The organism is Sulfurimonas sp. ST-25, assembly GCF_048079205.1.
GTDB classification, from domain to species: Bacteria; Campylobacterota; Campylobacteria; order Campylobacterales; family Sulfurimonadaceae; genus Thiomicrolovo; species Thiomicrolovo sulfuroxydans.
Window position 1 is genome coordinate 2,304,850 of the sequence record NZ_CP182225.1, and the last position, 109,754, is coordinate 2,414,603.

The following is a 109,754-nucleotide window of genomic DNA, read 5'->3' on the forward strand; positions in this document are numbered from 1 at the left end:
TAAATAGTAATTAAGCACTATATTAATAAGTGCTGCAAAAATAATGACATTTTGAAATTGCTTTTGGTTGCCCGTCATTTGCATTAGTAAACCCACAGATCCACTCAATGCGTTTACAGTCCCCCCTATGAGTAGCATGAAGAGCGCAACTTTTCCTATCAAAAACTTTTCCCCAAACAGACTCAAAAAAAACTCCGAAAAAATAGTCAAAATTAGGATTAAGGGGATCGTTGCAAAAAAAAGTAATTTTGTAGATTTTTGCGCTATATGCTTTAAACCTTGAAGATCATTATTTTGAAAACATTCAGAAAACTTTGGAGCAGCAATCGAATTCACTGCCATTAAAGTGATACTCGTCAATCCTGCAAGTTTCACAACTACACTGTATATGCCAACATCTTCCTCACTTTTAAAAACACCCAACATAATTATGTCTGTCCAGGTCATGATCAACACTACGGAAGATGCAAGCAGCATTGGAAAGGACACGTCAAGTAATTGCCTGTAAGTTAAAGTGTGCCTATGTGTCCCTATTCTAGAAAGTATATTGTATGTTTTTCGGTAACTAAATAAATATACAATGAACAAGGCGCACACGTACGCACCAATAATCATTTCCGGTGATTTATTCCACATGACAAGAAATAGCATTATCAACACAGCCAAAAGAGAGATAAGAACATTTTCGAATAACGAATATTGGAGGATCATTTTCAATCCGCGGAAAAAAGCAGAATTGATTTTTAATAATACAAAAGGAACAATCCCTATACTTGTTATTTGCAAGAAAATTGTGAGTTGCTCATTGTTGAATAGCCTTAGTGAAATCTTCTCTGCTAACACAAATAAAATAGCTGTTAAAAATAACGAAATGGGGATACTAATTGCATAGGCCTTTTGAAACACCTCTTTTGTTTTCTGCATGTCTCTGCGTGCATTAAAGCCTGCAATAAACTTTACAAGTGCGTTGTCAAATCCGAAGACTCCCAATAACACGAGGATATTTAAAATTGTTATTGAAATAGTATAGAGCCCTAAATTATCCGCACCAAAAAGTCTTGCGATAAGTAAGGTGAGTACGTAACCAAAACCGACTCCAAGTACTTTCAAAAAGAATGTGACTATACTCCCTTTTAGCAATTCACCTAAATGTCTATCCCTGGACAGCTTATCGTTGAGTTTTTTTATCAAGTTTATCTTCCAGAACCTATATACCATTCATAAATCATCTTGATTCCCTCACCAAGCTCGACCGAATGCCTCCATCCAAGTGCATGTAATTTGCTGACATCCGTTAGCTTCTTCATCGTACCGTCCGGTTTTTCACTGTTGAAATAGAGTTCCCCCTTAAAGCCTACGATCTTCTTGATCGTTTCTGCCAATTCCTTTATGGAGACATCCTCACCTGTCCCAATATTAATGTGGGTATTACGGATCTCCGGGCTTTTCGGCGCGTTCGGCGTGCAGGTCGTGTTTACACCTTTTGCTAGAGTGTAGGTGTCTTTGAAATCCCTGTTTTCCATTAGAAAGACGCAGGCATCAGCCATATCTTCACTCCATAGGAACTCACGCATCGGCTTCCCGGTTCCCCATATCTCCACGTGATCCCCATCCACGCCGTAGCGGGCGAGATAAGCTTTCGCCTCATCAATATTATCCACTCCAAGGTCTTTGACGAGCTCATCATCGCGGCCCTCGTTGAGGAGTTTCGCGCAATGGATCTTGCGAATCAGCGCGGGTAGAACGTGTGACTTCTCCAGGTCGAAGTTATCATTTGGGCCATATAGGTTCGTCGGCATGACGGAGATGTAATTGGTGCCATACTGCAGGTTGTAGCTTTCGCACATTTTGATCCCGGCAATCTTGGCGATGGCGTAGGGTTCGTTCGTGTACTCCAGCGTATCGGTCAGCAGGCAATCCTCCGGCATGGGCTGGGGGGCATTTTTAGGATAGATGCAGGTGCTACCGAGGAACATTAGCTTCTTAACCCCATTGAGGTAGCTCTGATGGATAACGTTGTTCTGAATCTGTAGGTTCTCGTATATGAATTCAGCACGGTAGGTATTGTTCGCAACAATGCCGCCTACTTTTGCTGCGGCGAGGAAGACATACTCCGGTTTTTCCGCCGCGAAGAATGCTGCCACCTGTTGCTGGTCAGTCAGATCCAGCTCCGCGTGGGTACGCATCAGCAGGTTCGTATACCCCTTGGCTTCAAGATTTTTCACAATAGCACTGCCCACCAATCCCCGGTGTCCAGCAACGTAGATCTTTGCATCCTTCTTCATCGTCTAGTTACTCGAAGTAGTTCATGATGGTGTAACCGCCCTCTTTGAGGTACTGGTCCTTTGTCATCAGTTTGAGGTCCGATGCCATCATATCATGCACGAGCTCTTCAAGTCTGTACTCCCGGTTCCATCCCAGTTTCTGCTCGGCCTTGGTTGGGTCGCCCAGCAGAAGGTCGACTTCCGTCGGGCGGAAATAACGCGGATCGACGGCGACAACTTCCCGTCCCGCTTCCACCTGGTACTCCGCGTTCGTGCAGGCTTTGATGTAGCCTTTTTCATCGACGCCTTCGCCTCTGAACTCCAGCTCGATTCCACAGTAGCCGAACGCCATCCGGACGAAATCGCGTACGGTTGTCGTCTGCCCTGTTGCGATAACCCAGTCTTCGGGCTCGTCGGCCTGCAAGATCATCCACATCATTCTGACATAGTCCTTGGCATGCCCCCAGTCGCGCTTGGCGTCGAGGTTTCCGAGGTAGAGCTTGTCCTGCAATCCCAAGATAATCTTCGAAGCGGCACGGGTGATCTTGCGGGTGACGAAAGTCTCGCCCCGCACCGGCGATTCGTGGTTGAAAAGGATGCCGTTACAGGCGAACATGCCATAGGCTTCGCGGTAGTTGACGGTGATCCAGTAGGCGTACATCTTTGCGACAGCGTAGGGGCTGCGCGGATAGAACGGCGTCGTCTCACTCTGCGGTGTCTCCTGGACCTTCCCGTAGAGCTCAGACGTGGATGCTTGGTAAATCTTTGTCTTTTCCGTCAGCCCGAGCAATCTTACGGCTTCAAGGATGCGCAGCGTTCCCGTACCGTCGGCATTGGCAACGTACTCAGGCTCTTCGAAACTGACGGCAACGTGGCTCATCGCGGCGAGGTTGTAGATCTCATCAGGCTGGACCTCCTGAATAATGCGCGTAAGGTTCATAGAATCCGTCATCTCGCCGTAGTGGAGAATAAAATCACGGTTCTCCACGTGTGGATCCTGGTAAAGATGGTCAATCCGGTCCGTGTTAAAGAGCGAGCTGCGGCGCTTGATACCGTGGACAATGTACCCCTTTTTCAGCAAAAACTCCGCCAGATAAGAGCCATCCTGTCCTGTGATGCCCGTAATAAGTGCTACTTTTTTCATTCTATTCCTTTTCTCAATCAATCTTATTTAACAACAAACCAGGGGTTAAGTAGGTTCTCTTTGTTGTAGACCATCGACACTTCTACTTTAGCATCTGGCTGATACTGGTAGGTCATCTTCCCGCTTTCGCGCACGACGGCATCCGCCGCGGCCGTGTCCCATTCCATTGTCGGGGCAAGACGCGGGTAGACGTCGGCCTCGCCCTCGGCAACCATACAGAGTTTGAGCGAGCTTCCCTTGGAGACCTGGTGGATCTCCTCCGTCGTTTTGGCCAGCGTATCGATAAACGCCTGGGTCTCTTCCGAGAGATGCGACTTGCTCGCAACGACATTGAGGTACATCTCCGGGGTCAGGTTGCGTTTCAGCGGCAAGCGCTGACCGTTCTTGAAAGCACCCTCCCCCTTTTTCGCCTTGTACATATCGCCCAAGGCCGGGGCGTAGACGACGCCGAGGACCGGGCTGTCTTTATGGATGAGAGCAATATTGACAGTAAACTCGCCGTTTTTCTTGATAAACTCTTTCGTGCCGTCAATGGGGTCGATACACCAGTAGTACTCCCACCCTTTACGCTCCTCGAAAGGCACCTCCTTGTTCTCTTCCGACATCAAAGGCATCTCCGGATAAAGCGCGGTCAAGGCGCTGCAGATAATCTCATTGGAGAGCGTGTCCGCTTCGGTCAGCGGCGACTTGTCGTCTTTGTATTCAACGCCAAAATCTTTTTCGTATACGTCCATAATGGCATCCCCCGCCTTCTGGGCAATGGCGACAACGGCATCAAGTTCGATCTTTTCAAGCATTCAGGTGTCCTTTGGTTTCAAGATAGTCAATGACCTGCATCGCAGCCTCTTCGACGGGAATATTGTCATTGCGGATATGCACTTCCGGCGTTTGCGGCGCTTCATAGGGAGAATCTATTCCCGTAAAGTTGGGGATCTCTCCGGCCCGGGCTTTTTTATAGAGCCCCTTCGGATCCCTGGTTTCGCAGACGGCCAGCGGCGTATCGATAAAGACTTCGATAAACTCCCCCGCCCCGACAAGGGAACGTACCTGCTCCCGGTCGCTTCGAAAGGGCGAGATAAACGCTGTCAGCACGATCTCGCCTGCGTCGACAAAAAGTTTCGCCACTTCGCCGATGCGGCGGATGTTCTCGATGCGGTCCTCGTCGGAAAACCCGAGCCCTTTGTTCAAACCGTGGCGGATGTTGTCTCCGTCGAGCAGGTAGGTGTGTTTGCCCATCTCCAGCAGTTTCGCCTCGACGGCATTGGCAATCGTGCTTTTACCCGATCCGCTCAGTCCCGTGAACCACAGCACACAGGGCTTCTGCTCTTTGAGTGCCGCGCGCTCGTTCATCGTAACATGGTGATCATGCCAAACAATGTTCAGATGTCGGGTGTTAGGTCCTGGGTTTTGGGTACTTTTAGACATGGAGTTTCCTATGTTTAATTAGTTGTTTCAACATTTTCGAAAGTGTATGACACTCTTCCAATCTTTTCGTATATAGATCTGCCTCGAGATAGCTGAGTTCATACGCAATGATTAGCTGTGTTTTCACTTCTGCTAATGAACCATTCGCTATATAGAAAAAACGAACAGCCTCCTTGTTGGTTTCGCGTTCATCACCTTCTGCAATATTTGAGGGCACGGAAACCGCAGCGCGCCTGATCTGATCTTTTAGTCCATAGTCTTTTTCAAAAGCAGGACTCAAGGTCAAACGGTAGATATCAACACTCAAGTTCTTCGCTCTTTTCCATACATCCAGTTCCTGAAAATTACCCATTTCCTGTCACCTTCCCTACAACCAAGTACCTACAACCAAACACCTAACTACCCCCTACCCTTCAAACGGAAAAAATATCGGTACCAGTGCCAGCACAAGCGCGCTGTAGAGCACCGAAACCGGCAATCCGATTCTGACAAAATCCGCAAACTTATACCCGCCGGGACCGTAGACCATCAGGTTCGTCTGGTACCCGTAGGGGCTCATAAAGCTGGCACTTGCCCCGTAGGCGACCGCCATGATAAAGGGCATAGGGTCGGCGCCCAGTGCCGTTGCCGTTGCATAGGCGACGGGGAAGCTGAGGGCGGCAGCTGCGTTGTTCGTGATGATCTCCGTCAACAGGAACGTCATAAGGTAAACGGCGGCGAAGGTGCCGTATATTCCCATGCTCCCAGTCGCCTCTTTAATCCCGTTGCCCAGCATTTCCGCGACGCCGCTGTTCATAAGCACCTGGGCGATTCCCAGCGCCGAACCGATGATCAGCACCAGTTCGAAGGGGAACGTCAATTTTACATCGCGCAGCGACAAGAACTTGAAAATGATGAAGAGCCCCAGCAAGATGAAAAGGCCTTTCAAAAAGGGCAGTACTCCCGTTGCGCTTAAGACGATGGCGCCGAGGAAAAGGCCCAGAATGAGCAGACTCGTTTTCGTATCGAATTTATGATTGAGCGACAGGTTCGATACGAAATAGAAATTCTTTTTCAGATTTTCGCGTTTGGAGAAGTCCTCTCCCGCCGTCAGCAGGAGGGTATCCCCCGCCTGCAGCTCAATATTGCCCAGCTTGCCGGAAAGTTTCTCGCTTCCGCGTCGTACCGCGACAACCGCTGCATCGAACTTTGTACGGAACTCCGCCGTCTTGATGGTGCAGCCCACCAGCGCCGATTCATGGGAAACGACGACTTCCGTCAGATTGTCTTGCAGGGGGCAGCGCTTGTTGTCGAAAATGGCCAGCCCTTTGAAACGGTTCAGCTCCTGAACGTCGCGCATATTGCCCGTAAAGATCAGGACATCCCCCGCCTGCAGCACCTCCCGAGGCGTGACCGGAGAGATCAGGCGATCGCCGCGCATGACTTCCGCCAAAAAGAGCTGCTCCATGCTGCGAAGGCCGTTCTCCTGGATCGTCTTTCCGACAAGCGGCGAATCGGAGCCGACCCGCGCCTCAAGAAAATAGCGTTCCCCCTGGGCACGCCCCTTTGTCGCATAGGTCGGCAGCAGCTTTGAACCGAATAGGCTCAAGAATAGCCCCCCGGCCACGGCCAGCGGGAGTCCGACATAGATAAAGTCAAACAGAGACAGCGGTGTCAGTCCCGCATCGACGACGAAGCCGTTGACGATCAGATTGGTCGACGTGCCGATCAGCGTCATCGTTCCGCCGAAGATCGCCGCATACGAGAGGGGGATCATCGCTTTGGAAGGTGCCACATGTTTGTTGTTTTTGACCATGCTCATCATCGATGCGACAACGGCCGTATTGTTCAAAAAAGCGGAAAAAAGCGATGTCAGCCCCGTCAATCGCAACATGGAGGCAAAACGGTTCGGCGAGAAGACGGCATGCGACAGCCACTCTACGACGGCCGTACGCTCGATCACGCTTGAAATGACGATCAGCAGTACCAGCACGATCAGCGACGGATTGACAAAGTTGTGCAGCATCGCTTTGGTCTCGATGAGCCCGGTAAGGTAGTAGAGCATCAACAGACCGAAAAAGAGCACGCCCGGACGGAAGGTGCCGCGGATAAGCAGCGCGATCAACCCTCCAAGCGAAAACAGTACCAGCATGACACTCATGGCGTATTACTTAATTTTTCTCAAATACGGAAACGTCACGGGCACCCCACTCGGGGAAGTGTTCACGGATGTAGGCGTTGAGCGCCTTTTCGGCCTCGGTATAGTCACGTACCGCCGCGACTTTCTCATGCTCCCGCGCGGCGACGTCGACGATCATCCCCGCCCCGACGGTATTGTTCGTCACACGGTCAACCACGATAAAACTGCCGGTCTGACGGTTGTCGCTGTAGTGGTCCGCCGCGATGGGACGGTTGAGCACCAGCTTGCACGAGGCGATATCATTGAGCGCCAGCGTATCGACCTGTTCGCGCGCGTAAGTGTTAACATCGATCTTGTAGTTGATGTCTTCAAAGCGCCCGGTCGCGTCTGACGTCGCCCGCTTGATGTAATAGCTCTGCTCCGGCTGCATCGGCGTCTCGTCCATCCAGACGAGCATCACTTTCAGTGCATTGGAGACGCGGGGAACGTCATCCGTATGTACCAGCATGTCCCCGCGGCTGATGTCGACCTCATCCTCCGTCGTAATCGTCACGGCCATCGGGGCATAGGCTGCAGCCGCCGTTGCATGACGGTCTGCCTCGGTGACGTCCCCGGAGTTGATAATGCTTTTGACGGTCGTTGTCTTGCCCGAAGGCAGAACGGTGATGGCGTCACCGACGCGGACACTGCCCGAAGCGATGGTCCCGCAGAAGCCGCGGAAATCGAGGTTCGGGCGGTTGACGTACTGCACCGGGAAGCGGAACGAGGCCTTGTCCCCGGCAATTTGTTCGGCATTGCGGTAGTCGATGGTGTCGAGCAGTTCGAGCAGCGGTTTCTCTTGGAACCACGGCATACGGTCACTCTTGTCGACAACGTTGTCGCCGTCCAGGGCACTCATCGGAATATAGATCGTCTCCGGACGTGCGGCACCGTGCATCGGCAGCTGGTCGAGCACCTCTTTCTCATAGGAGAGCTTGATCTCCTCAAAGCGCTCTTCGGAAAAGTCGACAAGGTCCATTTTGTTCACCGCCACGACAATGTGACGGATCCCCAGCAGGTTGACAATGTAGGTGTGGCGTCGCGTCTGGGTCAGGATCCCCTTGCGCGCATCGATGAGGATGATGGCGACGTCCGCCGTCGAGGCGCCGGTGACCATGTTGCGCGTGTACTGCTCGTGGCCCGGGGTGTCGGCAATGATGTACTTGCGTTTGTCCGTCGCAAAAAAGCGGTAGGCGACGTCGATGGTGATCCCCTGCTCACGTTCGCTCTGCAGCCCGTCGACGAGCAGCGCCATATCGATCTTCTCGCCGGTCGTGCCATACTTTTTGCTTTCGCTCTCCGCGGCGGCGAGCTGATCTTCGAAGATCATTTTCGAATCGTAAAGCAGGCGCCCGATCAGGGTGCTTTTTCCGTCATCGACACTCCCGCAGGTCAAAAAACGGAGCATATCCTTGTTCTCATGCTCCTTAAGATAAGCTTCGATGTTTTCTGCCGGTGTATGCGCCATTAAAAGTACCCCTCGATTTTTTTCTTCTCCATTGCCCCTTCCTGATCCTTGTCGATCAGACGGCCTTCGCGTTCACTGCTTTTGGAAAGCAGCATCTCTTTGATGATCTCCGGCAGGGTTGCGGCCGAAGAGTTGATTGCTCCCGTCAGCGGGTAGCAGCCCAGTGTCCGGAAACGGACCATCTCGTTCTTCGCCTTGGCCTTCAGCTCTTCAGGCACCCGTTCGTCATCGACCATGATCTTGGTCCCTTCGTACTCGACGACCGGGCGCTCCTTGGCGAAATAGAGTGACGGGATGGGGATCTGCTCAAGGTAGATGTACTGCCAGATATCCAGCTCCGTCCAGTTGGAAATCGGGAAGACCCGGACGCTTTCGCCCTTCTGGATCGCCGTGTTATAGACGTTCCACAGCTCCGGACGCTGGTTTTTCGGGTCCCAGCGGTGCTGCTTGTCGCGGAAGGAGAAGATGCGCTCTTTGGCCCGCGATTTCTCCTCGTCCCGGCGCGCCCCGCCGATGACGGCATCGTATCCGCCCATGTTAAGCGCCTGCTTCAGGCCCTCCGTCTTCATAATGTCCGTATGCACCTTGCTGCCGTGTTCGAAGGGCGAGATATTCATACGCTCCCCCTCGGGGTTCGAATGCACGACCAGGTCGAATCCCAACTCCTTGGCACGGCGGTCGCGGAATTCGATCATCTCGCCGAACTTCCACTGGGTATCGACATGCAACATTGGAAAAGGTACTTTGCCCGGGGCAAAAGCTTTCATCGCCAGATGCAGCATGACCGAGGAGTCCTTCCCGACTGAATACATCATCACCGGGTTTGAAAAGGCTGCGGCGACTTCGCGCAAAATGTGCACCGATTCGGCCTCAAGCTGTTTGAGGTGTGTCAGGCGTTTCTCATCTAGCATCTATGTTTATCCTTCCTTATGAATCTATGGGTGTTATTTTGATTGCAGAGGCACTCTACCCTTGTGCAGGAACCACTCCAGGAAATAGCAGTAATATGCACTTTCATCATCTAGGCAGCTGTCTGTAAATACGCACTCGTATTCGCATCGCTGCTCTCTATAAAATCTTCGGATTCTACCTTTTCTCATATAAATAGTGCATTAACTGGTGGTTTAGTGTTACAAAATGCTAACAAATTTTTACGCTATCAGCGTACACATATAGCTTATTTTTTAAACAATATCTGTCGGTATTGGTCACGAAAAGTCGGTGGTGTCCCCACGAGGACTCGAACCTCGAGCTAGGCCTTAGGAGGGCCCTGCTTTATCCTGTTAAGCGATGAGGACGTATCGGAAAGAAATGAAGAACGATATTGTATCGAACGGAGCTTTCAATACTGGTAGACGCACTCTTTGTAGATGATCTTGACAACGGGCTGGACGTTGTTGACACGCCACTGCTCTTCGATAACCCTCTGGCGCAATCCGCTGCGTTCCCGATCCGCCGCGCGGAGCTTCCGCACAATTTCCGTATAGCTGTAATTGCGCGGATCGTTGCGGCACCAGGCCATCAGTTCTCCTCCTTTGGCAATGTAGCGGTAGTAGTAGTCGTAGCGCGACGTCGGAGATTCGATACGTTTCGCGGCGCGGTACTGCTTGTCGAGAGTGGTAAAATCGCTTTCAAGTTTTTCGCACGACACCGCGCCCAGCAGCAGCGGGAGAAACATCAGGAGAAGGATGGCTCTTTTCATGACGTTCACCTCGGCAAAGGGTGGATACCCTGCTGAATCGTGCCGCAGCGCACCTCGGTCACGACCGGCGGGTGGGTAATGGCGTAGCGTGTCAGTTCCGCAACGTTTTCCAGGTGGAATGAGGCGATGTCCGTCTTATCGGAGCTGATCTTCTTGCCAAGCATATACCACAGCGTCGTGCTCATTCTGTCTTTGCAGCGCTTATAGATCTTCCCGCCCTCGCTCCGGAACTGCCGTATCACCTTTTCGCTTGCCGGAGAGGGTATCTCGGCCTCTATCACCGCGTCATACGCCTTTCCAACCGGGGCGAAGGCTTCGACCATCCGGGCACACTCCTGTCGTGTCGCGGCAAAGAGCAGCATGGGGACGATCAGGAAAAAAAGTTTCATAGGCAGCCCTTTGCAGCATGTAGCACATAGAGTGGACTACGAATTGCTACGCGCTATAATGCCGTTATGTGGTACACCTTCGATAACGACGACCTTATTCTGCAGTTGCGCATCCAGCCAAAAGCGAGTTCCAACGAACTGGCTGAAATTATGGGAGAGGAGCGCAAACTGCGCATTACCGCCCCGCCCGTGGACGGCAAGGCCAATAAACACATCATAGCACTGCTGGCGAAAATGTGCAAGGTCGCCAAGGGGGACGTAACAATAGAGTCGGGAGAGCTGGGAAGAAATAAGCGGGTGCGGATCAAAAGCCCCCGGCTGCTGCCCGACGGTGTCAACCCGCCAGCGTCAGCGTAATCTGCATTATGTCTAATAAGAGCTTCGACACGTCGAAGCGCATTAAATGAAATCAGGAACTGGACTTGAGCGCTCTTTGTAAGCCATCCCGGAGGCATAAAGCCGGGAGGGATGAGCGGATTCGCGAAAGGCCGCTTTTTGCGCTACTTTTTCTAAAAAAGTGGCATGAACATTTTTCCTTTTCCTTTCTTTTTACAAAGAAACGAAACCAAAGAAAATCGTCGTTGCGCGAATCGCTCGCTGCTCCCGGCTTTGGGCCTCCGCAGCGGCTTTCAAGGCACGCTTAACGACAGGTCGCCTATTGATTTATGCGCTTCGAGGACCGAAGCTAATATAAAAAAAAGAGCTTCGACACGTCGAAGCGCATTTAATAAAATTGGAAATTGGCCTCGAACGCTCCTTGAAAGCCATCCCGGAGGCATAAAGCCGGGAGGGATGAGCGATTCGTGAGAGGCCGCTTTTTGCGCTACTTTTTCTAAAAAAGTGGCAGAAAATAATGGGTTTTAGGATGGTGTACTTGGGGATTGCTGTTACCTAAATAGGTGGAAATGCGAAATAAGCCTGAGGCTTATTTCTCGTCGGCGACCATCCGGTCTTTGGCTGTGATCCCCATCAGGGAGAGGCCCGTACGGATGGAGAGGGCGACCATCAGGAACAGCTTGAGCAGTTTCGCCTCTTCCTCGGTCCCCAGTACGCGATAGTCGTAGTAGAACTTGTGCAGCCGTGCCGCGAGGGACTTGAGGTACTCGGGCAGCTTCTGCACCTGGCGTGACGCAAAGGCATCCTCGATCACTTCCGGCAGCAGCAGCGCCTCGAAGAGCAGCGCGTCGGCATCGGCGTTGAGGCCTGTGAGCTCCGCCGCCATGATCTGTTCTTCGCTCAACTCGCTTTTGGAGAGGATCGTCTGGATCCGCGCATGGGCGTAGTTAATGTAATAGACCGGGTTTGAGTTGTCCTGCTTCTTGAGGGTTTCGACATCGAATTCCAGGGCCGTGTCGCTCTTCTTGCTCGCAAAGATGAAGCGCAGGGCGTCCGCGCCGATCTCCTCGACGATGTCGCTCATCAAAATGACGTTGCCGGCCCGCTTGCTCATCTTGTACGGCTCGCCGTCTTTGAGCAGGCTGACCATCTGCGACAGCAGGATCTCCAGCTTCTCCGGATCGTAGCCCAGGAAGCGCGCCGCCGCTTTGACGCGGGCGATGTAGCCGTGGTGGTCCGCGCCCCAGATGTTGATGTAGTGGTCAAACCCCTGCTCGAACTTGCGGTTGTGGTAGACGATGTCGCCGGCCAGGTAGGTCGGGCGGCCGTCTTCGCGCACGACGACGCGGTCTTTCTCGTCCCCGTGCTCCGTCGAACGGAGCCAGAGCTTCTCTTCGCCTTCGTAGACACCCTCGCCGAGCTTCTTCATGACCCGGTCCCAGTCGTCGTAGAGCGACGCTTCGCTGACGAAGGTATCGAAGTGGATGTTCGCGTCGCCCAGGTCGGAGACGATGAGATCCATCACCTTGTCCTTCGCCCAGAGCGCGAGCTCTTTCTGGCGGTCGGCGTTAGTGAGAATGTCGCTGCCGAAGGCGCCGAGCGCCTCTTCGGCCAGGATCGTCATGTATTCGCCGCGGTAGTACTTCTCAGGCCACTCGACTTCCATGTTGAGAACACTGTGCTGCCCTTCAAGCTGCAGGCTGACGCCAAGAAGGTCGATCTGGTTCCCGGCGTCGTTGACGTAGTACTCAGCCGTGATGTCGTAGCCCAGGCGGCGTCCGAGACGCAGGAGTGTGTCGCCGTAGACCGCGCCGCGGGCGTGGCCGATGTGCAGCGGACCCGTCGGGTTGGCGCTGACGAACTCGAGCAGGATCTTGCCTTCGCGGTCGGCATGCCCGAACTGTTCGGGGTTCTGCAGGGCCCAGCCGGCGTACTCGTCCATGAATGCTTCGGAAAGGCGGAAATTGATGTACCCCTTCGTTGCTTCGACCGCGGAGAACATCGCATGTTCGCCGAAGGAGGATGCCAGTTCGTCGGCGATCACCATCGGTGATTTGCGCAGCTCTTTGGCCAGCGAGAAGGCAATGGGGGTGGCGTAGTGCCCGAAGGAACGGTCTTTGGGCTTTTCGAGCACGACCTCGCGCTCAAATTGCGCTTTGAGAAGCGCCGATACACGCTGTTTCAAATCAATTACGCCTGTTTTTCGGATTCTTTGGGTGCTTCGGAAGCTGCCGTTGCGTCACCGCCCTCGACTTTTTTGGGGGCCTCGTTGCTTGCAACCTCTTCCGGTTCGTCTTTCATCTCATTCTTGAAGTTCTTGATTCCCTTGCCGATACCCTTGGCAAGATCCGGAATTTTTTTCGCACCGAAGAGCAGGACGATGATCCCGAAAATCAACAGCAGTTCAGTTCCGCTTGGCATACCCATAGTAATTCCTTAGGTGGTTTTTTTGGAAATGTAATAATAGCGAAAAAATGCAGGGATATTGGTTAGTAAAAGCGTTTACGGCGGCGGAGGGGCGCTAGTGCGCTTCCCACGCCTGTACGAATGCGTTGATCTTGAGGGTCGGGACTTTCAAGCGGGCGGCCCTGGCAACGGAGACAAGCACCTCCGCCGCCTCGTCGAGGTCGTCGTTGATGATGATGTAGTCGTACTCGCTCATACGCTGGACCTCGCGTTTGGCCATATCGATCCGGCGTTCGATCACTTCCGCCGCATCGGTTGCCCGCGCCCGCAGACGCTGTTCGAGTTCGCTCAGCGTCGGGGTCGTGATGAACGCGGAAGTCGTAATGTCGCCCATGCGGTTTTGAACGGCATCGTGCCCCTGGACGTCAATGTCGAAGATGACCAGCTTCCCCTCGGCGAGGGCCGCCTTGACGGGCTTGAGCGAAGTGCCGTAGTAGTTGCCGTGGACGACGGCGTACTCCAGGAAGTTCTCCTCCTCGATGTCGCGCTTGAAGCTCTCCTCGTCGACGAAGTGGTAATGCACACCGTCCACTTCCCCCTCGCGCATCGGTCGTGTCGTTGTCGAGATCGAGAAGTAGTAGGGTCCGATCGCCTCGGCCACTTTTTTGATCAGAGAACTCTTCCCCGCACCGCTTGGGCCCGACAGGACCAGGATCGCTCCGCCGTTTTTGTTCATGCCTTCTCCCCGAATGAAATATCAATGCGCACACCCATCGCCTTGAGCGCCTGTGCGACCGATTCGTCGCTGAGGATCGCCATTAGATCCTGCAGGGCTTCAACACCCCGCGCATGCAGGTCGATGTCGCTGAAATCCGTCTCTTCCGGCGCACGTTCCGGTGCATCGGCGTCATAGAGCACCTCCTCGATCGGCTGTTCCCACTCCCGCCGGTCGATGTGCTCCATCGCCGCTTCGATCTGATCGCCGTACGTCGGCCCTTCGGCCTCGTCACTTTCCACGGCATCGAGCAGCTCTTTGAGCTCATCGATCTCCGCACTGTCAAAGAGCGGTGCCGCCGACTCCTCCTCCCACGCTTCCGCCGCTTCGTCGGCATCGAAAACGTCGCTGCGTTCGACCAGCGCGCTGACGGCCATCTCCGCAACATCAAGGGCCCGCGCTAGCTCTTCGGGCAGGAACGGTTTCCCCAGCGCCGCGTCATACCCCTGGGGCATGGCGTCGAAGCGCGAGCCGATGAAAATGGCATAGTGTCCCTGCGTTTTCGCGGCCGCCGCATCGTAACTCGCGGCGACACTGTCATCGACGATGGCGACGTCCGCCCGCTGCCCGCCGGCGGTACCCGGAAGCAACAGGGTATCCCCGCGTTTTTGTGCCAGACGTTCGACCAATTTAGCGACAATGGGAGTGGTGTTGAACAGCGCGATGGTCATAACGTCCCTTGAATGCGGTATGAAAATACCCGTAAAAGTGTGTTAACATTGTAACAAAAAAGCATCCGAATTCGAATGAAACCCCTCCTGATCGCCGGCCTGATCCTCACGGCCCTCTTTGCCGACAACGCGCTTTTGCTTCCGCACCGCTGGCAGGATGCCCGGCACACCCTCGGGGTGATGATTCGCAGCGGCAACACCCCGTTGCTCCTCATGACAGAGCGCCTTGATGACTCCTATCTCCGCCAGGCCCTCCGCCAAGCGCTCGAAAACGATAGGAATGTGACGCTCATCACCTCCTCGCGGGAGACCGCATCCCGGTGGGCGATGTACCGTTCGCTTCACGCCTGTCTGCTGCCCCCCGGAACGGTCATGACCTTCAGCCTCCTCCGTACATCCGAAACAGGCTGCATGGTCAGCGGCACACTCGAGACCGAGACGCTCCGAAGCGCTTCGGGTCTGATGGTCTGCAAAGAGCGCAAGGCGTTCAATGAAACGGTGCGGTTGCTGCAGCAGGAGTGCAGAGGGTACTTCAAGCGTTGAGGCGCTATTTCACCCGGACCAACTGATGCTCGTCGAGCTTGTATACCCGCTGGCAGCGGTCCGCCAGCTGCAGTTCGTGGGTGACAAGCAGGAGCCCGGCGTCGTGTTTCGCGATATAGCTGTCAAAAAGGTCCATCACTTCGCAGGCCGTCTCCAGGTCCAGGTTCCCCGTCGGCTCGTCCGCATAGATCAGGCGCGGTTTTTTCGTCAGCACCCGGGCGACGGAGAGGCGCTGCTGCTGGCCGCCGGAAAGTTCCGTCACCTTCTGGCCCACAACATGTTCGATCTTGAGGGCCCGCAGCAGCTCCGGCTCGACCGGCTCGTTCGAGAGGATGGATGCGACCTCGAGATTCTCCGCACCCGTAAACCCTTTGAAGAGATAGTGCGACTGGAATATGATCCCAAGCTGCTTCCGGCGCAGCTCCACCAAACCGCGATTGGAGAGCCCCTCCATCGGTTCGCCCATCAGCGTCACGCTGCCGCTGTCGGGAGTGAGCAGGGTCGAAAGGATATGAAGCAGGGTTGATTTTCCGCTGCCGCTGACCCCGATGATGGCAACGGACTCATGGCTCTCGATGGAGAGATCCACACCGGAAAAAAGCGGGTAATCGAAATGGTGGGCAATGCCGCTGGCTTCTAGCAGTTTCATGAATGCAATGATAGTGCGTTTTGCGTTAGTTCTGGGTTAGTTTTGGGGTAATGGGAGAAAAACGGGCGACAGTGTCACCCGGAAAGGGGCAGCAGAGGGCTTACGCCATCTGTGCAGCGACTTCGGCAGCGAAATCGTCTTGTTTCTTCTCGATGCCTTCGCCGACTTCGAGACGGATGAATGCGACGACTTCAGCACTGCCGCCGGCAGCTTTTGCCGCTTCGGCGACTGCAGCTGCAACCGTTTTCTTGTCATCAAGAACATAGTTCTGATCCAGGAGGCACTGCTCTTTGTCAAGCGTCGTGTTATCCTCGATGTAGCGCGCGAGTTTACCCGGCAGGATGTTCGGGATGATCTTCTCAGGCTTGCCTTCGGCGATCAGTTCCTCTTTCATCTTCGTTTCCGCAGCGGCCAGGACATCCTCTGTCAGTTGAGACATGGAGATGTACTCCGGCACGTTTTTGAGCGGCTTTTTCAGACGCGCGAGCTCTTCGTTCTCTTTCTTGATCGCTTCGATGCGGCCTTTTGTTTCCGCCTCGACATACGCCGCGTCGAAATCTTTGTAGCTCAGCGTCGTCGGTTTCATCGCGGATGCGTGCATGGCGACCTGCTTTGCGACGGCGACCATGGCGTCAGCCGTTTTCGCGGAGTCACACTCGATCGCAACGATAACGCCGATGCGCGTGTTGGAGTGAACATAGCCGTTGACCGCGACGTTTTCGTTTCCGCTCAGTGCCGCGATGCGGCGAAGTTCGATCTTCTCGCCGATCTTCGCGACCGCTTCGTCGAAGTAGACGCTGAACGCTTTGCCTTCGTACTCGGTTTCGCGCAGCGCTTCCGCACTGTCCGCTTCTGTCGTGAACGCCTGCTCTACCGTAGTAGAAACGAGGTTCTGGAAGCCTTCGTTTTTCGCAACGAAGTCTGTCTCGGAGTTAACCTCGATCAGTGTCGCACGCTTGTTGTCTGCAGAGATCTTCAGACCAACAGAGCCTTCAGCAGCAACGCGGTCCGCTTTTTTAGCGGCCTGAGCAATCCCGCGTTCACGCAGCCACTCTTTGGCTTTTTCCATGTCGCCGTTTGACTCGGTGAGCGCCTTTTTACAGTCCATCATCGGTGCGTCAGTCGCCTGACGCAGCTCTTTTACCATTGCTGCTGAAATTGCTGCCATGCTTATGCTTCCTCTGTCGTTGTTTCTTCTGCTGTTTCTTCCGCAGCTTCTGCAGCCGCTTCGACCTCTTCGCCTTCCGCTTCCGCGTTGTCGGCTATCATCGCTTTACCTTCGTTGACCGCTGCTGCCATCTCTTTACAGAAAAGCTGGATCGAGCGGATAGCGTCGTCGTTGCCCGGGATCGGGAAGTCGATCAGGTCCGGATCACAGTTCGTATCGAGCGGTGCGATAACTGGGATACCGAGGTTGCGTGCTTCTTTAACGGCGATGTGCTCTTTGACGGCGTCAACGACGAACATCATATCCGGCAGTTTTTTCATATCGCGGATACCGCCGAGGTAAGACTCGAGCTTCTCTTTCGTACGAGCCATCATCAGCGCTTCTTTTTTCGTCAGCAGGTTGATCTGGCCGCTCTCTTGCATCTGCTCGATCACCTCAAGCTTGCGAAGGGATTTCTGGATCGTCGGGAAGTTGGTCAGCATACCGCCGAGCCAGCGGTTGTCAACGTAAGGCATACCACAGCTCTCTGCCGCTTCTTTGACGGCAACGCGTGCCTGTTTTTTCGTACCGACGAACATGATCGTCTTGCCTTCGGCAGTTGCATCAACAACAATCTGATACGTGTTGCGGAAGTAGCGCAGCGTCTTCTGCAGGTCGATGATGTAAATGTTTTTGCGAACACCGAAGATGTATTTTTTCATTTTCGGGTTCCAGCGGCGTGTTTGGTGGCCGAAGTGGACACCGCACTCGAGAAGGTCTTTCATAGTTACCATAATTATGGTCCTTTCTGCATCGTGCCTCCGAGGCACGATTAAATTAAAAAATACCGGTTCGCTTCAATGCCCCCGGCAGTCCTGCTCTATTTTTTCAGAAAAGGCTGCACCGGTTTTTGGGTTTGGCACCTGAGATCTTGTTCCCCGGCAGTTCGGTCAGAACGCATGGAGAAAATCGCGGAATTTTACCTTACATAGCCTTAAGAAAGTGTTAAGCAATAACGGCTCCACCTCCCCTTTGCAGCTGTTAATTTCAATTTCTATTTATATTACTTCTGGTAGGCTGTGTAATACCTTTGTGATTAATTTGTTTTTCTTATGTTTAGGATTAGTTGTCCGGAAAAACAGACACAGGTACAAGGAGTTAAAATGAAAAAACAGTTGATCCTTTCCGTTGCCGCCGCGGCCATACTCAGCATCGGTCTCCAGGCCGATGAAACGACCGACCGCATGGAGGCGATGGAGGCGCAGATCGAGGCCCTTCAGGAACAGCTTTCCGCCATGAAAGACGCCAAAGCCGATGAAACGGCAGCCACTGAAGACGATGAAGAAGGCAGTGAAGAGGAGGTGGATGAGACCGATGAGCGTCTGACCGACCTTGAAGAGCAGGTCAGCACGATCAACCGCAACACCTCCGGAAGCCACCTCAAGTTCGGGGTCGATTTCCGTACGGCCGTCGACAATCTGAACTACAAGATGGCCGGGAACGCCTACAATCCCGATACGATGGCCTTCGACGGTGACGACACCCAGAGCAATGACGCCTTTCTCACCAACCGCCTCTGGCTCAACATGGAGTGGCTGGCGACGGAAAATATGAGTTTTACGGCCCAGCTCGCCTATAACAAGGCCTACGGATACCGCAGTGGGTTCAATGGGGGCTACCCGGGCTTCGAGACCTTCGACTGGATCACGAACGAAAACGCCTATGACGACGTTGTCCGCGTCCGTTCTGCATACTTCTTCTACCGCAACGACACCTTCCTCGGTGCGGAGATCCCCTGGACCTTCAGCATCGGCCGCCGCCCCTCCACCAACGGCCACCTCATCAATCTGCGCGACGACGACCGCCCCGCCTCACCGATGGGGCACAACATCAACGTCGAATTTGACGGGATGAGCTCCAAGTTCAGCTTTGAAGATCTCACCGGCATCGACGGGATGTACATCAAGTTCTGCGCCGGACGCGGCGGCACGAATGCCAACGCGAAGTTCTTTACAATCAATATGGATAGCAACAATACCCTTGGTATCGCCGCTCCCTACGCCAAGAATGACGCCGACCTTCCGGACATCGACCTCGGCGGCCTGATCTTCGTTCCTTACGATGACGGCCAGTACAGCCTCGGCGCACAATACTACTATGCCGCCCACCTCATCGACGCTTCCGTCACCCCGACGCCGAGCGGATACGTCTTCCATAATATGCAGGATGTTGGGAATATGCACGCGGTCACGGCGAATTTCATGATCAACGGTATCGGCAACGGCTGGAGCGATTTCCTCGACGATACGATCTTCTTCGCCAGCGGTGCCGTGAGTATCACCGATCCGAAAAAGGGTGCGGCCGATCAGGGGATGCTCGGTTCGAAAGAGAGCAAAACCGGTTCGTCTTACTGGGTCGGTCTCCAGATCCCGACGCTGTTCACCGATATGGGCCGTATCGGCTTCGAATACAACCACGGCGACAAGTACTGGCGTTCTATCACCTACGCCGAGGATACGAACATCGGTTCCAAAGTCGCGACGCGCGGTAGTGCTTACGAAGCGTACTACACGGACTACCTGATCGAGGATGTCTTCAGCTTCCAGATCCGTTATACGTACATCGATTACGAGTACACCGGTTCCAACGGATTCTTCGGCTCTACGACGGGTACGCCGTATAAGATCGACGATCTCGCCGCCACCAATCCGGGACTGGCAAGCGCGACCGTCGACAAAGCACAGGACATCCGCTTCTACCTGCGCTACCGCTACTAAGCACCTCCCCTTCGGGCGGTGCCTCGTAACGTTTTACTTCACCGACGGAAAAACCCTTTAGCCGTTCTGCAATTCCGCCAGCTTCTTTTTTACCTCTTCGACATGTACGATCTCGTATTTAACTCCCTGCTTTGAACGCTTCTGGCGTACTTTGACGTTCCCCCATGCCGCGGCGACTTTGCCCTCCGGGTCAATGATGTAGGTCGTGCGGACGATGCCCATATACTCTTTGCCGTAGTTCTTCTTCATGGCCCAGACGCCGTAATCTTCCATCATCGCATGCTCCGGGTCGCTGAGCAGGGTGATCTTCAACGACTGCTTCTCGATAAAGCCGCGGTGGACCTTCGGGGAGTCGGCGCTGACGCCGAAAATGGCCGCCTTGAGCCCCTGGAATTCCGGCAGCTGCTCGGTAAAATCGCACGCTTCGGTCGTACACCCGGGCGTATTGTCCTTGGGGTAGAAGTAGAGCACGATCCATTTCCCTTTGAGATCGCGCGAACAGATCTCCACCTCGTCCTGGTTCTCCAGGCAAAAATCCGGTGCAACAGTTCCGACTTCCAACATCATATGTCCTTTATTTTTTGATGAATCATAGCATAGGTGCCAAGTGCAGCAACCATTCCTTCCTCTCAAGACCAAAGGTCGAAATTGAACGCGCTTTGTCGCGACAAAGCATAACAGCTTCGGTTTCCGAAGCGCATAAATCAATAGGCAACCTGTCGTTAAGCGTGCCTTGAAAGCCGCTGCGGAGGCACAAAGCCGGGAGCAGCGTGCGATTCGCGCAACGACGATTTTCTTTTGGTTCTTTTCTTATGAAAAAGAAAAGAATGAGGGGCCTATCTCTTTGCCACTTTTTTAGAAAAAGTAGCACAAAAAGCGGCCTTTCGCGAATCGCTCATCCCTCCCGGCTTTATGCCTCCGGGATGGCTTACAAAGAGCGCTCAAGGCCAATTCCTGATTTGATTGAATGCGCTTCGATGTATCGAAGCTCTACTTTTCCATTCGCTTTGGTTTCGTTTCTTTGTAAAAAGAAAGAAAAAGAACACCGGGACCTATAAACTATTCTCGTCGACGATACTGATATCGGGAAACGCATGCAGCAGCAGGTCCGCCGCCACCCCGTTTCCTTTGGCGATCTCGTTGCCCGCTTCATCCAAAACAGGCGTCGTGCCGATGCCGCAGCTGGGGGATTTCGATTTGAGGATGATCCCCGTCGCGTCCGGGTGCGCCTTGATCAGCGCCTCGGTCTGTTCGATAAGCGCATCAGTTACGTCCGTATCATCCGCATCTTTTTTGACCCGCAGGCCGTGATCCTCCGTCGCGATGACGCTGATCCGCCCGCGGGGTGTCCCCAGAACCGGGGCTTCCGGGCAGAAGGGAATCACCTCTTTGTCTGCAAGAAAGGTGAGAACACCGTCATCCCTTTTGGAGCAGCCGTCATACCGGCACGCTTCTCCCAGCAGACACGCCGAGACGATCACTTTCTCTTTTTGCATGATGCTACGCGATGACGACCGATTTGAGTTCCGTCATCTCCTCGATGGCGAACCGCGGCCCCTCGCGGCCGACGCCGCTCAGCTTGACCCCGCCGTAGGGCTGGATGTCAAAACGCAGGGTCGGCATATCATTGATGACGACTCCCCCTGCCTCGAGCTCGCTGATCGCGCGCTGCGTCAATGCCAGGTCGTTGGTAAAGACGGAGAACTGCAGCCCGTAGGGCGAATCGTTCATCCGGGGGGCAGCGTCGTCGAAGCCCTCGACCTTGACCAGGGAGACGATCGGCGCGAAGACCTCCTCGCAGACGATCGCCATATCATCGGTGACGTCCGCCATGACCGTCGGGTAGAACATCGTGCCTTCGCACTTCACCTCCGTCATCGGACGCGCCCCTTCGTCAATGGCGCTTTGCACCCATGAGAGTGCCCGCTCCGCCGCCTCTTCGTTGATGAGCGGTCCCATAAAGGTGTCGTCTTCGTAGGGCGATCCGACAACGAGCTTCTGCGTCGCTTCGGCCATTTTCTCCGCAAACGCGTCGTAGACGTCACTGTGGACATAGATGCGCTGAAGCGAGATGCAGACCTGCCCGGAGTTGACGAAGGCCCCGAGCGCACAGCGCTGTGCCGCCAGATCAAGGTCGGCGCTCTTGTCGATGAAGGTCGCCGCGTTGCCGCCGAGCTCCAGGCTCACCTTTTTGATCCCCGCACTCTTGGTGATGATATTGCCGACGGGAACGGAGCCGGTGAAGCTGATCTTGCGCGGGATGTCGCTGCCAACGAGCGTACTGCCCACTTCGGCATCGCCATAAACAACGCTCAGGGCGTCCTTGACCGCGTGGGGGCTTTCGATAAAGAGCTTGGCGAACTTGTAAGCCGTCAGCGGCGCCTCCGGCGTCGGTTTGAGGACGACCGTATTGCCGGCGACGAGGGCCGGGGCGAGCTTGTGCGCCACCAGGTTCAGCGGGAAGTTGAACGGCGTGATCGCCGCGATAACGCCGACAGGTTCACGGATATAGAAGGCCGTCGTTTTGCGGCCGCTGGGCATCGCATCGGTGTTGATCGTTTCCCCGTGCATGGTGCGCATCGTCTCGGCGGCGAGGGTCACCGTTTCGATGCAGCGCTCCACCTCGACCCGGGCGAAAGCGATCGGTTTGCCGACCTCGTCCGTAATCGTTTTTGCCAGGTCTTCTTTCTGTTCCCGAAGCTTTGCCGCTACGTCGTGCAGCCAATCGCAGCGCTGTGACAGCGTCGACGCTTTGGCCGCTTTTGTGGCCGCTTTGGCAATCTCCAGTGCCCGAATGGTTTCCTCCGCGACGCAGACGGGAGCCTTCGACACGACCCTGCTGTCATAAGGGCTGCGGCGTTCCGTCCACTGGCCTGTGACCGCTTCCGTCGATCCGAAAAATACTTTTGCTTCCATACTACTGTCCTGGTATAAAAAGTGTATCTATTATACAAGGCGGGCCGTTAAGCCGCCGTTTGCCCCCCGCCATTAACACTGATTTTAGAAAAAACCTTTTACAATCGAAACAAAAAATGCGGCATCCCCCGGGTGCCGCCGATAGGAAAATGATGCTTAACCTTGAAATCATCCCCGGCCAGCTCGGCGTCCGTCCCCCGGTAACAAAACCCCATCCCGGCTTCTACCCGCAGGTCGGCGAAGCGCGCTTCCGTAAACTCGTCGACGAGCACTACGAACTGATCCGTAACAGCGATATCGCCTTCCTCTTCCCCGTCAACGACGAAGATGACTTCCAACAGGCCAAGACCAATGCCGCGGACTTCTTTATCCAGATCTGCGGCGGCCCGGACTACTTCAACCAGCACCGCGGCGAGCCCCGCATGGTCGGCCGCCACGCCCCTTTCCGCATCGACGAAGCGGCCCGCCGCCGCTGGCTGGAGTTCTACGCCCAGCTGCTGCCGCAGCTCGTCGAAGAGGGCATCGACGAAGCGTACGTCCAGTCCTTCTGGGACTACATCAACGTCTTCTCCGCGTGGATGATCAACACACCATCAGCCTAAGCACTAAGCACGCTAAAAGTATCCGCTTCTTTTGTCAAATCCGAAACGGTACTTAGCGTGTCAGCCGGATCACCGGTGAATGGATTGTCCCGAAAGCGGCAGCCTTTTATCCTTTTTTCTTCCCGGTTCGGCTTCTTTTTTGAATAAGCATAAGCGCTAAAGCGCAATACATGCGAGGCACTAAATACCAAGTCGTAAAAAAGAAGGGGGAACAAAACCCCAATTGAGAAAACGAAATCTCCCCAAGTAATCCCCCCTTTATCCCATCTATGCAAAAATGTATTCGATTGAAAAGAGGTGCAAAACCATGGTCATCGAATCCAATTACGTCGATATCCGCCGCCGCGAGATCTACCCTGCCAGTGTCGTGATCGAAGCAGGTCTCATCCGGTCCGTCACCAGGATTGACACCCCCTGCTCCACCTACATCCTCCCCGGTTTCATCGACGCGCATATCCATATCGAAAGCTCCATGCTCCCGCCGAGCGAATTCGCCCGCCTCGCCGTCCTACACGGCACGGTGGCAACCGTCTCCGACCCCCACGAGATCGCCAACGTTCTCGGGATAAAAGGGGTCGAGTTCATGCTGGAAAATGCACAGAAGGTCCCCTTCCACTTCGCCTTCGGTGCCTCCCCCTGCGTCCCGGCGACCCCCTTTGAGACGAGCGGCGCGGCCCTCGGCGTCGAGGAGGTGAAAACACTGTTGGCAAACCCGCAGATCGGCTACCTCAGCGAGGTGATGAACTTCCCCGGCGTCGTCAGCGGCGATACCGATATGCTTGCGAAAATTGCAGCCGCGAAGGCGCTGGGCAAACCCGTAGACGGCCACGCCCCCGGCCTGCGCGGCGACGATCTGAAACGCTACATCGCTGCCGGCATCACGACCGATCATGAAGCCTTCACCTACGAAGAGGGACTGGAAAAGGTACAGGCGGGGATGAAGATCCTCGTCCGCGAGGGCTCCGCCGCCAAAAATTTCGAGGCCCTTGCCCCGCTGATAAAAGACTATCCCTGGATGCTGATGTTCTGCAGCGACGACCGCCACCCCGACGACCTCCGCCGCGAACATATCAACGCCCTCGTGCGGCGTGCCGTCGCCAAAGGGTATGACCTTTTCGACGTGCTGCGCATCGCCTGCCTCAACCCCGTCGACCATTACGGCCTCGGCGTCGGAACGCTGCGGCCGGGGGAGAGCGCCGACTTCATCGAAGTCGACAATCTGGAAGATTTCACCGTCCTGCGTACCGTGATCGGCGGCCGAACGGTTGCCGAAAAAGGCAGGAGCCTGATCCCCTCCCTGCCGCTGCCGGAGCTCAACAATTTCCATACGGCCAGAAAGCGGCCGGAGGATTTTGCCCTCCCTCCCTGTGACAGCGTGGAGGTGATCGAGGCCGTCGACGGCGAACTGGTCACCCATGAGATGATCGCCTCGCTGAAAAACGTCCCGGCCCACCGCATCGGCGACCCGGACCACGACATTCTCAAAATCGCCGTCGTCAACCGTTACGAGGATGCCCCTCCCGCCGTCGCCTATGTCAGCGGGTTCGGACTGAAAGAGGGGGCCATCGCCTCCAGCGTCGCCCACGATTCGCATAACATCATCGCCGTCGGCTGCAGCGACGATGCCATCGCCGCGGCGGTCAATCTCGTCATCGATGCCCGCGGCGGCATCTGCGCGCTGAACACCTCCGAACAGCACCTTCTTCCGCTGCGTATCGCCGGGATTATGAGCGGGGAGGACGGCTTCACGGTGGCCAAAGAGTACGAGGCGCTGGACCGTTTTACCAAAACAGTACTGGAATCGACGTTGCATGCACCGTTTATGACCCTCTCGTTTATGGCGCTGCTCGTCATCCCCGAGCTCAAGCTCAGTGACAAAGGGCTCTTCGACGGGCGGACCTTCCACTTCATCAAAGGGTGCAGGTTAGAACCATGAATCTTTTCCAACTCCGCGACCACGGCACGGACATCCGGACGGAGATGACTGCCGGCTTTACGACCTTCCTCGCCATGCTCTATATCGTCCCTGTCAACGCCGCGATCCTAAGCGCGGCGGGCCTCCCCTTTGACGCCGTCATCACCGCGACAGCGGTCATGACCATTATCGCCTCCGTGCTCAACGGCCTCTGGGCCAACACCCCGATTGCCATGAGCGTCGGCATGGGGCTCAACGCCTATTTCAGTTTCGGGCTCGTCAAAGGGATGGGACTGGCGTGGCAGACGGCTCTGGGGATCGTTTTCCTCTCCGGCATCCTCTATATCCTTATCAGCATCACCCCGCTGCGGCGCTGGATGATTGCGACGATCCCCATTGATGTCAAACGCGCCGTCAGCGCGGGAATAGGCGCCTTTATCGCCTTTATCGGGATGGAGCAGCTTCATCTCATCACCGACAGCCCGGCGACGCTGGTCACCCTGGGCAACCTCAAAGACCCCCACCTCCTCATCGGTCTCTTCGGCCTCGCCCTGGCGATCCTCTTTGTCATCAAGAGGGTCCGCGGGGCGTTTATCCTCTCCATCACGCTGACCGCCCTGCTTGCTTGGGTAACGGAAGTAGACCCGATGCCTGAGGCCTTTTTCTCCCTGCCCGCCTCCATGGCGCCGATCGCCTTCGAACTCGACATCGTCTCTGCCCTGAGCCTCTCGATGGCGCCGCTCATCCTCATCTTCCTCATCACGGACCTCTTTGACACCCTCGGCACCCTGACCGGGGTGGGAATGCGCGCGAAGCTCTTTCACGGCAGAGATTCCGTCCCGCTGCAGCGCACCATCGAGGCCGACGCGGCGGCGACGATGCTCAGCGGCCTCGCCGGGGTGACCAGCACGACGGCGTTCATCGAGAGTGCGGCGGGCGTCGAAGCGGGCGGCCGGACGGGACTGACCGCCGTCGTTACCGGGCTGCTCTTCATTCTGCCGCTCTTCTGGCTCCCCTTCTTCCAGGCCATCCCCTCCAACGCCATCTACCCCGTTCTTATCGTTATCGGCGTCATGATGTTCGGGGAACTGCAGCATATCGACTATTCGGACGCGGCGGTCAAATACAGCACTTTCCTCATCGTTCTGGGGATGCCGCTCACCTACTCCATCACCGACGGCCTGCTGCTGGGCTCACTCGCCTACGTCTTTATCCGCCTCATCCAGGGGCGCTTCAGGCAGATCGATATCGCGATGGGCGTCCTCGCCGCCGTCGCCCTGCTCGTCTTTTTCGTCCTCTGAACTCAGCCGAAGAAGTGTCTGAGCTCTTCGTCCGTATTGGCGTTGAGGGCCACCTTCGGATCGTCGACGGCAACGGCCTCTGCAATGCCGGTGGACTCGATCCATGCATCAAGGCGTCCCGCGTCCGAAGTGAGCAGATCATTTTTCATAACGGCGCTGATGCGCTGCGGCGGGGCGCGGTGTCCCTCGAAAAAAGCCGTCGCCACTGGGCTTTCGCTGCGGGATAGCGCTTCGAAAACGCGTTTGTCCGGCACGGGGCGGTCCACCTGGCAGAAGTAGAGCTCCGGGGCATCGAGCGTCTCGAACGCCCTCTTGACCGAGGAGAACATCCCCTCCTCGTACGCTTCGTTGCGGATCACCCTCACCTCCTCGGGAAGGACGGCGCTGATCTGATCAAAGGCGTGCCCCAGGACGACGGCGACGTCGTAGCCGTAGCTTCGCAGCTGCCGGATCTGCCGGTTGATCAGGTACTCCCCCTCCACCCTGTAAAGCGGTTTCATCACGGAACTCCGGGAGGACTTCCCGGCGGCGAGCAGGACGACCGTCATCCCCCCTCCGGCCGTGAAAGGGCCTCTTTGATCATGTTGAACGCTACCCGGAGGCGGTAGCCTTTCGTCGAACGGTATCCACCGGAGGGGTCCGCATCGCTCTCAAGCGCCGCTTTGATCGCCGCGTCGTCGTACACGCCTCCGTCCAGCAGGGTCTCGAGGGTCCTGAAACGGACGGGGTTGGACCCCAACGACGCCCCGCTGATACGGAACCCGTCGCTGCCGTGCGTCAGGGCGATACTCACCTTTGCGATGTTGAGCCGCTCCCTCATCCCCGCCTTTCGGTAGTACCAGTCTCCCGTCTGCAGCGGAACGGTGACGGCGGTAATAAGCTCATGGTCGAGTTTCGTGCATTTGTAACCGCAGAAGAGCGCTTCAAGCGGCACACTCCGCTCCCCGCCCTGCGACGCCAGCGTCACCGTGGCCTCCAGCGCCACCAGCGCAGCCGTCAGGTCCGCGGCGGGTGAGGCGTTGGCAATATTGCCGCCGACTGTGGCGAGGTTGCGGATCTGGTGCGAGCCGAAGGTTTCGGCACAGGCCGCCAGCAGCGGCAGGGATGCCCGGACCGCATCGCTGCGGAGCAGTTCGTTGAGCGTCACAAGCGCGCCAATCCGCATATAACCGTCATCCACGCTGACGCCTTTCAGCTCCTCCAGGGCGTGGATATCAATGAGGGTGGCGGTGGCAGCGGCATGCCGCAACTGCAGCGCCGCATCGGTACTGCCGCAGAGCAGCAGCGCCTCCGGATGCCGTGCCAGTATCGCCGTTGCCTCATCCAGGTTTGTCGCCCGCAGATAGTTCATGACTTCACCTTTGCGATCGCCTCGACGATCTTCTTGTACCCGGTACAGCGGCAGAGGTTGCCATCCAGGGCCGCCCTGATCGCCTCTTCACTGCGTTCACCGCCATGGCTGAGGTAGTCGTAGGCGCGCAGGACGAAGCCCGGCGTGCAGAAGCCGCACTGTACGGCACCGTGTTCGGCAAAGCTTTCGCGGATCGCCTCGGTCTCCTCCTGCAGCCCCTCCAGTGTCACGATCTCCGCACCCTGTATCTGCGGGGCAAGCAGCAGGCAGGCATTGACGAGTCTGCCGTTCACAAAGAGGCTGCAGGCACCGCACTCCCCTTCGCCGCAACCCGCCTTGACCGACGTCATTCCCGCCTCGCGCACCAGGTCGAGGACCCGGGCCTCCGGGGCACAGTCGAAACAGTGGGTTCGCCCGTTGATCGTACACGTTATCTGCATGCTTCCTCCACCGTTTCCGGGGTGATCGGCAAATCGTCAAACGGCTGGCCCAGGGCATGGGCGAGCGCGTTGGCCACAGCGGCGGCGGGGCCGTCCATCGGGAGCTCCCCCAGCCCAAGCGAAGGACCTTCCAAACCAAGGAAACGCACGGAAATTTTCGGCAGGTCGGGGGCCATCGGCAGCGTATAATCACTGAAACGGGGACTTCGTACGCGCCCCGTTTCATACACCAGGCGCTCGAAAAGGGCATACCCGATCCCCTGGGCGGCCCCTCCTTCGACCTGCCCCTCCGCCATCATGGGATTGACAACCTGCCCGACGTCGTTGTAGGCGTCAAAACGGACGACCCGGACGCGGTAGTCGACGGGATCAACTTCCACTTCGGCGATGTAGCATCCCAGCCCGTATGCCTCATAGCCGTTACCGTAAAAGAGATCTTCGTCCCAGAGGATGCCGGCGGGCTGTTCATAGGAGGCTCCGAACTGCAGCGGACCGCCGCGCTGCCGGTAGTGCGCAACCGCCTCCCGGTACGCGTCGGGGCTATCGTAATCGCCGAGCGCCCTTTTCAGCTGCCCCGCAGCCTCTGCAAGCAGACGACCGACGATCATCACGGTCCGCGAAGCGACTGTCGGTCCGCTGTCAGCGACCTCGGCGGTATTCGGGGTACGGCAGGAGACCATCCCGACGGGCAGTTCCAGGACATCGGCGACGATCTGCGGCAGCGCCGTCAGCGTCCCCTGCCCCATCTCCACGCTCCCGACGCGGATCTCGATACTGCCGTCCGCCTCCAGGGCGATCGAGACGCTGGAGGCCAGCATGCTCTCCCCCACGCCCGTATACCCGGCACCGTGCATAAAAAGCGCCATCCCGATCCCCCGGTTCGGCGTCAGGGCGTCGTAGAGGGGATCGAAACCGCTCTCACGCCGTGCGGTCTCGAACAGGGCACGCAGCCGGGCATGTTCGGCGATCGGCACCCCCGAAACGCTGACCGAGTCCGCACCGGGAAGGTTGCGTTCGCGCACAACTGCCGGCGAGAGGCCGAGTGTGTGGGCGATATCGTCCATATGGCGCTCGATCCCGAAAAGCACCTGCGGGGCGCCGAAACCGCGGAATGCCCCGTTGGGCGGGGTATTCGTCGCCACGGCGCGGGCGTCGACCCTGATGTAGCCGCAGTTGTAGAAGCCCGCCGCATGCAGAACGCAGCGCGCGAGGACGACGGGGGAGAGCGTCACATACGCCCCGCCGTCAATTGTGATATCCACCTCCAGCGCATGGAGTTTCCCCGTCTCGTCGAAACGGCTTCTGTAGTGCAGCTGCGCGGGGTGGCGCTTGGTCGTGTAGGCGATATCCTCTTCGCGCTCATAGACGATCTTGACATCCTGCCCCGCCTTCTTGCAAAGCAGGTAGGCATAGCCCGCGATCAGGGAGGGGTAATCCTCCTTGCCACCGAATCCCCCGCCCGTCGGCGCCTGCTCCACCTCGATCTTTTCGCCGGCAAGTCCCTCCAGCGCCGCCTCGACAAAGAAGGGGCACTGCATCGAGCCGATGATCTTGACGCGCCCGCCGTTGTAGCGCGCCAGCATACTCTGCGGTTCCAGGTAGGCCTGCTCCTGGTGCGGGGTCGTGTAGGTCTTCTCCAGGCTGAACAGCCCCCTCCCCTCCGGAAGGCTACCTTTGAGCGTATGGATGGCTTTGAAGACATTATCCTCGCCGTAGAGCCGCTGTTTGAGTGCCAGGGACTCCTCCATGCTCAGCACCGGCGCCTGCGCGTCGTAGTCAATCGTAATGTGGGCCGCCGCCTCGCGGAGCCGCCGTTTTGAACGGTGCGCCAGCAGGAGGATCGGCTCCCCGATATGCCGGACCCTCGCCTCTGCGAGGAAGGGCTGGTCGTCAGTGAGGACGACATTGGCGTTGCGACCCTCGATGTCTCTGTAGTCGACGATGACGATATCGGAAAAGTCGAAAGCGGGGTCAAAGGTGATCGCACGGATCTTTCCGTAGGCGATCTCGGAGCGGACAACCGCCCCGTACAATCCGTCAAAAGGCAGATCATCCGTATAGCGCAGCGTCCCGTCCGCTTTTGACGCGGCATCGACACGAACGACACTCTCGCCTACGACTCCCATCGCGTCCTCCTCGCACGAACGGCTCCCTCCGGAGCCACCTTAAACCATTATGCCCAAACATTCGCGAAAGCCCCATTAACGCAGCCTTAAACACCACTTGGATAAAATATCCGACTTTCGTAGAATTACCGATAATTTGGAGAACCAATGAACGAAGCCAAGTACATTTGGATGAACGGCGAATTCCTCCCCTGGCAGGAATCAAAAGTCCACGTACTGTCACATACGCTGCACTACGGCAACGGCGTTATCGAAGGGACCAAGGCGTACAAAACCGACAAGGGGTACGCCATCTTCCGTCTCAACGACCATACCGAGCGTCTGATCCAGTCGGGCAAGATGGTCCTGCTCAACATCCCCTACAGCGTTGAAGAGCTCAATGCAGCCCAGGTCGAGCTGATCCGTAAGAACGAGTTTACCGGCGACAACGTCTACCTGCGCCCCTTCGCCTTCCTGGGCTACGGCGTCATGGGCCTCTACCACAAGGATGCGCCGGTCGAGACGGCCGTCGCCGCATGGGAGTGGGGTGCCTACCTCGGCGAAGAGGGGATGCGCAAGGGGATCCGACTCAAGATCTCCTCGTTCACCCGCCCGGCCAACACCTCCAACATGGGCAAAGCCAAGGCGGTCGCGAACTACCTGAACTCGCAGATGGCCAAGTTCGAAGCGGTCGAATGCGGCTACGACGAAGCCCTGCTCCTTGACGACCAGGGGTACGTCGCCGAAGCGAGCGGCGCGGGCTTCTTCATGGTCCGCGACGGCAAGCTTATCTCGCCGCCTAATGACAACTCCCTCGAATCGATCACCCAGAAGACGATCATCGAGCTGGCCCAGGATATGGGTTACGAGGTTGTTCGCCGCCGCGTTACCCGCGAAGAGGCCTACATCGCCGATGAAGCCTTCCTGACCGGTACGGCCGCGGAGATCACCCCGGTCCGCGAAATCGATGCCCGCATCCTCGGCAACGGCGCCCGCGGTCCGATCACGGAAAAACTGCAAAGCGCCTATTTCGATGTCGTCTTCGGACGCAACCCGAACTACACGCACTACCTGACCTACGTCTAAAAGGAAAGCAAGCATGGCAACAGACATGAACGACTACTTCAACAAGAAAAAAAGCAGCTCCGGCGGCAGCGGCGGCGGCGGTTTCACCCCACCCAAGCCCCCCAAGATGGAGTTCAACATGGGCAAAGGCAAATCGGCACTGCTCCTTCTCGGCGTCGTCATCGTTGTCTTCCTGCTGCTCGCCAAACCCTTCGTCATCATTACCGAAGGGGAGCGCGGTATTCTCGCGACCAACGGAAAGTATGAACCCAATGCCCTCCTGCCGGGCCTGCACTTCATCATCCCCGTGATCCAGAAGGTCTACCTCGTCGACACGAAGGTCAGAATCATCAACTACGCCAGCCGCATCGAGCGTGCCGGGGCCGAAGGCGAAGGCCTTGAAGTCCGTCCGGCGATCACCGTCCTGGATAAACGCGGTCTGCCCGTCTCCATCGAACTGACGGTCCAGTACCGCCTCAATGCGCAGTACGCGGCACAGACCATCTCCAATTGGGGCTTCAGCTGGGAAGAGAAGATCATCAACCCCGTCGTGCGCGACATCGTCCGCAACGTCGTCGGCCAGTACGAGGCGGAATCCCTGCCGACGAACCGCAATACCATCGCGAACCAGATCGAACAGGGCATCCGTCAGAGTATCGAAGGGCAGGAGAACTCCCCGGCCATCTTCCAATCGGTCCAGCTGCGTGAAATTGTCCTGCCGCAGAAGGTCAAGGACCAGATCGAAAGCGTCCAGATCGCCAAGCAGCAGGTCCAGAAAGCCGAGCAGGACGTCCAGCGCGCCAAGCAAGAAGCCCTCAAACGTGCCGCCGAAGCCCAGGGTAAAGCCAATGCCGTCCGTATCGAAGCGGAGGGTAAAGCCAACGCGATCAAGATCGAAGCCGACGCGACGGCCCAGGCCAACCGTGCCATCAGCGCCTCGCTCACGGAGAAGCTGCTCCAGATGGAGCAGATCAAGGTCCAGGGGCAGTTCAACGATGCCCTGCGCGAGAACAAAGACGCGAAGATCTTCCTGACACCGGGCGGCTCCACGCCGAACATCTGGGTCGACATGAAAGATCCGCAGAAACAGAGCGCGATCCGCTAAGCGCTTCCCTCCCCCCGGAGGGTTGAATCAAGCCGGAGCACCTCCGTTTTGATTCAATCCTTTTTTCCTGGAAAAAACATGCAAGAAATTCTCAATCGGGTCGACTGGCAAAAACAGGAACTGCTTCCCGTTATCGTGCAGGACGTCCATACGAACGAAGTCCTGATGATGGCCTACATGAACCGCGAAGCCCTCCAGCTCTCCCTGGAGACGAAACTCGCCCACTACTACTCCCGCTCAAAGCAGCGGCTGTGGAAAAAGGGCGAAAGCAGCGGCCACCTGCAGCACATCAAGCAGTTCCTCATCGACTGCGACGACGACACCCTGCTGCTCAAGGTCGAACAGGAGGGCGTTGCCTGCCACACCGGCCGCAAATCCTGTTTCTTCTCCGAGCTCGACAGCGGCAGCGAGACCATGGCAGTCGAAGTCGATATGACCGCGGCCTACGGCGTCATCGACACCCTCTACCACACGATCCTCGAGCGCAAGAACGCCGACCCGGAAACCTCCTGGACGGCCAAGCTGCTGAGCAAAGGGGAAAACACGATCCTCAAAAAGGTCGTCGAAGAGGCCGGGGAGTTCAGTTTCGCCGTCAAAGATAACGACGAGGAAGAGATCGTCTACGAAGCGGCAGACCTCACCTACCACGTCCTCGTCGCCCTGGGCTACAAGAACATCTCCCCCGACCGCATCAAGCAGGAGCTCGCCCGCCGCTTCGGCATAAGCGGCATCGCGGAAAAGGCCTCACGCCCATCCTAGCCAAATGGCTATCCTTATCTAAAGTAGATACTGCAAAAATCTATGCCAGTATCTACTTCTTCTATCAAGTCTTGAATGATAATTAGCGTATCGAGAGGATTACCGGGGAATGGAATGCCCCGAAAGCGGCAGCCTTTCGCACTTTCTTCTTTCGGGTTCGGTTTCTTCTTTGTGCGAACAAAGAAGAAAGGGAACAAAAAAACTCAGTACTTCAGCCCGATCTGTTTCAAAGCCGCATTGATATGCCGCACCTGCGTATTCCGGTCCCGGCACCACGCCGGCGCGATGAGGGTATCGTTATCGATCCCGGCGGTAATACGCTGCACGGAGACATTCGCAGGCTTCATCTCGATCGCCTTGAGCAGCGTATCGAGGTACTCCTCCTCCGTAATCGGCGTAAACTCGCCCCGGGCATACTCGTTGGCCAGCGCCGTTCGCGTCACGACATAGAGGGGGTGGTACTTCACCGAGTCGATCCCCCACTCGTACGCCCTCATAGCCGTCTCAAGCATCATTGCCTGCGTTTCGCCCGGCAGGCCGAAGATGAGGTGGCCGCAGACATGCAGGCCCGCCGCCTTGCTCTTCTTGATCCAGTGCTCGACATTGGCGCTGTCGTGGCCGCGGTTGATCCGCTCGAGGGTCTCGTCGTAGACGGACTGGATACCGTACTCGACCCAGATCTCTTTCGTTTTGGCCAGCTCTGCGAGGTAGTCGAGGGTCTCGTCGGTGATGCTGTCCGAGCGCGTCCCGATACTGAGCCCCACGACGTCATCAAAGGAGAGCGCCTTGTCGTAGAGCGCCTTGAGCGTCGCGAAGGGGGCGTAGGTGTTCGTAAAGGACTGGAAATAGACGAGGAACTTCGTTGCCCCGTATTCGCGGCGCAGTCTCGCCGAAAGGACGTCGAACTGCTTTTCAAGCTGCTCGAGCTGCTTGGGGAGGTAGGGGTTCTCTTTGCTCTGCAGGTTCAGGTGGAAACCCTTGAGCGGCTGTACCTTGTCAAGACTCGGGCTGAAGGAGTCGTTCTCGCAGAAGGTACAGCCGCCCCGGGCGACGGTGCCGTCGATATTGGGGCAGGTGAAGCCGGAGATGGAGATGGAGACCTTGAAGACCTTCTCCCCGAATTTCTCCTGGAGATAGGTCCCGAAAGTGTAGATCTGCTTCGGCTGCAAATGTGTCCCTAGACGATGTACTCGCCGGTAAAGCAGGCGGTACAGTATTCGCTGCCCTCGGCCCGCACCGAACGCATCAGCGCCTCGGTACTGAGGAACGCCAGAGAGTCCGCCTCGATGTAGTGGCAGATTTCCTCGATGCTCATATTTGCCGCGATCAGCTTCTCTTTGTTCGGCGTATCAACGCCGTAGAAACAGGGGTCCGTCGTCGGCGGGCTGGAGATGCGCATATGCACCTCGGCCGCACCCGCCTCTTTGAGCATACGCACGATGCGGCGGCTCGTCGTCCCGCGAACGATGGAGTCGTCGATGACGATGAGGCGTTTGCCCTCGATCAGTTCGCGGATCGGGGAGAGCTTCATCTTGACCTTGAGATCGCGCATCTCCTGCGTCGGCTCGATGAAGGTACGGCCGATGTAGTGGTTGCGCATGATCCCCATCTCGTAGGGGATCCCGCTCTCCTGCGAATAGCCGATGGCCGCCGGCACGCCGCCGTCGGGGACGGGCACGACCATATCCGCCTCGATCGGCTGCTCTTTGGCCAGCTGCACACCCATGTTCTTGCGCTTCTGGTAGACGTTTTTGCCGAAGACCTCGGAGTCGGGACGGGCGAAGTAGACGTACTCAAAGATACAGTGCTTCGGGGTTCCGTCAAAGATTTTGAGCGACTGCGGTGCCTTCCCTTTTTCAAAGATGAGCATTTCGCCCGGTTCGACGTCACGGATATAGGTCGCGCCTATCAGATCAAAAGCACAGGTCTCGGACGCGACGACGTAACCGTCGCCGATACGTCCCAGAGCCAGCGGACGGAAGCCGAAACGGTCGCGCACCGCGAACATCTTGGTACGGCTCAGAAAGACGAGCGAGAACGCCCCCTCGATCTGTTTGACGGCATCGATGATGCGGTCTTTGAGTTTGCTCTGCGTACTTCTGGCGATCAGGTGGATCAGGTTCTCCGTATCCATGGAGCTCTGGAAGATCGCCCCCTCTTTAATGAGCTTGTTGCGGACCTCCTGGGCATTGGTCAGGTTACCGTTGTGGACGATGGAGATCTGTCCCAGGTCGTAATTGGCATGGACCGGCTGGGCATCGAGGATGGAGTCGTCCCCCGCCGTAGAATAGCGGGTATGGCCGATGGCCATATGCCCTTTGAGCGTCGCCAGTTTCTGCTCGTCAAAGACCTGGGTAACGAGCCCGCGGTCTTTGATGGTGTGCAGACGTTCCCCGTCTCCGGAACTGATGCCCGCCGCCTCCTGGCCGCGGTGCTGCAGCGAATGCAGGGAGAAATAGGCGAGCTTGGAGGCTTCGACATGGTTGAAGATGCCGACGACGGCACATTTTTCATTCAATGATTGACGCATATGACTCCTTTTATTATAGTCCGAGGCAGTCGGCGATGGAATAGAGGCCGCTGGGTTGCGTATGCAGCCACTTCGCCGCACGGATGGCACCCTTGGAGAAGGTGTTGCGGCTGGTGGCAGTGTGATTCAGTTCGATGAACTCGCCGTCGTTATAGAAACCGACGGTATGGCGTCCGACGATGTCGCCGCCGCGCAGCGCCATGACGGCGATCTCGTCACCGGTGCGTTCGCCGATATTGCCGTTGCGGCCGCTGACGCGGACCTTGTCAAGGTCGAGGTCGCGGCCCGCTGCCGCCGATTCGGCCAGGGTCAGCGCGGTACCGCTCGGAGCGTCTTTCTTGTGGCGGTGGTGCATCTCGACAATCTCGATGTCGAACCCCTCCAGTGTCTTGGAAGCGAGGTTGACAAGCTTGTTCAGCAGCGCCACGCCCAGGGACATGTTCGTCGCGTACAGCACCGGCGCCACGCCGCTGAGCTCTTTGAGCAGGTTGAGCTGGTGCACATTCAGCCCCGTGGTCCCGCTCACCAGGGGTTTGGGGGTTTTCAGCAGGGTTTCGAGCAGCGGTTGGGCCGCTTCGGGCAGGGAGAAATCGATTATGATGTCCGACGCTGCGACAAAGGCCTCCACGTCATTGGTCACCAGTGTCCCCTCCGGCAGGGAGGCCTCCAGGCTGTTGCGGACATAGACCGCGGAGAGCCTCAGCGTCTCCTCCGGGCCCAGATCCTCGATCAGCAGTTTGCCTACACGGCCGGTCGCCCCGTAAATTCCGACGTTTACCATTCTCATCCTCTAAGCGTTTTGTTTTTCATCCACATACGTGATCACCTGCAGCGCTGCCGTCGCACCATCGCCCGCGGCACAGACAACCTGTTTCGGTGCTTCGATGCGCAGGTCGCCCGCGGCAAAGAGCCCCGGAGTGCTGGTCCGCATACTCAGGTCTACAATGACCTGCCCCCAGTCGTTGACATCACAGAGCCAGCTGCCGTCTTCTTGTTTCAGCACGGCGTTATTGACGTTGTGCCCGACAAAAACGAAGACGCCCGGGACCGGCAGGTCACGGGTCGAACCGTCGCGCAGAGCGACGCGCAGCCCGTTCACGCCCATGGCGTCGCCATAGACCTCTGCGGGCGAGGCATCCAGCACCAGTTCGATGTTCTCCGTGTTCATGATCCGCTCGATCGTACTCGGTGCGGCGCGGAAACGGTCGCGGCGGTGTACCAGGTAGACCTTGGAACAGATTTTGGCGAGATAGAGCGCCTCTTCAAGGGCCGTATCCCCGCCGCCGATCACGGCGACTTCCTTGCCCTTGTAGAAGAACCCGTCGCAGGTGGCACAGCTGCTCACACCGCGTCCGAAGAGCTCGTTCTCACCCTCGAATCCCGCACGTTTGGGCGTCGAGCCGGTACAGACAATGACGCTCAGCGCTTCGTCGACCTTGCCGTCTTCGCGGGTGATACGGAAGGTTCCTTCCGCCGTGCGCGCAACGTTGGTCACCGCGACCATCTCGTGTTTGAGCCCGAAACGCATACACTGCTCCGGCCACGGCATCATCAGGTCCATACCGGAGATTTCGCCGGTGACCCCCGGGTAGTTCTCGATCTCGCTGCTGCCCGTGATCTGGCCGCCGGGCATACCCTGTTCGTACATCACGACGTTTTTCAAGCCGCCGCGCGTCGTATAAAGCCCTGCGGTCAGTCCGGCCGGGCCGCCTCCGATAATGGCACAATCGAGCATGGAAAACCCTTTATTCCCTTACGGTAATTAATGGAGAAATAATATCGCTAACATACTAAAGATGGACTTTGACACAGAAGCAGTGAGAAGTTTAAAGTTGGGGTGCAGGCGAGCGCCTGCAAAGTATTAGAGGTGTGCGTTGATTTTCTCTTCGAACGCCTGCTTGGAAGCGGCACCGATCATCTGATCAACGACTTCGCCGTTCTTGAAGATCATGACCGTCGGGATGGAGCGGATACCGAATTTTACGGCGATGTCCTGCTCTTCATCCGTGTTCACTTTCGCGATCGTGGCTTTGCCTTCGTAATCTTCAGCCAGCTCTTCGATCACCGGCGCGATCATACGGCACGGTCCACACCACGGCGCCCAGAAGTCAACCAGTGTAACACCCTCTTTTACAGTTTCCTCAAATGTAGCGGCCGTCAGTTCAACATATTTTCCCATTTTGAATTCCTTTCGTGAATATCGTGTCTTCATTATACCTGTAAATTTTAAAAAGTAAACTTCACATGATAATTTTTATTAGGAACGATCTGCCCCCGACACTTTTAAATCGGAGAAATATTATCCTATTTAAAATAAGCGGATTCTGAAGGATATTTACAAGGTGATATTTTCAAGTAATTCGCATTTTCCGCCGCTGACGATCACCGCATCCAACGCGTAATCGAGCTCCAGACGGTGCTGTTTCATGTAGCTTTCCGCCGTCATCAGGATCTTGCGGATTTTCGCCGGTGTAATGTTGTTGGCCGCCTGCTCGAAGGTCGGCGCGCTTTTGACCTCGATGATGTGGAGCACCTCATCCCGCATGGCCAGAATATCGATCTCGCCGAAACGGCTGCTGACGTTCCTGTCGATGACGCTGAAACCGCGTTCGCGCAGAAAATCGACGGCCTGCTGTTCGGCGACGTCCCCTGCAGCCCGGCTCATACCGCTTCGGCCCGGACCTTGATCGATTTGAACGCCGCCGTCAGGATCAGTTCGTCCCGCTTGTCCCCGAAAAGCGCATTGATGCGCGAACCCGCATGGTGGAAAGTTGCAAAGAGCGTGCCAGGCTGTACCTTGTCGGTAATCTTGATCCGCAGCGGGGCCGAGGAGCCGTATTCGGTATGCAGGACCGCCTTTTCCGTCGGGAAGGCCGCCGCATCCGTTTCGCTCACCAGCAGAATATCTTCGTCATAACGCTTGTTCAGGCGCTCGGAAGCCTTCGTCTGGGCGGCGTTGTTGTAATGGGCCAACGTACGACCCGTCGTCAGATAGTAGCCGTCTTCAACCCGTTTTTTCGCGATGAGCTCGGGGACCATGCCGCGGGGCGCGTACTGGTGGTAGTGGAACTGCCCCAGACCGTCGGGCGTCCGGAAGTCGAGCAGGTGCAGTACCGGGGTATCTTCGGTGTAGACCGGCCACTGGAGCCCCCGCTTTCGGTGGCGCTCTAGGCGCATGTAGGAGGCGCCGCTAAAGCGGCGGTGGGCGACTTCTCGAACCTCGTCCCACACCTCGGAACTCTCTTTGTAATCGTAGCTGCCGCCCATCTTGTTATCGAGCATCTGGATCACTTCCCAGTCATCAGGCAGGTCCGATTGCACCAGCGGCTGGGAGAGGTGCAGACGGCGCATCGCGTTGACGTAGACCCCTGTCTTCTCGTAGGCGGACTTGACCCCGACGACGATATCGGCGCGGTTGGCGACGTCGTTCATCATGATCTCCTGGACCATCAGCAGCTCCAGCTGCTCGAACGCCCTGTCGATCTTGTTGAGGTTGGGGTGGATATGGGTGATATCCTCGCCCATGTTGAGCACCGCCTTGATCTTGCCCTCGAGCATCGCGTCGACGAGCTGCGGCGTCATGAGCCCCTCTTCCTTGGGCTTCTGGTAATCGGGGTCGTAGTAGGGCAGACACCCCATGTCACAGGCGCCCTGGACGTTGTTCTGGCCGCGCAGCGGCATCAGCCCCGCCCCGGTCTGGCCGATGTTCCCCGTCAACAGCGCGAGGTGGGTGATCGCCATGACCGCGTAAGAGCCGTCGAGGTGTTCGGTAATCCCCAGCCCCCAGAAGATCATCGACTTCTTCACCGCGTATTCGCGGGCGATGTTCGGGATCAGCTTGGCGAGGTGCTCGAAACCGCTGACCTGCTTGAAATAGTCCGGGTCCGTATAGGGGTCACCCAGAATCTTCTCTTTGTACTCCTCGAACCACTTCGTGCGTGTTTCGATGAAGTCTCTGTTGTAGAGCTCCTCTTCGATAATGACCCGGGCCATCATATTGAGAATGAGCAGGTTCGCCTCGTGGGGGATAATCGCCTTGTGCTTGGCGAACTTCATCAGTTTGATATCGCGCACGTCGATGACGGCGAGGTTGTGGTGCTTCTGCGCCGCCTCGACGATGCGGTTGGCGACGATGGGGTGCGCCTCGGTCGTATTTGAACCGATGACGACCATGAACTCCGTTTCATAGATGTCGTTATAGGGGTTCGTCGCCGCCCCCTCGCCGATCGTCGTACGCATCCCTTTGAGGCTGGGGCTGTGGCAGACGCGGGCACAGTTGTCGACATGGGGGGAGTTCATCGTATGGCGGGTGAACTTCTGGAAAAGGTAGGCGCTCTCGCAACTGGTACGCGCCCCGCCGATCGCGCAGAAGCTCTTTTCGCCGTGTTTCGACTGGATCTCGCGCAGCTTCATCGCCGCCGCACTCACTGCGGTATCGACGTCGCACTCGAACCAGGTCTCGTCGAAATCGCGCAGTTTTCCGCCGAACGCCTCGGCAATCGCCGGGTTCTTTGCCAGGAAGCTTTTGCGGATCCGCGGGGTGCGGAGACGGTTGGCGTCACTGACGAAGTCAAAACCGTATTTGCCTTTGATGCAGAGCTTGCCCTGCGAAACATAGCCGTCCGCCGAGGCGCCGATCTTGACGATCTGGTTGTCCTCGACATGCCCTTCGATGTCACAGCCGACGCCGCAGTAGGTACAGACGCTGTCGATCACTTTGACCGAATTGCCCATGTTCAATCCTGGTAAGCACACGTCGCGGACGTGCACCTGAAATTTTTAAAAAAGTCTAGCGGTTGGGGGCTTAATCTGCTGTACCCTGACCTCATATGACATATTGTTTCAACATAGTATAATAAATCCAAAAAGAGAGATACATTAGATGAATAGCACTCTGCAGGAACGTCAAAAACTTCTGGAGATGGGGGCCTTCGCCTACGCCGTCGGTATCGCCAGCCTCGCCGTGATCCATCTCCCCCTGATACGCTACGGCGCACTGCCGCTTCTCGCCATTTCACTGCTGGGGATCGGGTACGCCATGCTCTTCGTCGCACGGCAGTCAAGCTCTCAGGCAACGCTCTTCCAGGGTATCGCCCTGGTCGCGCTGGTCGCCCTCAGCGGTATCCTCTACACCTTCGGAGCCGAATTCGCCCAATACAAGACGCTGAAATTGCATCACGCCCTGACCGAGGCGGACAAGGCGTCCCATATCAAAACAGTCTGGATGCTTGTCACACTGCACACCGCCGGCGCCCTGCTCTTCGTCGCGGCGCTCTGGGCGCGTACCCGTTCATTCACGCGGACGCTCATCCCGCTCTTCGCCATCGCCTGGCTGAGCCTCCCCGTCGTCTACCTGCTGATCCAGCTCTTTGAGCGCCTTCTGCCCCTGATGGAGAAGAGCAGTACCCTCTTCCTCTTTCTCGCCTGGCTCGCCCTCACCGCCGGCGTCGGTTACGGCAGCTACCTGATGACGGGCGGCAAAAAGCTCTATACCGGGCTGCTGGCGCTGCTGACCTTCGTACTGCCGCCCGTCGGCGCAGTCGCCTTTGTACTTTTTCTATTCGTTCGGGGACTGATGCTGCTTAAAGAGTCGTAAAGCGTACAAAGAGTGACAAGGGGCCGCTTCGTGTTGAAAGCGGCTGAAAAGCAGATGGTAAAGGTTTAAACGATCCGGATCATGACCGGCTTCGCCATGACGAAGGAGAGCCCTTCGATCTGGGAGAGGACCTCTTTCATATTGCCTTCGACCGCACTGTGCGTGGAGAAGAGCAGGTTCGCATAGCCGCCGGAAGCGGGACGCTGCAGCATCGTCTCGATGGAGATCTCAAACTCGCCGAAGAGCTGGGTGATCTTGGCCAGGACACCCGGACGGTCCTCGACACGGATGCGCAGGTAGTACTTGGTCTCGATCTCGTCGCTCGGGCGCAGTCTCAGCCCATGTTCCAGCGGGGTGTTGTAGCCGAGCATCGGCGAACGTTTCCCCCCGGCCCGGGCGATGTCGATGATATTGGCGACAACGGCGCTCGCCGTCGCGTCTCCGCCGGCACCCGGTCCGTAATAGAGGGTTTCACCGACGCGGTCGCCGATAACGCTGACACCGTTCATTACGCCGTCGATCTTCGCGATCATCTGCTCTTTGCTGATCAGGGCCGCATGCACCCGCAGTTCGACGGCGTCGCCGTCGCGCTTGGCGATGCCCAGCAGTTTGACCGCGTATCCGAACTCCTTGGCAAAGGCGATGTCCTCCTGGGTGACGGACTCGATCCCCTCGATCAGGATATCCTCGGGTTTGACATCGATCCCGTAGGCAATGGAGGCGAGGATCAGCAGTTTGTGCGCCGCATCGAAGCCGCCGATGTCGAAGGTCGGGTCCGCCTCGGCATAGCCGAGCTCCTGGGACTCTTTAAGGATGGCGTCGAAGGCGATACCCTCATCCGTCATTTTCGTGAGCATGTAGTTGCAGGTGCCGTTCATAATCCCCTTGATGCTCTCGATGTGGTTGGCCGAAAGGCCATCGCGCAGGGCGTTGATGATGGGGATACCGCCGGCAACGCTCGCTTCGTACTCGAAGGCAAGATCCCCGGCCAGCTCCTGGAGCTCATAGCGGTGGTACGCCAACAGGGCCTTGTTCGCCGTAACGACCGCCTTGCCGTTCTCCAGCGCCTTTTTGACGACATCAAAGGGGCCTTCGACGCCCCCCATCAGTTCCACGACGATATCGATCTCCGGATCGTTCACGACCTCATAGGGGTCACTGGTGAGGGCGATATCGATCCCGCGCTCTTTGTTCAGGGTTCGGACGACACCGGTCTTGACGACCACTTCCGTCCCGGCCCGCGCCGTGATCATTTCCTTGTTGTCTTCGAGGATCTGAACCACCGCGGTGCCGACGGTCCCGACACCGATCACGCCGACTTTAAGCATCGGCGTTTTCCTCGAACTGCTTCAGGAACTGTTTGATGTTCTTCGCCGCCTGGCGGATACGCTTGTCGTTCTCGATCAGGGCGATACGGACATACCCTTCGCCGTATTCGCCGAAGCCGATGCCCGGGGCGACCGCGACCTGTGCCTCGACCAGGAGACGCTTGGCGAACTCGAGCGAGCCCAGGTGCGCCGCGCAGTCAGGGATCTTCGCCCAGACGAACATGGAGGCGCGGTTGCGGCGGATCGGCCAGCCGGCACGGGTAAAGGCGTCGATCAGGACGTCCTGGCGCACATCGTACTTGCGGACGATCTCGTCCACGCAGCTCTGATCACCGTTGAGCGCCACGGTCGCGGCGACCTGGATCGGGGTGAACATCCCGTAATCCAGCCAGCTTTTGATCTTCTGCAGTGCGCCGATGAGCTTCTTGTTCCCGACAAAGAAACCGACGCGCCATCCGGCCATGTTGTAGCTCTTTGAGAGCGTGAACGATTCGACGGCGACGTCCTTGGCCCCTTCGACGCTCATAATCGAGGGCGTCTGATAGCCGTCGAAAGTGATGTCACCGTAAGCGATGTCGGAGATGACGTAGAAACGCTCCCGCTTCGCCATCGCGACGATGCGCTCGTAGAACGCCGGTGTCACCGTTGCCGTCGAGGGGTTGTGCGGGAAGTTGACAACCACGTATTTCGGTTTCGGGAAGGCATCTTTGAAGGCCGTCTCGAGGTGTTCGAAGAAGGCATCTTCGTCCACGTTGTAATCTTCGTCGAAGATCAGCGGCATCTTCTGCACGCTGCCGCCGGCAAGGATGAAGGCGTAGGAGTGGATCGGATAGGTCGGGTCCGGGACGACGGCGACGTCGCCGGGATTGGTGATGGCATAGGCCAGGTGGGCGTACCCCTCTTTGGAGCCCATCGTTGCGACCGCTTCGGTTTCCGGGTCGAGCTCGACGTCGTAGCGGCGCTTGTACCAGTCGCAGATCGCCAGGCGGAGTTTATAGATCCCTTTGGACTGGGAATAGCCCTGGGTTTTCGTCTTCATGACTGATTCGACCATCTTGTCGCGGATATGTTCCGGGGTGTCGCCGTCAGGATTGCCCATACTGAAATCGATGACATCCGCCCCGGCACGGCGTTCGGCCATTTTCAGGTCGTTCACTTCAGCAAAAACGTACTTCGGGAGACGGCGGATGCGGTCAAACTGGATTTCGTCAAACATTGTTTTTTTATCCTAAATGCGACTATTGCGCTTTCACACTCAGGCCTGCATTCATGTTCTTCCGGCTGTAAAGATCCGCAATCTTCACGTAGGCGCAGCCGCGGGGAAGGTTGATGGTGATCTGCCGGGTTCGCTTGTCCCTTTTGTAGAGCTTGAGCAGGCGCAAATCGTCGTCGTAAAATGCAATGTAAGGATACCAGTTATTTCCTGACAGGCTCCAAAGGGTGAGGCTGCCCGCTTTGGAAACATCCAGCCAGCGCGGGTAGACCAGCCGCTTCATCCGGATCTTCTTTCCCACCTCCAGCGGTGTCAGTTCCAAATGCGCGGCACTCATATCGATAAAATAGCGCCACTGCGTATCACTGTTGCGCTCGATATCGAGGATGCCGCACCCTCTGCGCGACAGCGCCTGCTGCAGGGCGGTCGGATCGGTAGCGTATTCGGACTGCATCTTGATACGCCAGCTGTAGCCGGCGTTGGACAGCATCGCCGAATCCGTCAGGTAGTGGGTATACCCCATGCCCCGGAGCGTCTCATTCATCAGCATCATAAAGAACTGCGGGCTTCCGTTCGTTTCAAAGGTCAGCTCCAGCGTTTTGGGCCGCTTGTAAAAGAGCGAAAGCAGACCGTTCTCCTTGAGGGTCTCCACGACTTTGACGACATCAATCCGGTCCCCCTGCACAAAGCGGCTGCGGTCGGCGAAGATGATCTTGACAAAAGCCTCGTTCCGACTGTACGTCTGCTCTCCGATCAGTGAGCTCACCTTCTCAAGCAGCGGTGTCTGCGCCCACGCCGACAGGGCAATGCCCAGCAGAAAAACGATCTTTTTTACCACACCTGTCCCTTGTTGCGCGCTCTGAATTCCGTTTCGTCAAGCTCACGGCATACACCCTCGTTATACTCCAGCAGGACCCGCTCACTTTGCTTAAAGTGCAGCTCTTTCCCTCCGCAGTCGAGGGAAAAATATCCGTGGCCCGTCACGATCAGCCACGCTTTCGTTCCGTCAAGCCGAACGGGCTCTTCGGTCGTATAAACGCTCCGCTTATGGGTTTTCGCGTCAATGACGCCGAGCCATATCGATGTACTTATAGGTCGAAGAATCACGTCTTCATAGACGCTGTTCTCAACCGGGACAGCCTCCGCCGCAGCCACTGAAGCGTTCTCCTCCGCAACGGTGGCATTCGGCTCGGCCGCGATGTTCTGGTGCGCTTCCTGGATCGCATCGGCTTCGGCGAGTGTACTCGGCGCCGTTGTCGTATTCATGGCGGCCATGGTCGCCCGCGCCTGATCAATCGCCGTATTGTTCAGTTCGAACTTTTCCGTTTTCCCGCCGGTGCCGAGAACAAGATAGGTCACGATGATCACGGCCAGCAGTGCCGCAACCAGTGCTGCGACCGTCAGACGCTGGCGTTTTTTGGACTTGGCCACATTGGCGAAAGGGTCCTCCTCGGATGCCGCCAAAGGCTCCAATGGGGCGGGGCCGGAGGCGGCGAACTGCTGCCGCCACTCGGTCAGGTCAACATCAAACTCCCGTTCGATGATTGTGACAAACCCGTTAAACTGAATGGCTGAAAAGGCGTCGAAATCCCCCGCCAACAGCTTTTGCATATTGTCGGTCGAAATGTGGGTCCGCATGCTGAGATCGGCGATACCGATCTGTTTTAGCGTTTCGATCACCGATACCGTATTCATGCCGTACGCATCCTCTCCATTAAAATTGCACCCGCTGCGCTGACGTTGAGCGAATCGAACCCGTGCGCCATGGCGATGCGCACCCCCTGGTCCAGCCGGCGGACGGCCCGGGCCGGGATACCTTCGCCCTCGTTGCCAAGCAGGAGCGCCCTTTTGCCCTCAAAGGCAAGGGTGCGCACGTCTTCGCCCTCCATAACGGCGCCGTAAAGACGGTGCCCTCTGTTCTTGAGTTCGGTCAAAGCGTCATACAGGTTCGTGGTCACATTAAAGGGGAGGTCGAAAAGCGCACCGGTCGAACTGCGCACGACCGGTTCCAGGGCGAGGGATTTGATCCCGGTGACGACGAGACCGTCCGCACCGAGGGCATAGGCACTGCGGGCGATGGCACCGATGTTGCCGACATCGGTGATGCCGCAGAGCACGACGACGAACTCCTTCGCCGCCAGGGTGGCTAGCGGTGTCGGCTCCAGCGCGGCCGTTTCCGCCAGGAAGCCCTGATGGTTGCCGCTGCGGCTCATCTTCTGCGCCGCATCCGGGGGGATGCGCTTCACCGCAAACCCCATACGCATCAGACGGTTATACTCTTTCGCCTCCAACTCTTTGGCGAGGTAAAGCGTCTCGATCTTCTCGGGGTGCCGGGAGATCAGATAGTAAACCGGTTGCTTTCCATATATCAACATGCTTGGATTGTAACCAATTTTCTGTTAGAAATGGATTGTTATCTGCGCAGAAATTAGCTTCGAGAAAGTGTGTGTTATTTACCGGTATCCAGTAACCTTTGATAACAGCTTTTGGGAGTTTCACCCGTCAGTTTCGCGATCAGCTTCGCCGCTGCTTTCTTCGGAAGGTCAAGTGCAAGAATCTCTTTTTCCGTAAAGGTCGCATCGCGTAGTTCCCCCGCCTCGATCACGACGACCCACTCCCCTTTGTAATTACCGCCAAGGGTTTCGAGGAGTTCCGCCGCCGTGCCGTGCAGGTAACGCTGATGCATTTTCGTCAACTCTTTGGCGGCAAAAATCCGACGCGATGGTTCAGTGTCTGCGATTTCGTTCAAAAGCTTTTCCAAACGGTGCGGGGATTCGTACAGGACCGTCGTATAGCCGTTGTAGAGCGCCCGCGTGAGCGCCCCGGACCTGTCGCTGCCTTTGTGGGGGAGAAAGCCGAAAAAGAGCATCTGCGTTTCGGCAAAACCGCTGGCGGCGAATGCCGTCAAGACCGCATTGGCCCCCGGGAGCACATCATAGGCGATGCCGTGGTCGATGCAGTAGCGCACCAGCATCTGCCCCGGGTCACTCACCCCCGGCATCCCCGCATCGCTGGCATAAACAACGTTCTGTTCAAAAAACGACGGGTCGGTTTTCTCAAGAAAACGGTGCTCACTGTGGGAGTGGACGGATAGGAACGACTGTTCTTTTCCTGCCGCTTTGCCGTAACGCTCTTTGAGCAGGTGCAGCAGCTTCTTCGTGACACGGGTATCTTCGCAGAGCAGGACGTCCGCATTGACCAGCGCATCCATCGCACGCAGTGAAATGTCGGCAATATTTCCGATCGGGGTGGGAACAAGGGTAAGCATATTCAAGGACCTTTATCAGGTAAACAAAAGAGGGAAAAGCGCCAGGGGCGCGCGCCCGAAGGAAGTGCCCCTCGGGGTACGGGGCCTGCTGTGCCAGCGGACCCGCTGACGTTGCAAGGCGTTGACGCCCGCAACGTTTTATTTCATATTGTAGCGCTGCTTGAACTTCTCGATACGTCCGGCAGTGTCTACCTGGCGCTCAGAACCGGTGAAGAACGGGTGGCACTCGTTACAGATGTCGATACGCATCGCATCTTTCGTGCTCTTTGTTTCAAATGTGTTGCCGCAGGCGCAAGTGACTGTACAAGCCATGTATTCCGGGTGAATACCTTTTTTCATCGTTAAGCCTTTTGATACACGCTCTGTACGTATATCGGTATATTTTTTAAATCCGTACGGGTGCGGATTTTAAGACCGCAATTATACCGAATAAAGCCGGACGCTTCAAGTCCCGGTCAAATCGCGCTCCTTTACAATTGTAAAATATGTAGTTTTTGGTTAAAAAATAGTTTTATAAGGTATTATTGTGATAAAGATCATTCCATAGAGGTAACCACGTGAAATTTGTCGCCTTTACATTGATGTTCCTCCTCTCCGTTATCCTGACAGGATGTTTTACCAAACCCGTCCCGCGTGAGAAACTCGTGAAGCAGACGCGTCTTGCCGTTATCCCCCTTTTCGAGGAAACGCTTGTGTCCGAGTATTTCGGGGTAACGGTTTTCGAGAACACCTCCTTTGAATATGACATTTCATCCTGGGACCTCTATGACCTCGTCTATAAAAATGTCACAAAGAAAATCGACCTTTACTCTCCGATGACCGTTGTTGACCTGCATCTCTCCAAGGGCAAACTATTGGACATGGCAAAGCGCAAATCGATCGTTGCCGAAAAAGGGTACTTCATCAACGCAGATATGCTCATGGAGAAGATTCAAAACACCCTGTTGAAAAAGAAGATTGATTACGTGCTAATCATCAAAGGCTGGATGAACCCAAATTTCAGAGTCAGACAGATTCTACGATTTAAAGAGAATGATCTGTTCCTGCTCGACGGGCTTAACTTCGGGCTCTATGACACCAAAACACTGGAAGCGGTCAGGATCACCGATAACAATCAGGACCCCGATGCCATTTCAGGCTGTGTCAAATATTCGGAGGTCGCTTCTTCACCCTTGTGGAAAGACAAAAATCTTCCGCTGAGCTCCGGTGAACTCGGGCAGGTTCAAACGATATTGCAGGACTTTTTAACACAACTGATTCCGGTCATGCTGAGCAAAATGCATCTGCTTCAGGGGAGCGGATACAAGGAGCTTCCGCAAAAGTACAACTATATGGGGGCCTGTTACATCTAGGGATTCCCCCCTTAAAGCAGGACCTTGGCCGCCACGGCGATGGCGGCGCTCTCGGAGCGGAGGATGAGCGGCGTATCGAAACGAAGCGTTCGGCATGACGCCAGCAGGGCCCGTTCCGCCTCGCTGAAGCCCCCTTCGCAGCCGATCAGCACCGTATCGATGCCCGCCGTATCCCCCAGCTTCTCTTCGGTGAAATCCATGACGACAGTCTGGGGGTTCGCCGCCATGAAACTTTCGAGCGAATCCGCCGTCTCCAACGCCATCCACTCGCTGCGTCCGCACTGCTGCATGGAGGCCTCAAGAATGCGGTTGAAGCGCTCGAAATCGGGCCGGAACTGCCGCTGGCTGCGGTCGCAGGCAATGAAGGAAATCTTCCCTACCCCCATCTCGTTGAGCTGCGGCAACACCTTCTCGACGGATTTCGGGTCGATAATGCACCATCCGATATGCAGCGGGCGCGCCGCCGCAATCACGCGGGATTCTTCCGAGACCAGCAGCAGCTCCGCCCGCCGGCCGTCGCTGTGTTCGAGACGGTAGGTGTACAGTATCCCGCTCTTTTCGGGGTGGCGCAGGGCGACGCTGTCGCCGACGCCGTGGCGTCTGACTTTTACAATGTATTTGTAGGCCTCCCCCTTGAGGGTGAGCTGCCTCGCCCCCGCCTCGTCGTGGAAGAGGAATCTCACAGAAGGGACATCCAGAGCGTCATCAGCATCGTCAGGACGAACTCCGCCCCCAGCAGCTTCAGGGCGAATGGGCGGTAGAGTAAGAGCGCCTCGGGCAGTTTCGTCCGCAGCCGCCGGACGGTTTTGTAACGGCGTGCTTCGAGCACGATCAGCACGACGGTGATCATGATCATTGCGATATTCTCAAGGCTGAACGAGAGGTGCTTTGCCGCCATCATGACGACACCGGTGAACGCCATCGCCGCGATCGCCATCACCGAAAAAGGCATGACGATCCGTGCACGCCGGACGTAATCGGGGGCCTGCACCGCGAACTGGAGCATGGCGGCGTTGAAGACGATTATGCCGAGCCACACCAGGACAAAGCCGAAATGCAGCTGCAGACTCATGCTGTACATTGTTTCCATAATCCGGATTTTACCCCACTTTATCTATAATCGAACCAAAAAAGAGTCTATCCATGCCCGTTACCGTCGAAGAAGCCCTCGCGCGCATTCACGCTCACCGCCCGAAGCTGCGCCGCGAATTCATTCCCATCGAGGAGGCCATCGGTCGGGTGCTGGCCCAGGACATCACGGCCCGCTACAACCTTCCCCCCTTCGACAACTCCGCGATGGACGGGTACGCCGTCATCTGCTCCGATGCGGGCAAACGTGTGCTCGCCGAGCATACGATCTTTGCGGGAGACCGGGAGCAGATCCGTATCGCGGAGGGTCAGGCCGCACGGATTATGACCGGGGCGCGTATCCCTGAAGGGACCGAGTGCATCGTCCCCATCGAGGAGGTCACCGTGGAAGGTGACCATGTCGCCCTCCCCTCTCCTTTGAGAGCGGGCCAGCACATCCGGCTCTGCGGCGAGGATATCCAGACCGACGACACGCTGCTGACATCGGGCGATACCCTCTCGGCCTACCACATTACCCTGCTTGCGTCCCAGGGGATCACCCACGTCTGCGTCTACCACCGTCCGAGGGTCGCCATTTTCGCCTCGGGGAGCGAACTGAAGATGCACCACGAGCAGGTCGCCCCCTACCAGCTCTACAACACCAACTCCCCGACCTTTGCGGCCCGGGCGGCGGAGCTGGAGTGCGACGTCCATTTCGTCGGGACGGCGGCCGATACGCTCGACGCCCTGCTCGAACATATCGACAGTGCTTTGCAGAGCGACCTCATCATTACCAGCGGCGGCGTCAGTGTCGGGGACGCGGACTACACCAAGGAGGCTTTTGCCCACTTCAGCTTCACGCCGCTTTTTGAAAAGGTCGACCTCAAGCCGGGGAAACCGACGACGGTCGGTACCATCGGCGACACGCTGGTGCTCAACCTGCCGGGCAACCCGATGGCGGCCGCCCTCTGTTTTGAACTGTTCGGACAGGCCCTGATTGCCTCGCTCAGCGGGACAAACACCCCCTTCCACAACAGCATCACGGCCAGGATGAAACACGCCTACAACGTCCGCCCGGGCCGCCGGACGCTGCTGCCGGGCTATTATGACGGAAACCACTTCACCGTCTGCGAGAAGTTCGCGCCGGGGATGATCACGCCGCTGGCCCTCTCGAACGGCTTTATCATGCTTGACGAAGCCTGCAGTGCCGTCGCCCAAGAGGCCGAGGTACGCTTTATCCCGACACGCTTCGTCTGGCGGAGCGGCAGCGCCGTTTCCCTGGTGAGTGCACCGGAGGCGTAATCGCTTCAGCCCTCCGGCGTCTCCTCCTGTTTCGTCTTTTTCAAAACCGCCGAAAGGTAAAGCGCCCCCACGACGCCCGAAACCAGCGACCCCATCAAAATCCCGATCCGCTCGTCAACCAGCGAGAAACAGATCCCTTCGCTGCATTCAAAGGCCAGCGAACCGATAAAAAGACTCATCGTGAAACCGATCCCGCCGAGAATGGCGACCCCGAAAAGCTGCGCGTTCGTCACCCCCTCGGGGAGTTGGCCAAGCCGCAGCGCCACGGCCAGCCGGCTGAAGAGAAAGATACCGATGCTTTTGCCGAAAAAGAGCCCCGCCGCGATGCCGACGGTGACGGAGTGCATGAAGTCGCTTGCGGAAACGCTGCCGAAGCTGACCCCCGTGTTGACGAACGCGAAAAGGGGGAGGATGATGTAATTGACTGGCGCATGCAGGGAGTGCTCCAGGTCGTGGAAGCTCTCCCGGTTGCCGCGCAGGGGGATCAGCAGCCCCAGAACGACCCCCGCGATGGTGGCGTGCACCCCCGATTTCAGCACGGCGGCCCACATGATCAGCCCGATCAGAATGTAAAACGTATTGTTCGTCACACCGCGCAGGTTCATAAACAGCAGGATCAGCGCCATCGTCATCGCCGTGCCGAGTGCGGCCAGGGAGAGACCGTGCCCGTAAAAGAGAGCGATCACGATAATGGCCCCAAGGTCGTCGATGATCGCCAGGGCCAGCAGAAAGACCTTCAGCGCCGGCGGTACCCGGCTGCCCAGCAGTGACAAAATGCCCAGTGCGAACGCGATGTCCGTCGCCATCGGAATCGCCCACCCTTTCATCGCCCCTTCGTCTCCGGCATTCAACATGCCGTAGATCAGGGCCGGGACAAGCATCCCCCCGATGGCGGCGAAGGCCGGCAGCGCGACCTTGGAACGTTCCTGCAGACTCCCCTCCAGCACTTCGCGCTTGATCTCGAGGCCCACCATGAAAAAGAAGACCGCCATCAGGCCGTCGTTGATCCAGAGCAGCAGCGGCTTGGCGATCGCGAATTCGTCGAAACTGATCACGACGGGGATACTGAGGAAATAGCTGTAAAAACTGTGCAGCGGGGAGTTGGCCATCGCCAGCGCCATCACCGTCGAAACGATCAGCAGCACGCCGATCGCGGATTCGCGCTTCAAAAACTGAAGCAGTGTCTCATTTCGCATCATGCTCCTTTTGTGGCAGTTCGAGTATAAAGCAGGCGCCGGCACCACGGTTCTGGACGCTGACGCCCCCGTTCATGCTCTTCTCCATAATCGTCTTGACCATGTAGAGCCCTATCCCCGTTCCCTGGGACTTGAATTTTGTCGTGAAATAGGGGTCGAAGACCCGGTCGATGATGTCGTCGGCCACCCCGCCGCCGTTGTCACAGACGGCCACCATGATCATCGTCCCGCCTGTCTGTACCCGGATGGTGACCTGCGGCTTTTTCGTCCCGTGTTCGAGCATGGCGTCTTTCGCATTGTTCAGAAGATTGAGCATCACCTGGGAAAATTCGTTCTCATGCCCCAATGCCCCCGGCCGTCCGTCGCATTTGAGATCGATGCCGATATTGTAGCGGTTCAGTGTCGGTCTGAAGAGCTCCAGCACCTTTTCGATGGCCCCGCAGATACAGAAATTTTCCCGCGCCCGGTTGGGCATGAAGAAAGTGCGAAAATCGTCAATCGTATGCGTCATGTACTCCATCAGCGTTTCCGACTGCTCCTGGTAGGTCTGCATCTTCTTCTCGTTGAGGTTCCCCAGCTGATATTCAAAGAAGATATTGCTCTGGATCAGGGAGAGCTGGTTGAGGGGCTGCCGCCACTGGTGGGCGATATTCTCGATCATCTCCCCCATGGCTGCCTGCCGCGACTGCAGGATCATGATCCGGTCCTTCTCGCGGAGTTCATCGACCTTGAGGGCGATCTTCGCCTGGAGCTGTTCGTTGAACTCCCGCAGTTTCGCCAGGTGCTCATGTTTCATCATATTGATGCGGTCCGCCAGGGCGAAGGAGAGCAAGATCATCTGGATCAGCGAACCGGCCTGCTGCGTATAGAGCATCACCGGGTGCGTCGGCACCACGCCGAGCTGGTTCAGCGCGACGAGAATGGTCGCCAGCAGAAACACGATCCAGCCGGCGAGGTAGTAGCGGGCGGCGTGGTAGTTGGGCAGTACTTTGATCCCGGCGTAGATCAATACCCAGGGGATGATCGCACTCCACACCGCCGCCGCCGTGACCGCCGTGTGGTAATCAAGCAGCAATACGGAGAGCACCCCAAGGAAGGAGAGGAACTCCGCAAACGCGATGATGCGTTCCGCCTGCGGGGCATAACGTTTCAGTACCAGAAAGTAGCGGGCAAATCGGAACCCGAACATCGCCGAGAAAAAGATGAAAAAGGCCAGGCCGCTGTTCGCCATCCAGACATTGCCCGGCCAGAACCACTCCGGCCCCAATCCGTCGAAATTGAGCTGGAAGAGCATGTAGCTGGCCAAAAAGGCGAGGTAGTTGAAATAGTGGATCTCGCGGACGAAGATGTACAGCACCATGTTGTAAACGAGCAGCAGCAGCATGACCCCGTAAAAGAGTCCGAAAAGCAGGTTGGAAAAGGACTCGTCCCGATACGCTCCCGAAAGCTGCTCAACCGTCAGGGGAATCTGCAGGGCCCCCTGAGTTTTGACCTGAAGAAGATAGGAGGTCGTTCCCTCCGTCAGGGGCAGTTTTTCCCAGAACATACGGCTGGCATAGGCGCGCGGCGCATTCACCGTATCGCCGTCTCGGCTCAGCCGCGTCAAGCCGTCCGTATCAATGCGGTAGAGAGTATATTCGTCAATGTGGGAGTTCCCGATGCTGAGGATCCACTCGGTTTGGTCCCCCACGGGACGGGTGAGCGCGAACTGTATCCAGATGGGCTTCTCGACAAAACCAAAGTTGTAGATGGCGCTCTCTGCCGGTTGGAACCGCGCCGTCTGTTCCAGAATCATTGCGGGCGGAAACGAGGTGTTGGTTTCGATCAGGTACGTGCTGTGGGGGACAATATTGATCGCGCCGCTTTGCGAGGCATCTAGGACGATACCGCCTGCAACGGCATGCAGCGACAGCAGCAATGCGATGAAGATTGTACGGAGCATGCGTCCCTTCCCACGTGATAATAGGGGTTATTATAGGACGAAATGTTAAAAAGGGGGGTAAAGCGCCCGCAGGCGCCGGAAGTTATGAGAGCTGCGCGGTGACAGCGTCTGCAGTAAAGCCGAACTTCTTGAAAAGTTCGCCGGCCGGTGCGCTGGCGCCGAAAGAGTCCATGCCGATCACCGTGTCGGCGAAGCGGTACCACTCCATGCCCCGGGCCGCTTCGATGGCGACGGTCTTCGTTCCCGGCTTGATGATGCCGTCGATATAGGCAGCATCCTGTTCGAGGAAGAGGTCGAAACACGGGACGCTGACCACATTGGCTTTGACACCCTTCGCCGCCAGTTGCGCTTTGACCTCGACGGCCAGCCCGACTTCCGAACCTGACGCCATCAGCGTCATCGTCGCATCGGCCTCCTCGCTCAGCAGGTAACCGCCCTGCGCCGCGCTCCCCTTTGCCGGAGCGTCGAGCAGCGGGAGGTTCTGGCGGGAACAGACAAACGCGGACGGCGCGTCGGTTTTTGCCAGTGCCCACTTCCAGGCCTCAACGTTCTCGTTGCCGTCCGCCGGACGCCAGACATAGAAGTTCGGCAGCGCGCGGAACTGTCCCAGGTGTTCGATCGGCTGGTGCGTCGGTCCGTCTTCGCCGACGCCGATGCTGTCGTGGGTCCAGATAAAGAAATGCTGGATGCCGCTCAACGCCGCGATACGCGCCGCCGGCTTCATGTAATCGCTGAAGACGAAGAAGGTCGCGCTAAAGGGCATCAGCGGGCCGTAAAGCGCCATCGCATTCGTGATCGCCCCCATCGCGTGTTCGCGGATACCGAAGTGGATGTTCTTGCCGCGGGGGAACTCGCCCAGATCTTTCAGTTCGGTTTTGTTGGACGGACCGAGGTCCGCCGAACCGCCGAGGAAACCGGGGATCGCCTTGGCGACAGCGTTGAGGATCTTCCCGTTCGTGCTGCGCGTCGCGTCGGCTTTGTCGAATTCCGGCCACTGGATACGGGTAAAGTCAGGGTTGTTCAGGGCGCCCAGCGCTTCGTTCTGCTCAACGAGCGGCAGGGTGGCAAGGCGGTGTTTCCACTCGCGCTCGGCCAAGTCGCCCGCTTCGACGGCACAGCGGAAACGCGCCAGGACATCTTCGTCGACCTGGAATGCTTCATTGGGGTTAAACCCGCAGTTCGTCTTCGCCTCGCAGATGATCTCCTCGCCCAGTGGTGCGCCGTGGGAGTGGTGGGAGCCTTCCATCTCGCACGCCCCTTTGGCGATCGTCGTATCGGCAATAACGAGCACAGGCTTCATGCGCGTCTTCGCTTCGGTGATGACGGCATCGATCGCCTCGTAGTCGTGGCCGTCCACTTCAAGAACGTCCCACCCCTGCGATTCAAAGCGCTGGGCGACGTTTTCGCTGAGGCTCAGATCCGTAGAACCCTCGATCGTGATACGGTTGGAGTCGTAGATCAGGATCAGGTTGTCGAGCTTGTTGTGTCCGGCGATGGAACACGCCTCGTAGCTGATCCCCTCTTCCAGGTCCCCATCGCCGCAAAGGCAGTAGACGTGGTGGTCGATCACCTTGGCGGTCTCGGAGTTGACCTGGGCGCCGACGTATTTGGAGGCCATCGCGAAACCGACGGCGTTCGCGACACCCTGCCCCAGCGGGCCGGTCGTGATCTCGATCCCTTCGGTGTGACCGTACTCAGGGTGGCCCGGCGTCTTGGAATCAAGCTGGCGGAACTGTTTGAGGTCCTCGATCTCGAGCCCGTAGCCCCAAAGGTAGTAGAGCGAATAGATCAGGCCCGTCGCATGGCCGCCGGAGAAGACGAGGCGGTCGCGGTTGAGCCACTTCGGGTTCTTGGGGTTGTGGTTGAGGTGCTCGGAAAGCACGACGGCGATGTCCGCAAGACCCATCGGGGCACCCGGGTGGCCGGAGTTCGCCTTCTGGACCATGTCGGCCGCAAGGAAACGGATCGTATTCGCCATTTTGGCGCGCATCGTATTGTCGCTCATTGTCATCCTTGTTGAATTCATTTATGTCGATTAATATAGCTCAACGTTTATCTACTTTACACGTCACCGGAGCTCGGCCCCGGCAACTACGCTGACGCTGTGTCCGCTTCGGCAGCGGGCCCTCGCGCAGATAAACCGCGCTGACTTTGCATATGTCACTTATGCCGATTGATGTAATGCAAAAGCATCGGTGAGAGTTCGTCATACAAACGCTCATCGAAACTTTTAAGCCGTTCGGTCAGATCGTCGGCCAGTTTGTCGGCCTCCGCCATGGCACCGTCGAGGCCCAGAAGGGTCACGAAGCTGTTCTTCGCCTCGTCGTTGTTCGTCGTTTTTCCCGCCTCTTCGCTTGTCTGGGTCACGTCGAGGATGTCGTCCTGGATCTGGAAGAGCAGCCCCAGGTCGATCCCGAAACCGTACAGCGGCGCTTCGAGGGCCTTCTGGCCGGCAATGACCGCTCCCATCTGCAGGGCGCACGCGATCAGCTTCGCCGTTTTGTTCGTGTGCAGGAACTTCACCTCGTCAAGGGCGAGCTTCGTATGCTCGAAGGTGCAGTCGATCGCCTGCCCGAGCACCATCCCGTCGCTGCCGCCGTTCTTGGCGAGCAGGTTGATCAGTTTCACCCGTGTCCGGTCCGAAAAAGGCGCCTCGGAGAGCACTTCGAACGCATGGGTGTTGAGGGCGTCGCCGACCAGGATCGCCGTCACCTCGTCGTAGCGGGTGTGCAGGGTCGGGAAGCCGCGGCGCAGGTCCGCGTCGTCCATCGCCGGCAGGTCGTCGTGGATCAGCGAATAGGTGTGCAGCATCTCGATGGCCAGCGCTGCATGGTTGGCCGCCTCGATCAGCAGCGGGTTGAAAGAGCGTACTACCCCCAGCAGCAGCGCCGGGCGGAAGCGCTTGCCTCCGGCGGTCAGCATCAGCGAGAGGGCGGTGTCATAGTGGGGGTGAAAACTCTCCGCACGGGGCAGATTGTCCTGTAAAAAGCGTTCAAACTCTTCCATACGTCTTCCGTGCGGTTTAATAGCGAAATGGTAACATGATTTTATACAAAGGGAGGTTATGCCGGGTCAGTTGCCGGCGAAGGGGTTCATGCCGCCGAGCATCCCCATTGCGGAGTGTTTTTTATTGTCTTCGACCATCTTGACCGCGTCGTTGATGGCCGCGATCAGCAGGATCTGCAGCGAGGCTTTGTCCTCGAGCAGCGAATCGTCGATCTCAAGGTCGACGGCTTCCCCCTTGCCGTTCATCTCGAGCCGTACCATGCCCCCGCCCGTTTTGACGGTGAAGGTCCGTTCGGCAAGTTCCGCTTCGAATTCGGCGGCCTTCGCCTGCATTTCTTCGAGCATTTTGCCCATCTCGCCGAAGTTCATTTTGTCAAACATCAGATCTCGTGCAGTACATCCGTGATGCCGTTGTCGTCGTCAACGAGGACGACAGTCGGCTTGTAGGTTTCCAACTCACGCTCTTCATACGTCGCATAGGCGACGATGATGACCTTATCCCCTTTGTGCACCTTGCGCGCCGCCGCCCCGTTGAGGCAGATGTCGCGTTTGCCGCGTTCACCGAGGATAATGTAGGTTGAGAAACGCTCACCGTTGTTGATATTGAGGATCTCCACTTTCTGGCCGACCCGCATGGCGGAGGCTTCGAGGAGTTCCTCGTCAATCGTGATGGAACCGACGTAGTTGAGGTTCGCATCCGTCACGGTGGCACGGTGAATTTTGCTGTAAAGCATTTCGATCGTCATGTATGTTTTATCTTCCCATCTGCTGCTGCATTGCTTCCGGCGAGATCGGGGCATCCCACAGTTCGTCCGGAATGATGTACTCTTCGACCGGCGTTCCGCCGATGATGTGTTCATCGATAATGCGCGTGATTTTGTCTTTGTTCAGGCCGGCGTACATGAAATGTCCCGGTTCGACCAACATGACCGGTCCGACGTTACAGCGATTCAGACACGCCGTACGGACCGGTTGTACTGTCGCAATTATACCCTTTTGCATCAAAGTCTGTGCTAAATGCTGGAAAAGGTCCTGTGTCTGCGGGTTTACGCAAGACGGTTTAGGCATTCCCGGGGGAGAGGATTGCTCACATTTGAAAATATAGAAAGCCGGCTGTGGTACACCCATGGTATTCTCCGTTGTGAATAGAATTTGAAAAAACTCGCGTATTATAGCCAACGGTCAAGCCGGCCGAATTTAGCGAAAAAGTTAGTGGGAAGGCTTAAGACAACGCCAATAGCGCTGCTTACGGCGTGACGGAGACCGTCAGCGATGCGTTGACGTCGTAGCGCGTCACGTTGATATCGAGGGTGCCATTGGCATCCCCCGTGTAGAGGGTACCGTTCTGCTCCAGGGTCGCATTGCTCTCCCCGGCGTTGCCCAGGATCCATGTCATGCTCTCGGTCACATCCAGCGTCGTGTTATCATCAAAAGTTCCCAGCGCCTGGAGTTGCAACGTCTGTTCCTGCGAAAGGTTTGTATCGTTATTCTCGATGGAGAGGGTAACCGACGTGAGAGCATGGACATGGACGACGGCCGTGTCGAAGAACTGCTTGTAACTGCCCGTGATCTCCACGTCTCCGCCGAATTCGCCGCCGCTCAGCAGCCCCGGACTGCTCGCCGCATCTGTTGTACTGAAAAAGGCGATGGAGCTGTTTGATTCGCTCCACTCGACGAACTCTGTCGCGTTGCTGTCCGGTACGCCGTTCGTATAGGACGCTACGGCGCTCATCTGCACTTTCTGGGTGGCATAGAACGTCGTGGCATTCGCCTCCACGGCAAGCGAAGCGATGTCGCCGGCAAGCGGGGTGTTGCTGTTCTCCCCGCACCCCGACAGCAGCAGTAGCGTCCCCAAAAGAATCCCTCTATACATGCCCTCTCCTAAAAACGGTAGTTGATGCCGATGTACGGCTCAAAGATCGACGACGTCGTCTCCGTCTGGTTGCTGATCATATCGAGGTCCTCCCAGCTTTTCGCCCGGTAGATCACGGAGGCTTCAAGGTCGAACCCGGCCCCCAGGGGAAGGTAGCCCCCCAGCCCGGCGAAGAAGCTGCCCGAACTCACCGACTTCGTCACCGTACGGCGCACCTCGAGCTCTCCGGTGCCAAACCCCAGTTTGAAGAAGGGGTAGACGCCCCACTCGAAATCGAAAGCCTTGATCAGGCTGATATCGAAATAGACGTAATCGCTGTCGCGCTCGGAGAAAATGTTCTTATCGTAACGGCCGTAGCCCAGGTCCAGTTCGATCGCGTAGGAGCTGATGCTTCCGTACCCGAGTTTGAACTGGGCACCCTGCAGCGTTGCCGACGTTTTACGGTCGGACGTTCCGGGGTTCTTGACACGGAAATTTTCGCTCCCCGCAATCCCTCCGAGGCCGACATGCAGCGTTGCTTCGGCATGCAGCACCCCGAGGCACAGCGCCATAATGACAATAAACCGTTTCACCCTACCGCCTTTTTTAACCGTAATGATAGTCAAACCTCACTTAACAGAGAACGAATGACCTCCCGGTCGTCGAAAGGGAACTGCTTGTCGTAGATGATCTGGTACTGTTCGTCGCCCTTCCCGAGCACGACGACGACCTCGTCACCGCTGCGCGTTTCCAGCGCCATGGCGATCGCCGCTTTGCGGTTCGGTTCGACCACGGCCTTCTCCGGATAGGTCATGCCGCCCAGGATGTCTGCAATGATCGCATCGGGATCCTCGCTGCGGGGGTTGTCGCTGGTGACAAAGACCTTTTTGGCGAGGTTCTCCGCCACCCGTCCCATCAGCGGACGTTTGGAGCGGTCGCGGTCGCCCCCCGCCCCGAAGACGACCAGCATCTCCTTCTCTTTGAGGGCATTGAGGACCTGCGCCATACCGTCGGGGGTGTGGGCAAAATCGACGATGACCAAAGGAGATTCGCTCACCACTTCCATCCGCCCGCTCACCCCGGCAAAACCGCCGACCGCGTCGCACACCGCTTCGAGATCGTCGCCGGTGACGAGATGGGCCGCCGCCACGGCTGCGGTGAGGTTGTAGACGTTGAAGAAGCCGTGCATCGGGCTGTGGAAGGTGTGGATCTTGCCGAAGTGCTGCACGACGGCGCTGATGCCGTCATTGAGCGAATAGGCCACCACTTTGTAGGTCGCCGGGTTCTCGGCCCCGTAGGTAAAGGTGTTCTTGATGTTGAAATCCGCTTTCGCCTCGTCCTTGTTGATCAGTTTCTTCCCTTCGTCGGCGAAAAAGCTGTTCTTGACGCGGACGTACTCCTCGAGCGTCTCATGGTAGTCGAGATGGTCCTGGGTGATATTGGTGAGGATCTTCAGGGCGAAGTCGATCCCCTCTGCCCGCGCCTGGACAATCGCATGGGAGCTCACTTCCATGACGAAGTACTCGCATCCCGCCGCGACGGCCTGGTAGATGTGGCGATAGGTCTCCAGCAGCGTCGGTGTCGTCAGACTTTTGCCCTCCACGACGGTGTCGTTCATGAAAAAACCGCGGGTCCCCTGCATCGCCGCTTTGTGGCCCAGGTCCAGCAGGATGGAGTAGATGGCGCTCGCCGTCGTCGTCTTGCCGTTGGTGCCGGTAATCCCGATCACCTTGATACGGTCAAGGCCGAAAAGGGAGGCGACATCGGAAGGCGAGATGATGGAGTGGGCACCGCGCGCCTTGGCATCGTCAAGGTAGCGGCGGTTCAGTCCGGTAAGGACGAACGCCGTTTCGGCGTCGCAATCCGCGGAGTTTTCCGTTACAAAACGGAACGGTTGATCAGGAAGCGCTATCTTCAACCGGGCGGCTCTTAAGAATGTCGCGCAGCAGGGCGCGCAGTTGATCGTCGTTGGGGTACATGGAGAGAGCGGTCTCGATGTAATTCATTGCCATTTTGTGGTATCCGTGGCGGTTGAGCTGGCTGAGGAAATCGATGAACTCCTCTTTTTCGGTGATAAGCACCCGTGTGGAGAACATGATGTTCTCGAAAATCGTTTTGAAATCGCCCTGCTCTTTGACGAGCTGGCGGAAATCGTCGTACAGGATACCGTCTTCGTAATCCAGACGCTGGCGCATCGGTTCGGTGAAAAGCGATGTCAGCTGTTCGACCGTCCCGTCCATCGTCTGCAGGATCTCGGAGATGACCGTGTCGGCCTGCTCCGCGTCCTCTTCACGCAGTACCTCGTAGTAATCGAACAGGGCTTCGGCCGCCTCTTCGCCGCTCATTGCCATCTCGGCAAGGATCGCGCCGTTAAAGGCCTCTTTTGATTCCGGATAGTCCTGGAGGACCTGCGCGTATTGACGCAACGCCTCCTCGTAGTTTTCCTGATTGAAACTTTCGTTAGCAAGGGCAAGCGTTTTATATTTGTTGACTGGTTTCATGCTCTTCCTTCTTTCAAAAATCGTATGCATTTCTCTCTCTAAGAGATAATCTATTATAACGTATTTTTTATTATCTCTCGGCGGACGCTCACATGGCGTCCATCTGGTTTTCCATACCCATCGGCAGATTGACGACAGAGAGCTCGGGATGGATATCCATGCGCAACTGGCGTTCGACACCGTATTTTAGGGTATTGCCCGAACTGCCGCATCCGACGCAGGCTCCGCCGAGCTGTACGTAGACGACGCCGTTCTTAACGCCCAGCAGTTTGATATCACCGCCGTCCAGCGCCAAAGAGGGGCGGACCTTTTCGATGACGTTCTTTACCGGATCGTACAGTTCTTCATCTGTAAACGGAATCATATATGATTGTCCTTTTTTCGACACCTGTCGACATTTTGATGATCATAAAATAGGAAAAATGCGCTTAACAAGTCATAAAGTTAACAAGGAGATGCCGATCCCTCAGCCTGCGGGAAAGGCCTCCAGTGCCTGGGCGACATAGCGCGGTTTGCGCATCCCCAGCAACACGACGTCGATTTCCGGCCGCGCCAGCAAAAACGCCAGCGCACACTCCTGCAGCGGACGGTCACACGCCTCCAGCTGCGCACCGACCGCCTCGCGCACTTTCAGACTGCACTCATGGGCGACGGCGGCGGCGTAGGAGTCCAGGAAGAGCACCAGCTGCTGCGCCAATGCACCGCGTTCGGCCTCGCCGAGTTTTTCAAGCACCTGCCGGATGTGCGGCAACACCTGTCCATAGAGGAACGACTCGTATTCGCCGACCCAGCCGAATCGGTGTTTAACCCCGTCGAGCTGGTGGACCAGGTTCCGCAACGATGCCAGCGCCTCATGTTCACAGAGCTGTAGCAGTTCGTTGAGATGCGCTTCGTATGTCGGTGACGGAGGATACTCCGCCAGCCGGAACATCTGCTGCCCGTGTTGGGCGTTCAGGGGACGGTTCGTCAATACCCGAAGCCCGTGTTCCCTGGCCCATGCCGCGCACTTAAGCCCCTCCGTCTCCAGCAGGTTGACCGGCAGCTGCACCGTTGTAAAGTGGTTCTGAGTATTGCCCGCGCTTTCCGCGGCATGGATTGCCAGGGCTACCAGATCCTCGTAGGGGAGGAACTCCGGGTCTGTCGCTGCCTTCGCGAAGCTGTTCGAACTGACGCCGTAACCGTCGATCTTTCCGGTGGCCGCGGCTTTTTCAAGCGCGACAAAGGCCCGGTAGATACGGTCGTTCATCTCATCGAGCACTTCGCTACGCTCCCGCCCTCTATTGAGGGCATCCAGCAGGAAATATTCCGGATTGTGGATCAGATAGCACTCCAGCGAGGCGGCCTGCAGCCGTTCCAGCGAACGCTCCAGCTGGTCCCACATGAAACCGGGATGGATGCAGTGAAAAACGTGTGGGGCGTATTCGACGACCTCCTCGAACTGCTCCCCCGCTTCCAGCCGCGCCATCGTACTCCCCTGGATATAGCCGAATTTGCTGACGATCTGCACCTTCTCCCGCGCGTCGTCCTCCATAAAACGCAGCGCCTTTGCGATCGCGCGTTCCGCCCCGCCGTCCATGTAGTTGGTCGAGGTGTCGATGACCCTGACGCCCGAAGTGACCGCCATCCGCAGCGCCTCGATATGTTCGGGGTTTTCGTCGCTGACACGGTAGGTGCCGAAACCGATCTCCGCCATCTCTTCTCCCTTAGCGGCATCCGACGCTCCCCATAACGGGAGAGGCGATGCCCATGCTTTTCATAACCGAAGCATGCCATAGCCCCCTTTAGCCTTTCCTGCCTATCCGGTGACGGCCGCCTCAAAATAGGCATCGACGTTCCGATTCCGTCCGCCATCGCCGTCTCTCACGCTCAGCCGTGTATGGTCGAGCTCTTCGCGCGTTCGAACGCCCATCACGGCCATCAGCCCCCGGATCCCCTCGAGCATATGACGGTGGTAATTGGCCACCCGGTGCGCCTTCTGCTCGATGAGGAAGGAGGCCCGCTTTTTCCGGTCCTGGGTCGCCAGCCCCACCGGGCAGTGTCGCCCGTTGGCCCCCGAACACTCCCGGGCGCGGATGCAGCCTGCCGTCATCATAAAGGCCCGCGCAATGCCAACATAGTCCGCACCGAGGGCCAGCAGCAGGGTCGCGTCATCCGGCGTCAGCACCTTTTCGCTGGCAATGATCTTCACCTTCTCACGGGCACCGATCCGTTTCAGGTCCCGATCGACGACGTAGAGCGCCTTGTGCAGGGTCATCCCGACGCTCATCATCATTGCCAGCGGCGCGGCGCCGCTGCCCCCGTCCGCGCCGTCAACGGTAATAAAATCGGGATAGGCATCGGAGCCCGCCGCGAGCCGCACCTCGATGAGTGCCGCATACGCTGCGAATGCCTCGGCCGAAGCCAATACGATCTTGATCCCGACCGGTTTCTCAGACAGCCGCTTGAGTTCTCCGACGAAATCGAAGAGCTCCTCGAGCGTATGGGCATAGGGGAAACGGTTTGGGCTAAAGATGTCTTTATAGGGCTCTACCCCGCGGTAGTAGGCGATCGCATCGGTCACTTTTTCCGCCAGGAGCTTCCCTCCCGTCTGTTTCGCCCCCTGGGCGAGCTTGATCTCCGTCATCCGGCAAAAACGCATCACCTTGCAGTACCGTTCGGGATCGAATTCCCCCTCATCATCCCGCACTCCGTACAGGCCGCTCCCCATCTGGAAAATAATATCGGGCAGGTCCCCCGGCACGGTCTCGGGGAACGCCTCCATCGGTGCTTTCCAGTCGATACGGTAACAGTTCAGTGATACGGGGTCGAAAAGATAGGTCTCTTCCTCCTTCGGCGCAAGGATCATATGGCGGTAGACCCGCTCGGCAATGGCCGGATTGACGAGCAGGCGCATGATCCGGTAGACGCTGCGGGCAAACAGCGTTCCCCTCTCCGCCTCCATGTAGCCGAAGTTTTTCGGATCAAAACGGTGCGTCATCAGAAAGTTCGACGTCAGCGATCCCTCTCCCGTATTGATAGGGAAATTGCCCAGAAACGCTCCCCAGGCGAACGCCTTCGTCCCCTCCGGCGAGATGGCGCCGTCGCTCATCGCCGAGCGCCCCACCACCGACGCCGCGGTAAAGGGGAAACGAACACCGCTGCCGAAGGTCACGTTGAAGTGTTCCTCCACCTCCTCTTTGTTCAGGACCACATTGGCATTTTTGAGCGTCAGACGTGTACCGTGCAGCGGCTGCCCCGGTGAGAAGGAAGAGACGAGCCCCTTGTTCTCCGCCGCGTTATAGACCCATTTGACCTTATCGAAGGAATCGAAAAAGTTTTCATCCCCGAAATATTGCCGCATGGGATCGCGCAGGGCATAGAAAACGTAACGCAGCCGTCCGACCAGGGGGTAGTTGATAAGCAGCTGGTTTTCGCGCTGGATATAGCGGTCATAGACCAGTGTCACCAGAGCCAGCAGCAGCAACACCGCACCGCTGCCCTGCAACAGGAAGGCCATGATGGGGAAGGAGTATTCACCGTGGATGAAATCAAGAAGCTGATCCATCTAATTTCCTTTGAAAATCAGGTGGTCCAGGCTGTATTTTCCAGGGCCATGGCTGAGAAAGAGACCGAGGAAGATGAAATAATAGAGCGGGATCTCGAACCCGTTTTTGCTGCACTCGAAACCGTTAGGAAGGTGCACCGTCAGGATCGCCGTCACCATGATGATCATCAGCGGCACGGCAATGAGGCGGGTCAGCAGCCCCAAGGCCAGCAGGACGACACCCGCCACTTCGACGGAGGAGACGAGGTAGGCCGTAAAGAGCGGGAACGGGTACCCCAGTACCCCGAACCACTCCGCCGTCGCTTCGATCGCCTCCCATTTGAGGTGGGCCGCCTCCGTGAAACCGACTGCGACCGCCAGACGGGCAGCGAGCAGAAAAAGGCTGCCGCCGTATTCGCCCAGCCGCGAAAACTCGCCATAGAACTTACCAAACCGCATAAGCGCTCCTTTGATAGGCTGCTGGTTCATTGTAGCGCAAAGCGGGGAAAAGGCAAAGCAGACAGGGCGTACTACCCTCCGGTCGGTCCATCATGGCAGTCGTAGCAACCGACCGCATCGCCTGCCTTGTAATAGACTTTATCCGATCCGAACGTCCGCTCGGAGAAAGCCCTGGAGAGGAAGCTTCCCCGGTAATCGCTGCCGTGGCAAGCCGTGCACTGCGTCGCATTGCTGTCGGCGACCGGCCCGTGCTGCATGATCCATTCGCGCCCGATATTATGCATGCCGTGGGGACCGCCGGCATCGGTCCGGGGCATCGTGTCATGGCAGGCCGTACATTCGGCGATGGTGCCCTCGTGCCCCTGGACCGTGAGGCTCTGGATGTTATCCTCCGTATGCGCACTCGGGTAGATGGCGTGGGTCGAACCGTGGCAGGCCGAACACTGCATGTCGCCGTGGCCCGCGCTGAAGCGGTAGAGGCTTACCCCCGACGCCGGCGTGTTCGGGTTCGTCGCAAAACGGGTATCGAGCGCCGCACGCAGCCTCCCCGTCTGCATATCCGTCACCGCCGTCTCATACCGCTTGCCGTCCTGGTGGCAGGCCTGGCAGTTGGGCTCTTCGAGCCAGCCGTTGCGGCCGTGTGTTCCGACGGCGCTCATGCTGCCGTGACAGCTCTGGCACTGGATATTGCTCTGCTTGCCCATCGCGCCGCGCAGACACTTCGTCGCCGCACCCGGGTGGCAGCGGTAGCAGGCGTCCCGGTTTGTCGAGCTGTCCAGCGTCATGCCGTTGGTCGGGTCCTTGACCCTTCCATGCAGACCATGGATCACCTCCGTCAGCGGTTTGACACCGTCAACCCCCGTCCCCGGCAGGGCGTTGCTGCTATGGCAGGTGGCACAAAGAACGGGATTGCCGTTTTTCGCCGTCGTATAGAGCCCGGTGTCGTCATACCCTTTGTAACCGGCCGCCTGCAATGCCGACTGGTGCTCCGACACTGCCGTAGGGAACTTCTCGTCGTGCAGTCGCAGGATGTTCCATTTGAAATCCTTCTCCGCATCGGTGTCGAACTCCCACCCCCCTACGGGGCGCGCCGCCGATGTGCCACTCACTGATCCGTGACAGGCCCGGCAATCCATCTCGTCACTGACCGGCAGCACGACCGTCGTTGTTGCCAAAACAATGCCCGTACTATCTTTAGCCGCCACCTTGACCATCGGGTAGTAGTTCTTGCTGCCGTCGTCATTGTAGGGTGTCAGCGGCAACCCCGTCGCCTCCCACCACTGCATCGCACCGTTATAGCTGAGGTTGTGTGCTGCCAGCTCCGGGGTGTGGTTTCCCGTCAGACCTGTATCGGGGTCCGGATGGGCGTTGAACAGTACGCCGACGAAATCCCAGAAATTGGTTTTGGCTTGATTATGGCTGTTATAGAGACTGGTCGTATTGTATTTGCCGTCCAGCGACGCGATGGCGCTGTAGGTGATCGTAACCCCGGTTGTGACGTGTTTTCCCGACGTCCCCGCCTTTTGGATCAGTTGGGCGTTCAGGTTGTTATAGGGCGGCAGGATGGAAAAGACGGAAAAATCCTTCCCGTCCATACAGTGCATCCCCAGGTCGTTCCACGCCAGCAGTGTGTAATCACCGCTGTTCCCGACACCCGAGGCGGCGATCGCCGCTGCTGCATCCGCCTCGTTCGTGCTGCCGCTTCCCCCGCCGCAGCCGATCAATAGCAGTGCCATTCCCGCTGCAGCGATCTCTTTTGCGTATCGCATAGTTTCTCCTGCTCTCAGAAATGCGCTGATTATATGAGGGGTTCATGAAGATTTGGCCTATGTTTTGAAACCGTTTTGTTACAGAACAGGCAATACAGGGCATGCCTGACAGGTATCTATGAAGTCAAATGGAGTTTGGATGCTTTATGTGTGGGAGGGTTCTTCCCGGGAGGGGAAGATTATACGAGCTCGATGAAAGCCATCGGCGAAGCGTCGCCGCGGCGTGTACGAGTTTTGATGATGCGGGTGTAACCGCCGTTGCGCTCTTTGTATTCCGGTGCAACTTCGTTCATCAGTTTTTTGACCGCTTCTTTGCTCTGCAGGGAAGCGAAGACGGCGCGGTGCGCGTTGGCGTCACCTTTGCGTGCCGTCGTGATCAGCTTCTCAACGTAAGAGCGGAGCTCTTTCGCTTTCGGCAGCGTCGTTTCGATTTTTCCGTTTTCGATCAACGCAATGCTCATGTTTTTCAGCAGGGCGGCGCGGTGTGCGCTCGTACGACCGAGCTTGCGGTATCCGTGACGATGTCTCATGACAGTTCCTTATTCAGATTCAATTTTCTTTTTCAGTACGCTGATCGTTTCATCGCTCATCTCCTGACCGACCTGGAAGCCGGCTTCTTCGAGCTTTTCAACGATCTCGTCATACGATTTTTTGCCAAGGTTCTTGACGTTTTTAAGGTCATTCTGGCTCATCAGGACGATTTCACCGATGTACTTCAGGTCGGCGCGATCCAGGCAGTTGAAGCTGCGTGCGGAGAGGCCGAGCTCTTCAATCGGTGCCGTCAGCTTGCCGATCTCTTCGGACGCTTCGGCGCGTTCGATCGTTGCCGGTGACTGGATGCTGATCTCGCTGCTGAAGACCGCCATCTGCGCATGCATGACGTTCAGGGCGTTGCGGAAAGCATCCAGCGGGCTGATCTGACCGTCGGTGACGATGTTCAGGACAACCTTCTCAAAGTTCGGGTTGTCTTCGACGAGGACATTCTGGATCGCGTAGGTCGCTTTGCGGACCGGCGTAAAGAACGCGTCGAGGGCGATGTAGCCCTCTTCGATTTCGTCGCGGATATCTTCGCTCGGGACGTAACCGATCCCCTGGAAGATCTTCAGCGAGAAGTTCAGCGTCGCATCTTCGTTGAGCGTCGCGAGGAAAGCGTCCGGTGTGACAACGTCAACGTCGTCATTGATCAGGTCGCTTCCTTTGATCTCGCACGGTCCGACGAAGCTGTAATCGATCGTCGCCTCTTTGGCATCGTTTTTCAGTTTGAAACGAATGCTTTTGAGGTTGATGATGAAGTCAGAAATATCTTCGAGCATACCGCGCACGGAGTCGAACTCGTGCTTGGCGCCCTCGATCTTGATCGCGATCGGCGCATAGCCTACCGAGCTGCTCAGCAGGAACCGGCGCAGCGGGTGCGCCAGTGAAACCGCATAGCCTGTCTCGAACGGATAGGCAATGACATTCGCTTCGGTATCGCTGATCTGCTCGACGACGAACTCTTCGGGCAGAAGCGGAGCTGTTTTGATCTTTTTCATAAAGCGCCTTTCGATTAAAGATTATTTCGAGTAAAGCTCGACGATGAAACGTTCTTCCACTGGAATAACAACTTCTTCACGCTCCGGCAGGCGGGTAAAGATCCCGAACTTCTTCTCGCCGTCGACGTCGACCCACGGAGCCATACCTGTCTGGTTGGTCAGTTCGATCGCGCGGACAACTTGAACGTTGTTCTTGCTCTTTTCGCGGATTTCAACCTTCTGGCCCGGTTTGACGCGGTAAGAAGGGATATCGACACGTTTGCCGTCAACCAGGATGTGACCATGGGTAACGAACTGGCGTGCGAAACGGCGTGTAGACGCGAATCCCATGCGGTAAACGACGTTGTCAAGACGCTGCTCGAGCAGGGTGACAAGGTTGTAACCTGTGTTGCCTTCACGACGCTTTGCTTCGGCGAAAAGTGAACGCATCTGCTTCTCGGAGATGCCGTACATGAATTTCGCTTTCTGCTTCTCGTTGAGCTGCGTACCATACTCGGATACTTTCTTGCGGCGCTGGCCGTGCTGACCCGGCGCGTAAGGACGTTTGTCGAGAGCGGATTTGCCTGCCAGGCGACGCTCGCCCTTCATGTTGAGGCTGACGCCGAATCTTCTTTCGATCTTTTCTACTGGACCTCTGTATCTTGCCATCTATAGCCCCCTTACACTCTACGACGTTTCGGCGCGCGGCAACCGTTATGCGGCAGCGGAGTAACGTCTTTCATGAACGTGACGCGAACACCTTCGATCGCACCAACGGATTTCACTGCTGTTTCACGGCCGGAACCCGGACCCTGAACCTTGATACCGACCTCTTTGATGCCGTGTACCATTGCTTTTTCCATAGCGGCTTCTACCGCCTGCTGCGCTGCGAACGGAGTGGACTTCTTGGAACCTTTGAAACCAAGGCTGCCAGCAGAACTCCAAGCGATCATGTTACCCATCTCATCGGTAACGGTAACGAGCGTGTTGTTGAAAGATGCAGAAATATGCACGATACCGCGTGCAATGTTCTTCTTGACAACTTTTTTACGAGTTACTTTACGTTTAGCCATTCAATCGCTCCTTACGCTGCGCCGACAGTACGACGCTTCCCTTTGCGGGTACGTGCGTTTGTCTTCGTTTTCTGACCGCGGCAAGGCAGTCCCTTACGGTGGCGGAGACCGCGGTAGTTACCGAGGTCCATCAGGCCTTTGATGTCCATTGCGACTTGTTTGCGCAGGTCACCCTCAACCATGTATTTTTCACGGATCTCTTTTGTGATGACCGCGACGTCGTCTTCGGAGAGCTCATAGACACGCTTGTTGTAATCGATGCCAGTCGCATCGAGGATCAGGCGTGACGTGTGAAGGCCGATACCATAGATGTAGGTCAGGCCGTACTCGACGCGTTTTTTCTTAGGAAGGTCTACACCAGCAATACGTGCCATGTTTATCCTTGTCTCTGTTTATGTTTAGGGTTCTTACAGATTACTCTGACGATCCCTTTGCGCTTGATGACTTTACAGTCATCACACATCTTCTTGACGGAAGAACGTACTTTCATTGTATGCCCTTGGTTGGTTTAATTGGAACACTCTCCCCACCCGGGGAAAATGGGTTCAGCCGCATTCCGCCGTGCGGAAACGGCCCACGATAACCAGCGATTCGCTTTACGCGTTTTAGGCGGGACTTTTACCCTGCCAATACTTGCAGCTGCCTTGTCAAAAAACAGATGTAAATACTCAACGCTTTGTGTTTAAAACGGTAAAGTGGACGCGTATATTACTTAAAAAAAGCTGAATGTATTATTAAGAATACCGGTAAATTCACTCCACAGGGACGGCTACTGTTCCCTGCCGTAGCGCAACGCCCTCTGCAGCGCGCGGTCATTTTTCGCCAACGTCTGGATCGACACCCCCTGCTTATCTCTAGCCCGCGTATCCGCACCTTTGAAGACCAGGACCTTGACCATCTCAACATGCTTCTGCTGCACAGCACAAAAAAGCGGTGTCCGCCCTTCATCATCCCTGGCGTTGACATCCGCTCCCCTCACGATCAGGCGCATCACTTTGTAATCGTCGTCTGTTGTCCCTTTGACCAGGGCAAAGAGCTGCTGCGTCACATCCGAACCATGTCCAGCGGAAGCACTTACCGGTACGGGCGCCGACTGTGCCCCGCTGAACTCCATATGCGATTCGTAACGGATACGGTATGTCACATTCGCGTCATGCATGTTCATTCCCCTGTGCATAGCTCCTGTCTGTAGCCTCCCAGATATATTCGGCTGCGACAACGAGACTATTTTTCCCATCTGCGACAACAGACTCCCTGCCGCACTGGCAAAAAAAAGCATGCCGCCTATACTGGAAAGAAGCGTCACGATGAAAAAGAGGGTTGCAATGTTCCTGGCGCTCCGGTAACTACCTGTGCTCTCGCTATCCAGATCGAGTACGGAACTTCCGACCGCCATGTCATGCAATGCATGCCGCTTTTTCGAAAAGAATATAACAACAAGCGGCAGGACGAAGAGAAAGGAGAATCCTTTGATGATCTCGCGGATAAACGCCCTTAAAAAACCGATACGCCCACCGTCAGGGCCGACAATCCGCAGCCCCAGCGCCAGCTTTCCGACGGTCCCCTGATAAGCCGAGGCATGCATCAGCGGCATATAAAGCAGCGCGGCGATCGAAAGGGTCACAGCGAGTACGATCGACATCCCGGAAGACTCGAACCCGAAGAGAAGAGGAAACGCAAAGAAAAGACCGAAAAAGGCGTTTAGAACGATCATATCGATCCAATACGCCAAAAACCGGTTCCAAACAGATACATAGCGCTGCTCCATGCATTTCCCCTCCGCTAAAAATGTGTAGATTCTAACAAAAATAACTTCAATTTCTTTATGCCGAAACGGTATCTGTGATCTCTGCGAACCGGCACTATATCGCCTGACGGTCAAGCAGAATCCAGAACGTCATCTCCGGATGTCCTATCCGTCCGAATATTGTCAATGTGGGCTTGGTGATGGGGTGTTGTGAGAAAGGGGGTGCCGGTGAGGCACCCTTTGTCGCGGAGGGATCAATCCCCGCCGGGACCGTTGTGGCAGTCGTAGCAGCTGACCGCGTGACCGGCGGGGAAGGTCTTCGTCCCACCCTCGGTGCTGAAGCTGCGCGCCGAGAAGGTCTTGGAGAGGAAACTGCCGCGGTAATCGCTGCCGTGGCAGACAGCGCACTGTGCGCGGTTGCCTTCGGCGGCATGCTCATGCGCACCCACCCAATACTGTCCGACGCTGTGCATGCCGTGCGGACCGCCGCTGGTCGTTGCCGGTACCGTCTCATGGCAGGCCGTACATTCGGCAATCGTCCCCGCATGCCCCTGTACGGCAATACTCTGGAGGTTGTCCTCCGTATGCGAGCTCGGGTAGATGGCGTGGGTTGAACCGTGGCAGGCCGAACACTGCATCTCGCCGTGCCCCGTGCTGAAACGGTAGAGGCTCACGCCGGACATCGGCGTATCGGCATTGGTCGCGAAACGGCTGTCGAGCGCTTCGCGCAATGTCCCCGTCTGCATATCCGTGACGGCCGTTTCATAGCGCATACCGTTCTGGTGGCAGGCCTGGCAGTTGGGCTCTTCCAGCCAACCGACCCGACCATGCTGCCCGACGGCGTTCATACTGCCGTGACAGCTCTGGCACTGGATACTGCTGATCTTGCCCATCGCCCCGCGCAGACACTTCGTCGTCGCCCCCGGGTGGCAGCGGTAGCAGGCATCGCGGTTCGTCGAGCTGTTCAGCGGCTGGCCGTTCACCGGGTCATCAACCTCGGCATGCAGGGAGTGTAGTGCCTCGGTCAGCGGTTTCGTCCCGCTCACACCCGACGTCCCCAGCGCATTGGTGCTGTGGCAGGTGGCGCAGAGCACCGGGTTGCCGTTCTTGGCCGTCGTATAGAGCCCCGCATCGTCATAAGACATGTAACCCGCAGCCTGTAGTTCCGCCTGGTGCGCGCTCACCGCCGTCGGATGCTCCTCATCGTGCAGCCGCAAAATATTCCATTTGAAATCCTTTTCCAGATCGGCATCGTTCTCCCATCCGGATGAAGGCATCGCCTCGCTATAGCCGCTGGCACTGCCATGACAGGCGCGGCAGTCCATCTCGTCGCTGACCGGTAGCACGACCTTTGTAGTCGCCAACACGTTCCCCGACGCATCCTTCGCCGTTACATCGATCATCGGGTAGTAGTCCTTACTGCCGTCATCGTTATAGGGCGTGATCGGCAGCCCCGTCACTTCCCACCAGTTTTCCCCTGCATTGTAATGTAGTGAATGCCCGGTCATCTCCGGCGTATGGTTGCCCGTCAGGCCGACATCAGGGGCAGGGCTTACAAGAAAGAGTCTGCCCACGTAGTCCCAAAAGTTCGTCTTGAGATTGTGACGGTTGTCGTAGACGCTCGTCGTATTGTATTTCCCGTCCAGTGACGGTGCTGATGCATAGGTGATAGTGACCCCGGAGGTCACGTGCTTTTCACCGCCGTCAGCTTTCATAATCAACTGCGCATTGAGCGTATTGTAGGGCGGCAGGATCGAAAAGACCGAAAAGTCCTTCCCATCCATGCAGTGCATCCCCAAGTCGTTCCAGGCCAGTAATGTATAAGAAGCCGTACTCGTACCGCCGCTTCCACCTCTGCCTTTTTTGCCTCTGTGCCCATCGCTTTTCGCGTTGGCCCCCGTTACCATAGCACAGGCCAAAGCCACGCACACGACACCGGCAAGTACTCTTTTGCCTTTCATACCGTCCTCCTTATACAAACGTGAGGACTATTATGAAAAAAAGTTATGAAGATTGAATGAAGATTTCTCAGAAAGGAGTGGCCAGAATGGTTACAAATCTATGAGAGGAGACCGACGCGGGCGGCACCTCTCTGAGTGAAAGATCAATCCCCTCCGGGACCGTTGTGGCAGTCATAGCAGCTGACTGCGTGGCCGGCGGCGAAGGTCTTCGTTCCCCACTCGGTGCTGAAACTGCGGGCCGAGAAGGTCTTGGAAAGGAAACTGCCGCGGTAGTCGCTGCCGTGGCAGACGGTACACTGGGAGCGGTTCCTTTCGGCGACGCCTTCGTGCGCGCTCACCCAATACTGGCCGACGCTGTGCATACCGTGCGGCCCTTCAGCCGTTGTCCTCGGCATCGTGTCATGGCAGGCCGTACATTCGGCGATGGTGCCCTCGTGCCCCTGCACCGCAATGCTCTGGAGATTATCCTCCGTATGTGCGCTCGGGTAGATGGCGTGGGTCGAACCGTGGCAGGCCGAACACTGCATGTCTCCGTGGCCCGTGCTGAACCGGTAGAGGCTCACCCCAGACGCCGGCGTGTTCAGGTTCGTCGCGAAACGGGTGTCGAGCGCCGCACGCAGCGTGCCCGTCTGCATATCCGTCACCGCCGTCTCATACCGCTTCCCGTCCTGGTGGCAGGCCTGGCAGTTGGGCTCTTCCAGCCAACCGTTGCGGCCGTGTGTTCCAACGGCGCTCATGCTGCCGTGGCAGCTTTGGCACTGGATATTGCTCTGCTTGCCCATTGCGCCGCGCAGACACTTCGTCGCTGCACCCGGGTGGCAGCGGTAGCAGGCGTCCCGGTTCGTCGAACTGTTCAGACTCAACCCGTTCACCGGATCTTTGACCTCGGCATGCAGGGAGTGCAGCGCCTCCGTCAGCGGTTTCGTCCCGCTTACCCCCGCCGTGCCCAGCGCGTTGGTGCTGTGGCAGGTCGCGCAGAGCACCGGGTTGTTGTTCTGCGCCGTTGCCTCCAGGCCGACACTGTCATATCCGTTGTAGCCGGCCGCCTGCAGCTCGGACTGGTGGGCACTCACCGCCGTCGGATGCTCCTGGTCATGCAGCCGCAGAATATTCCATTTGTAATCTTTCTCCGGGTCGGCGTCGTTGGCCCAGCCCGCATTCGGCATCGCCGCCGTGTAACCGCTTGTCGACCCGTGGCAGGCGCGGCAGTCCATTTCGTCACTGACCGGCAGCACGACCTTTGTCGTTGCCAGAACGTTCCCCGACGTATCCTTCGCCGTCACATCCACCATCGGATAGTAATTCTTGCTCCCGTCGTCGTTATACGGGGTAATCGGGAGGCCCGTCGCCTCCCACCACTGCTCCGCCGCGTTGTAACTCAATGTATGTCCGGTCAATTCAGGGGTATGATTGCCCGTCAGGCCCGTGTCCGGTGCAAGTGTCGCGTTGAAGAGTGCTCCCACGTAGTCCCAAAAGTTCGTCTTCAGATCATTGCTGTCGGTATAGACACTCGTCGTGTTGTACTTCCCGTCCAGCGACGGGGCGGCGGTATAGGTAATCGTCACCCCGCCGGTCACATGCTTATCGGACGTCCCTGCCCTCTTGATCAGCTGGGCGTTCAGATTGTTATAGGGCGGCAGGATGGAGAAGACGGAAAAATCCTTCCCGTCCATACAGTGCATCCCAAGATCGTTCCAGGCCAGAAGCGTGTAATCGGCCACGGTACCGTTCCAGGTCGTTCCCCCGCCGCTGACATCACCGACGACCTCACTGTCGCCCTCGGTTGTTGTCGCCATCTGGCATCCTCCCAGCCAAACGGCTGCGATAACTACACTCGCTGTCTTCCGCCAAAGTTGCGTTTTCATCTTCATCTCCTCTCATCACTGGGGGAAGCCCCCCGACATTTTTCTCCACTGCCAGTATGGAACATCTGTATGAAGATTTGATGAAGGGTTACCAACCCCTTGTATAATACGAATAAATACCAAGAAGGAGGCAAAGTGGATATCCTGATTGTCGAAGACGAACCCGTCGTGGCCCGGCAGCTTGAGGAGACCCTGCACCAGGAGGCGTACAAAACCGTTGCCGCCGGCAGCGTCGCCGCAGCAAAACACGCCATGCAGGAGCAGAACTTCGACCTTATCCTTCTGGACTGGAACCTCCCCGACGGCGACGGCATCACGCTGCTACACGGCTGGCGGACACAGAAAATCTGCATTCCCGTCCTCGTCCTTTCGGCCAACATCACCGTTGACGACCGGGTGCATGCTCTCAATGCCGGCGCCGACGACTACCTGTGCAAACCCCACTCGAGCATCGAGCTGCTGGCACGTGTCCGCGCCCTGCTGCGCCGGGACGCGCCGCTTAAAAGCTCCAAGCTGAATGCTGACGATGTCGTCGTCGATATTATTGCAAGGGAGGTGGGTGTGGCCGGCGCCCCTGTCAAACTCAGTCTGGCAGAGTTCGACCTGCTGACGCTGCTGATGCAGCACCAGGGCATCGTCCTGACACGCTTCCAGCTCAACGAACACATCAGCAAGGATTTCGACCGGATCTCGGTCAGCAACCTGATCGATGTCCATATCCGCAATATCCGCAAAAAGCTTGACCGCCCGGAACTGATCCAGACCGTCCGCGGCGTCGGCTATACCATTAAAGCATAACGGCATCCGGGCAGAGCCCGGCTCCTTACGCTAACGCTGTGTTCCCCTCGGCGGTGAGCCCACACTCCAAGAGCACTTCTGTCAGGGCGTGCGCAGATGAACCGCGCTGTTTCCTTGACAATGCGGTATCCGGGCAAAACAAGGGTACCGCTCGCACAGTGATGTTTCCCGAAAACAGCCGAAAATCGTACGCTACAGCGTCGTCAGACAGAGACGCGCCGTGCTTCCCCGGCCCACGCCGTCGCTTGAAAGCGTCAGTTCCGCACCGATATGCTGGGCATAGCGCCGGCTCAGGGCCAGGCCCAGGCCGCTGCCGCCGCGTGCCCGATCCGTTTCCTCCGACTGTACAAAGGGTTCAAAGACATGCTTCAGCGTCTCGGCCGTCATCCCCCGCCCGGTGTCCTGTACCCGAAGGCAGAGGACAGACTCTGTCGTATCGAATCGGCAAATGACGCTGCCGCTGTCGGTGAATTTCACGGCATTGGAGAGCAGATTGAGGATGATCTGCCGCAGGAAACGGCGGTCGGCGACCACGGTCGCGTCCGGCACGGACGCCGGCAGCAGGAGTGCCACCCCTTTTTGCTCCGCCAGGGGGGCGAGCAGCGTCCCCACCTCATCGAACATCTCGCTAATCTCCGTCGTCTGGAGGGTTTCCAGCTCCGGCTCGTACTTTCCGGCATCCAACCGCGCCAGGTCCAGCAAATCGTTTACCATCCCCAGCAGCTGCTGGGCGGCATGCTCAATCCCCCCGATGCGTTCAAGCGCGCCCGCTTCCAGTTTGCCGTAACCGACTAGGAACTGGGTCTGGGACAAGATGGCGTGCAGTGGGGTACGCAGGTCGTGAGAGAGATGGGAGATGAACGCCGTTTTCGCCGCCGAGTCGCGGCGCAACCTGTTATAGGCGCGGATCTGCCCGATCCGTGCCGCGATCATCGAAGCGACGGCACGGAAAAACGCCTGCTCTTCCTCCGCCAGCCCTTCGGGCAGGATAAGCGAACCGTAGTATTTGAGCGTTTCATGCTCGAAGTCGTACACGAAGAGCGTCGGCATCGCTTTTGCCGCCCCGGCACGGGCGAACCGTACATTGTACTCGGGGGCAAGCATTTTCAGTTCGGAGAGGGCCGTTTTCAGGCAGGCACTCTCCTCCTCCGTCTCCATCAGGCGGTGGAAAAGAGCGATCATCTGCGTCAGACGCTGCAGACGAAAAACGTTCTCCCGTTCCAGCGCCTCGAAGGCGCGGCGGATATCCTCCGCCATCGCGTTGAACGCCTGCGCCAGTTGCCCGATCTCGTCCGTGCGTCCGCTGTCGACCGGGAGACTGTACTGGCGGGTCCGCACCATATCCGATGCCTGGCGCTGCAGCGCCCCGAGCGGGGCGACGATGCGACGCGAGAACCAGAAGGCCGCCGCGGCGATCACCCCGACGCCGAAGATCAGCATCAGGCTCAAAAGACGGTTCAGGTCGCCGATCAGCGAGCGCTGGAGCGCCCGATCCAGGTGGTAGACGACGTACCAGCCCGCCAGTTGCGGCGCCAGCGAACGATAGAGCCAAAGCGTCCGCTTCTTCTCCACCACGCCCTTGAGCCCCTCCACCCTGAAGGGGGGCAAAGTCCCCCCGATGGTGCTGCCCGTCTCCGTATTGACAAAGAAACTCGATGCCGGGGCACCTTCCAGATTAAAACGCTGCAGGTTCGCCGTTTTGTATTCCATCACCAGGTAACCGATCACCCGCTCCGCCCCCAAAGCCGCATGCACCGGGACCTCCAGCAGCAGAAGTCCGTCGTCCGCCTGGACGGGCGCACTCTGCCCCACGGCACGCTCGAAGGCGCGATACCGGGCGTAGGGCTTCCCCGTCAGCGCCACATCCGTCGCGGCGACAACTCGGCCGTTGAGCCCCAGCGCCAACAGAGTGATGTCAAGATCATATACCCCCTTGTAACGCTCCAGCAAGGATGCCACCCGGCGGTCGAGGTCGTTGATCAGCAGGTCGTCCATGACAACCGAACCGGCCAGAAAGTGCAGCTCCCGATAGAGCTGCTCGATATGGTCCTCGACATCCGAAACGACCTGTGCCATTCTCCCCTGATGTTCATCATAGAAATGCTCCGTATAGAGCTTCTCCTCACTCACGAGCGTATAGGCGAGGATCGCCGCATACGGCACGACGCCGATCAGAAAGATCAGCAGCAGCAGTTTCGCTGCCATATGCCGCCGGATCCAGCCGATCACTGCGACCTCCCCGCTTCATAATGCAGCACGGTGACATTCGCATCCTCCGCCATGGCGTAAGGGATGTAGCCCAAAGCACCCTCCACCTGCTGCACGTAGGCCAGAACCGCTTCGGCGGAACCCACGACCTTCGGCGGCCGCTGACCGAGGTAGTGGCGCCGGATCCACCACTCCCGCAGCGCCGCACGGGAGAGCTGCAGCGTCTCCCGTTCGAACTGCTGGCGCAGCGGATTCTCCGCCCCCAGCTGCAGCGGGAAGAGCCTCACGTCTCTGACATAACGAATTTTGCCGAGGTAGACATCGCGTATCTGTGCCGTGCTCAACGCATTTAGGGGGGAGTCGGCACGGATGATGAGGGCCCACTCCTCGGCGTTAAGCGCCAGGGAGAGGAGCAGAATCAGTACCGGTTTCACCATCGTACGCATCCTAGAAGAGCATCGAGAACGACACAATCATCACGTCCTCGTTCTCCCGGGTATGAAACTGGTACTCGCCTTTGAGCGCCACAGGGAAAAGCGGACGATAGGTATACCCTACGACAGTAACCGTGTCATCGGAGTTGGCCACATAGTCCGTTGTGTACTCCAGACGCAGTACCGCGTAATGGTGATCACGGATCTGCCGGGTTCCCTGGAGGTACCCCCCCGCATTGCTGCGCGTGTTGTCATCATTCCGCCGGTAACCGGCTTCGGCTATGATCCTGGTCAACGGTGTACGGTACTGACCCGATACATAGAGGTAACCCCACGCCTCCTCTTCGACCCGCTCCTCGTAGCGTCCAGCATTCACCCCGTACGACCAGGCCCCCCGTTCGCCGATGACACCGATCCCGCTTTGGCGCTCGATATCGAAGTTGTTATAGAGATTGTCACCGTTAAACGCCGCATCCAGGTCTTTCGTGATCTGCATCAGGACATTGACGCTAACGGACCCCGCCGTGATCTTGGCATCAATGCCCGTAGTAAAGCGGGGAAAGATCTTCTCCGTGATGCTGGGACTGGAGGTCGTATCGCGCAGAACATTGACCGGCATCCGGTTCCAGTAGCCGACCGGCGTATTGAACTTTCCGACCGTCACCTGCAGCCGTTCGGAAGGTTCATACTGGAGGTAGACGCGCTCCGTATGGGGGGTGCCGTCGATATCGGTCTGGGCATCGTACCCGTAGCGCCTCCGGTACAGATCGCCCCACTCAATCTCCGCCAGACCGCTCCACGCTCCCTTTGTACCGTACAACATGACGGCCAGATCATCGAGACTGATCTCGCTTGATCCTTTGAAGTTGTTCCAATAGGCCAGGGAGAAATAGCCGCCGAGGTAGAGCGGCGTTTTGCCGACCTGCACCCCTTCGCCGAGACGGTATTCGTCCGCTGCCGCCCCCGTCAGTGTCAATAGTGCCAGGAGCCCCGCGGTCCAAACCCGTCCCATCATCTTCATCATGCCCCATTATACAATGACTCCTCATAACGGCGGAGGCTTTGGGCTATAATGTCGGTATGAATAGTACCCTTACCCCCACCCTTGACTTCGGTCGCGTCAACACCCTCCGGATCGACCGCTTTGCCGTGCCCGGCGCCTACCTGATGGCGAAGGACGGCAGCGACGTCCTGCTACCCAACCAGTACGTGACCGATGCCATGGCGATCGACGACCTCCTGGAGGTCTTTGTCTATACTGACTCCGAAGACCGTCCCGTCGCAACCACCGATCAGCCGACGGCGATGCGTGACGAATTCGGCTTTTTCACCGTCGTCGACGTCGCCAAATTCGGCGCCTTCGTCGACTGGGGACTGCCCAAGGACCTGCTGGTACCGAAAAACCGTCAGAAGACCCCCTTCAAAGTCGGTGAAAAACGTTTTTTGCGGGTTGTCAAGGATGAAGAGTCCGACCGCCTCGTCGGAGTGGAGCGCATCAGCAAGTACCTCTCGCATTCGCCGAGGGGCTACCACCCGAACAAAGAGGTGAAGCTGCTCTTTATCGCCAAAACGCCCCTGGGCTTCAAAGTGATCGTCGACGATGCCTACGAGGGGCTCGCCTTCGATAACGAGATCTTCGAACCGGTCGCGGTCGGCGACAGCCGGACCGGCTATGTGAAACAGGTCCGTGCCGACGGCAATTTTGACGTCAGCCTGCAGCCCGTCGGGAAAACGGCCCGCGCCGGCAGCGACCAGGCGAAGGTCCTCGGCCCCCTCGACGCGGCGGGCGGCATGCTGCCGTACAACTCCAAAAGCGATGCTGACCTCATCACCAAAACCTTCGGCCTGAGCAAAAAGGCGTTCAAGAGAGCGCTCGTCCAGCTGCAGGAGAGCGGCGATATCGAGGTCAAAGAGACCGGGATCTACCGCAAATAGCGCGATGGCGAAGAAGAAACCGGCCGAATCCTATGCCGATCTGAAGATCGTTTTCGAACATGAACAGGAGCTTTGGCAGCTGCTGCGCCTCGACCCCAACAGCATGAACGTCGTCGTGCGTGCACAAGAAAGCGGCAAAGAGCGTACCCTCCCCTTCGCCCATCTCCCGAAAAGCGTCAAGAAAAAGATCCGCCCCCTCTAACGAACCAAACGCCCCTTTTCATAAACAGTGTATAATGGAATATAAGCAGTTCCTATTCAGGCGATCCGTTTTCTACCGATTACAGATGAAAGGAGAGCGTATGTCAGCCCCTGCATGGTTATCCAAAAAACTCGATGACGGCCGCATCCTCTGCGAGGCGTGCCACCAGCACTGCAAACTTTCAGAAGGCGAGTACGGCGTCTGCGGTATCCGCAAAGTCGAAGGGGGGCAGCTACAGTTGCTCACCTACGGCCTGGCCGCCGCCGTGAACGTCGACCCCGTCGAAAAAAAACCGATGTTCCACTTCCTGCCCGACACCAAGGCCTTCTCCTTCGGAACGGTCGGCTGCAACTTTGCGTGCAAATTCTGCCAGAACGCGGACATCTCCCAGTACCCCAAGGAGCACGACCATAAGATCGCGGGACAACCCCTCGGCCCCGAACAGATCGTTGCCCTGGCCAAAGAGTACGGCTGCGACTCCATCGCCTACACCTACAACGAACCGGTCGTCTTTTTCGAATATACCTACGATACGGCCAAACTCGCCCACGAGGCGGGATTGAAGAACATCTACGTCACCAGCGGCTTCGAAACCCACAAGGCGATTGACACCCTGCTGCCCTACCTCGACGGGATGAATATCGATGTCAAGGGGTACACGGAAGCGTTCTACGAGGACATCTGCGGCGCCAAACTCAAGCCCGTGCTCGATACGGTCAAATACGCCCACGACAAGGGGATCTGGATCGAAGTAACGACATTGCTGATTCCCGGGAAGAACGACAGCGACGAGGAGATAAGAAAGATCGCGCGTTTTGTCGCCGACCTCGACGTGAACATCCCCTGGCACGTCAGCGGCTTTTACCCCATGTACAAGATGCTCAACACCCCGCCGACCCCGCCAACCACCCTGATCCGCGCCTACGAGATCGGCAAGGAGGAGGGGCTCAACTTCGTTTACATCGGCAACTACGACGACGAGGACCGCGAATCGACCTACTGCCCCAACTGCGGATTCAAGGTCATCAACCGCAGCGGCCATATCGGCCAGTACGTACAGAATCACCTCACCGAAGAGGGCGACTGCCCGCAGTGCGGAACGCATATCCCGGGAGTATGGGCCTAAAGCAGTAACCTCCCCGTAACGCCCCTGCAATGGGAGGGCACTACAATCGCGCCCATGAAACGGGTGGCGATACTGTTGCTGGTGCTGCTGTTCTATGCCCGTGGAACCGAGGAGCGTGCCAGCGCATCGTGGGGCATGGCCTCGACACTGCGCAGCGCCTCCGTTCCCTACGCCACGACGCAAAGCGACCCCCTGCTGAACAGCTATGTGCTGCTGCTCTACCTCGAGACGCCTTACCTCTTTTTAGACGGCACCGAAGCGGGCATCCCCCTCTGCGGCAACGACCGCTGGAGCGTTGCCGCCTACGGCGCTATACACTTCGTCGACATGCCGCGGCACGACCCGAACACCTTCAGCGACGATACTGCCGACCTCGGCGTAATGGCGCGTTACCGTACAGGAAAGTGGCACGCCGATCTGCTGCTGCTCAGCGACCCGGCATGGCGCTCTCATGCGAAACTGCGTGTCGGCACCGTGCTGGAACGGGGCGCCTGGTCGTGGCGCCCCTACGCCGCTGCAGAGATCAAAAGTGCGGAGTACAACAGCGCCTACTACGGGCAGAAGCTTGTCCGTGTCGGCGCGGACGCGGCGGCCGAAGCGGGCATCAACACGCGCTGGTACCTGACCGACGACATCGCCCTGATCGCCGACGCGAAGCTGCGTTACCTCGGCGGCGAAGCGGCCGAAGCCCCGACGACCGATTCCGCGTGGCAGAGCGAACTTACCCTCGGTGCGGGGATCTTTCAGAACACGCAGCGGACACGACACGGATTCGACCCCAAAGGCTACCTGCGCGTCGCCTTCGGCGAGGCGACCCCCTCCTCTTTCAGTGAAAACCTCCTGGGCGAAGGAGTCCGGGACAAACACGGGCTCTACCTGCTCTCCCTCTTTTACGGCCTGCCGCTCTCGAAGCGCCTCTTCGGTGCGCCGATCCGCACCTACTTTGCACCGGGGTTCGTCCACCATTTCGCCAACGACCTCCAGCCCCCCGCCCAGGAGTATGTCGGCGCCTTCAAGTTCTACTACCGGCCGCCGCACTGGTGGCTCCGGTTCGGGTTCGGCACCGGGCTCTCCTACATCACCCGAACAACCTACATCGAACGCTCCATCAATGCCAAGGACGGCTACGACCACACCTCACACCTGCTGCAGTACCTCGACTTCTCATTCGATTTTGAGCTGTGCCGTCTCTTTGGAAGCGGGTGGAAAGCCCTCTGGTTCGGCTACGCGCTGCACCACCGCTCCGGCGTCTTCGAATCCGCCCATCAATACGGCCAGATCAAAGGGGGCAGCAACTACAACACTTTCTACCTGCAGCTGCATTTCGGCGAATAACGGCGCTACATCACCGTCCGGTTGCGGCCGAGCTGTTTGGCCCGGTAGAGATTCATATCCGCCTCGAAAACGAGGTGGCGGGGATTGTCGCGCAGGCGTTCGCTGTATTCGGCGATGCCGCTGCTGACCGTGACGGGGGTCGTGATAACGCACCCTTCCCACGTCCGGTTTTCAAAACAGGTTCGGATCTTTTCGCAGATGGCAAACGCCTCTGCGGCCGACGTTCCCGGCAGAATCGCCAGGAACTCCTCTCCCCCGTAGCGGAAAATATGATCAGTTTTGCGTAGATGTTTTGAGAGCGTCTCCGCCATCCCGACTATCACCACGTCGCCGTCCTGGTGGCCGCAGGTGTCATTGATCTTCTTGAAGTGGTCGAGGTCGAACATCACGACGCAAAAAACCGTGCCGATCAGGCTGTGCAGCCGGATCTCGCTGCTGAGGATCTCCATGAGGTCGCGCCGGTTCAACAGACCCGTCAGTGCATCCTTGGAGACGTCATCGATCAGCGTCTGCTGGGTAACGTTGATATTGAGTTCGTTGTAAAGGTACATGGATTGACGGACCAGCATGACGTAGTCGATGAAGATCTTGTGATAATCCTCCCGCTTGATGGACCGGTAGATGTTCATCGTGATCAGATGGATATCACGGTGCGTGTCCAGCATATCCTGCCGCACCATGGGATCGGGGATGAACTTCACGAGTTCCGCGCTGTGCAGCCAGCTGCCGCACATGCAGCGGTGTTCGTCAAACTCGATCCGCGCGTTGGGGTTCATCAGGCGGATATCTTTGATCACCTCGAGGATCCACTCCAGGTGCTCCTTGACCGCAGGAATACCGATCTGCTGCTTGATCTGGCGCTCAAGGGTCTTCTGATCGCTGTCAAGGTTGGGCGCCAGGTAGCCGGCGGCACTGGCGTTGATCGCCCGGCGGATATAGAGCTCGATCGCGTCGGGCAGGCCCGTAATATCATTCACCTCTTCGAGTTCATCGATCAGAAAGGTATAGAGTGTATCGAAGGCGCCTCGGTACTCGACATAGGGAAGTCCCATCTTGAAATGGAAGAGGCCCAACTGTTTGAAGCGTGCAAAAAAAGCCTCATCCTCATCATACACGGCCTCGAGGAAACTGGCAAGCTGAGCCTGCTTGAGATGAGCAAGATCGACCCCTTTTAAGAACTCCTCAACATAGGTATTCTTGATCAGATCTTCATAAAAACGGTCAAAGGCGCGGTGCAGTATCCCTTCGAAAAGGGTGATATTCGATTTAATCATCGCCTCTCCTTCAACCAATGTTTTATTTCATTGAACTGTGAGAAATTATTACATCATAGAGTTATTATACTGCATTTTATTTCGCGCGTTTCTGTCTCCTGCTCCTACCTCAATTCTTTCAGCTGATGATGGCATCGTGCCACTGCACGAGGGTCAGGCGGTATCCGCCGGTGACGGGCAGGACTTCATGGCTGTAGATCGGGTTGCTCGGGAAGATGACCATATCCCCGGCTTTGGGGCGTATACACACCGGCACCCCGTCGGCACCGCTGAGATAGTTAAAGCGCAGCTCCCCTCCGGAGAAGTGCATCCCCTCCCCCTCTTCATCCCGATGCGTCGTCGCGAAAAGCACCGTCGTGATCTTGCGTTCCGGGGCGACCTGTGCAAAACCGACCGTTTCCCCGTCGCCGCTCACCAATTCGTTCGAATCATCGGCATGCTTGATATAAAACCCCCCTGCAGTGTACTCCAGTGCCTGCACCTCCGTAGCAGTCGTCAGGGCCACTTTAAAATAATCTTCAATCTGTTGCTGGTGATAGGCGAAACTGAGGTTATACCCTTCAAGCAGGGCTTCGGGCAGCTGATGGATCGCCGTCTTACGGATATCTTCTTCCAGTTCGGGTACGATCACACCGAGCTGGCTGTGCTTGACCAGGGCCCGCTCTCCTTCGCTCTTTTCAGAGGTATACGCTGCGATCTCAGCACAGGCTTCGGTGGAGAGGAAGTTCTCGATGATAAGATAGGGGTAGTCGTAATAGGGGTTGGCCATCAGGCGGGTCTCATATCGGAGGTCGGCGATGAAGTCATCGCAGTAGACAAAATTGCTGATTTGCCGCAAGCAGTTCTCCGTGCCCGTAAAGGCGAAAGTGGAATCTGAAATAGTAACCTAAGTTTTGAAAAAAAGTGTGGTGGAAAATGGTCGGGATGACAGGGCTCGAACCTGCGACCCCCAAGCCCCCAGCTTGGTGCGCTACCAGACTGCGCTACATCCCGACGAGGAGGAAAATTATATCCAAAAAGTTTAAAATTTCATGCTGGAACCGCACTGAAAAACAGTACGAATTCCATGGGGAAGCATGTATTATTTATAGCGGTACGTAATGCGGCCCTTGTCCAGGCTGTACGGCGTCAGTTCGATCTTGACGCGGTCGCCCGGAAGGATCTTGATGTAGTGCATCCGCATCTTGCCGGCAATGTGGCACAGGATCACGTGGCCGTTCTCAAGCTCTACACGAAAAGTCGCGTTCGGCAGCGCTTCAACTACTGTACCGTCAACCTCAATGACATCATCTTTTGCCATTTATGCTCCTTGGGGTAATGATAAGATTTCCGCTTTGCCGCCGATGACAGCAACCGTATGTTCGTAATGCGATCCGCGCAGGCCGTCGCTGCTGACAACGTCCCAGCCGTTTTCCAGGATCACCGCCTTGGCTTCTTTCTGGCAGATCATCGGCTCGATGCAGAACACCATGCCGTTCTTGATCTTCGGACCCGCCTTGGGGTTCGAACCTTCCAGATAGTTCGGGATCTCCGGCTCCTCATGGGGACGCTTGCCGATACCGTGGCCGCAGAACCCGCGCAGCGGCACGAAGCCGCGCTCGAGAATGAACTGCTCTATGGCCATGGAGAGCTCTTTGAACCGCATCCCCTCTTCAATGATATCGATGGCGTAGTAGAGCGAATCTTTGGCACAAGCGATCAACGCGTTGTCCTGCTCGGTCACCGTTCCGACCGGGACGGTAATGGCCGAATCGCCGTAATAGCCTTCGAGTTCCGTCCCGATGTCATAACCGATGATATCGCCTTCTTGCAGACGGTAATCATTGGGAATGCCGTGGATGATAACTTCATTGAGAGAGGTACAGACAGCATTGGGAAATCCGTAGAGCCCTTTGAAAGAGGGACGCGCACCGTGGCTGCGGATGTAATCCTCGGCCATGGCGTCGAGCTCTTTGAGGCTCAACCCCGGACGGGTCTCTTTACGGAGAAGGTCAAGGGTACCGCCGACGATAGCGTTGGCGGCACGGAGTTTTTCGATTTCTTCAGGTTTGCGCAGCGCGATGGCCATGGGAGTTACAGACCGACCGCGCTGAGGGTTTCGTACTTGCTCATGTAGATCTGCGCTTCGATCTTGCGCATCGTATCAAGAGCAACCTGGACGACGATAAGTACGGCCGTACCGCCGAAGTAGAACGGTACACCCATCCCCTTGACGATGATCCACGGCAGTGTCGCAACCAGGCCGAGGTAGATCGCCCCTGTAAACGTCAGGCGGGATGCCGTTTCGTTCAGGAACTCCTTCGTTGCTTCACCCGGGCGTACACCCGGGATGAAACCGCCCTGGCGCTTGAGGTTATCGGAGATATCCTTCGCGTTGAAGACGATCGACGCATAGAAATACGCGAAGAAGACAACGAACAGGAAGGTCAGGAAGTTAAAGAAGTAGCCGCTCGGATTGAGCAGGTCCGCTACCGCCTGAACATACGGGTTCGTACTGCTGGAGAGTACCGTCATCGGGAACATCAGGATCGCCGAAGCGAAGATGACCGGGATGACGCCCGAAAGGTTGACCTTGATCGGGATGTAGTTCATCACGCGCTTGTTCTGGTTCGCCATCATCGTTTTCTTGGCATACGTCACCGGGATGCGGCGTTCGCCGAGTTCCACGTAGATGATGATACCGACGGTGACGAGGATCAGCAGCAGGATCGCAATAACCGTGATGAAGCTGATCGCACCCGTATTGAGCATCGTGACCGTCTGACCGATCGCAGAGGGGATCGCAGAGACGATCCCGGCGAAGATGATCAGAGAGATACCGTTGCCGACGCCGCTTTGCGTAATCTGCTCACCGATCCACATCAACAGCATTGTACCGGCGAGCATGGAGATCGCCGCGACCATGACAAAAGTGCCGTGGTCCATCAGGATCGCGCTGCTGCCGTCTTTTCCTGTCATGCTCTGCAGACCGATGCTGACGCCGACCGCCTGTACGAGGGTAATGGCAATCGTGGAGTAGCGGATAATCTGCATATATTTGACCATGCCGTCGCGCTCTTTTTTCATCTGTCCGAGGTTCGGGAAGGTCGCTGCAAGCAATTCCATAATGATCGACGCGGTAATGTAAGGCATGATACCGAGTGAAATAATGGAGAGGCGTTCGACGGCGTTTCCGCTGAACATGTTAAACAGGCCGAGAGCATCGGAGGAGTGTGAATCGAAGAAAGAGGCGATGACGGCAGTGTCTACGCCCGGTACCGGCACGTAGGCCAGTAGCCGGTAGAGGAACAGAAACCCGATCGTAATGAGGATCTTGTTGATGAGCTGCTGGTTCATTACTTGCCGGTTGTTGTAACGTTTTCGTCTTTGATCTTGGAAGCGAGGTCTTTCGCAGATGCGCCGACCAGTTTGACCTTAGTCACGGCCTTGCTCATCTTGTGAACACCGCGGATCGCTTCGACTGTGATCTCGTCGAGTGCCGCAACCGCTTTCATGCGGTCGACGTTGATAACGTACGGTTTAACAACACGTGACGTGAACCCGATCTTCGGCAGACGGCGTGCCAGCGGCTGCTGACCACCCTCGAAGTTACGCTTTGCATTGTAACCTGAACGTGCCTTCTGACCTTTGTTACCTTTACCTGCGGTTTTACCGTTACCGCTACCCTGACCGCGGCCCAGACGCTTCGTAGAATGCGTGGAGCCAGCGGACGGTGTCAAGTTTTCGAGTGCCATATGCTTATCCTTTCATACGCGCAAGCGCTTCGATCGTCGCGCGGACAACCGAATTCGGATTGTTCGAACCGATGGATTTCGTCAGGATGTCCTGGATACCCGCGAGTTCGAGAACCGGACGCATCGCACCACCGGCGATAACACCGGTACCTTCGGAGGCCGGTTTCATCAGGATGCGGCTTGCGTTGAACTTGTGCTCGATATCGTGCGCAATTGTAGTCCCTTTAATCTTAACATCCGTCAAGTTTTTGAACGCTTCGTCTACCGCTTTGCGGATTGCGTCGGGAACCTCTTTGGCTTTGCCGTAACCGAAACCGACGATGCCGTTCTTGTTACCGACGACGACCAGCGCAGTGAAACGGAAACGACGACCACCTTTGACAACTTTTGTGACCCGACCGATGTGTACGATCGATTCTTCGAATTCTTCTCTGTTGACAGTTTTCATCGATCAGTCCTTAAAACTTAATTTCGTTCGCGCGAAGTGCATCGGCAAATGCCGCAACGACGCCGTGGTAGACGTAACCGTTACGGTCAAAGAAGATCTCACTGACGCCAGCTGCTTTGAGCTTGCCTGCGAAATCTGCTGCCAGTGCAGCCGCACCCTCTTTGTTCGCTTTCGCACCCAGCGGCTTCGTGTTGGAAGCTGCCAGTGTGACCGCGCTCGCGTCGTCGATTGCCTGGACGCTGAGGTAGCGGTTAGAGCGGAAGATGCTAACGCGCGGCTTCGCTGCCGTACCGTTGATGTTTGCACGGATGCGGCGCTTGCGCTGAACACGTTTTGAAACTTTTGCTTTCAATACTTTTGCATTCATCTGCTCACCCCTTATTTTTTAGCTGTTTTACCGGCTTTGCGGACAATATGCTCTTCAACATATTTGACACCTTTGCCTTTGTAAGGCTCCGGCGGACGGAAAGCGCGGATCTCGGCAGCCATTTGGCCGATCTGCTGGTTATCGATCCCTTTGAGGGTGATAACGTTCTTGTCGACAGAAACCTCAACACCCGCAGGGATGTCGTAGTTGATGTCATGGGAAAAGCCGAGCTGCAGGTTCAGGACTTTGCCCTGGACCGCGGCACGGTAACCGACACCGTTGATCTCGAGCTGCTTCGTGAAGCCCTCAGTGAGGCCTTTGACGATGTTTGCAGCGAGGGCACGGTAGGTTCCCCAGAAAGCGCGGTGCTCGCGTGCATCGGATTTGGATGCGAACGTCAACGTGTTGTCTTCAATTTTGAATTCAACGTTGCCTTTCGTGTCGAGGGTACGCGTGTTGTTGCCTTTTTTGAAAGTGATAACTTCACCGTCAGTCGTTACGTTCACATCGGCCGGGAATGCGACCGGAGCTTTACCAATACGTGACATGCGTTATCTCCTTACCAAACTGTACAAAGTACTTCACCGCCGACGCCGAGCTCGTAAGCTTTATCGTTCGGGATGACACCTTTGGAAGTACTGACGATGATCGTACCGTAGCCGTTTTTGAAACGCTTGATATCGTCACGGCCCTTGTACACGCGGCGTCCCGGTTTGGAAACGCGCTTCATCTCGTTGATGACGGTTTTACCCGCTTCATCATACTTCAACACAACGTTGATGCTCTTCTTGTTGCCGTCTTCGACAACGTTAAAGCTATCAATGTAACCCTTCTCTGCGAGAATACCAACGACTGCTTCGACGGACTTGGAGTGCATCAGCGTTGTCACGTCGAGGCGACGCATTGCTGCATTCCGGATACGGGTCAAAGAGTCTGCAATAAGATCATTTACCATTTTATTTTTCCTTGCTAACAGTCAGGAGTTTCAAGCTTACCAGCTTGACTTTCTGACGCCTGGGATCAATCCCTCATTTGCCATTTTTCTGAAGCAAACACGACAAATACCGAAGTCACGGAGCACAGAGTGCGGGCGGCCGCAGATCTGGCAACGTGTATAAGCACGAACCGCGAATTTCGGTTTGCGCTGCTGTTTTGCGATCATGGACTTCTTAGCCATTACTCTCTTCCTTTCGCGAACGGCATACCCATTGCTTCGAGCAGGGTAAATGCCTCTTTGTCACTCTGCGTCGTTGTGACGATCGTGATGTTCATCCCGTGGATCTGCATGATGGAATCATAGTTGACTTCCGGGAAGATCAGCTGCTCGTTCAGACCGAAGTTGTAGTTACCGCGACCGTCGAAACCGTTGCGCGGGATACCACGGAAGTCTTTCACGCGCGGCAGAGCGACAGCGATCAGTTTGTCCAGGAAGGTGTACATGTTCTCACCGCGCAGGGTGACTTTGACACCGACCGGCATCCCTTCGCGGACTTTGAAGCCTGCAACGGATTTACGAGCATCGACGACAGTCGCATGCTGACCGGCGATCAGGCTGATCGTGTCCTGGATGTTCTGGATCAGTTTGTTGTCTTTCATCGCGAAGCCGGTACCGACAGAGATGATGATCTTCTCGACCGCAGGGATCTGCATCGGGTTTTTGATCTCCATCTTGCTCTGCAGCTCCGGTTTCATCGCGACATATTTATCTTTCAAACGTGCCATAACTTACGCCTCCACTTTGCGGACATTGGATGCATCGATCGGCATCTCTTTGCTCATGAATCCGCCCTTCGGGTTCTCTTCCGTCGGCTTGACCGCTTTTTTCGCGAGCTTGCAGCCTTTGACGAGGACCTTGTTCTCTTTCGGCATGACCATCAGAACTTCTGCCTTGGTGCCTTTGTCGTCACCGGCAATGATCTCGACCATATCGCCTTTTTTGAAGTTAAACTTTGCCATTACACAACCTCCGGAGCCAGGGACACGATCTTCATGAAACCTGCGTAGCGTACTTCACGGCTAACAGGACCGAAGATACGGGTACCGATCGGCTCTTTTTTCGCGTCGAGGATGACGGCAGCGTTGTCATCGAAACGGATCAGAGAACCATTTTCGCGCTGTACTTCTTTTTTCGTACGGACAACGACAGCCTTGACGACCTGACCTTTTTTGACTTTTCCGGTCGGGAGCGCTTTCTTGACTGAAGCAACGATAACGTCACCTACAGAAGCGTAACGGCGCTTGGAACCGCCCAGAACCTTGATACACATGATCTCTTTCGCACCAGTGTTATCTGCAACGTTCAGACGAGTAAAGCTCTGGATCATGACTCTACTCCTGTGGCGACAACGCTTTTAAGTTCGAAAGACTTTGTCTTGGACATCGGGCGGCACTCAACCGCGATCACTTCGTCACCGACGTTCAGCGTGTTGTTCTCATCGTGGATGAGATATTTTTTGAAACGCTTGACCGTTTTGTGGTAGCGCGGGTGCATAACGCGGCGCTCGACAACGACCGTCGCCGTTTTGTCACCGGCTTTCTTGACGACTACACCCTGAATTTCACGTTTAGACATTCGGGTCTCCTTACTTCGCTGCGCTGAGCGCAGTGTTGATACGGGCGATATCTTTGCGCACGTTGCGCAGCTCGCTCGTGTTCTGCAGTTGCATCGTTTTTTGCTTCAGTCTCAGCGTGAAGAGCTCAGTCTTCTTCTCTTTGAGCATTGCGCTCAGTTCCGCTGAAGTCTTCTCTGCCAAATCAGTATACTTCATTGTCCATCTCCGCCGTTACAATTTTCGTTTTGAATGGCAGCTTGTGCATCGCAAGCGTCAGCGCTTCGCGTGCCAGAGACTCTTCAACGCCACCCATTTCGAAGATGATACGACCCGGTTTAATGTTCATAACCCACTGGTCGATCGCACCTTTACCTTTACCCATACGTACTTCAAGCGGTTTCGCAGTAAGCGGCTTGTCCGGGAAAACACGGATCCAGATCTTACCCTGGCGCTTGATGTGACGGGTTGCCGCGATACGCGCCGCTTCGATCTGACGGGAGTTAATACGACCCGCTTCAACCGCTTTGAACGCGATATCGCCGAACGCAAGTTTGTAGCCGCTACGCGCTTTACCGCGGTTGCGACCTTTCATGTACTTGCGGAATTTCATTCTTTTTGGCATCAACATGATTAATCCGCCTTTCTCGGAGCACGACCGCGGCGCTCACGCTTATCTTCTTCTTTAGGTTCCGGCTGGATACCTTTGGAGAGGACTTCACCTTTGAAGATCCAGACCTTGATACCGATGATGCCGTAGGTTGTATGCGCTTCGGCAAAACCGTAATCGATCTTGGCACGGAGCGTATGCAGCGGCACGCGACCTTCGCGGTACCACTCGGTACGTGCCATTTCAGCACCACCGAGGCGGCCTGCGACGGCGATACGGATACCCTTGGCACCGGCACGCTGTGCATTCTGCATTACTTTCTTCATCGCACGGCGGAACGCAACACGGCGCTCCAGCTGTGTCGCAACGTTCTCAGCAACAAGCTGCGCCGCGATCATCGACTTTTTCTCTTCTTTAATGTTGACGGCAATGTCTTTGCCGATCAGGTTCTGAAGCTTTGTTTTGAGCTTCTCGATATCAGCACCTTTTTTACCGATGATGATACCCGGGCGTGCTGCGACGATCGTGACGCGCAGACGCTTAACCGTACGCTCGATGATGATGTTGTTCACACCTGCATAGTAGAGTTCCTTTTTCAGGAAAGTACGGATTTTGTGGTCTTCGCCCAGGTTGGCCGGTGCGTTTTTGAAATTCGGATACCAGCGGGACTCCCAGTTACGGTTGATGCCCAGACGGAATCCGATCGGATTGACTTTCTGACCCATAATTATTTACCCTCTACTTCTACTAAGATGTGTGCCGTCGGTTTGCGGATCCCGCTTGCCATACCGCGAGCACGCGGACGGAAGCGTTTGAGAACCGGACCGTTGTCAACACGGCAAGAAGTGATCACACAGTCGCTGGCATCGTTGCCGCTGTTCGCGACAGCCGATGCGACGACTTTGGAGATGATCTTCGCCGCTTTGTTCGGCGTGAACTCCAGTGCAGCGATCGCTTCTTCAGCGTTCATGCCCTGGATTTCACGTGCGATAAGGCGAGACTTCGTCGGAGAGACGCGGATAAATTTCAACAGTGCTCTTGCCATGCGTTACCCTTTTCTCTGTACAGAGCCCTTGTGGCCCTTGAATGTACGTGTCGGAGCGAACTCACCGAGCTTGTAGCCGATGTGGTTCTCTGTCACGTAGACCGGTACAAACTGGCGTCCGTTGTGGACGTTGAGTGTCAGACCGATCATATCCGGCAGGATCACGCTGCGGCGTGACCATGTCTTGATAGGCTTATTGCTCTTCGCTTCTTTGGCTGCGAGCACTTTTTTCATCAAATGGTCGTCTACGAACGGACCTTTTTTTACTGAACGTGCCATCGATTAACCTTTCTTACGACGAGTGATAATAAGCTTATCGCTCGCTTTTTTACGACGCGTTTTCGCACCCTTGGTCGGTTTACCCCACGGAGTAACCGGGTGACGACCGGAGTTTGTTTTACCTTCACCACCACCGTGCGGGTGGTCAATCGGGTTCATCGCGGAACCGCGCGTCTGCGGGCGGATACCCATGTGGCGTGTACGACCGGCTTTCGCGAAGACGATGTTGCTGTACTCTTCGTTACCGACAGTACCGATCGTCGCCATACACTCGCCGAGGACGTAGCGCATTTCACCGGAAGGCAGACGCAGGGAGACGTACTTGCCGTCACGACCCATGATCTGAGCAGATGTACCGGCAGAGCGGACCATCTGTGCACCTTTGCCCGGCTTGAGCTCGACATTGTGGACGGTAGTACCGACCGGAATGCTTTTGAGCTTCATCGCGTTGCCCGGCTTGATGTCGAGGCCTTCGACTGCTGCTGCAACCATGTCACCGACATTCAGGCCCTTCGGCTGAAGGATGTAACGCTTTTCACCGTCTGCATAGTTGATAAGCGCGATACGGCAGTTACGGTACGGGTCGTACTCGATCGCGGCAACTTTGCCCGGGATACCGAACTTGTTGCGTTTGAAATCGATGATACGATAGAGCTTCTTCGCACCGCCCTGCTTGTGGCGGGACGTGATGCGTCCGTTGTTGTTACGACCAGCGTGTGCCGGCAGCTTGACCAGCAGAGAGCGGACAGATGCCTTTGCTGTGATGTCACCGGAGTCGATGTTCGTATAGAAACGGCGACTCGGGGTAATTGGTCTGTAAGTTTTAATTGCCATGATTACACCGCCATCGATTCGATTGCTGCGCCCTCAGGCAGCTTGACATAAAACTTTTTATAGTCGTTCTGCTTGCCCATGACACCGCGGAAGCGTTTTGTCTTACCGCTTTGGTTCAGTGAGTTGATACGTGTCGGGATAACACCGAAGTACTCACGGAACACCTCTTTGAGACCGGTTTTGGTCATACGCGGGGATGTCTGAACAACGACGACACCCTCTTCCTGCAGACCAAGCGTTTTCTCTGTGTAAACGATTGATTTAATATCTGTAATATCAGCCATCTTAGCTCTCTTTAGTCAGATTTTCCCATACCGCTTTTTCGATAACGACAGCGCGGTATGCTGATGCCAGGAATGCATTCAGTTCATTCTCTTCAACCAGGTAAGTTGACTGGATGTTACGGAAGGCCAGGAACGTGTTCTCATCAACGATGGACTTGACGAGCAGTGCATCGCGGACACCCAGCTTGTCAAACATTGCCTTGGCATCTTTCGTTTTGCCTGACGCGATCTCGATCGAATCAACGATGAAGAGTTTGCCTTCTGCCGCCAGAGCGTCAAGGGCAAAGTTCAGCGCAAGCTTCTTCTGCTTCTTGTTGACTTTCTGGTCGTAGTTACGGCCTGTGTTCGGCCCGTGAACGACGGCACCACCGACCCATACCGGGGAACGGCGTGAACCGGCACGCGCACCACCGCGGCCCTTCTGTGCCCACGGCTTCTTACCGCCGCCGCGCATCTCGGAACGAGTCTTCGCAGAAGCTGTATCAGCACGCAGACCCGCCTGGTATGCTTTCACATACAGGTAGAGGTTGTGCGGGTTGATTCCTGAAAAGCTTTCCGGCAGTGCAAGCTCGGACGCTTTTTCAAAATTTTCATTCAATACGATAGCGCTCATTTAACAACCTTTACACGACCCATTGCACCGTTAGCGCCCGGGATAGAACCCGCGACAACGAGGATGCCGTTTTCTGCGTCGTAAGAAATCACTTCGTTTTTGACGGTGACTTGCGTGTTACCGTACTGACCGGCCATTTTGCGGCCCGGCTGGACGCGGCCCGGCCACTCACAGTTACCGATAGAACCCGGACGGCGGTGGAAGCGTGAACCGTGTGCTGCAGGACCCCCTGCAAAGTTCCAGCGCTTCATAACACCGCTGTAACCGCGACCCTTCGTGTTGAAAGAGGCTTTGACCACTTTCGCTTCACCCAGGGAAGCAGTTTCAAGGTCACCGGCTTCCGTGTTACTGACAGTCAGTGTCACGAAACGGTTGAACTCTTTCGGCAGGTCGTATTTCTTCTGCTGACCTTCGATTGACTTGTTCATCTTTTTGCCGTCATTGTATGCAACGATCGCGCGGCCGTTCTCGACTTCGCAGACCTTTGCCTCTTTGACTTTCAGAAGCGTTACCGGAGTGCTCGGAACGCTGATAGTACGGCTCATACCGATTTTTTCAACAATATATTCCATTGTGCTACTCCTTACTTATCCATCGAGCGGACTTCTACGTCCACTTCCGGCGCCAGATCAAGTTTCATCAGAGAGTCGACCGTGTCCGGCGTAGCGGAGACGATGTCGATCAGACGGGCGTGCATACGGATCTCGAACTGCTCACGGCTGTCTTTGTTGACGTGAACGGACTTAAGAACCGTATATTTACGGATTTTTGTCGGAAGCGGAATCGGACCGCGGATTTCCGCGCCCGTACGCTTTACAGCTTCTACAATAGAACTAACCGAACGATCCAGTACACGGTGATCGTACGCTCTCAGTTTCAAACGAATCTTTTCCATAGTTTTTCCTCATAAAGAACTCGTTGGATCTTCTCCAACTATTATAAAGGGAGCGGAATTATACTGAGATCACTTTCCAAATTCAAGAGTTTTAGGGGGGTTTGGACGAATTTTATCCAAATTTATTTCCTTTTCAAAAGGAAGTGATAAAATCATATTGACAAAACAGAGGAGTAACGATGACCGAACTGCTGGAAAAATTCTACCGCCAGGACCTCCATGCCGGCGGATACGTCGAACGCAAATTCTCCCCGCCGGAGCACTCCTTCTACCTCAGCGGCATCCCCCTCAGCGGCAAGAGCATGCTTATCAAGCACTATCTGCTGCAAAAGAAGAAAGCGTCCTACCTCTACATCGACTGCAGCGATATCCGCATCGACACGGAGCGCTTCAACGCCCAGATACGCTCGTTTTGCAATACCCACGAGATCGCCACCCTCGTGCTGGACAACTACCGGCCGGAGCTGCTGCTCCCCTCGGTCGCACAACTGATCCTGATCGGCCGTGAGGCCCCCGAAGCCGAGGGGTTTCCCCACTACCGTCTCTTCCCCCTCGATTTCGAGGAGTTCCTGGCATTCGAGCGCAAATACGATGAAAGCGCCCTCAATGACTTCTTGCAGCTGGGAGGGCTGCCGGTCATGCACAAAACCCCCTCCGAAGAGCGCCACCCCCTGCTGCAGCGCGCCTTCAAGGAGGCCCTGGGCGACATCGGTTTCGACCTGATGCTGCTGGCCGCGCGCCTGCACACCCTGAAGGTTTCCGCCTTCATGCTCTACGAACGGCTCAAGAGCGAACGCAAAATCTCCAAGGACATGCTCTACCGCCACTATGCCAGCATGCTCTCCGAGGGGTACCTGCACGCCGTGGCGAAGTTTGACCACCCCCGGGCGACCAAGAAGCTCTATCTCTGCGACATCGCGCTCAAAAACGCCCTGGTGTTCCAGAAGCACTTCGGGCGCCTGTTCGAGAATATGGTGCTGACCGAACTCGCCAAGCACCACAGCGAGGTGTTTTACGAGGAGCAGATCGATTTCTACCTTCCCGAAAGCAACCGCGTCATTCTCTGCATGCCCTTCGGGACCAAGGAGATCCTTTTCAAAAAGATCGAGCAGGCCGAAGCTTTCATCGTCACCCACGGCGTGCAGAGGGTCGAGGTCGTCACAATGAGCAGCGAGTCCTCCCTGCACCACCCCTTCGTCGAGGCGGAGATGATCCCCTTCGCGCAGTGGGCGCTGGGCGAAGAGGAGTAGGCCCGCCGTTCCATCACGATCTGTTGTATAATAGACTCAAAAACGAAAGGCAAGGATGAAGGGCATTTCACTTCTGCACCTCTCCAAACATTTCGACAAAGCCGATGACTTCCGGAGGCGCTTGCTGCGCCTGCTCTATGAAAACCTCTCCGGCGCCGCCATCGTCATCTGGTTCAATGCCTCGCTTTTCATCTACATCCTGTGGCCCGTAGCCAACCAGACACAGCTGGCGGTCTGGTACGCCCTCATGACGGGGGTCACACTCCTGCGCTACCTGGACACCCGCCGTTTTTTCCGCCAGGAAATCCCCCAATACGACACATGGTATCGGCGGCTCTTTATAGGCGTCCTCTTCTCCGCACTCCTCTGGGGGAGCATTCCGCTGCTTTTCTTCACCGAGGTCACTCCCACTTACCAGATGTTCATCATTATCATCATCATCGGGATGAGTGCCGGGGCGCTCAGCACCCTCGCGGCGGACCTGCGCCTCTCCTTCATCTATCTGTTCAGTCTGCTGGTCCCGCTGGCCTATCGTCTGCTCGACGAGGGTTCCCCGATCTTTGTCGCCTCATTTGTCCTTCTCCTCGCCTTTATCGCCGTCGTGCTGCATACGGCCCAGGAGTTCCACCGCAGCCTTGTCGAAAGCTACCGCACCCTGGAGCTCTACCAGAACACCAAAGACCGGCTCGGCAAAAGCGAGAAGCGGCTGCAGATGATGTTCGATCAGACGCCGATCGGCATCTTCTACTACGATACGGACCTCTTTATCGTCGACGTCAACCGCGCCCTGTGCCACTTCCTCCAGGCGCAGCGCAAGGAGCTGATCGGTCTCAGTCTCCGGAATCTTCCCGATCAGCGCCCGCTCCAGGGGGCCTACCGTGACGGCGACTACACACGCCATGCCGTGTATGAGGGTCCCTACCACACCAAACTGCGCGGCCTGGATCTCTGGATCAAAGTGGAATTCATCCCCATCGTCGACGACCGGGGCAAAATGGTCGGCGGCATGGCGATGTTCACCGACAAGACCCAGGAACAGACGGCGATGAAGCAGGCGAAGTTCCTCTCCCTGCACGATCCGCTCACGCAGCTGCCCAACCGGGAACTGCTCAAAGAGCGTATCCGGCAGCTGCTCAAAGAGGACCGGCGCCTTGCCCGTTTCTCGGCACTGCTCTTTCTCGACCTGGACCGCTTCAAACATATCAACGATACGGCCGGGCACCTTGTCGGCGACCGTCTGCTCATCGAATCGGCCAAGCGCCTCGACGAACTGCTGCGCGAAAGCGATACCCTCAGCCGCCTCGGGGGAGACGAGTTCGTCATCCTGCTGCCGCTGATCGCCACCGATGAGGACGGCACCGTCCGCCATGCGTTTCAGGTCGCCGAAAAAATCCATGATGCACTGCGCCGCCCCTTCCATATTGAAGGGCATCAGCTCTACACCTCCTGCAGCATCGGCATCACCACCCTTGAGAGCGCCCCCGAAGATATCGACGAGGTGCTCAGGCGCGCCGATACGGCGATGTACCAGGCCAAAGCGGACGGACGGGACCGTACCCGCTTCTACGATCCGGAAATGGACCAGAAAGCCCGCGATTACCTCCGAACGCAGCGGCGGCTCCGGCACGCGATCGAAACGGGCGGCTTCACCCTCGTTTACCAGCCCATCGCCCATATCACGACCGACAACGTCATTGCCGCCGAAGCCCTGCTGCGGTGGCATGATGAGATTGGTAACGAAATCCCGCCCGCGCACTTCATTCCGGTCGCCGAAGAGTCGGGGCTGATCAAAGCGATCGGCGAATGGATCATCAACGAGGCGTGCCGGCAGATCAGCGCCTGGCAGAAAGAGGGACTATTCTGCCTCGATTACGTCTCCATCAATATCAGTCCGCGGCAGCTGATTGAGGGCGACTTCGCCGACCTCGTTGCCGAAAACATCCGGCGCCACGGCATCGCCCCCGAATCACTGCGGCTCGAGATCACGGAGACGGCGCTGATCGAGAATTTCGACAAAACGAAAAGACTGATCGACACGCTCAATGCCCAGGGCGTCAAGTTTATCATCGACGACTTCGGCACCGGCTACTCCTCTCTCTCCTACCTCAAGCAGTTCGCCTTTTCCGCCCTCAAGATCGATCAGAGCTTCATCCGCGATATTCTGCATGACCCCAAGGATGCCACCCTGGTACGCGCCATTATCGATATCGCCCGCCAGTTTGACTACCAGGTGATCGCCGAAGGGGTCGAGGAGGATGCACAGCGCAAGATGCTGCGTGAAAACGACGACGCCATCGCCTACCAGGGTTACCTCTGCAGCCAAGCGGAAACAGCCGGGGTCTTCGAGAAACATCTGCACAGGAAGTGCGGCTAGCCGAGGGGGCTTCCGATCATTCAGTGCAGCGGATAACGCTCCATCGTGACGGCCTTGACGCCGGTCGGGGCGCCGATGGCCACTTCCCGGTGCACATTGAGGGCCGGGGCAACATGCGCATCGCGTCCGTAAATGTAGCTCTGGGCATCAACGATCACCCTGTAGGCCTTGTTCAGCATCAACGCCCGCCCGGGCGTGGGAAGGATCAGCCGTGAGACATCGCTGTGCAGCGCTTCGATCTCGGATAGTTTCAGGCTCCCGTTGGCATCGAAAAAGCGCGCCATCACCTCATCGTTGCCGCGGAATTCGTCCCCGGCATGGTTAGCTTCGAGGTAGAGAGTGTACTCATAGCGGCCGTCGGCCAGCATCGGCTCTTTGATATCTTTGAAACCGCGCGCCGACTGTGTCCAGTGGTACCATCCCATCTGCTTCGCCCCCGCATCGAATTTACGCGGGAAAACAAAAGTACTGTCGACGACGGCACCGATCCCTGAATGGCAGCCGATACAGAAGAGCGTCTCCTCGTAGGTCTGAGGCCGCAGGTACCCCTGCTTGTCCTCGATGAACCCCTGATAGACCCAGCCCAGCCCCGTATTGAGTCCCGTCTCTTCATTGCCGGTAATCGTACGCAGCCGATTGGGAAAGTCATCTTTGTCCTTGATCTCCGCCTGCGCCGCGTTGGAGAGCTGCGGGTAGGTGTTCCAGGCGCTCTTGCGTCCGTAGCGCAACTCCTTCATCCGCGGAGCCATCCCGATGCTGCCGTTGGCATCCACGTCGATATAGCGCACTGTATGCAGGAACTCCGTCTGCTCTGGGTAGAGGCCCGGGGCCATGTGCAGCGCGTTGTCGATCTGCGCGTTTTCGGCGCGCCCGACATAGGACATGGCGTAGTTGAAAAAGCGCTTCTTTACAAAATCGTACGAGGGCGCGGCCCAGCGGTAGACAACCTTGGTCGCGCTGTCCAGGGTCCCGTTTTGGTTCAGGTCCACGCCGAACACCTTCTCGTCCACCGGCTCGATCGCAATGTCGCTGCGTTTGATCAGCGCCTCCACGATGGCGAGGTTGACCTTGTAGACCTCTTTGTCAAAGACGCCCTCCTTGTTCTGCCGCATCACGTCCGGCAGCCGGATCAGCACATCGTCCGTAGAACCGTTCGTCGGCCAAAAGGTACCGAGGAAAGGGTAGTAGGCAAAGGCCCGCCAGCCGGTATAGGCGCCGTTCGGGTCACGGTCGAACCCCTCCCCGTCGAACGCGAAGTAGCAGTCAGGGGTAAAGCCGCCCCACTTCCCGTCATGGTTGTAATCCCAGGCATCCGGAACATGCTTCAGGATCTCGCCGAGCATAATCGTGCCATTGGCGTCGAAATAGTTATCCCCGCGGACATAATCGAGGATCGCCGCGTCGGAGACGGCAGCAACGGCATCGGTACGGTCGCTGAAGAGGTTGGTCCACGGGTTCTTATAGGTCGCTTCACTGAACCTGTAGCTCTCCTGCAGCGCCGCATCGTCGATATAGTTGGGCTCGACCGAATTGGTATGGCAGGTGAAACAGGGGTTGTGCGTGTTCCCGCCGCCATCCTCTGTTTTCGTATAACACTGCGACGTCACATAGGCACCGGCGCTGTTCTTGACGGTCATCGCCGTCACGTCCGTGAAAAGCTGGTCCGTTTCATAGGCAGTCGCATTCACCTCGGGAAGCGGTGTTGGCGTCGCATTGGCGTCACCTGCCGGAGTATCGCTGCTGCAGCCTGAAAACAGTAAAACAAATGCCAGAATATAAGAGGGGTATGTCATATTTCTTTCCTTGCAGACCGTACGGAGGAGGCGGTACGGTCTGCACGAAGAGAAGGCGGAAGGCCCTCCCTGGTCGCCCGGGGGGCGATCAGAACTTGAACGGTCCGACGACACCGACGAAGGACTCTTTCTGTGCGTCCGTCGCCTGGCCGACGAGGCCGTACTCTACGTCACCGGTGGAAACTTCACCGAAGGGGTGCTGCGTGACGACGGTGAGGTAGTCATACCCTTTGACGTCGCGCTCCCAGTACGGGGACGTTGTCTCGGAGCCGTACGGCGTGGAGATGATGCGGGTCATCTTTTCGCTGACGACATCGTAAGCCCAGACGAAGTCATTCGGGTGGTAGCCGGTATCTTCGCCGATCGCCAGGATGTTCTGTCCTGCAAGGTACGTGACGTTATCCGGGTTGGCGATGCCGCTGACCGCACAAGTGTAGCTCTCATAGGCGGAACCTTCCGGGTAGCTTGCTGGCGCACCTGCGACAACCCCGTACATGTTGCTGACGACGTAGTTACTGTCGATCTTGCTCTGCACCGTATCATAGGCTGCCTGGCTTTCGCCGTTGATGTTCAGGCCGTAAACCGCGCCGCACTTGTTGTCGCTGAGCTGAACGTCGCCCTCGCCATCCGTCATCCCTTTAGTGACCTGGCTCATTGCTACGAACAGGACACCGTGATCAGGGTCAAAGGTGATCCCCTCCTCTTTTCTGAACTCGGTCGTCGCACCCTTCATTGCTGCATAACGACGTGTTTCGAGGAATGCTGCTGCTTTGTCCATACCGGTTTTGACCTGCAGACACTCTTTGCCCATCGCCGTGTTGACGTAGGTATAGCCCGGGTTACATGCATCGGCAACAGGCGCTTCGTAGGCGAAGATGTCGCTGAAGACCGGCTCGCCGGCAACGATCGTGCGGATCTCCGCATCCGTCGCGTGACCCAGTTTGATCCACATCAGGTCGGCTTTGCCGGCACCTTCGTCGGACGTCTGGATCCACTTGGCCGCGTACAGCGTCCCCGCGCTCAGATCCTGCGCCGCATCGGCGATGTACATGTAGAAGCCGACGTTCGTACCGTCATCAGAGAGGTACGCCGTACGCTCGTCCGGCATGACGTAGGCAAGTTCCCATGCCGCACGGCCCATGCTGAAGTGTTTTGTATAACCGAAGACCGGTGTCGCGACAGACGCGTCAACCGTGACTTCCGGGATCCAGCCGTAGAAGTACGGGTTATTGTCCGCCGTGGCGTTCGCGTTGTTCTCGTCATGCCAGTAGAACTTCGTTACCTCGTTGAAGCGGGAGTTGCCTGTCAGCTTCGTGGAAGGATCAAGCGTATCCTCGATTTTTTTCGCATCGGGCTCATACTCTTCGGAACCGAGGTGGGATTCCCACGGCGTCGTCATACCGGCACAGTGGACCCAGCCGCCGAACTCCGCTTTCTGGCTGATATACTGCATGGAGTCCGGTTTGACGGAGAGCGTACCCTTGTTCTGCTGCAGCTCCATCCCGTACATGCCGCCGATGCCGCATTCGAACTGGTTGACCATAAAGATACGGCCATTGGCACGCAGAATGGAGGAGTGGTCCAGACCCGAACCGTCGCCGCTGTTTGTACCGTTACAGATATACGGGCTGCCGTCGGTAAAAGAGATCGCCGCGTCCGTATGGTCTTTGAGCAGGCCGAAGGTTTCGCCGTTGTTCACATCGGCCGTCGCCATCAGCTTCGTAAAGCCGATCGTCTCCGTTTTGCCCGTTTCGAGGTAGGTCACGCTGTCCGTTGCACGGAGCGAAGACTTCTCCTCGTCGAGAACAGGAGCGCTCAGCTCTGAAAAAGAGAGCAGTGTCGCTTCGTTCGTGTTCGGAGTAATGCCGTCAACGCCGTTGGAGCCGTCTTCGGTACAGCCGCTGAGCATCAGCAGTGCTGCTGCCGAGGCGGATAACATGATCATTGTTTTATCAAACTTCATCGTCCAATCCTTGTTTAAAAAAGATGGCGAATTGTAGAAGGCGAATATTACGCCCGCGATGCCGATTGATATCGCCAGCGTTACGGCAAGGATACGTTTTGAAAACATTCGTTTCTCCCTAATAGCTGGCCTGCCACTCCAGGTAAAAGCGCTCGCCGTAGGGGCCGAACGCGCTGCTGTCGCTGCCGAACCCCAGCAGCATACCGGCCGTGAAGGTGTTGTGATCGTTCAGGGTGTAGGTCAGTGACGGTGCGACGAAACGGCTGTTCGCCTCGTCGAAGCTCTCTATGTAGAGAAAGGAACCGCTGAAGGCGAGGTTGAAATCATATGCCAACGTCGTCCCGGCGTAAAAAGGGGACTGCACCATATTCCCGACCAGTTCATCGGCGTAGTTGTCAAGCAGCTGCGTATAGGTGAAGGTTTCGGAGCTGTAGAGGGCTTCGACAACCCAGGTGATGCCGTTTTCGAATCCGTAGTCAAACCCGGCGATCCCCTGGAAGAACTCGGTGCCCAGGAGGTCGCTCTTGAAGTACCCCCCTTCGCTCCGCCACTCCGCCCCGGTACTGAAAAAGTTCCCTTCGAGCTCATACCCTATCATCAGGGTATCTTCGCTGCGGATAAAGTCGATGCCGACATCGGCAAAGGCCAGGTACCCCTTCCCTCGTGCGGCATATTTGAACGTGCGGTCGTGGCGGAGGGATGCGACGGCAGTGACGGTACTGAGGTCACTGGGGGCATAGCTGTAGGTCGTCGCCAAAACGCCGTACACCTCGTCAGGCTCCAGGGCGTAGCTGTTCTTCGCGTTGTAGAGGTCCGTCGGCGTCCAGATCCGCCCCACCCCCATGCTGATCTTCTGGACCCCGGCGGTGATCCGCTGCACACTGTCCTCATAGCCGCCGTAGAGGCGGTATATCCGCGCATGGGCTACGCCCGGACCGTAATGCTGCGCCTCGGTGCGCACTTCGAAGGGGATGTCCGGCCGGACCTCGTCAAACAGCGCGAATTCGTCACTGTGCACATACCCTTCTCCCAGATAGTTGACGACGTCACCGATGCCCGTCAGAAAATAGGCCCCGCTGCGCCAGCCCCCGCTGAGCCGGAGCCGGTCATAGTCATAGGTGTACGCCGTGTCGTCGAGACCGGAGTGCTGCTGCAGCAGGAAATTCGTATTTTCGATCGTGAAGGTCGTCTCCGCCGCCCGTAGCGGCATCAGAACCAGCAGTAACGATGCACCAGCGAAACGCCGCAGGGTCATGGCACGACTTGCCCGTCGCTGAGCTTGATGATCCGGCGGGCCTGCTCCACGACGTAATCGTCGTGGGACGAGAAGAGGATCGTGATCTTTTCGACCGCGTTGAGCTGCTTCATCATCGCCATCAGGTGCTCGGAGTTGCGCGAATCGAGGTTGGCCGTCGGTTCGTCGGCGAGAATGAGTTTCGGTTTCGCCGCCACGGCCCGGGCCACGGCGACGCGCTGCTGCTGGCCGCCGCTGATATGGCCCGGCATGGCATCGAGCTTCTCCTCTATTTCCAGCAGTTTTGCCACCTCCGCCACCCGCGTCTCGATCGCGTCCGGTGCAAAGCCGCGCAGCTTCATGATGAAGCCGATGTTCTCGCGCACCGTGAGGACGGGCACAAGGTTATAGGCCTGGAAGACGAAGCCGATCTGTTCCAGGCGCAGCCGCGAGCGTGCCCCCTCGTCCAGGCCGGAGAGTTCGGTGCCGTCGATGGTTATGGAGCCGCTGTCGATGGCGTCGAGCGCCCCGATGGCGTTGAGCAGCGTTGTTTTACCGCAGCCCGAGGGCCCGGTGATCACCCCGTACTCCCCCGTCGCGACGGCGAGGTCGATGTCGCGCAGGGCGTGCACCTCGCGCTCCGTATCCTTGTAAAAGTATTTGTTCACTCTGCGCAGTTCGATCATACCTGTATCACCTCGATAAGATTAAGCTTTTTGAGCCTTCGCAACGGCATCAGCACCGACACGATCGCCGCCGCGATGATGGCCAGGAAGGTGTTGGTGAAGTAGCGGCTCTTGATATCGGCGTAGACGACGGCGTTGTAGCCGAACGCCTCCAGCCCCGCCGCGTATTCGCGCAGGTCGAGCCCCTGCGTCTGCAGGTACCACAGGGCGGCGTAGCTGGTGAATGCCCCCAGCACAAAACCGACCACGCCCAGCACCAGCGCCTCCGCGGCGACCTGGGTGCGCAGCTGCGACTGGGGTGTCCCCAGCGCGATGAGGATGCCGAACTCGCGGGTCCGCTCAAGCACCGAGACGAGCATGACGCCGAAGATGCCGATGAGGACCACAAGCATGACGATGGCAAAGGTAATGGAGTTGAAGATGACCATCATCTCCTGCATCTGTTGGAGCACCGGGTAGAGCGTCTGCCACGTCTCGACCTCCAGCCCCGGGAAGGCGGCCTGCAGCCGTGCGGCAACCGCTTCCGTCTGCGAAGGTGCCGCCAGCCGCAGCGCCACCTGGGTCGCGCCGTTCGCACCCAGTCCTGAGAAGGTGCGGCTGCGCGGCAGGGCGACGTAGATCGTCTGGTTGTCGATGAGCAGGTTCGACGTCTGCACGATCGCCGTCACATAGAGCGAAACGGCGCTGATATCCCCCTGGGCGTTCTGCGACGAGAAGACCAGGCGGTGCCCCACCTCGACGCCCAGATCTTCCGCCAGTTTCTTGCCGATGGCGCAGCCGTTCTGCCGCCGCCCCCAGTCGATTTTCCCCGTTTTGACAAAGCCGGAGAGCTGCCCGAAGCGCTCTTCGGCCTCCAGGTCGATGCCGACCAGCCGTCCCATCGCCGACTTGCGCGCGGTCGAGGCCAGGCCGGTCTGCGATAGCCTGACGGAGTAGGCGGCGACGGCCGTGTCCGCATCCAGTGCTTCCAGCAGCGGCCGGTCGTCGGCGATGGCGTACTCCAGGCTCTGGTAGAGCCGGAACTTCGGGGCGTAGACGGAGATCTCGCCACTGTCGCTGCGGATCGTGCTCTCGCGCATCGTTTTGACCATGCCGTCGTAAAGCCCCTCGATGGCGAGCATCGCCGTCATACTGCCGGCAATCATGAGAATGACGAGCCCGGAGCGGCGGGCGCGGCGCCACAGGCTGTGCCATGCCATCTTCAGGGCCAGGGTGAAGGTCGTTTTAGACATGGTGCATCGCCTCCACCGGGGTGTAACGCTTGACGACCGCAATGGGGTAGAGGACGGCCAGCATATTGAGAGCAAAGACAACTCCCGCATTCCAGCCGATGGTGGACCAGTCGAAACGCATCGGAATCTGGTCGTCGACGATCCCGTAGTCGCGGTACGCCTCCGCGATCCCCTCGATCACCATGGGATGCAACTCGAAATACCAGGCGATCGGCGCCCCCACTGCCACGGAGAGCCCAACGGCCGCGAGCGCGATCAGCAGCATCTCCAGCAGCAGCAGTGCGGAGACGTTCCGGGGGGAGAGGCCGATGGCGCGCAGCATCCCCAGCTCCCGGGTCCGTCCGACGATGTTGAGGAAACTGAAGATCATGATGACAAAGAAAATAACGACGAAGAAGACCCCCATTGAGATGTAGCCGAAGACGCTGTCCACCTCCATCGCCTCCACCTGCGCATGCATCAATACGGTCCACGGCACGGCCTCGAGCCCCTCGGCCAGCCCGGCCTGCACCGCGTTGACCGTCTGCGGCAGCGCCGTGAGGTCATCGACGGAAGCGACAATGTACGATGCCATATCCCCGCTCAGCATCAGGGTGTCGTAGTACGCCTTGTTCACAAATGCGGAGGAGGCGTCAAATTCAAAGAGGCCCGTTTTGAAAATGCCGACGATCCGGAAATTCTCCGCGGCAAAGGAGTCGTCCGTCGCCGTGCCGATGAGCGCCACGGTATCGCCGACCCCCACCTTCAGCCTCACCGCCAGTTCGCTGCCGATATAAAGCGCGTTGGTGTCGTTATCCTCGAGGTAGCGCCCTTCACGGCGCGCTTCAGCCATTTTGGAAAGCCGTCGTTCCCCTCCGGGGTTGATGCCTACGACCATCGCCCCCACAGAATCACGGGGGGTGGAGAGCAGCGCGAAACTCTCCAGGCGCGGCGCGTAGGCCGCGATCCCCGCCGTGCGCGCCAGCAGCGCCTCCTCGGCCGAGACGTCGGTCAGCAGGTAGTCATACCCCCCCTCTTCACGGTACCCTTTTTTGTAGATATGCAGGGCGTTTTCATAGATGTCGAGGGCGCTTTTGAGCATATGCGCATGCGAACCGTCCATCAGGGCGACGTAGACGATAAAGAGCAGGGAGCTGAAAAACGTCAGCGCAAAGGTGACGACGGTCCGCCCTTTGTAATGGAGGATGTTTTTCAACGCCAGTCCGAACATCATGATCCCTAGCGCGAGTAGCGTTTAAGCGCCTGCTTCGTGAAATAGCTGCCGCTCACGCCCCGGTCGTAGACGACGTCGGAGAGGAGCACCAGCGTCTCGTTCTTCTCCTTGCCCTTCTCCAGCGGTTTGATCCGCATAACCGTCGGGATATGGTGCGTACCGAAGGTTTTGACGTCACTGTAAAACATCTCCCGCACCTTGCTGCCGAAATCGTCGTAAAAGACGTCATGCATCTGGGTATAGGTCCGCCGGTCGATCTGCGAGACAATCCGTCCCCACACGACGGCCGCATCGGGTTTCGGGGTGAAAGCGATGGTTACCGTCTCCGCCGTCTTTTCGAGGATCTCTGCGTCATAGTCGTCGACCATCGAACTCTCTTTAACCATGTCGTCGTTGGTGAAATCGCTCCCCATCCAGCTCTGCAGCATCATCGACGGCGGGATCTTGACGATGCGTTCGATCTTCGGCACGTACTGCCATAGCTGCTTGTCGAGTTTTAAAAAGGTGATGCCGCTGTCTTTGGGCGGGTAGAGTATCTTCATGAAGCTCTTCGTCTTCCCCTCGGCCCAGCTCTCGATCCGCACCGTCCGCTTGTGCCGCGCCGAGGTGATGACCATCTCCAGCTTCATGTAGACGTCTTTTCCGCGAAGGTTATCCTCCACTTTTTTGACGATCTCGGAAGCCTCCGAACCGAACAGCAGGAGTGTCATCGAGAGCCAGACCAACAGTAACCGCATTGCGCTTTCCCTCCCCTCGTTTTACCGATTATAGCTATATTTGGGCCGGAACACCCTAAAATATCCGAATGGAAACAGTACTACCTCTTTGCGGGATCGACGAAGCGGGGCGGGGCCCCATCGCCGGTCCGCTCGTCATGGCGGGCGTTATTTTGCACGCGCCGCTGGTCGGCCTGAACGATTCGAAAAAACTGACGGAGAAAAAGCGCGAAGCGCTTTACGCGCGCATTACGGAAAACGCGGCCTACCACATCGTGCGTTTTTCCGCGCAACAGATCGACGACGACGGCATCTCCGCCTGCCTCGCAAAAGGGCTCAAAGAGATTATGGAGGTTCTGGGGGAGGCCGACTACCTCTTCGACGGCAATTCAACCTTTGGCGTCAAGGGACTGCGCACACAGGTCAAAGCCGACGCCGACGTGCCCGAAGTGAGCGCGGCCTCCATCCTCGCCAAGGTTACCCGCGACCGGGAGATGGTCGCCCTGGCCTCAACCTACCCGCAGTACGGCTTTGAAAAACATAAGGGGTACGGTTCGGCGGCACACATCGAGGCGATCCAGACCCATGGCTACAGCGCCGTCCATCGCCGGAGCTTCCGCCTGAAGGCCCTGCAGCCTACGCTGTTTTAGGGGTGAGCGTTTTCGCAGCGTCCATAAACGCGCGGTACTGCTCTTCGATGTTTTCCAACGCGAGCGGCTCGCCGATATGGATGTGCACTTCGTAAGGCTGCTTGAACGGGGAAGCCTGGTACACTTTTTCAAGCTGGTCGTCGATATAGATCGGGACGATCTGCATCTTGTTTGCCTTGGCGATCTTCTCCGCGCCCG

123 protein-coding genes and 2 tRNA genes (2 of these 125 only partly in view) are annotated in these 109,754 nt (G+C 57.1%); 20 read left to right on the forward strand and 105 right to left on the reverse strand.

What is annotated here, in order from left to right:
* The 12 genes from ACM66T_RS11880 to ACM66T_RS11935 form a co-directional block, all read right to left on the reverse strand.
* A protein-coding gene (locus ACM66T_RS11880) for a flippase (protein WP_416768592.1) crosses the window boundary here: on the reverse strand, nucleotides 1–1,218 show its 5' portion. It extends 147 nt beyond the left edge of the window; the window shows 1,218 of its 1,365 coding nt (coding positions 1–1,218); the start codon lies at nucleotides 1,216–1,218; its stop codon lies beyond the left edge, outside the window.
* The gene (locus ACM66T_RS11885; RefSeq protein ID WP_416768593.1) at nucleotides 1,194–2,285 is read right to left on the reverse strand and encodes a GDP-L-fucose synthase family protein; all 1,092 of its coding nucleotides are present in this window, start codon (nucleotides 2,283–2,285) and stop codon (nucleotides 1,194–1,196) included. The genes ACM66T_RS11880 and ACM66T_RS11885 overlap by 25 nt, the downstream gene beginning before the upstream one ends.
* Before the next feature lie 7 nt (nucleotides 2,286–2,292).
* Nucleotides 2,293–3,408 (reverse strand): GDP-mannose 4,6-dehydratase, encoded by a 1,116-nt coding sequence (gene gmd / locus ACM66T_RS11890; protein WP_416768594.1) that lies wholly within the window; start codon nucleotides 3,406–3,408, stop codon nucleotides 2,293–2,295.
* A 23-nt stretch (nucleotides 3,409–3,431) separates the two neighbouring features.
* The gene (gene cysQ, locus ACM66T_RS11895; protein WP_416768595.1) at nucleotides 3,432–4,205 is read right to left on the reverse strand and encodes a 3'(2'),5'-bisphosphate nucleotidase CysQ; all 774 of its coding nucleotides are present in this window, start codon (nucleotides 4,203–4,205) and stop codon (nucleotides 3,432–3,434) included.
* Entirely contained in the window at nucleotides 4,198–4,758 is a 561-nt protein-coding gene (gene cysC / locus ACM66T_RS11900) for an adenylyl-sulfate kinase (RefSeq protein WP_416768596.1), read from the reverse strand. Before cysC ends, cysQ begins: the two co-directional genes overlap by 8 nt.
* Nucleotides 4,759–4,825: 67 nt before the next feature.
* A complete protein-coding gene (locus ACM66T_RS11905; RefSeq protein WP_231019234.1) occupies nucleotides 4,826–5,185 on the reverse strand; it encodes a four helix bundle protein in 360 nt (119 codons plus the stop codon).
* A 54-nt stretch (nucleotides 5,186–5,239) separates the two neighbouring features.
* Nucleotides 5,240–6,973 (reverse strand): SLC13 family permease, encoded by a 1,734-nt coding sequence (locus ACM66T_RS11910; protein ID WP_416768597.1) that lies wholly within the window; start codon nucleotides 6,971–6,973, stop codon nucleotides 5,240–5,242.
* Between the two features lie 10 nt (nucleotides 6,974–6,983).
* Nucleotides 6,984–8,459 carry a sulfate adenylyltransferase subunit CysN gene (gene cysN, locus ACM66T_RS11915; protein WP_416768598.1) on the reverse strand — a complete coding sequence of 492 codons (1,476 nt, stop codon included), beginning with the start codon at nucleotides 8,457–8,459 and terminating at the stop codon, nucleotides 6,984–6,986.
* Complete coding sequence (gene cysD / locus ACM66T_RS11920) at nucleotides 8,459–9,370, reverse strand: sulfate adenylyltransferase subunit CysD (protein ID WP_231019237.1); 912 nt, start codon at nucleotides 9,368–9,370, stop codon at nucleotides 8,459–8,461. Before cysD ends, cysN begins: the two co-directional genes overlap by 1 nt.
* Before the next feature lie 311 nt (nucleotides 9,371–9,681).
* Nucleotides 9,682–9,757: transfer RNA gene (locus ACM66T_RS11925), tRNA-Arg, on the reverse strand.
* Between the two features lie 44 nt (nucleotides 9,758–9,801).
* Nucleotides 9,802–10,161, reverse strand: a complete 360-nt coding sequence (locus ACM66T_RS11930) for a hypothetical protein (RefSeq protein WP_231019239.1) — start codon at nucleotides 10,159–10,161, stop codon at nucleotides 9,802–9,804.
* A 5-nt stretch (nucleotides 10,162–10,166) separates the two neighbouring features.
* On the reverse strand, nucleotides 10,167–10,550 hold the full coding sequence (locus ACM66T_RS11935; RefSeq protein ID WP_231019240.1) for a hypothetical protein: 384 nt from the start codon (nucleotides 10,548–10,550) through the stop codon (nucleotides 10,167–10,169).
* Nucleotides 10,551–10,616: 66 nt separating this feature from the next.
* Here ACM66T_RS11935 and ACM66T_RS11940 point away from each other — a divergent pair, with 66 nt between their 5' ends.
* The gene (locus ACM66T_RS11940) at nucleotides 10,617–10,907 is read left to right on the forward strand and encodes a DUF167 family protein (RefSeq protein WP_231019241.1); all 291 of its coding nucleotides are present in this window, start codon (nucleotides 10,617–10,619) and stop codon (nucleotides 10,905–10,907) included.
* 568 nt (nucleotides 10,908–11,475) lie between these two features.
* Here the strand turns inward: ACM66T_RS11940 and argS are convergent.
* The 4 genes from argS to ACM66T_RS11960 form a co-directional block, all read right to left on the reverse strand.
* Nucleotides 11,476–13,071 (reverse strand): arginine--tRNA ligase, encoded by a 1,596-nt coding sequence (gene argS, locus ACM66T_RS11945; RefSeq protein ID WP_416768599.1) that lies wholly within the window; start codon nucleotides 13,069–13,071, stop codon nucleotides 11,476–11,478.
* A 5-nt stretch (nucleotides 13,072–13,076) separates the two neighbouring features.
* Complete coding sequence (locus ACM66T_RS11950) at nucleotides 13,077–13,313, reverse strand: Sec-independent protein translocase subunit TatA/TatB (protein ID WP_231019243.1); 237 nt, start codon at nucleotides 13,311–13,313, stop codon at nucleotides 13,077–13,079.
* 94 nt (nucleotides 13,314–13,407) lie between these two features.
* The gene (gene gmk, locus ACM66T_RS11955) at nucleotides 13,408–14,028 is read right to left on the reverse strand and encodes a guanylate kinase (protein WP_231019244.1); all 621 of its coding nucleotides are present in this window, start codon (nucleotides 14,026–14,028) and stop codon (nucleotides 13,408–13,410) included.
* Nucleotides 14,025–14,738 carry a hypothetical protein gene (locus ACM66T_RS11960; protein WP_231019245.1) on the reverse strand — a complete coding sequence of 238 codons (714 nt, stop codon included), beginning with the start codon at nucleotides 14,736–14,738 and terminating at the stop codon, nucleotides 14,025–14,027. The genes gmk and ACM66T_RS11960 overlap by 4 nt, the downstream gene beginning before the upstream one ends.
* 75 nt (nucleotides 14,739–14,813) lie before the next feature.
* Here ACM66T_RS11960 and ACM66T_RS11965 point away from each other — a divergent pair, with 75 nt between their 5' ends.
* On the forward strand, nucleotides 14,814–15,281 hold the full coding sequence (locus tag ACM66T_RS11965) for a hypothetical protein (protein ID WP_231019247.1): 468 nt from the start codon (nucleotides 14,814–14,816) through the stop codon (nucleotides 15,279–15,281).
* 4 nt (nucleotides 15,282–15,285) lie between these two features.
* Here ACM66T_RS11965 and ACM66T_RS11970 read toward each other — a convergent pair whose 3' ends face one another.
* The 3 genes from ACM66T_RS11970 to rpsB form a co-directional block, all read right to left on the reverse strand.
* Nucleotides 15,286–15,930 (reverse strand): ABC transporter ATP-binding protein, encoded by a 645-nt coding sequence (locus ACM66T_RS11970; protein WP_231019248.1) that lies wholly within the window; start codon nucleotides 15,928–15,930, stop codon nucleotides 15,286–15,288.
* A gap of 100 nt (nucleotides 15,931–16,030) precedes the next feature.
* Nucleotides 16,031–17,098 carry a translation elongation factor Ts gene (gene tsf / locus ACM66T_RS11975; protein WP_231019249.1) on the reverse strand — a complete coding sequence of 356 codons (1,068 nt, stop codon included), beginning with the start codon at nucleotides 17,096–17,098 and terminating at the stop codon, nucleotides 16,031–16,033.
* Nucleotides 17,099–17,100: 2 nt separating this feature from the next.
* Nucleotides 17,101–17,871 carry a 30S ribosomal protein S2 gene (gene rpsB / locus ACM66T_RS11980; RefSeq protein ID WP_231019250.1) on the reverse strand — a complete coding sequence of 257 codons (771 nt, stop codon included), beginning with the start codon at nucleotides 17,869–17,871 and terminating at the stop codon, nucleotides 17,101–17,103.
* A gap of 369 nt (nucleotides 17,872–18,240) precedes the next feature.
* On the opposite strand from rpsB, the gene ACM66T_RS11985 reads away from it, so the two are divergent.
* Nucleotides 18,241–19,854, forward strand: coding sequence for a DUF3373 family protein (locus ACM66T_RS11985; RefSeq protein ID WP_231019251.1), 1,614 nt, complete (start codon nucleotides 18,241–18,243; stop codon nucleotides 19,852–19,854).
* Between the two features lie 57 nt (nucleotides 19,855–19,911).
* Here ACM66T_RS11985 and ACM66T_RS11990 read toward each other — a convergent pair whose 3' ends face one another.
* The 3 genes from ACM66T_RS11990 to ACM66T_RS12000 all read right to left on the reverse strand — a co-directional run bounded on the left by ACM66T_RS11990 (nucleotide 19,912) and on the right by ACM66T_RS12000 (nucleotide 22,770).
* The gene (locus ACM66T_RS11990) at nucleotides 19,912–20,418 is read right to left on the reverse strand and encodes a peroxiredoxin (RefSeq protein ID WP_231019252.1); all 507 of its coding nucleotides are present in this window, start codon (nucleotides 20,416–20,418) and stop codon (nucleotides 19,912–19,914) included.
* A 488-nt stretch (nucleotides 20,419–20,906) separates the two neighbouring features.
* A complete protein-coding gene (locus ACM66T_RS11995) occupies nucleotides 20,907–21,350 on the reverse strand; it encodes a DUF523 domain-containing protein (protein WP_231019253.1) in 444 nt (147 codons plus the stop codon).
* A gap of 4 nt (nucleotides 21,351–21,354) precedes the next feature.
* Nucleotides 21,355–22,770: an aldehyde dehydrogenase family protein gene (locus ACM66T_RS12000; RefSeq protein ID WP_416768600.1), complete on the reverse strand. Its 1,416-nt coding sequence runs from the start codon at nucleotides 22,768–22,770 to the stop codon at nucleotides 21,355–21,357.
* A 152-nt stretch (nucleotides 22,771–22,922) separates the two neighbouring features.
* On the opposite strand from ACM66T_RS12000, the gene ACM66T_RS12005 reads away from it, so the two are divergent.
* On the forward strand, nucleotides 22,923–23,372 hold the full coding sequence (locus ACM66T_RS12005) for a globin (RefSeq protein WP_231019256.1): 450 nt from the start codon (nucleotides 22,923–22,925) through the stop codon (nucleotides 23,370–23,372).
* Here the strand turns inward: ACM66T_RS12005 and ACM66T_RS12010 are convergent.
* Nucleotides 23,369–23,647, reverse strand: a complete 279-nt coding sequence (locus ACM66T_RS12010) for a hypothetical protein (RefSeq protein WP_231019257.1) — start codon at nucleotides 23,645–23,647, stop codon at nucleotides 23,369–23,371. The genes ACM66T_RS12005 and ACM66T_RS12010 overlap by 4 nt on opposite strands.
* Before the next feature lie 32 nt (nucleotides 23,648–23,679).
* On the opposite strand from ACM66T_RS12010, the gene ade reads away from it, so the two are divergent.
* Together ade and ACM66T_RS12020 are read left to right on the forward strand one after the other, a co-directional pair.
* Nucleotides 23,680–25,308, forward strand: a complete 1,629-nt coding sequence (gene ade / locus ACM66T_RS12015; protein WP_416768601.1) for an adenine deaminase — start codon at nucleotides 23,680–23,682, stop codon at nucleotides 25,306–25,308.
* Entirely contained in the window at nucleotides 25,305–26,588 is a 1,284-nt protein-coding gene (locus tag ACM66T_RS12020; RefSeq protein ID WP_416768602.1) for an NCS2 family permease, read from the forward strand. The genes ade and ACM66T_RS12020 overlap by 4 nt, the downstream gene beginning before the upstream one ends.
* 2 nt (nucleotides 26,589–26,590) lie before the next feature.
* On the opposite strand, the gene ACM66T_RS12025 is transcribed toward ACM66T_RS12020, so the two are convergent.
* The 4 genes from ACM66T_RS12025 to ACM66T_RS12040 are packed head-to-tail and all read right to left on the reverse strand — an operon-like array spanning nucleotide 26,591 to nucleotide 30,505.
* Nucleotides 26,591–27,136 (reverse strand): nucleotidyltransferase family protein, encoded by a 546-nt coding sequence (locus ACM66T_RS12025; protein ID WP_416768603.1) that lies wholly within the window; start codon nucleotides 27,134–27,136, stop codon nucleotides 26,591–26,593.
* A complete protein-coding gene (locus tag ACM66T_RS12030; RefSeq protein WP_416768604.1) occupies nucleotides 27,133–27,939 on the reverse strand; it encodes an FAD binding domain-containing protein in 807 nt (268 codons plus the stop codon). The genes ACM66T_RS12025 and ACM66T_RS12030 overlap by 4 nt, the downstream gene beginning before the upstream one ends.
* On the reverse strand, nucleotides 27,936–28,379 hold the full coding sequence (locus tag ACM66T_RS12035; RefSeq protein ID WP_416768605.1) for a (2Fe-2S)-binding protein: 444 nt from the start codon (nucleotides 28,377–28,379) through the stop codon (nucleotides 27,936–27,938). The genes ACM66T_RS12030 and ACM66T_RS12035 overlap by 4 nt, the downstream gene beginning before the upstream one ends.
* Nucleotides 28,370–30,505: a xanthine dehydrogenase family protein molybdopterin-binding subunit gene (locus ACM66T_RS12040; protein WP_416768606.1), complete on the reverse strand. Its 2,136-nt coding sequence runs from the start codon at nucleotides 30,503–30,505 to the stop codon at nucleotides 28,370–28,372. The genes ACM66T_RS12035 and ACM66T_RS12040 overlap by 10 nt, the downstream gene beginning before the upstream one ends.
* Nucleotides 30,506–30,652: 147 nt before the next feature.
* On the opposite strand from ACM66T_RS12040, the gene ACM66T_RS12045 reads away from it, so the two are divergent.
* The 3 genes from ACM66T_RS12045 to hisIE all read left to right on the forward strand — a co-directional run bounded on the left by ACM66T_RS12045 (nucleotide 30,653) and on the right by hisIE (nucleotide 33,413).
* Complete coding sequence (locus ACM66T_RS12045; protein WP_416768607.1) at nucleotides 30,653–31,570, forward strand: branched-chain amino acid transaminase; 918 nt, start codon at nucleotides 30,653–30,655, stop codon at nucleotides 31,568–31,570.
* 13 nt (nucleotides 31,571–31,583) lie between these two features.
* Nucleotides 31,584–32,654 (forward strand): prohibitin family protein, encoded by a 1,071-nt coding sequence (locus ACM66T_RS12050; RefSeq protein WP_416768608.1) that lies wholly within the window; start codon nucleotides 31,584–31,586, stop codon nucleotides 32,652–32,654.
* 78 nt (nucleotides 32,655–32,732) lie between these two features.
* Nucleotides 32,733–33,413, forward strand: a complete 681-nt coding sequence (gene hisIE / locus ACM66T_RS12055) for a bifunctional phosphoribosyl-AMP cyclohydrolase/phosphoribosyl-ATP diphosphatase HisIE (RefSeq protein ID WP_231019267.1) — start codon at nucleotides 32,733–32,735, stop codon at nucleotides 33,411–33,413.
* Nucleotides 33,414–33,616: 203 nt separating this feature from the next.
* Here hisIE and ACM66T_RS12060 read toward each other — a convergent pair whose 3' ends face one another.
* The 7 genes from ACM66T_RS12060 to ACM66T_RS12090 form a co-directional block, all read right to left on the reverse strand.
* Nucleotides 33,617–34,582, reverse strand: coding sequence for a TIGR01212 family radical SAM protein (locus ACM66T_RS12060; RefSeq protein ID WP_231019268.1), 966 nt, complete (start codon nucleotides 34,580–34,582; stop codon nucleotides 33,617–33,619).
* Between the two features lie 8 nt (nucleotides 34,583–34,590).
* Nucleotides 34,591–35,943 carry an amidophosphoribosyltransferase gene (purF, locus tag ACM66T_RS12065; RefSeq protein WP_231019269.1) on the reverse strand — a complete coding sequence of 451 codons (1,353 nt, stop codon included), beginning with the start codon at nucleotides 35,941–35,943 and terminating at the stop codon, nucleotides 34,591–34,593.
* Between the two features lie 13 nt (nucleotides 35,944–35,956).
* The gene (gene dapB / locus ACM66T_RS12070) at nucleotides 35,957–36,724 is read right to left on the reverse strand and encodes a 4-hydroxy-tetrahydrodipicolinate reductase (protein WP_231019270.1); all 768 of its coding nucleotides are present in this window, start codon (nucleotides 36,722–36,724) and stop codon (nucleotides 35,957–35,959) included.
* Nucleotides 36,725–36,733: 9 nt separating this feature from the next.
* Nucleotides 36,734–37,678, reverse strand: a complete 945-nt coding sequence (locus tag ACM66T_RS12075; protein WP_416768609.1) for an NAD(P)/FAD-dependent oxidoreductase — start codon at nucleotides 37,676–37,678, stop codon at nucleotides 36,734–36,736.
* 126 nt (nucleotides 37,679–37,804) lie between these two features.
* Nucleotides 37,805–38,122 (reverse strand): thioredoxin, encoded by a 318-nt coding sequence (trxA, locus tag ACM66T_RS12080; protein WP_231019273.1) that lies wholly within the window; start codon nucleotides 38,120–38,122, stop codon nucleotides 37,805–37,807.
* Nucleotides 38,123–38,278: 156 nt separating this feature from the next.
* Nucleotides 38,279–38,608 carry a YraN family protein gene (locus ACM66T_RS12085; RefSeq protein ID WP_416768610.1) on the reverse strand — a complete coding sequence of 110 codons (330 nt, stop codon included), beginning with the start codon at nucleotides 38,606–38,608 and terminating at the stop codon, nucleotides 38,279–38,281.
* Nucleotides 38,605–40,677, reverse strand: a complete 2,073-nt coding sequence (locus ACM66T_RS12090) for a molybdopterin oxidoreductase family protein (RefSeq protein WP_231019275.1) — start codon at nucleotides 40,675–40,677, stop codon at nucleotides 38,605–38,607. The genes ACM66T_RS12085 and ACM66T_RS12090 overlap by 4 nt, the downstream gene beginning before the upstream one ends.
* Before the next feature lie 148 nt (nucleotides 40,678–40,825).
* Between ACM66T_RS12090 and ACM66T_RS12095 the strand changes: the two genes are divergently transcribed.
* Nucleotides 40,826–41,539 (forward strand): hypothetical protein, encoded by a 714-nt coding sequence (locus tag ACM66T_RS12095; RefSeq protein WP_231019276.1) that lies wholly within the window; start codon nucleotides 40,826–40,828, stop codon nucleotides 41,537–41,539.
* A gap of 65 nt (nucleotides 41,540–41,604) precedes the next feature.
* Here the strand turns inward: ACM66T_RS12095 and ACM66T_RS12100 are convergent, their stop codons facing one another.
* From ACM66T_RS12100 to rpmE, 7 genes are all read right to left on the reverse strand, one after another.
* Complete coding sequence (locus ACM66T_RS12100; protein WP_231019277.1) at nucleotides 41,605–42,867, reverse strand: homoserine dehydrogenase; 1,263 nt, start codon at nucleotides 42,865–42,867, stop codon at nucleotides 41,605–41,607.
* Complete coding sequence (locus tag ACM66T_RS12105; protein WP_231019278.1) at nucleotides 42,860–44,083, reverse strand: LL-diaminopimelate aminotransferase; 1,224 nt, start codon at nucleotides 44,081–44,083, stop codon at nucleotides 42,860–42,862. Before ACM66T_RS12105 ends, ACM66T_RS12100 begins: the two co-directional genes overlap by 8 nt.
* A gap of 22 nt (nucleotides 44,084–44,105) precedes the next feature.
* Complete coding sequence (locus ACM66T_RS12110; RefSeq protein ID WP_231019279.1) at nucleotides 44,106–44,918, reverse strand: hypothetical protein; 813 nt, start codon at nucleotides 44,916–44,918, stop codon at nucleotides 44,106–44,108.
* Nucleotides 44,912–45,775 carry a hypothetical protein gene (locus ACM66T_RS12115; RefSeq protein WP_231019280.1) on the reverse strand — a complete coding sequence of 288 codons (864 nt, stop codon included), beginning with the start codon at nucleotides 45,773–45,775 and terminating at the stop codon, nucleotides 44,912–44,914. Before ACM66T_RS12115 ends, ACM66T_RS12110 begins: the two co-directional genes overlap by 7 nt.
* A complete protein-coding gene (locus tag ACM66T_RS12120) occupies nucleotides 45,772–46,455 on the reverse strand; it encodes a TrmH family RNA methyltransferase (protein WP_231019281.1) in 684 nt (227 codons plus the stop codon). Before ACM66T_RS12120 ends, ACM66T_RS12115 begins: the two co-directional genes overlap by 4 nt.
* Nucleotides 46,456–46,529: 74 nt before the next feature.
* Complete coding sequence (gene rsmI, locus ACM66T_RS12125) at nucleotides 46,530–47,348, reverse strand: 16S rRNA (cytidine(1402)-2'-O)-methyltransferase (RefSeq protein ID WP_231019283.1); 819 nt, start codon at nucleotides 47,346–47,348, stop codon at nucleotides 46,530–46,532.
* 138 nt (nucleotides 47,349–47,486) lie between these two features.
* Complete coding sequence (gene rpmE / locus ACM66T_RS12130) at nucleotides 47,487–47,687, reverse strand: 50S ribosomal protein L31 (RefSeq protein WP_231019284.1); 201 nt, start codon at nucleotides 47,685–47,687, stop codon at nucleotides 47,487–47,489.
* Nucleotides 47,688–47,905: 218 nt separating this feature from the next.
* Between rpmE and ACM66T_RS12135 the strand changes: the two genes are divergently transcribed.
* Nucleotides 47,906–48,700 (forward strand): hypothetical protein, encoded by a 795-nt coding sequence (locus ACM66T_RS12135; RefSeq protein WP_231019285.1) that lies wholly within the window; start codon nucleotides 47,906–47,908, stop codon nucleotides 48,698–48,700.
* Nucleotides 48,701–48,711: 11 nt separating this feature from the next.
* Here the strand turns inward: ACM66T_RS12135 and ACM66T_RS12140 are convergent, their stop codons facing one another.
* Together ACM66T_RS12140 and ACM66T_RS12145 are read right to left on the reverse strand one after the other, a co-directional pair.
* Nucleotides 48,712–49,383: a 16S rRNA (uracil(1498)-N(3))-methyltransferase gene (locus ACM66T_RS12140; RefSeq protein WP_231019286.1), complete on the reverse strand. Its 672-nt coding sequence runs from the start codon at nucleotides 49,381–49,383 to the stop codon at nucleotides 48,712–48,714.
* Nucleotides 49,380–49,790 carry a hypothetical protein gene (locus ACM66T_RS12145; protein ID WP_231019287.1) on the reverse strand — a complete coding sequence of 137 codons (411 nt, stop codon included), beginning with the start codon at nucleotides 49,788–49,790 and terminating at the stop codon, nucleotides 49,380–49,382. Before ACM66T_RS12145 ends, ACM66T_RS12140 begins: the two co-directional genes overlap by 4 nt.
* Nucleotides 49,791–49,843: 53 nt before the next feature.
* Between ACM66T_RS12145 and glp the strand changes: the two genes are divergently transcribed.
* Entirely contained in the window at nucleotides 49,844–51,070 is a 1,227-nt protein-coding gene (gene glp, locus ACM66T_RS12150; RefSeq protein WP_231019288.1) for a gephyrin-like molybdotransferase Glp, read from the forward strand.
* Nucleotides 51,071–51,075: 5 nt separating this feature from the next.
* Here glp and nhaA read toward each other — a convergent pair whose 3' ends face one another.
* From nhaA to ACM66T_RS12275, 25 genes are all read right to left on the reverse strand, one after another.
* Entirely contained in the window at nucleotides 51,076–52,266 is a 1,191-nt protein-coding gene (gene nhaA, locus ACM66T_RS12155; protein ID WP_231019289.1) for a Na+/H+ antiporter NhaA, read from the reverse strand.
* Nucleotides 52,256–54,208: a sensor histidine kinase gene (locus ACM66T_RS12160; RefSeq protein WP_231019290.1), complete on the reverse strand. Its 1,953-nt coding sequence runs from the start codon at nucleotides 54,206–54,208 to the stop codon at nucleotides 52,256–52,258. The genes nhaA and ACM66T_RS12160 overlap by 11 nt, the downstream gene beginning before the upstream one ends.
* 82 nt (nucleotides 54,209–54,290) lie before the next feature.
* Complete coding sequence (tkt, locus tag ACM66T_RS12165) at nucleotides 54,291–56,213, reverse strand: transketolase (RefSeq protein ID WP_231019291.1); 1,923 nt, start codon at nucleotides 56,211–56,213, stop codon at nucleotides 54,291–54,293.
* 155 nt (nucleotides 56,214–56,368) lie between these two features.
* A complete protein-coding gene (locus tag ACM66T_RS12170; RefSeq protein ID WP_231019294.1) occupies nucleotides 56,369–57,214 on the reverse strand; it encodes a polyprenyl synthetase family protein in 846 nt (281 codons plus the stop codon).
* 66 nt (nucleotides 57,215–57,280) lie between these two features.
* Nucleotides 57,281–57,595, reverse strand: coding sequence for a YbaB/EbfC family nucleoid-associated protein (locus ACM66T_RS12175; protein ID WP_231019296.1), 315 nt, complete (start codon nucleotides 57,593–57,595; stop codon nucleotides 57,281–57,283).
* Nucleotides 57,595–57,960 (reverse strand): aspartate 1-decarboxylase, encoded by a 366-nt coding sequence (gene panD, locus ACM66T_RS12180; RefSeq protein WP_231019297.1) that lies wholly within the window; start codon nucleotides 57,958–57,960, stop codon nucleotides 57,595–57,597. Before panD ends, ACM66T_RS12175 begins: the two co-directional genes overlap by 1 nt.
* Nucleotides 57,961–57,967: 7 nt before the next feature.
* Complete coding sequence (locus ACM66T_RS12185; protein WP_416768611.1) at nucleotides 57,968–58,342, reverse strand: (2Fe-2S) ferredoxin domain-containing protein; 375 nt, start codon at nucleotides 58,340–58,342, stop codon at nucleotides 57,968–57,970.
* 118 nt (nucleotides 58,343–58,460) lie between these two features.
* Complete coding sequence (locus ACM66T_RS12190; RefSeq protein WP_231019299.1) at nucleotides 58,461–59,087, reverse strand: Ig-like domain-containing protein; 627 nt, start codon at nucleotides 59,085–59,087, stop codon at nucleotides 58,461–58,463.
* 8 nt (nucleotides 59,088–59,095) lie between these two features.
* Entirely contained in the window at nucleotides 59,096–59,659 is a 564-nt protein-coding gene (locus ACM66T_RS12195) for an outer membrane beta-barrel protein (RefSeq protein ID WP_231019300.1), read from the reverse strand.
* Nucleotides 59,660–59,688: 29 nt separating this feature from the next.
* Nucleotides 59,689–60,984 (reverse strand): UDP-N-acetylmuramoyl-L-alanyl-D-glutamate--2,6-diaminopimelate ligase, encoded by a 1,296-nt coding sequence (locus ACM66T_RS12200; protein ID WP_416768612.1) that lies wholly within the window; start codon nucleotides 60,982–60,984, stop codon nucleotides 59,689–59,691.
* Nucleotides 60,965–61,567 (reverse strand): hypothetical protein, encoded by a 603-nt coding sequence (locus tag ACM66T_RS12205; RefSeq protein ID WP_416768613.1) that lies wholly within the window; start codon nucleotides 61,565–61,567, stop codon nucleotides 60,965–60,967. Before ACM66T_RS12205 ends, ACM66T_RS12200 begins: the two co-directional genes overlap by 20 nt.
* Nucleotides 61,568–61,655: 88 nt before the next feature.
* On the reverse strand, nucleotides 61,656–61,931 hold the full coding sequence (locus tag ACM66T_RS12210; protein WP_231019303.1) for a NifU family protein: 276 nt from the start codon (nucleotides 61,929–61,931) through the stop codon (nucleotides 61,656–61,658).
* Nucleotides 61,932–62,033: 102 nt separating this feature from the next.
* Entirely contained in the window at nucleotides 62,034–63,260 is a 1,227-nt protein-coding gene (locus tag ACM66T_RS12215) for an aldo/keto reductase (RefSeq protein WP_416768614.1), read from the reverse strand.
* Between the two features lie 102 nt (nucleotides 63,261–63,362).
* On the reverse strand, nucleotides 63,363–65,111 hold the full coding sequence (locus ACM66T_RS12220) for a glutamate synthase-related protein (RefSeq protein WP_416768615.1): 1,749 nt from the start codon (nucleotides 65,109–65,111) through the stop codon (nucleotides 63,363–63,365).
* Complete coding sequence (locus ACM66T_RS12225; RefSeq protein WP_231019307.1) at nucleotides 65,112–65,549, reverse strand: DoxX family protein; 438 nt, start codon at nucleotides 65,547–65,549, stop codon at nucleotides 65,112–65,114.
* A gap of 71 nt (nucleotides 65,550–65,620) precedes the next feature.
* A complete protein-coding gene (locus tag ACM66T_RS12230) occupies nucleotides 65,621–67,318 on the reverse strand; it encodes a hypothetical protein (RefSeq protein ID WP_231019308.1) in 1,698 nt (565 codons plus the stop codon).
* Nucleotides 67,319–67,497: 179 nt separating this feature from the next.
* Nucleotides 67,498–67,848: a 50S ribosomal protein L17 gene (gene rplQ, locus ACM66T_RS12235; protein ID WP_416768616.1), complete on the reverse strand. Its 351-nt coding sequence runs from the start codon at nucleotides 67,846–67,848 to the stop codon at nucleotides 67,498–67,500.
* A gap of 9 nt (nucleotides 67,849–67,857) precedes the next feature.
* The gene (locus tag ACM66T_RS12240) at nucleotides 67,858–68,850 is read right to left on the reverse strand and encodes a DNA-directed RNA polymerase subunit alpha (protein WP_231019310.1); all 993 of its coding nucleotides are present in this window, start codon (nucleotides 68,848–68,850) and stop codon (nucleotides 67,858–67,860) included.
* 21 nt (nucleotides 68,851–68,871) lie between these two features.
* Entirely contained in the window at nucleotides 68,872–69,498 is a 627-nt protein-coding gene (gene rpsD / locus ACM66T_RS12245) for a 30S ribosomal protein S4 (protein WP_231019311.1), read from the reverse strand.
* Nucleotides 69,499–69,509: 11 nt separating this feature from the next.
* Complete coding sequence (gene rpsK / locus ACM66T_RS12250) at nucleotides 69,510–69,902, reverse strand: 30S ribosomal protein S11 (RefSeq protein ID WP_231019312.1); 393 nt, start codon at nucleotides 69,900–69,902, stop codon at nucleotides 69,510–69,512.
* A gap of 11 nt (nucleotides 69,903–69,913) precedes the next feature.
* The gene (rpsM, locus tag ACM66T_RS12255) at nucleotides 69,914–70,276 is read right to left on the reverse strand and encodes a 30S ribosomal protein S13 (RefSeq protein ID WP_231019313.1); all 363 of its coding nucleotides are present in this window, start codon (nucleotides 70,274–70,276) and stop codon (nucleotides 69,914–69,916) included.
* 2 nt (nucleotides 70,277–70,278) lie between these two features.
* The gene (gene rpmJ, locus ACM66T_RS12260) at nucleotides 70,279–70,392 is read right to left on the reverse strand and encodes a 50S ribosomal protein L36 (RefSeq protein ID WP_231019314.1); all 114 of its coding nucleotides are present in this window, start codon (nucleotides 70,390–70,392) and stop codon (nucleotides 70,279–70,281) included.
* A gap of 279 nt (nucleotides 70,393–70,671) precedes the next feature.
* On the reverse strand, nucleotides 70,672–71,670 hold the full coding sequence (locus tag ACM66T_RS12265; RefSeq protein WP_231019316.1) for an RDD family protein: 999 nt from the start codon (nucleotides 71,668–71,670) through the stop codon (nucleotides 70,672–70,674).
* A 233-nt stretch (nucleotides 71,671–71,903) separates the two neighbouring features.
* Nucleotides 71,904–73,610 carry a multiheme c-type cytochrome gene (locus ACM66T_RS12270; RefSeq protein WP_416768617.1) on the reverse strand — a complete coding sequence of 569 codons (1,707 nt, stop codon included), beginning with the start codon at nucleotides 73,608–73,610 and terminating at the stop codon, nucleotides 71,904–71,906.
* Between the two features lie 143 nt (nucleotides 73,611–73,753).
* Nucleotides 73,754–75,406 (reverse strand): hypothetical protein, encoded by a 1,653-nt coding sequence (locus ACM66T_RS12275; protein WP_416768618.1) that lies wholly within the window; start codon nucleotides 75,404–75,406, stop codon nucleotides 73,754–73,756.
* 204 nt (nucleotides 75,407–75,610) lie between these two features.
* Here ACM66T_RS12275 and ACM66T_RS12280 point away from each other — a divergent pair, with 204 nt between their 5' ends.
* Entirely contained in the window at nucleotides 75,611–76,273 is a 663-nt protein-coding gene (locus ACM66T_RS12280; RefSeq protein ID WP_416768619.1) for a response regulator transcription factor, read from the forward strand.
* Nucleotides 76,274–76,465: 192 nt separating this feature from the next.
* Here ACM66T_RS12280 and ACM66T_RS12285 read toward each other — a convergent pair whose 3' ends face one another.
* From ACM66T_RS12285 to ACM66T_RS12295, 3 genes are read right to left on the reverse strand one after another with little or no spacing between them, the layout of a single operon-like run.
* Complete coding sequence (locus tag ACM66T_RS12285) at nucleotides 76,466–78,502, reverse strand: ATP-binding protein (protein WP_416768620.1); 2,037 nt, start codon at nucleotides 78,500–78,502, stop codon at nucleotides 76,466–76,468.
* Nucleotides 78,499–78,918 carry a hypothetical protein gene (locus tag ACM66T_RS12290; protein WP_416768621.1) on the reverse strand — a complete coding sequence of 140 codons (420 nt, stop codon included), beginning with the start codon at nucleotides 78,916–78,918 and terminating at the stop codon, nucleotides 78,499–78,501. Before ACM66T_RS12290 ends, ACM66T_RS12285 begins: the two co-directional genes overlap by 4 nt.
* A 10-nt stretch (nucleotides 78,919–78,928) precedes the next feature.
* Nucleotides 78,929–79,939: a hypothetical protein gene (locus ACM66T_RS12295; RefSeq protein ID WP_345969982.1), complete on the reverse strand. Its 1,011-nt coding sequence runs from the start codon at nucleotides 79,937–79,939 to the stop codon at nucleotides 78,929–78,931.
* 56 nt (nucleotides 79,940–79,995) lie between these two features.
* On the opposite strand from ACM66T_RS12295, the gene ACM66T_RS12300 reads away from it, so the two are divergent.
* The 4 genes from ACM66T_RS12300 (at nucleotide 79,996) to ACM66T_RS12315 (ending at nucleotide 83,513) form a co-directional block, all read left to right on the forward strand.
* Nucleotides 79,996–80,850 carry a S1 RNA-binding domain-containing protein gene (locus ACM66T_RS12300; protein WP_416768622.1) on the forward strand — a complete coding sequence of 285 codons (855 nt, stop codon included), beginning with the start codon at nucleotides 79,996–79,998 and terminating at the stop codon, nucleotides 80,848–80,850.
* A gap of 4 nt (nucleotides 80,851–80,854) precedes the next feature.
* Nucleotides 80,855–81,052 carry a hypothetical protein gene (locus tag ACM66T_RS12305; RefSeq protein ID WP_345969984.1) on the forward strand — a complete coding sequence of 66 codons (198 nt, stop codon included), beginning with the start codon at nucleotides 80,855–80,857 and terminating at the stop codon, nucleotides 81,050–81,052.
* 100 nt (nucleotides 81,053–81,152) lie between these two features.
* Nucleotides 81,153–82,178, forward strand: a complete 1,026-nt coding sequence (amrS, locus tag ACM66T_RS12310) for an AmmeMemoRadiSam system radical SAM enzyme (RefSeq protein ID WP_416768623.1) — start codon at nucleotides 81,153–81,155, stop codon at nucleotides 82,176–82,178.
* Between the two features lie 54 nt (nucleotides 82,179–82,232).
* Complete coding sequence (locus ACM66T_RS12315; RefSeq protein WP_416768624.1) at nucleotides 82,233–83,513, forward strand: MipA/OmpV family protein; 1,281 nt, start codon at nucleotides 82,233–82,235, stop codon at nucleotides 83,511–83,513.
* A 5-nt stretch (nucleotides 83,514–83,518) separates the two neighbouring features.
* Here ACM66T_RS12315 and ACM66T_RS12320 read toward each other — a convergent pair whose 3' ends face one another.
* From ACM66T_RS12320 to rpsJ, 26 genes are all read right to left on the reverse strand, one after another.
* The gene (locus ACM66T_RS12320) at nucleotides 83,519–84,787 is read right to left on the reverse strand and encodes a GGDEF domain-containing protein (RefSeq protein ID WP_231019332.1); all 1,269 of its coding nucleotides are present in this window, start codon (nucleotides 84,785–84,787) and stop codon (nucleotides 83,519–83,521) included.
* 118 nt (nucleotides 84,788–84,905) lie between these two features.
* A complete protein-coding gene (locus ACM66T_RS12325) occupies nucleotides 84,906–85,625 on the reverse strand; it encodes a 2OG-Fe(II) oxygenase (protein ID WP_231019333.1) in 720 nt (239 codons plus the stop codon).
* A 78-nt stretch (nucleotides 85,626–85,703) separates the two neighbouring features.
* Nucleotides 85,704–85,780, reverse strand: a tRNA-Pro gene (locus tag ACM66T_RS12330).
* Nucleotides 85,781–85,868: 88 nt separating this feature from the next.
* A complete protein-coding gene (gene infA, locus ACM66T_RS12335) occupies nucleotides 85,869–86,087 on the reverse strand; it encodes a translation initiation factor IF-1 (protein WP_231019334.1) in 219 nt (72 codons plus the stop codon).
* Nucleotides 86,088–86,855 carry a type I methionyl aminopeptidase gene (gene map, locus ACM66T_RS12340; protein WP_231019335.1) on the reverse strand — a complete coding sequence of 256 codons (768 nt, stop codon included), beginning with the start codon at nucleotides 86,853–86,855 and terminating at the stop codon, nucleotides 86,088–86,090.
* 5 nt (nucleotides 86,856–86,860) lie between these two features.
* The gene (secY, locus tag ACM66T_RS12345; protein ID WP_231019336.1) at nucleotides 86,861–88,123 is read right to left on the reverse strand and encodes a preprotein translocase subunit SecY; all 1,263 of its coding nucleotides are present in this window, start codon (nucleotides 88,121–88,123) and stop codon (nucleotides 86,861–86,863) included.
* Nucleotides 88,123–88,521 carry a 50S ribosomal protein L15 gene (gene rplO, locus ACM66T_RS12350; RefSeq protein WP_231019337.1) on the reverse strand — a complete coding sequence of 133 codons (399 nt, stop codon included), beginning with the start codon at nucleotides 88,519–88,521 and terminating at the stop codon, nucleotides 88,123–88,125. The genes secY and rplO overlap by 1 nt, the downstream gene beginning before the upstream one ends.
* 4 nt (nucleotides 88,522–88,525) lie before the next feature.
* Nucleotides 88,526–88,969 (reverse strand): 30S ribosomal protein S5, encoded by a 444-nt coding sequence (rpsE, locus tag ACM66T_RS12355; protein WP_231019338.1) that lies wholly within the window; start codon nucleotides 88,967–88,969, stop codon nucleotides 88,526–88,528.
* 10 nt (nucleotides 88,970–88,979) lie between these two features.
* Nucleotides 88,980–89,336 (reverse strand): 50S ribosomal protein L18, encoded by a 357-nt coding sequence (gene rplR, locus ACM66T_RS12360; RefSeq protein ID WP_231019339.1) that lies wholly within the window; start codon nucleotides 89,334–89,336, stop codon nucleotides 88,980–88,982.
* A gap of 11 nt (nucleotides 89,337–89,347) precedes the next feature.
* The gene (gene rplF / locus ACM66T_RS12365) at nucleotides 89,348–89,884 is read right to left on the reverse strand and encodes a 50S ribosomal protein L6 (RefSeq protein ID WP_416768625.1); all 537 of its coding nucleotides are present in this window, start codon (nucleotides 89,882–89,884) and stop codon (nucleotides 89,348–89,350) included.
* A gap of 11 nt (nucleotides 89,885–89,895) precedes the next feature.
* Nucleotides 89,896–90,291, reverse strand: coding sequence for a 30S ribosomal protein S8 (rpsH, locus tag ACM66T_RS12370; RefSeq protein WP_231019341.1), 396 nt, complete (start codon nucleotides 90,289–90,291; stop codon nucleotides 89,896–89,898).
* Nucleotides 90,292–90,327: 36 nt separating this feature from the next.
* Nucleotides 90,328–90,513, reverse strand: coding sequence for a type Z 30S ribosomal protein S14 (locus ACM66T_RS12375; protein ID WP_231019342.1), 186 nt, complete (start codon nucleotides 90,511–90,513; stop codon nucleotides 90,328–90,330).
* Nucleotides 90,513–91,058, reverse strand: a complete 546-nt coding sequence (rplE, locus tag ACM66T_RS12380) for a 50S ribosomal protein L5 (protein ID WP_231019343.1) — start codon at nucleotides 91,056–91,058, stop codon at nucleotides 90,513–90,515. The genes ACM66T_RS12375 and rplE overlap by 1 nt, the downstream gene beginning before the upstream one ends.
* A 3-nt stretch (nucleotides 91,059–91,061) precedes the next feature.
* Nucleotides 91,062–91,292: a 50S ribosomal protein L24 gene (rplX, locus tag ACM66T_RS12385; protein WP_231019344.1), complete on the reverse strand. Its 231-nt coding sequence runs from the start codon at nucleotides 91,290–91,292 to the stop codon at nucleotides 91,062–91,064.
* Entirely contained in the window at nucleotides 91,292–91,660 is a 369-nt protein-coding gene (gene rplN, locus ACM66T_RS12390; protein ID WP_231019345.1) for a 50S ribosomal protein L14, read from the reverse strand. The genes rplX and rplN overlap by 1 nt, the downstream gene beginning before the upstream one ends.
* Nucleotides 91,657–91,908: a 30S ribosomal protein S17 gene (gene rpsQ, locus ACM66T_RS12395; RefSeq protein WP_231019346.1), complete on the reverse strand. Its 252-nt coding sequence runs from the start codon at nucleotides 91,906–91,908 to the stop codon at nucleotides 91,657–91,659. The genes rplN and rpsQ overlap by 4 nt, the downstream gene beginning before the upstream one ends.
* 10 nt (nucleotides 91,909–91,918) lie before the next feature.
* The gene (gene rpmC / locus ACM66T_RS12400) at nucleotides 91,919–92,104 is read right to left on the reverse strand and encodes a 50S ribosomal protein L29 (RefSeq protein ID WP_231019347.1); all 186 of its coding nucleotides are present in this window, start codon (nucleotides 92,102–92,104) and stop codon (nucleotides 91,919–91,921) included.
* Nucleotides 92,091–92,516, reverse strand: a complete 426-nt coding sequence (gene rplP, locus ACM66T_RS12405) for a 50S ribosomal protein L16 (RefSeq protein ID WP_231019348.1) — start codon at nucleotides 92,514–92,516, stop codon at nucleotides 92,091–92,093. The genes rpmC and rplP overlap by 14 nt, the downstream gene beginning before the upstream one ends.
* Before the next feature lie 2 nt (nucleotides 92,517–92,518).
* Nucleotides 92,519–93,220, reverse strand: coding sequence for a 30S ribosomal protein S3 (gene rpsC, locus ACM66T_RS12410; RefSeq protein WP_231019350.1), 702 nt, complete (start codon nucleotides 93,218–93,220; stop codon nucleotides 92,519–92,521).
* A gap of 2 nt (nucleotides 93,221–93,222) precedes the next feature.
* Nucleotides 93,223–93,540, reverse strand: a complete 318-nt coding sequence (rplV, locus tag ACM66T_RS12415; RefSeq protein WP_231019351.1) for a 50S ribosomal protein L22 — start codon at nucleotides 93,538–93,540, stop codon at nucleotides 93,223–93,225.
* A gap of 3 nt (nucleotides 93,541–93,543) precedes the next feature.
* Nucleotides 93,544–93,819, reverse strand: coding sequence for a 30S ribosomal protein S19 (gene rpsS / locus ACM66T_RS12420; protein WP_231019352.1), 276 nt, complete (start codon nucleotides 93,817–93,819; stop codon nucleotides 93,544–93,546).
* A 3-nt stretch (nucleotides 93,820–93,822) separates the two neighbouring features.
* A complete protein-coding gene (gene rplB, locus ACM66T_RS12425) occupies nucleotides 93,823–94,653 on the reverse strand; it encodes a 50S ribosomal protein L2 (RefSeq protein ID WP_231019353.1) in 831 nt (276 codons plus the stop codon).
* Nucleotides 94,654–94,655: 2 nt separating this feature from the next.
* Nucleotides 94,656–94,937 carry a 50S ribosomal protein L23 gene (locus tag ACM66T_RS12430; RefSeq protein ID WP_231019354.1) on the reverse strand — a complete coding sequence of 94 codons (282 nt, stop codon included), beginning with the start codon at nucleotides 94,935–94,937 and terminating at the stop codon, nucleotides 94,656–94,658.
* 1 nt (nucleotide 94,938) lies between these two features.
* Nucleotides 94,939–95,550 (reverse strand): 50S ribosomal protein L4, encoded by a 612-nt coding sequence (gene rplD / locus ACM66T_RS12435; protein WP_231019355.1) that lies wholly within the window; start codon nucleotides 95,548–95,550, stop codon nucleotides 94,939–94,941.
* Nucleotides 95,547–96,122, reverse strand: coding sequence for a 50S ribosomal protein L3 (gene rplC, locus ACM66T_RS12440; protein WP_231019357.1), 576 nt, complete (start codon nucleotides 96,120–96,122; stop codon nucleotides 95,547–95,549). Before rplC ends, rplD begins: the two co-directional genes overlap by 4 nt.
* An 11-nt stretch (nucleotides 96,123–96,133) precedes the next feature.
* Nucleotides 96,134–96,445, reverse strand: coding sequence for a 30S ribosomal protein S10 (rpsJ, locus tag ACM66T_RS12445; protein WP_231019358.1), 312 nt, complete (start codon nucleotides 96,443–96,445; stop codon nucleotides 96,134–96,136).
* A 179-nt stretch (nucleotides 96,446–96,624) separates the two neighbouring features.
* Between rpsJ and ACM66T_RS12450 the strand changes: the two genes are divergently transcribed.
* Together ACM66T_RS12450 and ACM66T_RS12455 are read left to right on the forward strand one after the other, a co-directional pair.
* On the forward strand, nucleotides 96,625–97,695 hold the full coding sequence (locus tag ACM66T_RS12450; protein WP_231019359.1) for an ATP-binding protein: 1,071 nt from the start codon (nucleotides 96,625–96,627) through the stop codon (nucleotides 97,693–97,695).
* A 55-nt stretch (nucleotides 97,696–97,750) separates the two neighbouring features.
* Complete coding sequence (locus ACM66T_RS12455; RefSeq protein WP_231019360.1) at nucleotides 97,751–100,069, forward strand: putative bifunctional diguanylate cyclase/phosphodiesterase; 2,319 nt, start codon at nucleotides 97,751–97,753, stop codon at nucleotides 100,067–100,069.
* 20 nt (nucleotides 100,070–100,089) lie between these two features.
* Here the strand turns inward: ACM66T_RS12455 and ACM66T_RS12460 are convergent, their stop codons facing one another.
* The 7 genes from ACM66T_RS12460 to ACM66T_RS12490 form a co-directional block, all read right to left on the reverse strand.
* Entirely contained in the window at nucleotides 100,090–101,862 is a 1,773-nt protein-coding gene (locus ACM66T_RS12460) for a hypothetical protein (RefSeq protein ID WP_231019361.1), read from the reverse strand.
* A gap of 88 nt (nucleotides 101,863–101,950) precedes the next feature.
* Nucleotides 101,951–103,825, reverse strand: coding sequence for an alkaline phosphatase PhoX (locus tag ACM66T_RS12465; RefSeq protein WP_231019362.1), 1,875 nt, complete (start codon nucleotides 103,823–103,825; stop codon nucleotides 101,951–101,953).
* Nucleotides 103,826–103,943: 118 nt separating this feature from the next.
* On the reverse strand, nucleotides 103,944–105,080 hold the full coding sequence (locus tag ACM66T_RS12470) for a hypothetical protein (protein WP_231019363.1): 1,137 nt from the start codon (nucleotides 105,078–105,080) through the stop codon (nucleotides 103,944–103,946).
* A complete protein-coding gene (locus ACM66T_RS12475; protein ID WP_231019364.1) occupies nucleotides 105,077–105,745 on the reverse strand; it encodes an ABC transporter ATP-binding protein in 669 nt (222 codons plus the stop codon). The genes ACM66T_RS12470 and ACM66T_RS12475 overlap by 4 nt, the downstream gene beginning before the upstream one ends.
* A complete protein-coding gene (locus ACM66T_RS12480) occupies nucleotides 105,742–106,977 on the reverse strand; it encodes an ABC transporter permease (protein WP_231019365.1) in 1,236 nt (411 codons plus the stop codon). Before ACM66T_RS12480 ends, ACM66T_RS12475 begins: the two co-directional genes overlap by 4 nt.
* Nucleotides 106,970–108,187: an ABC transporter permease gene (locus tag ACM66T_RS12485; protein ID WP_231019366.1), complete on the reverse strand. Its 1,218-nt coding sequence runs from the start codon at nucleotides 108,185–108,187 to the stop codon at nucleotides 106,970–106,972. The genes ACM66T_RS12480 and ACM66T_RS12485 overlap by 8 nt, the downstream gene beginning before the upstream one ends.
* An 8-nt stretch (nucleotides 108,188–108,195) precedes the next feature.
* Complete coding sequence (locus ACM66T_RS12490; protein ID WP_231019368.1) at nucleotides 108,196–108,927, reverse strand: outer membrane lipoprotein-sorting protein; 732 nt, start codon at nucleotides 108,925–108,927, stop codon at nucleotides 108,196–108,198.
* A gap of 68 nt (nucleotides 108,928–108,995) precedes the next feature.
* Between ACM66T_RS12490 and ACM66T_RS12495 the strand changes: the two genes are divergently transcribed.
* Nucleotides 108,996–109,556, forward strand: a complete 561-nt coding sequence (locus ACM66T_RS12495; RefSeq protein WP_416768626.1) for a ribonuclease HII — start codon at nucleotides 108,996–108,998, stop codon at nucleotides 109,554–109,556.
* On the opposite strand, the gene ACM66T_RS12500 is transcribed toward ACM66T_RS12495, so the two are convergent.
* Nucleotides 109,543–109,754: the 3' portion of a lysophospholipid acyltransferase family protein gene (locus ACM66T_RS12500; protein WP_231019370.1), read on the reverse strand. It continues 505 nt past the right edge of the window; the window shows 212 of its 717 coding nt (coding positions 506–717); its start codon lies off the right edge, out of view — the gene reads right to left on this strand; the stop codon is at nucleotides 109,543–109,545. The two genes, ACM66T_RS12495 and ACM66T_RS12500, sit on opposite strands and share 14 nt — an antisense overlap.

Bases quoted from the DNA above. Each gene is read 5' to 3' on its own strand.
- ACM66T_RS11885 (WP_416768593.1), bottom strand. From the start codon at position 2,285: ATGAAGAAGGATGCAAAGATCTACGTTGCTGGACACCGGGGATTGGTG.
- gmd (WP_416768594.1), bottom strand. From the start codon at position 3,408: ATGAAAAAAGTAGCACTTATTACGGGCATCACAGGACAGGATGGCTCT.
- cysQ (WP_416768595.1), bottom strand. From the start codon at position 4,205: ATGCTTGAAAAGATCGAACTTGATGCCGTTGTCGCCATTGCCCAGAAG.
- cysC (WP_416768596.1), bottom strand. From the start codon at position 4,758: ATGAACGAGCGCGCGGCACTCAAAGAGCAGAAGCCCTGTGTGCTGTGG.
- ACM66T_RS11905 (WP_231019234.1), bottom strand. From the start codon at position 5,185: ATGGGTAATTTTCAGGAACTGGATGTATGGAAAAGAGCGAAGAACTTG.
- ACM66T_RS11910 (WP_416768597.1), bottom strand. From the start codon at position 6,973: ATGAGTGTCATGCTGGTACTGTTTTCGCTTGGAGGGTTGATCGCGCTG.
- cysN (WP_416768598.1), bottom strand. From the start codon at position 8,459: ATGGCGCATACACCGGCAGAAAACATCGAAGCTTATCTTAAGGAGCAT.
- cysD (WP_231019237.1), bottom strand. From the start codon at position 9,370: ATGCTAGATGAGAAACGCCTGACACACCTCAAACAGCTTGAGGCCGAA.
- ACM66T_RS11930 (WP_231019239.1), bottom strand. From the start codon at position 10,161: ATGAAAAGAGCCATCCTTCTCCTGATGTTTCTCCCGCTGCTGCTGGGC.
- ACM66T_RS11935 (WP_231019240.1), bottom strand. From the start codon at position 10,550: ATGAAACTTTTTTTCCTGATCGTCCCCATGCTGCTCTTTGCCGCGACA.
- ACM66T_RS11940 (WP_231019241.1), top strand. From the start codon at position 10,617: ATGTGGTACACCTTCGATAACGACGACCTTATTCTGCAGTTGCGCATC.
- ACM66T_RS11950 (WP_231019243.1), bottom strand. From the start codon at position 13,313: ATGGGTATGCCAAGCGGAACTGAACTGCTGTTGATTTTCGGGATCATC.
- gmk (WP_231019244.1), bottom strand. From the start codon at position 14,028: ATGAACAAAAACGGCGGAGCGATCCTGGTCCTGTCGGGCCCAAGCGGT.
- ACM66T_RS11960 (WP_231019245.1), bottom strand. From the start codon at position 14,738: ATGACCATCGCGCTGTTCAACACCACTCCCATTGTCGCTAAATTGGTC.
- ACM66T_RS11965 (WP_231019247.1), top strand. From the start codon at position 14,814: ATGAAACCCCTCCTGATCGCCGGCCTGATCCTCACGGCCCTCTTTGCC.
- ACM66T_RS11970 (WP_231019248.1), bottom strand. From the start codon at position 15,930: ATGAAACTGCTAGAAGCCAGCGGCATTGCCCACCATTTCGATTACCCG.
- tsf (WP_231019249.1), bottom strand. From the start codon at position 17,098: ATGGCAGCAATTTCAGCAGCAATGGTAAAAGAGCTGCGTCAGGCGACT.
- rpsB (WP_231019250.1), bottom strand. From the start codon at position 17,871: ATGGTAACTATGAAAGACCTTCTCGAGTGCGGTGTCCACTTCGGCCAC.
- ACM66T_RS11985 (WP_231019251.1), top strand. From the start codon at position 18,241: ATGAAAAAACAGTTGATCCTTTCCGTTGCCGCCGCGGCCATACTCAGC.
- ACM66T_RS11990 (WP_231019252.1), bottom strand. From the start codon at position 20,418: ATGTTGGAAGTCGGAACTGTTGCACCGGATTTTTGCCTGGAGAACCAG.
- ACM66T_RS11995 (WP_231019253.1), bottom strand. From the start codon at position 21,350: ATGCAAAAAGAGAAAGTGATCGTCTCGGCGTGTCTGCTGGGAGAAGCG.
- ACM66T_RS12000 (WP_416768600.1), bottom strand. From the start codon at position 22,770: ATGGAAGCAAAAGTATTTTTCGGATCGACGGAAGCGGTCACAGGCCAG.
- ACM66T_RS12005 (WP_231019256.1), top strand. From the start codon at position 22,923: ATGCTTAACCTTGAAATCATCCCCGGCCAGCTCGGCGTCCGTCCCCCG.
- ade (WP_416768601.1), top strand. From the start codon at position 23,680: ATGGTCATCGAATCCAATTACGTCGATATCCGCCGCCGCGAGATCTAC.
- ACM66T_RS12020 (WP_416768602.1), top strand. From the start codon at position 25,305: ATGAATCTTTTCCAACTCCGCGACCACGGCACGGACATCCGGACGGAG.
- ACM66T_RS12025 (WP_416768603.1), bottom strand. From the start codon at position 27,136: ATGACGGTCGTCCTGCTCGCCGCCGGGAAGTCCTCCCGGAGTTCCGTG.
- ACM66T_RS12030 (WP_416768604.1), bottom strand. From the start codon at position 27,939: ATGAACTATCTGCGGGCGACAAACCTGGATGAGGCAACGGCGATACTG.
- ACM66T_RS12035 (WP_416768605.1), bottom strand. From the start codon at position 28,379: ATGCAGATAACGTGTACGATCAACGGGCGAACCCACTGTTTCGACTGT.
- ACM66T_RS12040 (WP_416768606.1), bottom strand. From the start codon at position 30,505: ATGGGAGTCGTAGGCGAGAGTGTCGTTCGTGTCGATGCCGCGTCAAAA.
- ACM66T_RS12045 (WP_416768607.1), top strand. From the start codon at position 30,653: ATGAACGAAGCCAAGTACATTTGGATGAACGGCGAATTCCTCCCCTGG.
- ACM66T_RS12050 (WP_416768608.1), top strand. From the start codon at position 31,584: ATGGCAACAGACATGAACGACTACTTCAACAAGAAAAAAAGCAGCTCC.
- hisIE (WP_231019267.1), top strand. From the start codon at position 32,733: ATGCAAGAAATTCTCAATCGGGTCGACTGGCAAAAACAGGAACTGCTT.
- purF (WP_231019269.1), bottom strand. From the start codon at position 35,943: ATGCGTCAATCATTGAATGAAAAATGTGCCGTCGTCGGCATCTTCAAC.
- dapB (WP_231019270.1), bottom strand. From the start codon at position 36,724: ATGGTAAACGTCGGAATTTACGGGGCGACCGGCCGTGTAGGCAAACTG.
- ACM66T_RS12075 (WP_416768609.1), bottom strand. From the start codon at position 37,678: ATGCTCGATTGTGCCATTATCGGAGGCGGCCCGGCCGGACTGACCGCA.
- trxA (WP_231019273.1), bottom strand. From the start codon at position 38,122: ATGGGAAAATATGTTGAACTGACGGCCGCTACATTTGAGGAAACTGTA.
- ACM66T_RS12085 (WP_416768610.1), bottom strand. From the start codon at position 38,608: ATGAGCCGGGCTGCAGGGGACGTCGCCGAACAGCAGGCCGTCGATTTT.
- ACM66T_RS12090 (WP_231019275.1), bottom strand. From the start codon at position 40,677: ATGGGCAATTCGGTCAAAGTGATCGACAGCGTCTGTACCTACTGCGGC.
- ACM66T_RS12095 (WP_231019276.1), top strand. From the start codon at position 40,826: ATGAATAGCACTCTGCAGGAACGTCAAAAACTTCTGGAGATGGGGGCC.
- ACM66T_RS12100 (WP_231019277.1), bottom strand. From the start codon at position 42,867: ATGCTTAAAGTCGGCGTGATCGGTGTCGGGACCGTCGGCACCGCGGTG.
- ACM66T_RS12105 (WP_231019278.1), bottom strand. From the start codon at position 44,083: ATGTTTGACGAAATCCAGTTTGACCGCATCCGCCGTCTCCCGAAGTAC.
- ACM66T_RS12115 (WP_231019280.1), bottom strand. From the start codon at position 45,775: ATGAATACGGTATCGGTGATCGAAACGCTAAAACAGATCGGTATCGCC.
- ACM66T_RS12120 (WP_231019281.1), bottom strand. From the start codon at position 46,455: ATGTTGATATATGGAAAGCAACCGGTTTACTATCTGATCTCCCGGCAC.
- rsmI (WP_231019283.1), bottom strand. From the start codon at position 47,348: ATGCTTACCCTTGTTCCCACCCCGATCGGAAATATTGCCGACATTTCA.
- rpmE (WP_231019284.1), bottom strand. From the start codon at position 47,687: ATGAAAAAAGGTATTCACCCGGAATACATGGCTTGTACAGTCACTTGC.
- ACM66T_RS12145 (WP_231019287.1), bottom strand. From the start codon at position 49,790: ATGGAAACAATGTACAGCATGAGTCTGCAGCTGCATTTCGGCTTTGTC.
- glp (WP_231019288.1), top strand. From the start codon at position 49,844: ATGCCCGTTACCGTCGAAGAAGCCCTCGCGCGCATTCACGCTCACCGC.
- nhaA (WP_231019289.1), bottom strand. From the start codon at position 52,266: ATGCGAAATGAGACACTGCTTCAGTTTTTGAAGCGCGAATCCGCGATC.
- ACM66T_RS12160 (WP_231019290.1), bottom strand. From the start codon at position 54,208: ATGCTCCGTACAATCTTCATCGCATTGCTGCTGTCGCTGCATGCCGTT.
- tkt (WP_231019291.1), bottom strand. From the start codon at position 56,213: ATGAGCGACAATACGATGCGCGCCAAAATGGCGAATACGATCCGTTTC.
- ACM66T_RS12170 (WP_231019294.1), bottom strand. From the start codon at position 57,214: ATGGAAGAGTTTGAACGCTTTTTACAGGACAATCTGCCCCGTGCGGAG.
- ACM66T_RS12175 (WP_231019296.1), bottom strand. From the start codon at position 57,595: ATGTTTGACAAAATGAACTTCGGCGAGATGGGCAAAATGCTCGAAGAA.
- panD (WP_231019297.1), bottom strand. From the start codon at position 57,960: ATGACGATCGAAATGCTTTACAGCAAAATTCACCGTGCCACCGTGACG.
- ACM66T_RS12185 (WP_416768611.1), bottom strand. From the start codon at position 58,342: ATGGGTGTACCACAGCCGGCTTTCTATATTTTCAAATGTGAGCAATCC.
- ACM66T_RS12190 (WP_231019299.1), bottom strand. From the start codon at position 59,087: ATGTATAGAGGGATTCTTTTGGGGACGCTACTGCTGCTGTCGGGGTGC.
- ACM66T_RS12205 (WP_416768613.1), bottom strand. From the start codon at position 61,567: ATGAAACCAGTCAACAAATATAAAACGCTTGCCCTTGCTAACGAAAGT.
- ACM66T_RS12210 (WP_231019303.1), bottom strand. From the start codon at position 61,931: ATGATTCCGTTTACAGATGAAGAACTGTACGATCCGGTAAAGAACGTC.
- ACM66T_RS12215 (WP_416768614.1), bottom strand. From the start codon at position 63,260: ATGGCGGAGATCGGTTTCGGCACCTACCGTGTCAGCGACGAAAACCCC.
- ACM66T_RS12220 (WP_416768615.1), bottom strand. From the start codon at position 65,111: ATGGATCAGCTTCTTGATTTCATCCACGGTGAATACTCCTTCCCCATC.
- ACM66T_RS12225 (WP_231019307.1), bottom strand. From the start codon at position 65,549: ATGCGGTTTGGTAAGTTCTATGGCGAGTTTTCGCGGCTGGGCGAATAC.
- ACM66T_RS12230 (WP_231019308.1), bottom strand. From the start codon at position 67,318: ATGCGATACGCAAAAGAGATCGCTGCAGCGGGAATGGCACTGCTATTG.
- rplQ (WP_416768616.1), bottom strand. From the start codon at position 67,848: ATGAGACATCGTCACGGATACCGCAAGCTCGGTCGTACGAGCGCACAC.
- ACM66T_RS12240 (WP_231019310.1), bottom strand. From the start codon at position 68,850: ATGAAAAAGATCAAAACAGCTCCGCTTCTGCCCGAAGAGTTCGTCGTC.
- rpsD (WP_231019311.1), bottom strand. From the start codon at position 69,498: ATGGCAAGATACAGAGGTCCAGTAGAAAAGATCGAAAGAAGATTCGGC.
- rpsK (WP_231019312.1), bottom strand. From the start codon at position 69,902: ATGGCTAAACGTAAAGTAACTCGTAAAAAAGTTGTCAAGAAGAACATT.
- rpsM (WP_231019313.1), bottom strand. From the start codon at position 70,276: ATGGCACGTATTGCTGGTGTAGACCTTCCTAAGAAAAAACGCGTCGAG.
- rpmJ (WP_231019314.1), bottom strand. From the start codon at position 70,392: ATGAAAGTACGTTCTTCCGTCAAGAAGATGTGTGATGACTGTAAAGTC.
- ACM66T_RS12265 (WP_231019316.1), bottom strand. From the start codon at position 71,670: ATGGAGCAGCGCTATGTATCTGTTTGGAACCGGTTTTTGGCGTATTGG.
- ACM66T_RS12270 (WP_416768617.1), bottom strand. From the start codon at position 73,610: ATGAAAGGCAAAAGAGTACTTGCCGGTGTCGTGTGCGTGGCTTTGGCC.
- ACM66T_RS12275 (WP_416768618.1), bottom strand. From the start codon at position 75,406: ATGGCGACAACAACCGAGGGCGACAGTGAGGTCGTCGGTGATGTCAGC.
- ACM66T_RS12290 (WP_416768621.1), bottom strand. From the start codon at position 78,918: ATGGTGAAACCGGTACTGATTCTGCTCCTCTCCCTGGCGCTTAACGCC.
- ACM66T_RS12295 (WP_345969982.1), bottom strand. From the start codon at position 79,939: ATGATGAAGATGATGGGACGGGTTTGGACCGCGGGGCTCCTGGCACTA.
- ACM66T_RS12300 (WP_416768622.1), top strand. From the start codon at position 79,996: ATGAATAGTACCCTTACCCCCACCCTTGACTTCGGTCGCGTCAACACC.
- ACM66T_RS12305 (WP_345969984.1), top strand. From the start codon at position 80,855: ATGGCGAAGAAGAAACCGGCCGAATCCTATGCCGATCTGAAGATCGTT.
- amrS (WP_416768623.1), top strand. From the start codon at position 81,153: ATGTCAGCCCCTGCATGGTTATCCAAAAAACTCGATGACGGCCGCATC.
- ACM66T_RS12315 (WP_416768624.1), top strand. From the start codon at position 82,233: ATGAAACGGGTGGCGATACTGTTGCTGGTGCTGCTGTTCTATGCCCGT.
- ACM66T_RS12320 (WP_231019332.1), bottom strand. From the start codon at position 84,787: ATGATTAAATCGAATATCACCCTTTTCGAAGGGATACTGCACCGCGCC.
- infA (WP_231019334.1), bottom strand. From the start codon at position 86,087: ATGGCAAAAGATGATGTCATTGAGGTTGACGGTACAGTAGTTGAAGCG.
- map (WP_231019335.1), bottom strand. From the start codon at position 86,855: ATGGCCATCGCGCTGCGCAAACCTGAAGAAATCGAAAAACTCCGTGCC.
- secY (WP_231019336.1), bottom strand. From the start codon at position 88,123: ATGAACCAGCAGCTCATCAACAAGATCCTCATTACGATCGGGTTTCTG.
- rplO (WP_231019337.1), bottom strand. From the start codon at position 88,521: ATGGCACTCGAAAACTTGACACCGTCCGCTGGCTCCACGCATTCTACG.
- rpsE (WP_231019338.1), bottom strand. From the start codon at position 88,969: ATGAAAACTGTCAACAGAGAAGAATTCGAAGAATCGATCGTACACATC.
- rplR (WP_231019339.1), bottom strand. From the start codon at position 89,336: ATGAATGCAAAAGTATTGAAAGCAAAAGTTTCAAAACGTGTTCAGCGC.
- rplF (WP_416768625.1), bottom strand. From the start codon at position 89,884: ATGTCACGTATTGGTAAAGCTCCGGTCGCATTCCCGGCCGATGTGAAC.
- rpsH (WP_231019341.1), bottom strand. From the start codon at position 90,291: ATGGTAAATGATCTTATTGCAGACTCTTTGACCCGTATCCGGAATGCA.
- ACM66T_RS12375 (WP_231019342.1), bottom strand. From the start codon at position 90,513: ATGGCTAAGAAGTCCATGATCGCAAAACAGCAGCGCAAACCGAAATTC.
- rplE (WP_231019343.1), bottom strand. From the start codon at position 91,058: ATGGCACGTTTGAAAGATAAATATGTCGCGATGAAACCGGAGCTGCAG.
- rplX (WP_231019344.1), bottom strand. From the start codon at position 91,292: ATGGCAAAGTTTAACTTCAAAAAAGGCGATATGGTCGAGATCATTGCC.
- rplN (WP_231019345.1), bottom strand. From the start codon at position 91,660: ATGATCCAGAGCTTTACTCGTCTGAACGTTGCAGATAACACTGGTGCG.
- rpsQ (WP_231019346.1), bottom strand. From the start codon at position 91,908: ATGTCTAAACGTGAAATTCAGGGTGTAGTCGTCAAGAAAGCCGGTGAC.
- rpmC (WP_231019347.1), bottom strand. From the start codon at position 92,104: ATGAAGTATACTGATTTGGCAGAGAAGACTTCAGCGGAACTGAGCGCA.
- rplP (WP_231019348.1), bottom strand. From the start codon at position 92,516: ATGTTGATGCCAAAAAGAATGAAATTCCGCAAGTACATGAAAGGTCGC.
- rpsC (WP_231019350.1), bottom strand. From the start codon at position 93,220: ATGGGTCAGAAAGTCAATCCGATCGGATTCCGTCTGGGCATCAACCGT.
- rplV (WP_231019351.1), bottom strand. From the start codon at position 93,540: ATGGCAAGAGCACTGTTGAAATTTATCCGCGTCTCTCCGACGAAGTCT.
- rpsS (WP_231019352.1), bottom strand. From the start codon at position 93,819: ATGGCACGTTCAGTAAAAAAAGGTCCGTTCGTAGACGACCATTTGATG.
- rplB (WP_231019353.1), bottom strand. From the start codon at position 94,653: ATGGCAATTAAAACTTACAGACCAATTACCCCGAGTCGCCGTTTCTAT.
- ACM66T_RS12430 (WP_231019354.1), bottom strand. From the start codon at position 94,937: ATGGCTGATATTACAGATATTAAATCAATCGTTTACACAGAGAAAACG.
- rplD (WP_231019355.1), bottom strand. From the start codon at position 95,550: ATGAGCGCTATCGTATTGAATGAAAATTTTGAAAAAGCGTCCGAGCTT.
- rplC (WP_231019357.1), bottom strand. From the start codon at position 96,122: ATGGAATATATTGTTGAAAAAATCGGTATGAGCCGTACTATCAGCGTT.
- rpsJ (WP_231019358.1), bottom strand. From the start codon at position 96,445: ATGGAAAAGATTCGTTTGAAACTGAGAGCGTACGATCACCGTGTACTG.
- ACM66T_RS12450 (WP_231019359.1), top strand. From the start codon at position 96,625: ATGACCGAACTGCTGGAAAAATTCTACCGCCAGGACCTCCATGCCGGC.
- ACM66T_RS12455 (WP_231019360.1), top strand. From the start codon at position 97,751: ATGAAGGGCATTTCACTTCTGCACCTCTCCAAACATTTCGACAAAGCC.
- ACM66T_RS12460 (WP_231019361.1), bottom strand. From the start codon at position 101,862: ATGACATACCCCTCTTATATTCTGGCATTTGTTTTACTGTTTTCAGGC.
- ACM66T_RS12465 (WP_231019362.1), bottom strand. From the start codon at position 103,825: ATGAAGTTTGATAAAACAATGATCATGTTATCCGCCTCGGCAGCAGCA.
- ACM66T_RS12470 (WP_231019363.1), bottom strand. From the start codon at position 105,080: ATGACCCTGCGGCGTTTCGCTGGTGCATCGTTACTGCTGGTTCTGATG.
- ACM66T_RS12475 (WP_231019364.1), bottom strand. From the start codon at position 105,745: ATGATCGAACTGCGCAGAGTGAACAAATACTTTTACAAGGATACGGAG.
- ACM66T_RS12480 (WP_231019365.1), bottom strand. From the start codon at position 106,977: ATGTCTAAAACGACCTTCACCCTGGCCCTGAAGATGGCATGGCACAGC.
- ACM66T_RS12485 (WP_231019366.1), bottom strand. From the start codon at position 108,187: ATGTTCGGACTGGCGTTGAAAAACATCCTCCATTACAAAGGGCGGACC.
- ACM66T_RS12490 (WP_231019368.1), bottom strand. From the start codon at position 108,927: ATGCGGTTACTGTTGGTCTGGCTCTCGATGACACTCCTGCTGTTCGGT.
- ACM66T_RS12495 (WP_416768626.1), top strand. From the start codon at position 108,996: ATGGAAACAGTACTACCTCTTTGCGGGATCGACGAAGCGGGGCGGGGC.